Annotated in this window: 92 protein-coding genes, 2 tRNA genes and 1 pseudogene (1 of these 95 only partly in view); 23 read left to right on the top strand and 72 right to left on the bottom strand. The window is 64.1% G+C overall.

Translation table 11 applies throughout. The features are described 5' to 3' along the window. A pseudogene (gene glyA / locus G4Z14_RS13200) lies at window positions 1-191 on the top strand (serine hydroxymethyltransferase); the annotation flags it as partial. 538 nt (window positions 192-729) lie between these two features. Here glyA and G4Z14_RS13195 read toward each other — a convergent pair. From G4Z14_RS13195 to G4Z14_RS13175, 5 genes are all read right to left on the bottom strand, one after another. After that, window positions 730-806: transfer RNA gene (locus tag G4Z14_RS13195), tRNA-Arg, on the bottom strand. A gap of 87 nt (window positions 807-893) precedes the next feature. After that, window positions 894-1,388 (bottom strand): DUF4405 domain-containing protein, encoded by a 495-nt coding sequence (locus G4Z14_RS13190; RefSeq protein ID WP_164626468.1) that lies wholly within the window; start codon window positions 1,386-1,388, stop codon window positions 894-896. A 71-nt stretch (window positions 1,389-1,459) separates the two neighbouring features. Continuing rightward, window positions 1,460-2,794, bottom strand: coding sequence for a sensor histidine kinase (locus G4Z14_RS13185; RefSeq protein WP_227751733.1), 1,335 nt, complete (start codon window positions 2,792-2,794; stop codon window positions 1,460-1,462). 114 nt (window positions 2,795-2,908) lie between these two features. Then, complete coding sequence (locus tag G4Z14_RS13180) at window positions 2,909-4,327, bottom strand: dihydrolipoyl dehydrogenase family protein (RefSeq protein WP_164626464.1); 1,419 nt, start codon at window positions 4,325-4,327, stop codon at window positions 2,909-2,911. Next, window positions 4,324-5,058, bottom strand: a complete 735-nt coding sequence (locus G4Z14_RS13175; protein WP_164626462.1) for a TVP38/TMEM64 family protein — start codon at window positions 5,056-5,058, stop codon at window positions 4,324-4,326. Before G4Z14_RS13175 ends, G4Z14_RS13180 begins: the two co-directional genes overlap by 4 nt. A 254-nt stretch (window positions 5,059-5,312) precedes the next feature. Between G4Z14_RS13175 and rpmH the strand changes: the two genes are divergently transcribed. The 8 genes from rpmH (at window position 5,313) to yihA (ending at window position 12,142) form a co-directional block, all read left to right on the top strand. Continuing rightward, window positions 5,313-5,447, top strand: a complete 135-nt coding sequence (rpmH, locus tag G4Z14_RS13170; protein ID WP_100195973.1) for a 50S ribosomal protein L34 — start codon at window positions 5,313-5,315, stop codon at window positions 5,445-5,447. Between the two features lie 38 nt (window positions 5,448-5,485). After that, complete coding sequence (gene rnpA, locus G4Z14_RS13165; protein ID WP_164626459.1) at window positions 5,486-5,893, top strand: ribonuclease P protein component; 408 nt, start codon at window positions 5,486-5,488, stop codon at window positions 5,891-5,893. Next, on the top strand, window positions 5,890-6,138 hold the full coding sequence (yidD, locus tag G4Z14_RS13160; protein WP_164626458.1) for a membrane protein insertion efficiency factor YidD: 249 nt from the start codon (window positions 5,890-5,892) through the stop codon (window positions 6,136-6,138). The genes rnpA and yidD overlap by 4 nt, the downstream gene beginning before the upstream one ends. 161 nt (window positions 6,139-6,299) lie before the next feature. Continuing rightward, window positions 6,300-7,175: a tRNA 2-thiocytidine(32) synthetase TtcA gene (gene ttcA / locus G4Z14_RS13155; RefSeq protein ID WP_164626455.1), complete on the top strand. Its 876-nt coding sequence runs from the start codon at window positions 6,300-6,302 to the stop codon at window positions 7,173-7,175. A 75-nt stretch (window positions 7,176-7,250) separates the two neighbouring features. Beyond that, window positions 7,251-8,789: a putative bifunctional diguanylate cyclase/phosphodiesterase gene (locus G4Z14_RS13150; RefSeq protein WP_227751720.1), complete on the top strand. Its 1,539-nt coding sequence runs from the start codon at window positions 7,251-7,253 to the stop codon at window positions 8,787-8,789. Between the two features lie 136 nt (window positions 8,790-8,925). Next, entirely contained in the window at window positions 8,926-10,749 is a 1,824-nt protein-coding gene (gene yidC, locus G4Z14_RS13145) for a membrane protein insertase YidC (protein ID WP_164626495.1), read from the top strand. Then, window positions 10,746-11,492 (top strand): MOSC domain-containing protein, encoded by a 747-nt coding sequence (locus G4Z14_RS13140; protein WP_164626451.1) that lies wholly within the window; start codon window positions 10,746-10,748, stop codon window positions 11,490-11,492. The genes yidC and G4Z14_RS13140 overlap by 4 nt, the downstream gene beginning before the upstream one ends. Further along, a complete protein-coding gene (gene yihA / locus G4Z14_RS13135) occupies window positions 11,489-12,142 on the top strand; it encodes a ribosome biogenesis GTP-binding protein YihA/YsxC (RefSeq protein ID WP_164626449.1) in 654 nt (217 codons plus the stop codon). The genes G4Z14_RS13140 and yihA overlap by 4 nt, the downstream gene beginning before the upstream one ends. Window positions 12,143-12,148: 6 nt before the next feature. Here yihA and G4Z14_RS13130 read toward each other — a convergent pair whose 3' ends face one another. From G4Z14_RS13130 to argB, 4 genes are read right to left on the bottom strand one after another with little or no spacing between them, the layout of a single operon-like run. Further along, entirely contained in the window at window positions 12,149-12,652 is a 504-nt protein-coding gene (locus tag G4Z14_RS13130) for a SixA phosphatase family protein (protein ID WP_164626447.1), read from the bottom strand. Next, window positions 12,649-13,332: a 4Fe-4S dicluster domain-containing protein gene (locus tag G4Z14_RS13125; protein ID WP_227751719.1), complete on the bottom strand. Its 684-nt coding sequence runs from the start codon at window positions 13,330-13,332 to the stop codon at window positions 12,649-12,651. The genes G4Z14_RS13130 and G4Z14_RS13125 overlap by 4 nt, the downstream gene beginning before the upstream one ends. Beyond that, window positions 13,272-14,063 carry a sterol desaturase family protein gene (locus G4Z14_RS13120; RefSeq protein WP_164626444.1) on the bottom strand — a complete coding sequence of 264 codons (792 nt, stop codon included), beginning with the start codon at window positions 14,061-14,063 and terminating at the stop codon, window positions 13,272-13,274. Before G4Z14_RS13120 ends, G4Z14_RS13125 begins: the two co-directional genes overlap by 61 nt. Before the next feature lie 49 nt (window positions 14,064-14,112). Further along, entirely contained in the window at window positions 14,113-15,012 is a 900-nt protein-coding gene (argB, locus tag G4Z14_RS13115) for an acetylglutamate kinase (protein WP_164626442.1), read from the bottom strand. A gap of 107 nt (window positions 15,013-15,119) precedes the next feature. On the opposite strand from argB, the gene G4Z14_RS13110 reads away from it, so the two are divergent. Continuing rightward, window positions 15,120-15,851, top strand: coding sequence for an SDR family NAD(P)-dependent oxidoreductase (locus G4Z14_RS13110; protein ID WP_164626441.1), 732 nt, complete (start codon window positions 15,120-15,122; stop codon window positions 15,849-15,851). A 19-nt stretch (window positions 15,852-15,870) separates the two neighbouring features. Here the strand turns inward: G4Z14_RS13110 and G4Z14_RS13105 are convergent, their stop codons facing one another. The 19 genes from G4Z14_RS13105 to G4Z14_RS13015 all read right to left on the bottom strand — a co-directional run bounded on the left by G4Z14_RS13105 (window position 15,871) and on the right by G4Z14_RS13015 (window position 32,294). Continuing rightward, window positions 15,871-16,641, bottom strand: a complete 771-nt coding sequence (locus G4Z14_RS13105) for an amino acid ABC transporter ATP-binding protein (RefSeq protein ID WP_164626439.1) — start codon at window positions 16,639-16,641, stop codon at window positions 15,871-15,873. Between the two features lie 11 nt (window positions 16,642-16,652). Continuing rightward, entirely contained in the window at window positions 16,653-18,095 is a 1,443-nt protein-coding gene (locus G4Z14_RS13100) for an amino acid ABC transporter permease (RefSeq protein ID WP_164626437.1), read from the bottom strand. Between the two features lies 1 nt (window position 18,096). Next, window positions 18,097-19,371: an amino acid ABC transporter permease gene (locus G4Z14_RS13095; protein ID WP_164626435.1), complete on the bottom strand. Its 1,275-nt coding sequence runs from the start codon at window positions 19,369-19,371 to the stop codon at window positions 18,097-18,099. 131 nt (window positions 19,372-19,502) lie between these two features. After that, entirely contained in the window at window positions 19,503-20,519 is a 1,017-nt protein-coding gene (locus G4Z14_RS13090; protein ID WP_164626433.1) for an amino acid ABC transporter substrate-binding protein, read from the bottom strand. A gap of 233 nt (window positions 20,520-20,752) precedes the next feature. Then, complete coding sequence (locus G4Z14_RS13085; RefSeq protein ID WP_164626431.1) at window positions 20,753-21,460, bottom strand: ATP12 family chaperone protein; 708 nt, start codon at window positions 21,458-21,460, stop codon at window positions 20,753-20,755. Next, complete coding sequence (locus tag G4Z14_RS13080) at window positions 21,457-22,503, bottom strand: RluA family pseudouridine synthase (RefSeq protein ID WP_164626429.1); 1,047 nt, start codon at window positions 22,501-22,503, stop codon at window positions 21,457-21,459. Before G4Z14_RS13080 ends, G4Z14_RS13085 begins: the two co-directional genes overlap by 4 nt. Then, the gene (locus G4Z14_RS13075; protein ID WP_164626427.1) at window positions 22,500-22,853 is read right to left on the bottom strand and encodes a fluoride efflux transporter FluC; all 354 of its coding nucleotides are present in this window, start codon (window positions 22,851-22,853) and stop codon (window positions 22,500-22,502) included. Before G4Z14_RS13075 ends, G4Z14_RS13080 begins: the two co-directional genes overlap by 4 nt. Before the next feature lie 163 nt (window positions 22,854-23,016). After that, window positions 23,017-24,327: a replication-associated recombination protein A gene (locus G4Z14_RS13070; protein ID WP_164626425.1), complete on the bottom strand. Its 1,311-nt coding sequence runs from the start codon at window positions 24,325-24,327 to the stop codon at window positions 23,017-23,019. Between the two features lie 45 nt (window positions 24,328-24,372). Further along, window positions 24,373-24,963, bottom strand: coding sequence for an acyl-homoserine-lactone synthase (locus G4Z14_RS13065; RefSeq protein ID WP_164626423.1), 591 nt, complete (start codon window positions 24,961-24,963; stop codon window positions 24,373-24,375). Window positions 24,964-25,014: 51 nt separating this feature from the next. Then, entirely contained in the window at window positions 25,015-25,626 is a 612-nt protein-coding gene (locus tag G4Z14_RS13060; RefSeq protein ID WP_164626420.1) for an autoinducer binding domain-containing protein, read from the bottom strand. A 297-nt stretch (window positions 25,627-25,923) separates the two neighbouring features. Continuing rightward, window positions 25,924-26,343 (bottom strand): 50S ribosomal protein L17, encoded by a 420-nt coding sequence (gene rplQ, locus G4Z14_RS13055; protein WP_164626419.1) that lies wholly within the window; start codon window positions 26,341-26,343, stop codon window positions 25,924-25,926. A gap of 149 nt (window positions 26,344-26,492) precedes the next feature. Next, complete coding sequence (locus tag G4Z14_RS13050) at window positions 26,493-27,509, bottom strand: DNA-directed RNA polymerase subunit alpha (protein ID WP_164626417.1); 1,017 nt, start codon at window positions 27,507-27,509, stop codon at window positions 26,493-26,495. 117 nt (window positions 27,510-27,626) lie between these two features. Next, window positions 27,627-28,022 carry a 30S ribosomal protein S11 gene (gene rpsK / locus G4Z14_RS13045; protein ID WP_164626415.1) on the bottom strand — a complete coding sequence of 132 codons (396 nt, stop codon included), beginning with the start codon at window positions 28,020-28,022 and terminating at the stop codon, window positions 27,627-27,629. Between the two features lie 13 nt (window positions 28,023-28,035). Next, complete coding sequence (gene rpsM, locus G4Z14_RS13040; protein ID WP_164626413.1) at window positions 28,036-28,404, bottom strand: 30S ribosomal protein S13; 369 nt, start codon at window positions 28,402-28,404, stop codon at window positions 28,036-28,038. A gap of 180 nt (window positions 28,405-28,584) precedes the next feature. Next, window positions 28,585-29,169, bottom strand: coding sequence for an adenylate kinase (locus G4Z14_RS13035; RefSeq protein WP_164626411.1), 585 nt, complete (start codon window positions 29,167-29,169; stop codon window positions 28,585-28,587). Window positions 29,170-29,179: 10 nt separating this feature from the next. Further along, entirely contained in the window at window positions 29,180-30,535 is a 1,356-nt protein-coding gene (gene secY, locus G4Z14_RS13030) for a preprotein translocase subunit SecY (RefSeq protein ID WP_164626409.1), read from the bottom strand. A 103-nt stretch (window positions 30,536-30,638) separates the two neighbouring features. Continuing rightward, on the bottom strand, window positions 30,639-31,106 hold the full coding sequence (rplO, locus tag G4Z14_RS13025) for a 50S ribosomal protein L15 (protein WP_164626407.1): 468 nt from the start codon (window positions 31,104-31,106) through the stop codon (window positions 30,639-30,641). Between the two features lie 283 nt (window positions 31,107-31,389). Then, entirely contained in the window at window positions 31,390-31,779 is a 390-nt protein-coding gene (locus G4Z14_RS13020) for an ectoine synthase (RefSeq protein WP_164626405.1), read from the bottom strand. 74 nt (window positions 31,780-31,853) lie between these two features. Next, window positions 31,854-32,294 (bottom strand): GFA family protein, encoded by a 441-nt coding sequence (locus G4Z14_RS13015; RefSeq protein WP_164626403.1) that lies wholly within the window; start codon window positions 32,292-32,294, stop codon window positions 31,854-31,856. Window positions 32,295-32,474: 180 nt separating this feature from the next. Here G4Z14_RS13015 and G4Z14_RS13010 point away from each other — a divergent pair, with 180 nt between their 5' ends. Further along, the gene (locus G4Z14_RS13010; protein WP_164626401.1) at window positions 32,475-32,936 is read left to right on the top strand and encodes an MAPEG family protein; all 462 of its coding nucleotides are present in this window, start codon (window positions 32,475-32,477) and stop codon (window positions 32,934-32,936) included. Window positions 32,937-33,003: 67 nt separating this feature from the next. Here the strand turns inward: G4Z14_RS13010 and rpmD are convergent, their stop codons facing one another. The 38 genes from rpmD to G4Z14_RS12820 form a co-directional block, all read right to left on the bottom strand. Beyond that, window positions 33,004-33,198, bottom strand: coding sequence for a 50S ribosomal protein L30 (rpmD, locus tag G4Z14_RS13005; protein WP_164626399.1), 195 nt, complete (start codon window positions 33,196-33,198; stop codon window positions 33,004-33,006). A gap of 2 nt (window positions 33,199-33,200) precedes the next feature. Beyond that, entirely contained in the window at window positions 33,201-33,788 is a 588-nt protein-coding gene (gene rpsE / locus G4Z14_RS13000) for a 30S ribosomal protein S5 (protein ID WP_164626397.1), read from the bottom strand. Window positions 33,789-33,799: 11 nt separating this feature from the next. Continuing rightward, complete coding sequence (rplR, locus tag G4Z14_RS12995) at window positions 33,800-34,159, bottom strand: 50S ribosomal protein L18 (protein ID WP_164626395.1); 360 nt, start codon at window positions 34,157-34,159, stop codon at window positions 33,800-33,802. 11 nt (window positions 34,160-34,170) lie between these two features. Beyond that, window positions 34,171-34,704, bottom strand: a complete 534-nt coding sequence (gene rplF / locus G4Z14_RS12990) for a 50S ribosomal protein L6 (protein ID WP_164626393.1) — start codon at window positions 34,702-34,704, stop codon at window positions 34,171-34,173. A 10-nt stretch (window positions 34,705-34,714) separates the two neighbouring features. Beyond that, complete coding sequence (rpsH, locus tag G4Z14_RS12985; RefSeq protein WP_227751718.1) at window positions 34,715-35,113, bottom strand: 30S ribosomal protein S8; 399 nt, start codon at window positions 35,111-35,113, stop codon at window positions 34,715-34,717. A gap of 12 nt (window positions 35,114-35,125) precedes the next feature. Then, the gene (gene rpsN, locus G4Z14_RS12980) at window positions 35,126-35,431 is read right to left on the bottom strand and encodes a 30S ribosomal protein S14 (protein WP_164626391.1); all 306 of its coding nucleotides are present in this window, start codon (window positions 35,429-35,431) and stop codon (window positions 35,126-35,128) included. Window positions 35,432-35,449: 18 nt separating this feature from the next. After that, window positions 35,450-36,010, bottom strand: a complete 561-nt coding sequence (gene rplE, locus G4Z14_RS12975; protein ID WP_164626390.1) for a 50S ribosomal protein L5 — start codon at window positions 36,008-36,010, stop codon at window positions 35,450-35,452. Then, on the bottom strand, window positions 36,010-36,315 hold the full coding sequence (gene rplX, locus G4Z14_RS12970) for a 50S ribosomal protein L24 (RefSeq protein ID WP_164626387.1): 306 nt from the start codon (window positions 36,313-36,315) through the stop codon (window positions 36,010-36,012). Before rplX ends, rplE begins: the two co-directional genes overlap by 1 nt. Next, window positions 36,315-36,683 carry a 50S ribosomal protein L14 gene (rplN, locus tag G4Z14_RS12965; protein WP_091302592.1) on the bottom strand — a complete coding sequence of 123 codons (369 nt, stop codon included), beginning with the start codon at window positions 36,681-36,683 and terminating at the stop codon, window positions 36,315-36,317. The genes rplX and rplN overlap by 1 nt, the downstream gene beginning before the upstream one ends. Before the next feature lie 78 nt (window positions 36,684-36,761). Continuing rightward, window positions 36,762-36,995, bottom strand: coding sequence for a 30S ribosomal protein S17 (gene rpsQ, locus G4Z14_RS12960; RefSeq protein ID WP_137110191.1), 234 nt, complete (start codon window positions 36,993-36,995; stop codon window positions 36,762-36,764). A gap of 11 nt (window positions 36,996-37,006) precedes the next feature. After that, window positions 37,007-37,207, bottom strand: coding sequence for a 50S ribosomal protein L29 (gene rpmC, locus G4Z14_RS12955; RefSeq protein WP_164626386.1), 201 nt, complete (start codon window positions 37,205-37,207; stop codon window positions 37,007-37,009). Between the two features lie 525 nt (window positions 37,208-37,732). Continuing rightward, window positions 37,733-37,966, bottom strand: a complete 234-nt coding sequence (gene brnA, locus G4Z14_RS12950; RefSeq protein WP_164626384.1) for a type II toxin-antitoxin system BrnA family antitoxin — start codon at window positions 37,964-37,966, stop codon at window positions 37,733-37,735. Further along, window positions 37,953-38,216 carry a BrnT family toxin gene (locus G4Z14_RS12945; protein ID WP_164626383.1) on the bottom strand — a complete coding sequence of 88 codons (264 nt, stop codon included), beginning with the start codon at window positions 38,214-38,216 and terminating at the stop codon, window positions 37,953-37,955. Before G4Z14_RS12945 ends, brnA begins: the two co-directional genes overlap by 14 nt. A gap of 36 nt (window positions 38,217-38,252) precedes the next feature. Beyond that, window positions 38,253-38,876, bottom strand: coding sequence for a TIGR02466 family protein (locus G4Z14_RS12940; protein WP_164626381.1), 624 nt, complete (start codon window positions 38,874-38,876; stop codon window positions 38,253-38,255). A gap of 246 nt (window positions 38,877-39,122) precedes the next feature. Next, window positions 39,123-39,536: a 50S ribosomal protein L16 gene (gene rplP / locus G4Z14_RS12935; protein WP_164626379.1), complete on the bottom strand. Its 414-nt coding sequence runs from the start codon at window positions 39,534-39,536 to the stop codon at window positions 39,123-39,125. 12 nt (window positions 39,537-39,548) lie between these two features. Continuing rightward, a complete protein-coding gene (gene rpsC / locus G4Z14_RS12930; protein WP_164626377.1) occupies window positions 39,549-40,265 on the bottom strand; it encodes a 30S ribosomal protein S3 in 717 nt (238 codons plus the stop codon). Then, window positions 40,265-40,645, bottom strand: coding sequence for a 50S ribosomal protein L22 (gene rplV / locus G4Z14_RS12925; RefSeq protein WP_164626375.1), 381 nt, complete (start codon window positions 40,643-40,645; stop codon window positions 40,265-40,267). The genes rpsC and rplV overlap by 1 nt, the downstream gene beginning before the upstream one ends. A 3-nt stretch (window positions 40,646-40,648) precedes the next feature. Further along, on the bottom strand, window positions 40,649-40,927 hold the full coding sequence (rpsS, locus tag G4Z14_RS12920; RefSeq protein ID WP_164626373.1) for a 30S ribosomal protein S19: 279 nt from the start codon (window positions 40,925-40,927) through the stop codon (window positions 40,649-40,651). 3 nt (window positions 40,928-40,930) lie between these two features. After that, window positions 40,931-41,770 (bottom strand): 50S ribosomal protein L2, encoded by an 840-nt coding sequence (rplB, locus tag G4Z14_RS12915; RefSeq protein ID WP_164626371.1) that lies wholly within the window; start codon window positions 41,768-41,770, stop codon window positions 40,931-40,933. A 144-nt stretch (window positions 41,771-41,914) separates the two neighbouring features. Continuing rightward, a complete protein-coding gene (locus G4Z14_RS12910) occupies window positions 41,915-42,211 on the bottom strand; it encodes a 50S ribosomal protein L23 (protein WP_164626369.1) in 297 nt (98 codons plus the stop codon). Further along, complete coding sequence (gene rplD / locus G4Z14_RS12905) at window positions 42,208-42,828, bottom strand: 50S ribosomal protein L4 (protein ID WP_164626368.1); 621 nt, start codon at window positions 42,826-42,828, stop codon at window positions 42,208-42,210. The genes G4Z14_RS12910 and rplD overlap by 4 nt, the downstream gene beginning before the upstream one ends. Beyond that, the gene (rplC, locus tag G4Z14_RS12900) at window positions 42,825-43,532 is read right to left on the bottom strand and encodes a 50S ribosomal protein L3 (protein ID WP_164626366.1); all 708 of its coding nucleotides are present in this window, start codon (window positions 43,530-43,532) and stop codon (window positions 42,825-42,827) included. The genes rplD and rplC overlap by 4 nt, the downstream gene beginning before the upstream one ends. Before the next feature lie 13 nt (window positions 43,533-43,545). Then, window positions 43,546-43,854: a 30S ribosomal protein S10 gene (gene rpsJ, locus G4Z14_RS12895; protein ID WP_164626364.1), complete on the bottom strand. Its 309-nt coding sequence runs from the start codon at window positions 43,852-43,854 to the stop codon at window positions 43,546-43,548. 300 nt (window positions 43,855-44,154) lie between these two features. Further along, on the bottom strand, window positions 44,155-45,330 hold the full coding sequence (gene tuf, locus G4Z14_RS12890) for an elongation factor Tu (protein WP_164626333.1): 1,176 nt from the start codon (window positions 45,328-45,330) through the stop codon (window positions 44,155-44,157). 87 nt (window positions 45,331-45,417) lie between these two features. Next, window positions 45,418-47,544: an elongation factor G gene (fusA, locus tag G4Z14_RS12885; RefSeq protein WP_164626360.1), complete on the bottom strand. Its 2,127-nt coding sequence runs from the start codon at window positions 47,542-47,544 to the stop codon at window positions 45,418-45,420. Window positions 47,545-47,556: 12 nt separating this feature from the next. Beyond that, complete coding sequence (gene rpsG, locus G4Z14_RS12880) at window positions 47,557-48,027, bottom strand: 30S ribosomal protein S7 (protein ID WP_164626358.1); 471 nt, start codon at window positions 48,025-48,027, stop codon at window positions 47,557-47,559. A gap of 11 nt (window positions 48,028-48,038) precedes the next feature. Next, complete coding sequence (rpsL, locus tag G4Z14_RS12875; protein WP_164626356.1) at window positions 48,039-48,410, bottom strand: 30S ribosomal protein S12; 372 nt, start codon at window positions 48,408-48,410, stop codon at window positions 48,039-48,041. Window positions 48,411-48,679: 269 nt separating this feature from the next. After that, a complete protein-coding gene (locus G4Z14_RS12870; RefSeq protein WP_164626354.1) occupies window positions 48,680-49,606 on the bottom strand; it encodes a DMT family transporter in 927 nt (308 codons plus the stop codon). Between the two features lie 117 nt (window positions 49,607-49,723). After that, window positions 49,724-53,965 (bottom strand): DNA-directed RNA polymerase subunit beta', encoded by a 4,242-nt coding sequence (gene rpoC / locus G4Z14_RS12865; protein ID WP_164626351.1) that lies wholly within the window; start codon window positions 53,963-53,965, stop codon window positions 49,724-49,726. A gap of 111 nt (window positions 53,966-54,076) precedes the next feature. Then, window positions 54,077-58,210, bottom strand: coding sequence for a DNA-directed RNA polymerase subunit beta (rpoB, locus tag G4Z14_RS12860; RefSeq protein WP_164626349.1), 4,134 nt, complete (start codon window positions 58,208-58,210; stop codon window positions 54,077-54,079). Window positions 58,211-58,451: 241 nt separating this feature from the next. Then, a complete protein-coding gene (rplL, locus tag G4Z14_RS12855; protein WP_164626347.1) occupies window positions 58,452-58,826 on the bottom strand; it encodes a 50S ribosomal protein L7/L12 in 375 nt (124 codons plus the stop codon). 63 nt (window positions 58,827-58,889) lie between these two features. Then, window positions 58,890-59,405, bottom strand: a complete 516-nt coding sequence (gene rplJ, locus G4Z14_RS12850; RefSeq protein WP_164626489.1) for a 50S ribosomal protein L10 — start codon at window positions 59,403-59,405, stop codon at window positions 58,890-58,892. A 279-nt stretch (window positions 59,406-59,684) separates the two neighbouring features. Further along, the gene (locus G4Z14_RS12845; protein ID WP_164626345.1) at window positions 59,685-60,422 is read right to left on the bottom strand and encodes a hypothetical protein; all 738 of its coding nucleotides are present in this window, start codon (window positions 60,420-60,422) and stop codon (window positions 59,685-59,687) included. A 120-nt stretch (window positions 60,423-60,542) separates the two neighbouring features. Further along, window positions 60,543-61,238 (bottom strand): 50S ribosomal protein L1, encoded by a 696-nt coding sequence (gene rplA, locus G4Z14_RS12840; RefSeq protein WP_164626343.1) that lies wholly within the window; start codon window positions 61,236-61,238, stop codon window positions 60,543-60,545. A 5-nt stretch (window positions 61,239-61,243) separates the two neighbouring features. Continuing rightward, the gene (rplK, locus tag G4Z14_RS12835) at window positions 61,244-61,696 is read right to left on the bottom strand and encodes a 50S ribosomal protein L11 (RefSeq protein WP_164626341.1); all 453 of its coding nucleotides are present in this window, start codon (window positions 61,694-61,696) and stop codon (window positions 61,244-61,246) included. 93 nt (window positions 61,697-61,789) lie between these two features. Continuing rightward, complete coding sequence (gene nusG, locus G4Z14_RS12830) at window positions 61,790-62,323, bottom strand: transcription termination/antitermination protein NusG (RefSeq protein ID WP_164626339.1); 534 nt, start codon at window positions 62,321-62,323, stop codon at window positions 61,790-61,792. 189 nt (window positions 62,324-62,512) lie between these two features. Next, entirely contained in the window at window positions 62,513-62,710 is a 198-nt protein-coding gene (gene secE, locus G4Z14_RS12825) for a preprotein translocase subunit SecE (RefSeq protein ID WP_164626337.1), read from the bottom strand. Between the two features lie 110 nt (window positions 62,711-62,820). Further along, window positions 62,821-62,896, bottom strand: a tRNA-Trp gene (locus G4Z14_RS12820). A gap of 114 nt (window positions 62,897-63,010) precedes the next feature. Between G4Z14_RS12820 and G4Z14_RS12815 the strand changes: the two genes are divergently transcribed. Continuing rightward, window positions 63,011-63,631: a YdeI/OmpD-associated family protein gene (locus G4Z14_RS12815; RefSeq protein ID WP_164626335.1), complete on the top strand. Its 621-nt coding sequence runs from the start codon at window positions 63,011-63,013 to the stop codon at window positions 63,629-63,631. A 176-nt stretch (window positions 63,632-63,807) separates the two neighbouring features. Here G4Z14_RS12815 and tuf (G4Z14_RS12810) read toward each other — a convergent pair whose 3' ends face one another. Beyond that, window positions 63,808-64,983 carry an elongation factor Tu gene (gene tuf / locus G4Z14_RS12810; RefSeq protein WP_164626333.1) on the bottom strand — a complete coding sequence of 392 codons (1,176 nt, stop codon included), beginning with the start codon at window positions 64,981-64,983 and terminating at the stop codon, window positions 63,808-63,810. A 129-nt stretch (window positions 64,984-65,112) separates the two neighbouring features. Beyond that, the gene (locus G4Z14_RS12805; RefSeq protein WP_227751716.1) at window positions 65,113-65,733 is read right to left on the bottom strand and encodes a hypothetical protein; all 621 of its coding nucleotides are present in this window, start codon (window positions 65,731-65,733) and stop codon (window positions 65,113-65,115) included. Between the two features lie 126 nt (window positions 65,734-65,859). On the opposite strand from G4Z14_RS12805, the gene G4Z14_RS12800 reads away from it, so the two are divergent. Both G4Z14_RS12800 and G4Z14_RS12795 read left to right on the top strand, forming a co-directional pair. Beyond that, complete coding sequence (locus G4Z14_RS12800; RefSeq protein WP_227751715.1) at window positions 65,860-66,357, top strand: RidA family protein; 498 nt, start codon at window positions 65,860-65,862, stop codon at window positions 66,355-66,357. Further along, complete coding sequence (locus G4Z14_RS12795; protein ID WP_321573047.1) at window positions 66,354-67,316, top strand: magnesium transporter CorA family protein; 963 nt, start codon at window positions 66,354-66,356, stop codon at window positions 67,314-67,316. Before G4Z14_RS12800 ends, G4Z14_RS12795 begins: the two co-directional genes overlap by 4 nt. A gap of 11 nt (window positions 67,317-67,327) precedes the next feature. Here G4Z14_RS12795 and G4Z14_RS12790 read toward each other — a convergent pair whose 3' ends face one another. Beyond that, window positions 67,328-67,978, bottom strand: coding sequence for a GntR family transcriptional regulator (locus G4Z14_RS12790; protein WP_164626331.1), 651 nt, complete (start codon window positions 67,976-67,978; stop codon window positions 67,328-67,330). Between the two features lie 301 nt (window positions 67,979-68,279). On the opposite strand from G4Z14_RS12790, the gene G4Z14_RS12785 reads away from it, so the two are divergent. From G4Z14_RS12785 to G4Z14_RS12745, 9 genes are all read left to right on the top strand, one after another. Beyond that, window positions 68,280-71,465: an Ig-like domain-containing protein gene (locus G4Z14_RS12785; RefSeq protein WP_164626330.1), complete on the top strand. Its 3,186-nt coding sequence runs from the start codon at window positions 68,280-68,282 to the stop codon at window positions 71,463-71,465. Window positions 71,466-71,486: 21 nt separating this feature from the next. Continuing rightward, window positions 71,487-72,812 (top strand): TolC family protein, encoded by a 1,326-nt coding sequence (locus tag G4Z14_RS12780; RefSeq protein WP_164626328.1) that lies wholly within the window; start codon window positions 71,487-71,489, stop codon window positions 72,810-72,812. Beyond that, entirely contained in the window at window positions 72,809-75,025 is a 2,217-nt protein-coding gene (locus tag G4Z14_RS12775; RefSeq protein WP_164626326.1) for an ATP-binding cassette domain-containing protein, read from the top strand. Before G4Z14_RS12780 ends, G4Z14_RS12775 begins: the two co-directional genes overlap by 4 nt. Further along, complete coding sequence (locus G4Z14_RS12770; protein ID WP_164626324.1) at window positions 75,022-76,203, top strand: HlyD family efflux transporter periplasmic adaptor subunit; 1,182 nt, start codon at window positions 75,022-75,024, stop codon at window positions 76,201-76,203. Before G4Z14_RS12775 ends, G4Z14_RS12770 begins: the two co-directional genes overlap by 4 nt. 134 nt (window positions 76,204-76,337) lie before the next feature. Continuing rightward, complete coding sequence (locus G4Z14_RS12765) at window positions 76,338-77,177, top strand: flagellar motor protein MotB (RefSeq protein ID WP_164626322.1); 840 nt, start codon at window positions 76,338-76,340, stop codon at window positions 77,175-77,177. A 92-nt stretch (window positions 77,178-77,269) separates the two neighbouring features. Next, the gene (locus G4Z14_RS12760) at window positions 77,270-78,574 is read left to right on the top strand and encodes a flagellar hook protein FlgE (protein ID WP_164626320.1); all 1,305 of its coding nucleotides are present in this window, start codon (window positions 77,270-77,272) and stop codon (window positions 78,572-78,574) included. A 6-nt stretch (window positions 78,575-78,580) separates the two neighbouring features. Next, window positions 78,581-80,038 (top strand): flagellar hook-associated protein FlgK, encoded by a 1,458-nt coding sequence (flgK, locus tag G4Z14_RS12755; protein WP_164626319.1) that lies wholly within the window; start codon window positions 78,581-78,583, stop codon window positions 80,036-80,038. 3 nt (window positions 80,039-80,041) lie between these two features. Continuing rightward, window positions 80,042-81,049: a flagellin gene (locus G4Z14_RS12750; protein ID WP_164626317.1), complete on the top strand. Its 1,008-nt coding sequence runs from the start codon at window positions 80,042-80,044 to the stop codon at window positions 81,047-81,049. Beyond that, complete coding sequence (locus G4Z14_RS12745) at window positions 81,049-82,146, top strand: flagellar basal body P-ring protein FlgI (protein ID WP_227751714.1); 1,098 nt, start codon at window positions 81,049-81,051, stop codon at window positions 82,144-82,146. Before G4Z14_RS12750 ends, G4Z14_RS12745 begins: the two co-directional genes overlap by 1 nt. A gap of 192 nt (window positions 82,147-82,338) precedes the next feature. Here G4Z14_RS12745 and fliP read toward each other — a convergent pair whose 3' ends face one another. The 3 genes in view from fliP to G4Z14_RS12730 are tightly spaced (at most 1 nt apart) and all read right to left on the bottom strand, a layout consistent with a single transcriptional unit that may run on beyond the window. Then, on the bottom strand, window positions 82,339-83,064 hold the full coding sequence (fliP, locus tag G4Z14_RS12740; protein ID WP_321573046.1) for a flagellar type III secretion system pore protein FliP: 726 nt from the start codon (window positions 83,062-83,064) through the stop codon (window positions 82,339-82,341). After that, window positions 83,061-83,333 (bottom strand): FliM/FliN family flagellar motor switch protein, encoded by a 273-nt coding sequence (locus G4Z14_RS12735; RefSeq protein ID WP_164626313.1) that lies wholly within the window; start codon window positions 83,331-83,333, stop codon window positions 83,061-83,063. The genes fliP and G4Z14_RS12735 overlap by 4 nt, the downstream gene beginning before the upstream one ends. Before the next feature lies 1 nt (window position 83,334). Then, window positions 83,335-83,416: the final stretch of a FliH/SctL family protein gene (locus G4Z14_RS12730; RefSeq protein WP_164626311.1), read on the bottom strand. 506 nt of this gene lie beyond the right edge of the window; 82 of the gene's 588 nt are visible here — the last part of the coding sequence; the start codon falls outside the window, past its right edge; the stop codon is at window positions 83,335-83,337.

Below are 83,416 nucleotides of genomic sequence, written 5' to 3'. Positions count from 1 at the left end.
GCCTCGGCACTCCGGCCGGCACGACGCGCGGCTTCGGCGAGGCCGAGTTCCGCCAGATCGCCGACTGGATCGTTGAAGTGGTCGACGGGCTGGCCCAGCATGGCGAAGACGGCAACGCCGCCGTCGAAGCCGCCGTCCGGACCAAGGTCGAGGCACTCTGCCAGAAGTTCCCGATCTACCCGACGCTCTAAGGCAAACCACAGGAAGAAAAGGCCCCGGAAAGTCCGGGGCCTTTTTGCTTCGCGGGCTGGCGGGGTCAGGTCACGGGCGGAACCAGCGCCCGCGCGGCATGCCGTGACCGACTACAGGGGGGGCGCGGCGCGGAAGCGGGGGGCCTCGGATGATGTCTTTGCCGCTTTCCCTTGCCCGGTTGAAACTGACAGGGCAGCCAAGCTGCTGAAATTCGCGCCCTGCCCCGCCGCCGGGCAGGCCTTTCCAGCGGAATACAAGTGCGGCAAGCCCAAGCCGGGCCGGTGAGGCGTGGCCATGCGTGCAAGGCCTGCTGCGCCCGGAGGAGATGGGCGCCCCCTGCCCCGGACCAGCGCGGTCGAAGGGTACACATTGGCCTTTGCCAGCCGAATCCCTGGAGGCGTATCTCGCGAAGACATCAGAAATGTCCAAGACCGCACTTCCTGGCCTGGAGAACAGCCCGGCAACCGCTTTTTGCAAGCCAGCAAGGACCGCACGCGGGGCGGCGTCACGAAAACGCAGGAATAACAATGGGGTGAGTGGCGGACCCGGAGCGATTCGAACGCCCGACCCTCAGATTCGTAGTCTGATGCTCTATCCAGCTGAGCTACGGGTCCGTCTTGGGGCAGCGTTTAGCCGTGGCTGCGGGGCATTGCAAGGGCAATTCGGCATCGGAATTTCAATTCCCGGTGCCGGCCTGCCGATTACTCGGTCATGGGTTCGGCATAGACCGTGGCCAGCAGGCCGACCGCAGCCTCGGGGTTGTCGCCGGCGAGGTCGGTCAGGCTCTGGTCTGCCGTCACGCCGGGATGAGCGGCGGCAAGGGCGGCCAGAAGGCTGGCCTCCTCCTTGCCCGCCAGCATCGCCAGCGTGGAAATCGGCGCCGTGGTGAGCGAGCCGAGGATCTGCCGCACCGGGACCGACCCAGCACCGCCGACCGGCATCAGAAGCGAGGCGACCAGAACGAGCGCGCCCGTTCCCATGATCACCATGGCGGCGGGGCGTTTGAAATAGGTCGTGAAGGGCCGTCGGTTCAGCCAGAGATGGGCCGCGACGCCCGCGACCAGAACCCAGCCGAGCCATTCGTGGGCGACCTTGCTCAGGCCGGTCTCAAGGTGAAAGAACATCAGGATCCCGGTGACCGAGATCAGAAGAAAGGACCCCACCGTCAAGGGGGTGGCCCAACTGCGCAATGCCATTTGAAACTCCGGACGTCTTGATCTTCGCGTCAGGGGTGAAACGCGGTGCAAGGCCGGTTCCGTCGCGGAAATCATGCGGCAACAGAGGATTTCGGCAGGTGGATCAGGAATTCCGTCCCCTCGGCATCCGAGCGCGCAAGGTCCAGTCGCCCGCCATGGCCGCGCACCAGTTCGGCGGCGATGGCTAGACCCAGGCCGATGCCGCCCTTGCGCGCGCCGCCCTGAAAGGCCTCGAACAGGTGCTCGCGCGCCTTTTCCGGCAGGCCGGGGCCGGTGTCGCCCACCCGGATGCGCCATTCGTCGGCGGTTTGCGACGCGGAGATTTCGATGGTGCCACCCGCCCCGGAAGATTCGATCGCCTGCCGCGCATTGCGCACAAGGTTCGACAGCACACGGTAAAGCTGTTCGGGGTCGGCAAGGATCCGGAAGTCGTCAGCGACCTCGATCAGGCAGGCGACATCGCCGTCTTCGGCCAGCCCTTCGGCCTCGGCCACATCCGACACCAGCGCGACAAGGTCAACCGGGCGGATCACCGGGGCCGCTTCTTCCGCCTTGCCGAACTTCAGCGTTGATTCGCAAAGTGCCACCGCCCGGCTGATGGAGCCGACCAGTTTCGGTGCCGAGCGGGCCACCATCGGATCGGCGCTGCCCTCCAGCCGGTCGGCGAAAAGCTGGGCCGAGGTCAGGATGTTGCGCAGGTCGTGGCTGATCTTGGCCACCGCCCCGCCCAGCTGCGCCAGCCTTTCCTTCTGCTTCAGGCTGCCCGTGAGCTGGCGCTGCATCGCCTGCATCGCCTCTTCCGCCTCGCGCAGCTCTTCCACCTGCGCCATGGGGGCGATCACCCGGCGGGCATCCTCGGGCGCCTCGGCATAGGCGGCCATGTGCTGCGCCACCCGGCGGATCGGCAGCACGATCAGGCGCTGCACCGCAAGAAACAGCAGGAAGGCGGTGACGACCGAGATCAGGGCCGACAGCAGCAGGATGCGCAGGCCGTAATCCAGCATCGCATCGCGCATCGGTGCGGAATCCATGGTGATTTCAATGAGCAGCCCCGCTTCCTGCACCGGGTTGCCGATGACGCGGATGATGTCGTCGGAGGGATCCACCAGACAGATCAGCGCGTCACGGATCAGCTCCCAGGGGCCGGCATCGCGCAGGTCATAGGTCGCGGTCACGGGCGCCGGAAGCTCGGACGACAACACCAGTTGCCGCACCTCGTCGCGGCGCAGAACCACGTTGTAGACCTCGGCATTGGCCAGAAGCTCGGCCTCCAGCTCCGGGGTTACCATGTCGCTGGCAGCAAGCTGGGCCAGCGAGGCGATCTGCGCCTTTTCCAGCCGCAGCGCCATGAAATCCACCCGGAACCGCGCAATCGAGGGCACGAAGATCAGGACCTCGGCCAGCATGACGAAGGCCACGGTCAAGATCAGGAACCGCCCCGAGAGGGTGTTCAGGAACCTGCCCCGCCTGCCTGTCAAAACCGGCTCCATTGCTTGCGCACAAATGTCCTTGGGCGGCGTTCAGGGCACCAGTCGCTGCACCAGCCGCACAACCCGCTTCACCGCAGGATTATCAAAGAGTTTTGCCGAGAAATAGGCCCCTGCCGCACGCTTGGCGGTTTCCCCCAAAGTCGGATAGGGCAGGATCAGCCCCGCCACCGTGCCGATGCGGATCCGCGCCGCGATGGCCAGCGCCCAGAGGCCGATCAGCTCGCCCGCCTGCGGCCCGGCGATGCTGGCACCGACCGGGCGGCCCCTGACGACCATGACCTTGACCAACCCTTCGGCCTTCAACTCTGCCCGCGCCCGGTCATTGCCGGCAAACCCGGTGCGCAGGACGTGCAGCCGGTCGCCGAATGCCGCGCGCGCCTCGGTTTCAGTCAGGCCGACCTGCGCCAGTTCCGGTTCGGTATAGGTCACCCACGGCACCCGGGGTGCGGACTTGGCGGGCAGGCCCAGCAAGACCTGCCGGATCACCACGCCGGCATGCGCCGCTGCGGCATGGGTGAACTGCGGCCCGCCTGCGGCGTCCCCGATGGCATAGACCCGGCGATTCGACACCGACCGAAGCGTCGCCCCCACCGTCACCCCCTTGTCCGTGCAGGCCACCCCGCCGGCCGCAAGGTCGAGCCGCTCGAGCGCCGGGATGCGTCCGGCGGCGACCAGCAGGTGCGACCCGGTCAGCACCGCACCATCTGCCAGCACCGCCTCTACGCCCTCGGGGATCACCCGCAACCGCACCACGTCCTGTCCTTCGCGAATGTCCACCCCTTCCCCGCGCAGCGCCTCCAGCACCACTGCGGCGCAGTCGGGGTCATCGCGGCCCAACGCCCTGGCCGCCTCGATCACCGTGACCCGGCTGCCCAGCCGCCGGTATGCCTGCGCCAGTTCCATGCCGGCGGGGCCGCCGCCAAGGATCAAGAGATGCACGGGCCTGTCGCGCAGGCCGAAGATCGTCTCGTTGGTCAGATAGGGCACGGCAGCAAGACCCGGAACCGGCGGCAGGGCCGCGTGCGAGCCGGTGGCGATGACGAAGCGGCGGGCCCGGATGGTCTGGCCGCCTACCTCGAGCTCACGCGGCGAGATGAACCGCGCCCAGTCGCGCAGCACGGTAACGCCAAGCGCCTCGAACCGCCCCTGGCTGTCATGGGGCGCAATGCCGGAAATCACCCGCCCGAGGTGATCCTTGACCGCCGCGAAGTCGATTTCCGGCTGAACCGGGGTGATGCCGAAAGGCCCGGCCTGCCGCATCGCCTCGGCCGCCTTGCCCGCCGCGAGAAGCGCCTTCGACGGCACGCAGCCCGTATTCAGGCAATCGCCCCCCATCTCGGCACCCTCGACCAGCACGACCGAAGCCCCCATCTGCACCGCACCTGCCGCCAGCGACAACCCGGCCGCGCCCGCGCCGATGATGCACAGATCGGGTTTCAAAAGGCTCATCTCCCGCCTCCCCGGCGCTGCCAGAGCTTGATGACCATGGGCAGCGCCGCCAAGGCGGCCAGCCCCAGCAGCGGGCCAAGGACAGGGGCGGTGAAGATGACCCCCAGATCAGGGCTTTCGCCGCGGGCAAAGACCTCGCCCAGTCCCGCGCCGATCGAGGTGAAGACCAGCCCGCCCGGAATGATCCCCAAGGCGGTTGTGGCAAGGAATGGCCAGAGCCGGATGCCCGCAAAGGCGGGAATGAGGTTGGCCAGAAAGAACGGCACCACCGGCACCAGCCGCATCAACAGCAGCACCGACCACTGATTGCCGCGCAAGCTCGCCTGCAGCCGGGCGGCGGCGCCGCCGCGCGCCGCGATGCGGGCGGCGACATCCGCGCCAATCCCGGCGCGGGCAGCCAGAAATACCAGAACCGCGCCGATGGTGGCCGCCGTGACATTGTAGAGCGTGCCGGGAAACATGCCGAACAGGAACCCACCGGTCAGCGTGGCAATCGTCGCCCCCGGCACCGAGACCGCGACGATGACCGCATAGGCCGCAATGAAGCCGAAACTCGCCCAGAGATAATGCCCGTCGCGCCAGACGATCAGCGCCTCGCGGTGCCGGGCCAGGGCTTCAAAGGTCAGAAGATCGCGGAAGGCAATGCCCCCCAGCAGTCCGGCGGCGAGAATCACCGCGAAGGGCAGGTGGCGCAGCCGGCTGCGGCCAGGGCTGGGGATCTGGGTGTTCATGCCTTGACCATGGTCCGAAACTGCCCCTGCACGCCATAGGCTTCACGCGCGATTGATGCCTTGCAGGCCATCATGGGCCTTCCGCACGGTTTTCTTGCCATTTCGCCCTGGCCTCTGGACGGTCGGGCGGAAAATGTTGCAGAAATCGCGCGGAACCTGCGTTGACAGGCCTCGCCCGCCTGCGTAAAGACCGGGCTTCAAGTTACCGCCCTCGAATCTTGCTGGTTCGGGCACCCGTCTTATGGAGAGCCGCGATGAAGCGCACTTACCAACCGTCGAACCTGGTCCGCAAGCGCCGCCACGGTTTCCGCGCCCGCATGGCCACCAAAGGCGGCCGTCTGGTGCTGGCCGCCCGCCGCGCCAAGGGCCGTCACAAGCTGTCGGCTTGATCCCTGCGGCCTTTCGGGGCCACGCCATGGATAAAGACATGACACCGCCGGAGACGCAGGGCCAGGGCAGCAATGCCGCGACGCCCGGGGCCTCTCCGGCGGTTTCGCTTTGCGTGTCGACGTTGCAGCACCGGCCCGACTTCCTGCGCGCGGCCTCGGCGCTGCGGCAGGGCACCGGCGGGTTTCTCCTGCAGGCCCGTGATCGCCGCGATGACAGCCCCGCCACCCGTGTCGGCTTCACCGCCTCGAAGAAGATCGGCAATGCCGTCGCCCGCAACCGCGCCAAGCGCCGCCTGCGCGAAATCGCCCGCGCGGTGCTGCCCGGAATGGCGCGGCCCGGCTGGGACTATGTTCTGGTCGCCAAGCCGGGCGTGACCACGATCCGCGACTTCGCCCTCCTGCTCGCCGACCTGCAAGGCGCGCTGGCCCGCATCCACAAGCCATGACCCCGCTGGCGCATATCGCCGCCCTGCCGGTGCGCGCCTACCGTCTCTTGCTCAGCCCCTGGGTCGGCCATGGCTGCCGCTTCCAGCCCACCTGCTCGGCCTATGCGCTGGAAGCGCTGGAGCGCCACGGCGGGCTGAAGGGCAGCTGTCTTGCCGCGCACCGGATCTGCCGCTGCCACCCCTGGGGCGGCCACGGCTATGACCCGGTCCCCGGCGCCGATCCCGAGTTCGACAAGGCCCGCTGACGCGCCCGTCCTTTCATACTGGCCCAAATATCCCCCGCGGAGCGTCCGACATCGGCCGGGGGAGCCTCCGGCGGGGATATTTTCACCAGTATGAAAGGGCTTTCCCGCGCCGGCGGATTCTGCGAAGGGAAACGGCAGACGAGGGTATCGGCTGGGGCATCATGCTGGACGACGAGCTATCCGACGACATCCACCCGCTGTTTCACGGCGCACCGAAGTCGACCGAGTTTCGCAAGCTGCGCAAGCGGCTGGTGCAGAACGTACGCGAGGCGATCGAGACTTATGGCATGATCCAGCCGGGCGCACGCTGGCTGGTCTGCCTGTCGGGCGGCAAGGACAGCTATACGCTGCTGGCCGTGCTGACCGAATTGAAATGGCGCGGGCTTTTGCCGGTCGATCTCCTGGCCTGCAACCTTGATCAGGGTCAGCCGGGCTTTCCGGCGACCGTGTTGCCGGACTTCCTGTCGCGCATGGGCGTGCCGCATCGGATCGAGTATCAGGACACCTATTCCGTCGTGACGTCGAAAATCGCGCCGGGCGGGACGATGTGCAGCCTCTGCTCGCGGCTGCGGCGCGGCAACCTGTACCGCATTGCCCGTGAGGAGGGGTGTTCGGCGGTGGTGCTGGGCCACCATCGCGACGACATTCTGGAAACCTTCTTCATGAACCTCTTTCACGGCGGGCGGCTGGCTACAATGCCGCCCAAGCTGGTGAACGAGGAGGGCGACCTGTTCGTCTACCGCCCGCTGGCCTTCGTGCCCGAGGCGGATTGCAGTCGGTTCGCCCGCGCCATGAACTACCCGATCATTCCCTGCGATCTGTGTGGCAGCCAGGAAGGCCTGCAGCGTGCGCAGGTGAAGAAGCTGCTCGATGACTGGGAGACCCGCAGTCCCGGTCGCCGTCAGGTGATGTTCCGCGCCTTGATGAATGTGCGCCCCTCGCATCTTGCCGATCCGGGGATTTTCGATTTCGCCGGGCTGCTGCGCCAAACCGGAACATTTGGCGAAAATCCTCCGCAACTTCGGGATGCGGATTAAGAAAACGGTCAGCCTGTTTGCCTAGCCTTTCCGGGCCGGACGCTGCCATCCGGTGCCAAGCCGGAGATGCCGTTCATGCCGCTGACCAACCGCCTTGCCCGCCCCACCCGCGCCCTTCACGCCGGGATGCGGCGGCCCGAGATGATCCTGTTCCTGCCCGCCATCACGCTTGCAGCCTTCTGGTTCGGTGGGGAACGGGTGTTGGTCATGGTGGCGCTGGGGGCGCCGCTGCTGTTTGCCCTGGCCGGCGCCTTCCAGCCGGTCGATCCGCCGCAGGCGCTGCCCGATTCGCTGGGCGGGCTGGGGCTGCGGGCGCAGGTGGTGACCGTGCTGGACGAAATCCTGGCGGAGGGGCCGATCTCCGGCAAGACAACAGCCTGTCTGGTGCTGCAGTTCGACGACATGGATCAGATTCTGGATCACCACGGTCGCACCGCCCAGACCGAGGTCCTGACCCGCAGCGCCGAGCGGATCTGTGCCGCGTTGCGCAGCGGCGACATGGTGGCCCGGCTTGAAGGCGGCGGCTTTGCCATCGCGCTTGCCCCGGTGCGCCGGCTGGATCTGGAAAGCGTGGTGCAGCTTGCCGCACGGCTGCAGGCGGCGATCAACGTGCCGATTTCGTTGAACGCCCAGCGCCTTTATGTCTCGGCCTCGGTCGGCTTCTGCCTTGGCCAGCGCGCGCCGGAACCGCGTGGCAAGGCGCTGCTTGACGCCGCCCAGATCGCCGCCGACGAGGCGGCCCGCCATGGCCCCGGCGCCATTCGCGCCTATGCGCCCGACATGGCACGCCATCGGGCCGACCGCGAGGCGCTGCGCGAAGAGCTGGAGGCGGCGCTGGACGAAGGCCATATCCGGGCGCATTTCCAGCCGCAGATTTCGACCGACACCGGCGCCATCACCGGGCTCGAGGCTTTGGCGCGCTGGTATCACCCTGAACGCGGCCTGATTCCCCCCGGAGAATTCCTGCCCATGATCGAGGATGCCGGGCTTTGCGAACGTCTGGGCGAGGTGATGCTGTTCAATGCGCTGACCGCCCTCTCCCGCTGGGACAAGGCCGGGCTTGGCGTGCCCATGGTGGCCGTGAACTTCTCGGCGGCCGAATTGCGCAACCCCAAGCTGGCAGAAAAGCTGAAATGGGAGCTGGACCGCTTCGGGCTCGCCCCGGCGCGGCTCTGTGTGGAAATTCTGGAACATGTGGTGGCGGATGCCGACAATGATGTGATCGTGTCGAACATCGCGGCCCTGTCGCGCCTGGGCTGCGGCATTGACCTGGACGATTTCGGCACCGGCCATGCCTCGATCACCTCGATCCGCCGCTTTGCCGTGCGCCGGATCAAGATCGACCGCAGCTTTGTGACCAAGGTCGACGAAGACCGCGAGCAGCAGCAGATGGTGGCGGCGATCCTGTCCATGGCTGAGCGGCTGGGGCTGGCCTCGCTTGCCGAAGGGGTCGAGACGCCCGGTGAACATGCCATGCTGTCGCAACTGGGCTGCGGCGATGTGCAGGGCTTCGGCATTGCCCGGCCCATGCCGGTCGATGAAACGATGGATTGGATCGAACGTCACCGTGCCCGGCCCTCTGCCGCACCCCGCATCGGGCATCGGGCGCGCTGACCGCCCGGCGTGGGCACGGCCGGAAAGCTTGCCAAACTCGCGCTTTCCTGGTGTGGAAACCGGGAAAGCGCTTGACCTTTTGCCGCCTCTGGCGTTGAACCAGCCGGACCTTTGGACAGGAATGGTGGTGGTCCTGATGGACGATCAGAACAAGAATCTCATCCTCGCAACCGCGCTCAGCTTTCTGGTGATCCTCGCCTGGTTCGTCGGCGGCCCGATGCTGTTCCCGCAGTGGTTCCCCGAGGAGCCCGCAGCCGAACAGACTGCCACGCCGGAAACGGCGGCTCCGGCAACCACCGCAGAAGCGCCGGCCGATGCCACCGCCACTGCCGCGGCGGCACAGCCTGCGCCCGAGGCACCGCGCCTGACCATCGACACGCCAAAACTTTCGGGCTCGTTGTCGCTGACCGGCGGACGCATCGACGATCTGTCGCTGAAAACCTACCGCGAGACGAAGGATCCCGGTTCCGCCGAAGTGCGGCTCCTGTCGCCGGTGGGCAAGGACCACCCCTATTACGCCGTCTTTGGCTGGCTGGCGGGCAACGGGCTTGATCCCGCCGATGTGCCCGATGCCAAGACCCAATGGTCCGTGACCGCCGGAACCGTGCTTGCCTCCGGCCAGCCCGTCACGCTGCAATGGCAGAACACCAAGGGCCTGACCTTCACCCGCACGCTGGCGGTGGACGAGGATTTCATGTTCACCGTCACCGACAAGGTGGAGAACAAGGGCACCGCCGAGGCCCGCCTTGCACCGTATGGCATCGTGGCCCGCCACGGCCTGCCCAAGTTGCAAGGGACCTATGTCGTGCATGAAGGCCTGATCCGCCGCACGGATGGCACCTTTGGCGAGGTGAAATATTCCAAGTTTGCCGATTTCGATCTGGCCGAAGGCGAAACCCTGCCCGCCGAAAAAGTCGACGCCACCACCGATGGCTGGATCGGCTTCTCCGACCATTACTGGATGACCACGCTGGTCCCCGAACAGGGCAAGCCGTGGAAGTCGGTGGCCCGCTATGTGCCGCAGAACGACATCTATCAGGCCGAGGTGCATCACGACGTCATGGCCGTCGCGCCGGGTGCCAGCGCCGAGGTGACGACGCAGCTTTATGCCGGCGCCAAGGAATGGGACACCATCCGCGCCTATCAGAATGAGGCAGGCATCGCCGGGTTCATCGACTCGATCGACTGGGGCTGGTTCTACTTCTTCACCAAGCCGATCTTCTGGCTCTTGCACCAGCTGCACGGCCTGATCGGCAACATGGGTCTTGCGATCATGGCGCTGACCCTCGTGCTGAAGGTGCTGGTCCTGCCGCTGGCCTACAAGTCCTACGTCTCCATGGCGCGGATGAAGGAACTGCAGCCCGAGATGGAGGCCTTGAAAGAGCGCGCGGGCGAGGACAAGCAGAAGCTGCAGAAAGAAATGATGCAGCTTTACAAGGACAAGAAGGTCAACCCCGCCGCGGGCTGCCTGCCGATCCTGATCCAGATCCCGATCTTCTACGCGCTGTTCAAGGTGATCTCGAACACGCTGGAACTGCGCCATGCCGCCTTCTTCGGGTGGCTGGATGACCTTTCCGGGCCGGACAGCTCGTCCTTGTACAACATTTTCGGCCTGATGCCCTGGGACGCGCCTGCCGCGGGCACGTTGACCCACATGATCTTCATCGGCATCGTGCCGATCATCCTTGGCATCACCATGTGGCTGCAGCAAAAGCTGAACCCGGCCCCCGCCGATCCGGTGCAGCAGCAGATCTTTGCCTGGATGCCCTGGGTCTTCATGTTCATGATGTCGACCTTTGCCTCGGGTCTCATCATCTACTGGATCACGAACAATACCATCACCTTCGTCCAGCAGTATCTGATCATGGCCAGCCACGGCCATCGGCCCGACATCTTCGGCAACATCAAGGCCAGCGTGAAAAAGCCGGTTGTGGTTGCCGACAAGAGCCGCAAGAAATGACGGGACGGCTGGCGCAGATCTGCCGGCACCCGATCAAGGGACACGGACGCGAAACCCTCGCGTCCGTTCGTCTTTTGGCGGGCGCCTGCCTGCCATGGGACCGGCACTGGGCCGTCGCGCATGAGGCGGCCCGGCTGGAGCCCGGCTGGAACCCTTGCGTGAATTTCGCGCGCGGGGCGAAGGCACCGGAGCTGATGGCGATCACCAGCACGCTGGATGAGGTGACCGCCAGCGTAACCCTGCACCACCCGGAGCGGGGCGACATCACCTTCTGCCCGGATGAGCCCGCCGATCTGCCACGCTTCCTCGACTGGGTGCGCCCGCTCAACCCGGCGAACCGCGCCCAGCCCGTTGCCATCGTCAGCGCCGGGCGCGGCATGACCGACAGCGAGTTTCCCTCGGTGTCGATCCTGTCCACGAGTTCGCTTGCCGATCTGTCGCGGCGGATGGGCCAGGACCTGTCGCCGCACCGATTCCGTGGCAACCTCTGGCTGGATGGCGCGGCCCCCTGGGCCGAATTCGGCTGGATCGGTCGTCACATCCGCATCGGTGACGCCGTCCTGCGCATCGACGAACGCATCACCCGGTGCAATGCAACCAAGGTGAACCCCGAAACCGGCCACCCCGATGCCGACACGCTTTCCGCCCTTGAAACTGCCTTCGGCCACCAGGATTTCGGCGTTTACGCGACCGTGATCGAAGGCGGCCCCATTGCAGCGGGCGATGACTGGAGCCTGACATGAGCCAGCTGCAATTCACCATCGCCGAAGAGCCGGACTTTGAGCCCCGCGAAAAGGGCCGCCTGCTGTTTGCCGGCCCGGTGGAGTTCGTCAAGGGCGTGGTCGCCATGTCCGGCCTGCCGCCGGCGGATCGGCTGGAGGTCTGCTTTGCCGGCCGCTCCAATGTCGGGAAATCCAGCCTTATCAACGCGCTGACCGGTCGCAAGACGCTGGCGCGCGCGTCCAACACGCCGGGGCGGACGCAGGAGATCAACTATTTTGCCCTAGGCGAGGAGCGTTTTCTCGTCGACCTGCCCGGCTATGGCTATGCCGAGGCGCCGGTGGCCGTGGTGGCCAAATGGCAGGCGCTTTTGAAGCAATACCTCGCCGGACGGCAGACCCTGCGGCGGGCTTTCGTGCTGATTGACGCCCGCCACGGGGTGAAGGCGGTGGATGAAGAGATCCTGACCCTGCTCGACCGCTCTGCCGTGACCTTTCAGGCCGTGCTGACCAAGGTTGACAAGATAAACAAGACCGAGCGCGCCGCCGTGATCGAGCAGGTCAAGGGCGCCCTTGGCAAGCACCCGGCGGCCTACCCCGAGATTGTCGTGACCAGTTCGGAAAAGGGCGAAGGGATTGAAACCCTGCGCGCCATCATCGCGACGATGGAGTGACGGGTCCTAGGCCGCGATCTCGCGCGGGACGATGAAATCCGCCGTCACGCCCTGACCAAAGCCCACCTCGGCCCAAGCCCTGGCCGCGAAATCGACGACCAGCGTCGCGCCGGTCGGGTATTTGCGGAACTCCGGGCTGATCGGGGTTTTCGACACCAACCGATGGGCAAATTCGGCTATGCCGGGGTTGTGGCCGATCATCATCACCGTGTCGGCGGTGGCGTGGCGCAGAACCGCCAGCATCACATCCGGCCCCGCATGGTACAGCGCGGGCTTCAGGTCCAGCACCGGGGCGCCGGGCAGCGCGGGCGCCATGCCCGAAAATGTGGCCCGGGTGCGCACGGCATCCGAACACAGAACCTCGTCCGGGACATAGCCGCGCGAGGCGAGCCATTGGCCAAGGTCCGCCGCCGCCGCCTTGCCGCGTTCGTTCAGCGGGCGGTCATGGTCGCTCATCAGCGGGTCGTCCCAGCTGGATTTTGCGTGTCGCGTCAGGATCAGGCGCTTCATTTGTGGAATTGTCCCATGTGATAGGCCGACTGTTCCGGCATCCTTGCATAAGCTTGGCTGACCGGGCAAGCGCGGCGCACAAGGCAACCCGATTTCATGCAGTCCCGATCGCCCGCCGACAGCCAGGCATGACAGGCGGGCACGTCATAGCCCGCCTCTCCCAAGGCGCCCGCCGGACAGGCGGTGAGACAGGGCTTGGCGCAGCTGTCACAGGGCCTGATGGCCGGCGGCGGCAGGGCCAGCACGTCCTTGATCGCCAGCGCGCCACGAAAGCTGACCATCAGCCCTTGGGTCGCCTGCACCAGCAGCCGCACCGGGCTGTCCCAGACCCGGCCGGTGCGCAGCGCCCACTGATAGAACGGGTGGTAAGGCGGCCCCCCAAAGGGAAACAGCGCCTTGGCCCCAATATCGCAGGCAACCCGGCCGATCACGCGGCGTGACCAGCGGTCGATCGGGTCCGGCGTGCCGTCCCATTCCGGTTGCGAAGTCACATGCGGCCAGAACCCCGGCTCCTTCGGTCCGATCAGCAGCAGCGTCCGCGTGCCGGGGGGCAAGGCACTTTCCCCCGTCGCATGAAACCCGCCAAGGATTTCAAGCTGATGCGCCGCCAGCCTTTCGACTATTTCCGAAAGGGCAGCATCAGCGTCCAGCCCAGCCGCGAGGGTTTGTCGTCCTGCCATTCCAGCCCCAGCACCATCTTGTCATGCCCTGCCTCCGGCATAGGCCGATAGGTCCGGAATATCCTGTCCCAGACCGACAGCGCAAAGCCATAATTGCTGTCATGTTCGTGCCGGTGGACCGAGTGATGCACCCGGTGCATGTCGGGTGTCACCAGCACCAGCCGCACCAGCCGGTCCAGCCACAAGGGCAGCCGCAGGTTGGAATGGCTGAACATCGCGGTGGCGTTCAGGATCACCTCGAACAACACGACCGCCACGGCCTGCGGACCAAGCAGGTAAACCAGCCCGATCTTCAGCAGCATCGACGCGAGAATCTCCACCGGATGAAAGCGCAGCGCCGTGGTCACGTCAAAGTCGCGGTCGGCATGGTGGACCCGATGAAACCGCCAGAACAGCGGCACCTTGTGGGTGACAAGGTGCTGCACCCAGATCGCGAGATCCAAGAGCAGGATCGACAGCAGGATTTCCAGCCAGAGCGGCCAGTCAGCCAGGTTGAACAGGCCCCAGCCCATGCGCCAGGCGTCAATCGCCGCGCCGACCGCCAGAAACGGCAGCGCCAGCGCCAGCGCGCGCAGCGCGAGGGTGTCCAGCACCACGATTGCCAGATTGGTGACCCAGCGCCGGCCGCGCGGCTGGCTGCGGCTGCGACGCGGGGCCAGCGTCTCCAGCGCCGCGAGCAGAGCGAAAAGCCCCAGAAACACGGAAAGCCGCAGGATCAGTTCGTATTGCATCGCCCCTCACATTCCACTTCCTGAACGTAAGGGGCGGCGAAGTAAAAAGCTAGCGCTTCACATGCGGCTTGATCCGCGGCTCGGTCGAGCGGATCTGGCTGCCGGCGCCATGGTCGGTGAACAGCTCCAAGAGGCAGGCATTCGGCACCTTGCCATCCAGAATGGTCACGGCGCGGGTGCCTTTCTCCAGCGCCATCAGCGCGGTTTCGGTCTTGGGGATCATCCCGCCAGAAATCACGCCGTCGGCGGTCATCTGGCGGATTTCCTCGGGCGTGATCTGGGTCATCACCTGACCCGAGGCGTCCTTCACCCCCGGCACGTCGGTCAAGAGCAGCAGACGGTCAGCCTGCAGGGCCCCGGCAATGGCCCCTGCGGCGGTGTCGCCGTTGACGTTGAAGGTCTCGTTGTCGGCCATGCCGGTGCCGACCGGCGCGATGACCGGAATGATGCCGGCCTTGTAAAGATCGCGCAGCACCTGCACGTTCATCTCGATCGGCTTGCCGACATAGCCGAGTTCCGGATCGTCCGCCTCGCAGACCATCAGATCGTCATCCTTGCCGGAAATGCCCACGGCGCGGCCGCCCGCGTCCATGATCGCCTGCACGATGCGCTTGTTCACCAGACCCGACAGGATCATCTCCACCACCTGCACGGTGGCCTTGTCGGTCACCCGCTTGCCGCGCACGAACTCCGACTTGATGCCAAGCTTGTTCAGCATGTCGTTGATCATCGGCCCGCCGCCATGCACCACGACCGGGTTCACCCCGACCTGCCGCATCAGCACGATGTCGCGGGCGAATTCGGCCATAGCGGCATCGTCGCCCATGGCGTTGCCACCGAACTTCACCACCACCACGGACCCTTCGAAGCGCTGGAGATAGGGCAGCGCCTCGGACAGCATCTTGGCGGTGGCCTTGGCGTTTTCGACGGTCAGGGTTTGCTTTTGCATGGACGGCCTCCGGCTGTTTTCCGCCCCTTAAGGCTTTTGCGAGCCTCTGCCAAGCACTGCTTGCACCCCGCGCGGATTGGCCTAAGTTGCCCGGCAGAGGTGATGCCATGACCGACCAGAAAACCCTGCTTTTGACCGGTGCCTCGCGCGGGATCGGCCACGCGACCGTCAAGCGGTTCGAGCGAGAAGGCTGGCGGGTGCTGACCTGCTCGCGCCAGCCCTTCGATCCGCGCTGCCCCTGGCCAAACGGCGAGGCCAGCCATATCCAGATTGATCTCGCCAGCCCCGACAAGACCATCGCGGCGCTGGAGGTCATCAAGGAAAAGCTGGGCGGCAAGTTGCACGCGCTGGTGAACAACGCCGGCATCAGCCCGAAGGGGCCGGGCGGCAGCCGGCTGAACTCGCTGGAGACCGACCTGCGGACCTGGGGGCAGGTGTTCCATGTCAACTTCTTCGCCTCGATCGTGCTGGCGCGCGGGCTGAAAGACGAGTTGTCGGCGGCCAAGGGCTCGGTCGTCAATGTCACCTCGATTGCCGGCAGCCGGGTGCATCCCTTCGCCGGTGCGGCCTATTCCACCTCCAAGGCGGCGCTGGCGGCGTTGACGCGGGAAATGGCCCATGATTTCGGGCCTTTGGGCGTGCGGGTGAACGCGATTGCGCCGGGCGAGATCGAAACGGCGATTCTGTCGCCGGGTACCGACAAGATCGTGGAAAAGCTGCCGATGCAGCGCCTTGGCCAGCCGTCGGAAGTGGCGGATGTGATCTGGTTCCTCTGTTCGGACCAGTCGAGCTACATATCCGGGGCCGAGATCGAGGTGAACGGCGCGCAGCACGTCTGAGGGCCGCGTGCCGCCCTGGTCAGTGCCCGAGGATCTGGCTGAGAAACAGCTTGGTCCGGTCGGACTGCGGGTTCGAGAAGAACTCCTTCGGGGCGTTCTGTTCGACGATCTGGCCCTGATCCATGAACACCACCCGATTGGCCACCGCCTGCGCAAAGCCCATCTCGTGGGTGACGCAAAGCATGGTCATGCCCTCTTCGGCCAGCTGGATCATGGTGTCCAGCACTTCCTTGATCATCTCGGGGTCCAGCGCCGAGGTCGGCTCGTCAAACAGCATGATGCGCGGCTTCATGCACAAGCTGCGCGCGATGGCGACGCGCTGCTGCTGACCGCCCGACAGCTGACCGGGGTATTTATGGGCCTGCTCGGGAATCTTGACCTTGTGCAGATAGTGCATCGCGGTTTCTTCCGCCTCCTTGCGGGGCGTCTTGCGGACCCAGATCGGCGCCAGCGTGCAGTTTTCCAGAATGGTCAGATGCGGAAACAGGTTGAAATGCTGGAACACCATGCCGACCTCGGAGCGCACCTTGTCGATGTTCTTCAGGTCATTGGTCAGCTCGGTTCCGTCCACCACGATCCGGCCCGACTGATGTTCCTCCAGCCGGTTGATGCAGCGGATCAGCGTCGACTTGCCCGAACCCGAGGGGCCGCAAATCACGATCCGCTCGCCGCGATGCACAGTCATGTTGATGTCGCGCAGAACGTGGAACTGGCCGTACCATTTGTTCATGCTGGAGATCTGGATGGCGACCTCGTCCGAGACCTGCATCTTTTTCGTTGCTTCAGCCATGTTCGGGCTCCTTAACGGTGGTCGGTCTTGAGCTTCCGCTCCAGATACATCGAGTATCTGGACATGCCGAAGCAGACGGCAAAGAAGATCGCGCCGACGAAGATGTAGGGCTCCCAGTAGATGCCCTTCCATGCGACGTCGGCACGGACGATGGTGGTGACGCCTTTCAACGGGTCCATGAGGCCGACGAAGGCAACAAGGGTGGTGTCCTTGAAAAGCCCGATGAAGGACGAGACGATGCCCGGGATCGAGACTTTCAGCGCCTGCGGCATGATGATGAGCCGCTGCGCCTGCCAGTAATCCAGCCCCAGAGCGTCGGCGGCTTCATACTGGCCCTTCGGCAGCGCAGCCAGACCGCCGCGGATCACCTCGGCCAGATAGGCGGCCGAAAAGAAGGTCACCAGAATGATGACACGCAGGATCAGGTCGAAGTTCGACTGCGGCGGCAGGAAATAGCCCAGGAGCAGCGTGGCGACGAACAGGACCGTGATCAGCGGCACGCCGCGCACGAATTCGATGAAGCCGACGCAGAGCGTCTTGATGAGCATCATGTCCGACCGCCGGCCCAGCGCCAAGAGGATGCCGATGGGCAGCGAGGCGCCGATGGCCGTGACCCCGATCACGAAGGCCAGAAGGAAACCGCCGAACTGGTCGGAATTCACGGCCTGAATGCCCAGCGGAATGGCGCCGTGCAGCGCGGTGGTGACGCTGGTCTGCACCATCAGCCACCAGACCGCCGCCGCGACCACACCTGCACCCGTGGCGACGACGACACCAAGGAAGGATTTGGTCAGCGAATAGACCAGCGCCAGAATGCCAAACCCCGCAGCGACGCCGATCGGCCCCCAGACCGACCCGCCCCACAAGAGCGCAAAGGCCAGAAGCGGGAAGGCCAGGGTAAGCCAGACCAGCTTTTGCGGCGCATACCAGGCCACGGCAGTCAGCGCGGCAAACAGGCCGGCAAAAAGCACAAGAAGGGCCGCGCCAGGGGCCAGCAGCGCCAATGCGATCAGGGTCAGGACGGAAACCGTGCCGACAAGGATCAGGTTGGCGCGGCGCATGCTGTAATACAGCAGCGGCGCCAGCGACACGAGCAACAGCCCCAGCGCCAGGACCGGACGCCAGTAAAGATCGGCAGGATAGAAGCCGAAAAGGAACTGGTGCCAGCGCTCGCGGATCAGCGCCCAGCAAGCGCCGGTCGCCTCCGGTCCGGCATTGGCCAGAACGATTTCGCGGCACTCCTTGATGTCCTTGGCGTTCCAGACGCCATTCAGGAACCAAGGCAGGGTCGCGGCGACGGCGTAGATCACGAAGGCCAGCCCGGCCAGAGTCAGGACGGTGTTGAGAACCGAAGAGAACAGGTTCTCGCGCATCCACCTGACCAGACCACGCTCGGTCAGCGGCGGGACCTCGGGCGGGAGCATCTGGGTGCGGACGAATGAACTGTCGGACATCTCAGCGCTCCCTCAGCTTCACGGCGTTGTTGTAGGCATTCATGATGGACGAGACGATCAGGCTGATGACCAGATAGATCCCCATCATCAGCACCATGCATTCCATCTCGCGGCCGGTCTGGTTCATGGTGATGCCGCCCAGCGTGCCGCGCAGGTCGAGATAGCCGACCGCGATACCCAGCGAGGTGTTCTTGGTCAGGTTCAGATACTGGCTGATGAGGGGCGGGATGATGACCCGCAGCGCCTGCGGCAGGATCACCAGCTTCATCGCCCGCCCGGGGCGCAGGCCCAGCGCGAAGGCGGCCTCGCTTTGCCCGCGCGAAATGGCCATGATGCCCGCCCGCACGTTTTCGGCGATGAAGGCCCCGGTATAAAGCGACAGCGCCACCAGCAGGGCCGAGAAGGCATGGTTGATCGAAATCCCGCCCTTGAAGTTGAAGCCCTTCAGTTCGGGATACTCCAGATGCAGCCCCATCGCGATCAAGAGTGCGATCGAGGGTCCGAAGAGGATCAGAAGCGACTTCCACCACGTCACCGGGCGCACCCCGGTTTCTTCCTGGACTGCAGTCACGCGGGTCAGGAAGCGGCGGTTCGCCATTACCGACACCACCACCACCGCAAGGAAGGCCAGGAACGACAGGCTGACCGGCACAGTGGCGATTTCCAGCGTCGGCAGGGGACGGCTCAGCACCGGGGCAGGAATGTCGGTGCTGCGGCCGGTTATGGCAATGGCACCGAACAGCATCGAGGCCTTGGGCTCTTCACCCGCCATGATCATCTCGTCCGTCACCTTGAAATCGCGGGGCTGCGGCTGGGTTTCGGTCAGGAACACCGAGGCGACGATGATCCACAACACCACCGGGATATTGCGGAAGACCTCGACATAGACGGTCATGATCCGCGCCACGAGCCAGTTCTTCGACAGGCGCAGGACACCGGCGACCACGCCAATGACGGTGGCCAGCAAACAGCCGATGATCGCGACGACCAGCGTGTTCAGGATGCCGATGACCGTCGCGCGGCCATGGGTGCTGTCGTTGGTATAGGGGATCAGCTGCTGGTCTATGTCATAGCCAGCCCGCTGCCACAGGAAGTTGAAGCTGATGTCCTTGCCCCGCTCGGCCAGGTTCTGGATCGTGTTGTCGGTGATCCAGCCCAGGAACAGCAAAAGCAGGACCAGAACTGCGATCTGGATGGTATAGGATCGGTAGCGTGTATCGTAGATGAGCATCGAGAGCCGAAAGACATCTTTCGGCGCGTCAGTCGCGAGCGTCATGGTATTCCCCCTGTGCCGACCCTGGCCGTCTTGTTCTGCGGCTTTTATGGGCGATGCCCTATGGTCCTGGCGTCACTTGGTCTTGAAGAGAAGGGGCGCACCCCGGTGTCGGGATGCGCCCGGCTGAAAGATCAGCGGAAGGGAGCCGCGTATTGCAGGCCGCCCTGGGTCCACAGCGCGTTCAGGCCGCGGGCCAGACCGATCGGGGTCGAGGTGCCGATGGTGGCTTCGAAGATCTCACCATAGTTGCCGTTGGCAAGGATGGCGTTCTTGAAGGCCGCGTTGTCGAGACCAAGCATCACGCCCATGTCGCCTTCAAGGCCAAGCAGGCGGCGCACTTCCGGGTCGGTCGACGACGCTTCGACTTCGGCCAGATTGGCCTTGGTGATACCCTTTTCCTCGGCGATCAGCAGCGCGTTGTAGGTCCAGCGGACTACGTCGCCCCACTGGTTGTCGCCATGGCGCACGGCCGGCCCGAGCGGCTCTTTCGAGATGATCTCCGGCAGGATGATGTGGTTTTCCGGGTCGGGGAAGGACGAGCGCACGGCAGCAAGGCCCGATGCGTCGGTGGTAAAGGCGTCGCACGAGCCGGCAAGGTAGTTGCGCTGCGCCTCGGAGTCGTCCTGCACCGTCACCGGGGTATAGGTGATGTTGTTGTGCTTGAAGAAGTCGGCAAGGTTCAGTTCGGTGGTGGTACCGGTCTGGATGCAGACGGTGGCGCCATCAAGTTCCTTGGCCGAGGAAACCCCGAGATCCTTCTTCACCATGAAGCCCTGGCCGTCATAGTAGTTGATGACCGGGAAATCGAGCTTGAGGTCGTTATCGCGCGAATAGGTCGCAGTCGAGTTGCGGACCAGCACGTCCACTTCGCCCGAAGCCAGCGCGGTGAAGCGCACTTCGCTCGACAGCGGCACGAACTTGACCTTGGTGGCGTCCCCAAGGACAGCGGCGGCGATAGCCTTGCAGAGCGCGGCATCGAAGCCCTGATATTCGCCATTGGCGTCGGGAGCGGCAAAACCGGTCAGACCGGGGTTGGCCCCGCACAGCAGCTCGCCCCGCGCCTTGACGTCGTCAAGCGTGCCGGCAAAGGCCGCGCCGGCCAGAACGGTGGTGGCGGCGAGGGTGCCGAGGAACATCGTTTTTTTCATTCTTACCTCTTCCTGTGGATCTGCCCGGAAGGGCAGGTTTCATACGCCCCGCTTGGTCACGGGTGCGGATTGATTGGGACGCCATGCGCGCCAGTGTCGTGGATCATCGGTCAGGGGCTTGGCCAAGGTCAAGAAAAACATCCGCTAAACCGGAAACTCCGGTGCTTGGCGGCACATTGCTGATTGTATCGCGCACAATGCCGAAATCCTGCGGCCAGGACCAAGCAAGATTGTTACCCGCACAACTCGTAGAACCGGGCGGCCTCGTGGAATGCCTGCCGGCGCGCGGCCTCCAGCGCTGCGGCTTCCTCATCGACACCCCAGATTTCAGCCTGCCAGTCCTCATCGATTCGGCTGAGGGCGAAGGCCTCGTCCGCCGAAAGCCGCCCGCGCGTGACGGCAAAACCAAGGATCAGCGAGCCGGAAATTGCGACGAGATCGTGGAAGGCGGCCAGCCGGAACCGCCCAAGGGCGGCGGTCAGCGCGTGCAGCCGCGCGAGGCTGCCGGACGGCTGGTCAATGTGGATCACGCCCGCGGTGGCGACCAGTGCTGCGCCAAGTTCGGCGGCCGACCAGTCAAGCAGCGGATCCCAGGCTGCGGCCTGCCGGGCCACCAGCGCGTCCGGCCCGGTCGCGCGATAGCACAAGAGGTCGCTCGCGCCATAGGCGGCGATCAGGTCGACCACCTCGTCAAACTGCACCGACAGCTTGTCGATGGCCGAATTGGCGGCGCGGGTAACAGGCATTGTCTCGGGTTTGATGACGCCTTGCTGCGCGTCCCATTCCGCGGCCGCAGCTTGCGCCATCGCAAGGCTTGGCACCACGAAGGCGGCCTTGGCCGGGGTCTTCACTGCCCGCCCGTCCAGCCGCACGGTGAAACCGCCGTCGCAGGGCTCAGGCGTGGCGGCTTTCCAGAACCGCTTCGCCGTCCAGCCGCTCATCTGCGGGCCTCGAACGGGTCGGCGGGGATATCGGTGTCCTTCCAGTCCAGGAGCTTCCATGTCTTGGCCATGTGGTCGGGCAAGGGCGCGGTAAAGGTCATGACTTCCTTGGTGATCGGGTGCTGGATCGTCAGCGAGCGGGCGTGCAGGTGCAGCTTGCGGCTGATCTCGCCCCCCAGACCCGCCCCCCAGCCATCGCCCATGTTCTCGGTCGACGATCCACCATACTTGCCGTCGCCAATGATCGGATGCCCCAGCTCGGCCAGATGGGCGCGCAGTTGGTGGGTGCGCCCGGTGATCGGCTCCAGCGCCATCCACGACAGCCGGGTGCCAAGGAACCAGAGCGTGAAGAAATCGGTATGCGCGCGCTTGGCCTCGGGGTAATCGGCCATCTTGGCGGGATGGACGCATTGCATCTTCTCGCCCTCGCCGCCCCGGCCATGACCGGGAGCCTTCATCAGGCCATATTTGATGCTGCCCTGACGCGGGTTCGGTACGCCCGCGACCAGCGCCCAGTAGATCTTGCGGGTGTGATGGTTGCGCAGCGCTTCGGACAAGGCCCGCGCCACCCGGTCGGTGCGGGCCAGCATCAGGACACCCGAAGTATCCTTGTCGAGCCGATGCACCAGCTTGGGCCGCTCCTTGTAGCCGAATTTCAAGGCCTCGGTCAGGCCGTCGACGTGACGGTCCCCCTGCCCCGAGCCACCCTGCGACGGCAGGCCGGCGGGCTTGTTCAGGATGATGATATGCTCATCCTTCCACAGCACTGCGTTCTGGATCATCTTCGTGTCGGCGGCGCTGATGCGCCCCTCGACGGGGCGGCTGGGGGCCTCGGCCTCGGGCAGGGGCGGCACGCGGATGACCATGCCGGGCGCGACCCGGTCTGACGCCTTGGCCCGCGCGCTGTCGATGCGGATCTGCCCGGTGCGGCACATCTTCTCGACATGACCCTGCGAGATCTGCGGAAAGCGCCGCTTGAACCATTTGTCGAGCCGCTGCTCGCCCTCATCAGCCGAGACGGTCAGAAGTTTCACGGCGCTCATGCCAGCGCTCCTTTGGCAAGGGCCGCGCCAAGGGCGACGGCGACAAGGGAAAGGCCGACCGAAGCGGCGACATACAGCGCCGCCTGCCCGGTCTGCCCGGATTGCCAGAGCTTCAAGGCGTCCAGCGAAAAGGCGGAAAAGGTGGTGAAGCCACCGAGGACGCCCGTCATCAACAGCGGCGACAGATGCGCCCGGCTGGTCAGGGTGATGAACAACACCCCCATGACAAAGCTGCCCGCCACATTGACAGCCGCCACCGCCCAGGGCGCGCCAAAGGCGGCCACGGCCAGATAGCGCAGGACCGAGCCGACGGCCCCGCCGAGTGCAACTTGGAAAAGCGTCCAGAACATGGGGTTTCCTTGGGCGCGGGCGCGTCATTTGTCAACCGCCGCTCATCGTATCGCTTCGCTCGCCCTTCGCCTTCCTCTTGGCCGAAATACTCCCGCCGCAGGCTCTTGCCGCCGATGCCGGGCGCTCTGCGGGGAGTATTTCGGCCAAGAGTAAGGGCCGGGCTCATTCCTCGCGTCGGGCGCGCAGCCTGGTGAAATAGTCGATGCGCTTTTTCAGCTCGCGCTCGAACCCACGTTCGGGCGGGGCGTAGAACACTGGGCGTTTCATGCCTTCGGGGAAGTAGTTCTGGCCGGAAAAGCCGTCCTCGGCGTCGTGGTCATAGGCGTAGCCCGTGCCATAGCCGATCTCCTTCATCAGCCGGGTCGGGGCGTTCAGGATATGGCGGGGCGGCATCAGGCTCCCGGTGTCGCGCGCCGCGGCGCGGGCGGCCTTGTAGGCGGTATAGACGCCATTGGATTTCGGGGCGAGCGCGAGATAGACCACGGCATTGGCCAGCGCGAGTTCGCCTTCGGGGCTGCCAAGCCGTTCGTAGGTTTGCCAGCTGTCGATGCAGACCGCCTGCGCCTGCGGATCGGCAAGGCCGATGTCCTCGACCGCCATGCGGGTCAGGCGACGGGCGAGGAAGCGCGGATCCTCGCCGCCCTCCAGCATCCTTGCATACCAGTACAGGGCTGCATCCGGGTCAGAGCCGCGCACCGATTTGTGCAGGGCGCTGATGAGATTGTAATGCTCTTCGCCCGACTTGTCGTATTTGGCGGCGCGGCGCATCAGGCGGCGAGCAAGCTCGTCGCGGTTCAGCGTGCGGTCGGTCTTCCAGGCCGCAACCTGCTCGATCAGGTTCAGGCAGGCGCGACCGTCGCCATCGGCCATCTCGATCAGCGCCTCGCGCGCCTCGCCGGTCAGGGGCAGCGCGCGGCCAAGTTCCTTTTCGGCGCGCTGGGTCAGGCGTTCCAGATCGGCCGGCGACAGCCGTTCCAGCACGATCACCTGCGCGCGGCTGAGAAGGGCTGCGTTCAGTTCAAAAGACGGGTTTTCGGTGGTGGCACCCACCAAGAGGATCGTGCCGTCCTCCATATGCGGCAGGAAGCCATCCTGCTGCGCCTTGTTGAAGCGGTGGATCTCGTCGACGAACAGCAGCGTCCCCTGCCCGTTCGCGCGCCGGATCCTGGCCGTCTCGAACACCTTGCGCAGGTCGGGCACCCCGGTGAAGATCGCCGAGATCTGCACGAAGCTCAGATCGGTTTCCGCCGCCAAAAGCCGCGCGATCGTGGTCTTGCCCACCCCCGGCGGTCCCCAGAGGACAAGCGACGACAGCGAGCCCGCCGCCAGCATCGCGCCCAACGGCCCATCCGGGCCAAGCACTTGGCCCTGACCGATCACCTCGGACAGGTTGCGCGGCCGCAGGCGGTCGGCAAGGGGACGTGGCGCGCCGGGGGCAGGTTGGGCAGCAGCGGTATCGAAAAGATCAGCCATGCTGCCCAGACTACGCCCGGACGCGATGCGGGGAAAGACCTGCCGTCAATGGACGGTCAGGCTGAAGTCCATCATCACCACCTGGTTGTCGATGCCGTCGATCTCCATCACCGGCCCCATCGCCTTCATCTTGACACCGACGCGATCGGCCCAGCGCGGCCATGTCGCGGCCAGAAGCGTCAGGCAATGGCTGGCCCCCAGCCCGCGCACGGTTTCGCCAAGCTGGGCGATCAGCTGGGCATGCACCCGGCGGCGGATAGCGGCGGGCACGTCATGGCTGACGAAAAGCCGCGAGCTTTCCCAGATATGGGGGGCCACCGGCGCTTCATCGTAAAGCAGGGTCGAGGGAATGGTGTCGAGCAGCCCGCGCTGCGCGTCCCGGATCATGTAGCTGTAAATGCCGCAGCCAGTGGTGGTCGGCGTCAGGCGATTGCCCGCCAGCACCCTGCCCTCGACATCATGGACGACCACCCAGCGGCTGGCCGGGGTGTCATACTGGTCATACTCCATGCCCATCGCTTCGGGCAGGTTCCACTTGTTATGAACGATGAACAATTCGCGCCGTGCGCGCAACATGTTCGCAAACAACTCGCCATGGTTGTGCAAGTTGGCAAAAGAAAGCGTAGTGGTCAGCATGGCAGCTCCTTCAGGTTGGATGGCAGTCGAACCTTGCAGGAGGGGTCTTGATTACATCAGGCGATAATCCTTTGCCCGCTGGATTGCCTCGGCTGTCGTCCGGGCCATGAGCCGTATTCGCGCCGAGGTGATCCTCGCCTTGAGCGCGCTTTCGGAAATGCCCAGCTTGGCTGCAGCCGCCGCGATCCGGTCCCCCCCGGCAATGCACTTGAGCGCCTCGATCTGGGCCTTGGTCAGCTCTTCGGGCGGTTCGGTCGCGTCATGCAGCCGCTGCACGATGGCAGCAACGGCGGCGATTTCGGCATCCGAGAACTCGCGGTCGGATCGGGCGAAAGATGCAATGGTGCGCGACTTGATCGGGCCACAGGCAACGGTGGCGCCATAGGTCAAGCCATAAGCTGCGGCCTTCTTGAAAAGGCCAAAGGGATCGGGAAGCGACGGGTCGCTCCACCGGATCGTGCCGGTGGTCGAAAACCCCCAGGCGACCATGGGATCCCGCAAGACATAGCCGTTCTCGGTATAGTGATCGAGCCAGGCCTGATCGTAGGCCTGAAACATGAACAGCGGTGCAGTAAAGCGGATGTGCAAACCGATCGAGTACCCCGCAGGCGCCAAAAGCGACAGCTGGTGAAGTTCAACATCCATACCAAGTTTTACTGACATGTCTTTTTCGCTAGGTGGCGATTCTTCTCCTGACTGTAGAATGCCACCGGCAGTTGCACCAGAACTGAATCGAATTTTACCTCAATTACCGCCCACAAGACATTGGGCTGCCTGAAAAAAGCCGTATTCGCATGCTGGCGGCCATTGCGACCGGTACGCGGGGGCTTCCGTTAACCATGATTCCGGGCAGCCCGGCGGACCGGCCGCAGAATCAGGCCGCGCCGGCAAGACGCGGTTCAGGCAAAAGAAAAAGGCCCGCGAAACGCGGGCCTTTGGACTTGCGGCTGACTGGATGTCTCAGTCTTCGACAGCTTCGTCGGCGGCGGTGCGGGCGTGGTCGGCAGCACCCTTGGCCGAGGGATCGCGGTCAACGAATTCGATGATCGCCATCGGAGCCATGTCGCCATAGCGGAATCCGGCCTTCAGGATGCGGACATAACCGCCCTGACGGTCCTTGTAGCGGGCAGCCAGCACGTCGAACAGACGGTCGACATGCATGTCCTGCTTCAGCTGGGCGGCGGCCTGACGGCGGGCATGCAGGTCGCCACGCTTGGCCAGCGTGATCAGCTTTTCAACGATCGGACGCAGTTCCTTGGCTTTCGGAAGCGTGGTCTTGATCTGTTCGTGTTCGATGAGCGAACCGGCCATGTTGGCGAACAGCGCCTTGCGGTGTTCGTGGGTACGGTTCAGACGGCGGTAGCCGCGAGCGTGACGCATGGTAGTCTCCTAAGCGTTTTACTTTGTGTTGCCGGATTGCGTTGATCTGGCGTCGTTGGGGCGGGATTGCCCTTATTTTCCCCGCCTGAGCGGGCATTTGCGGCCCCCCTCCCCCTCCGTGGGGAGGGGATGGGGGTGGGGGTTACCCCTTAGAACTGGTCTTCGAAGCGCTTGGCCAGGTCTTCGATGTTTTCCGGCGGCCAGTCCTCGACTTCCATGCCCAGATGCAGGCCCATGCCCGACAGCACTTCCTTGATCTCGTTCAAGGACTTGCGGCCGAAGTTCGGAGTGCGCAGCATCTCGGCTTCGGTCTTCTGGATCAGATCGCCGATATAGACGATGTTGTCGTTCTTCAGGCAGTTCGCCGAACGGACCGACAGCTCCAGCTCGTCGACCTTCTTCAGCAGGAGCGGGTTGAATTCCAGACCCGCATCCACTTCGCCGGCCTTCGACGATTCCGGCTCGTCGAAGTTGACGAAGATCGCCAGCTGGTCCTGCAGGATGCGCGCGGCATAGGCCACGGCGTCATCGGGGGTCAGCGAGCCGTCGGTTTCGATCTTCATGGTCAGCTTGTCATAGTCCAGCACCTGGCCCTCGCGGGTCGGCTGCACTTCGTAGGACACTTTCTTGACCGGCGAATAGATCGCGTCGATCGGAATGAGGCCGATCGGGGCATCTTCCGGGCGGTTCTTGTCGGCCGAGACATAGCCCTTGCCGGTGTTGACCGTCAGCTCCATGTAGACATCGGCGCCATCGTCGAGGTGGCAGATCACATGGTCCTTGTTCAGCACTTCGATGCCGTTGGTTTCCGAGATGTCGCCAGCGGTGACGACGCCTGGGCCTTTGGCCGAGATCGACAGGCGCTTCGGCCCCTCGACGTCCATCTTCAGGCGCACGCCTTTCAGGTTCAGCACGATGTCGGTGACGTCTTCGCGCACGCCCGCCACCGAGGAGAACTCGTGCAGGACGTTGTCGATCTGGACGCTGGTGATCGCGGCGCCCTGCAGCGACGACAGCAGCACGCGGCGCAGCGCGTTGCCCAGCGTCAGACCAAAGCCGCGTTCCAGCGGTTCGGCGATGACGGTGGCGACACGTTGTGCATCAGCCCCGGCCTTGACGACCAGTTGCAGCGGCTTGATGAGTTCCTGCCAATTCTTGTGGATCATGCTTTCGCCTCCATTCTTGTCACCTGCCCATGTCCCTAAGCCAGGTGACGCCCGAGGATCTGGAATCACGCAATCGGGCCGCGCGAAACCGCACGGCCCGATTGCAATAGAAATGCCTTAGACGCGGCGGCGCTTCGGCGGGCGGCAGCCGTTGTGCGCGAGCGGCGTCACGTCGCGGATCGACGTGATGTTGAAGCCCACGGCAGCCAGCGCGCGCAGAGCCGATTCACGGCCCGAACCGGGGCCCTGAACTTCGACTTCCAGCGTCTTGACGCCATGTTCCTGCGCCTTGCGGCCCGCATCTTCGGCGGCCATCTGCGCGGCGTAGGGGGTCGACTTGCGCGAGCCCTTGAAGCCCATGGTGCCCGAGGACGACCACGAAATGGCGTTGCCCTGAACGTCGGAGATCAGGATCTTGGTGTTGTTGAACGACGAGTTCACATGAGCAACGCCAGCGGCGATGTTCTTGCGCTCTTTTTTCTTCGTGCGGGTCGATTTGGTATCGCGTGCCATGATGCCCTACCCCTTATTTCTTCTTGCCAGCGATGGCTTTGGCCGGGCCCTTGCGGGTGCGGGCATTGGTGTGGGTGCGCTGGCCGCGGACCGGCAGGCCCTTGCGGTGACGCAGGCCGCGGTAGCAGCCGAGGTCCATCAGACGCTTGATGTTCATCGACACTTCGCGGCGCAGGTCGCCCTCGACGGTGAAGTTGGCGTCGATGTATTCGCGGATCGCCAGCACTTCGGCGTCGGTCAACTGATTGACACGGCGAGCGGCGTCGATTTTGAGCGCGGTGCAGATGGTTTCGGCGTTATGCGCGCCGATGCCTGCGATATACTGCAGGGAGATGATCACCCGTTTTTGAGTCGGGATGTTGACGCCAGCAATACGAGCCAAGGCGTTTGTCCTTTCGTTGCGGTTCCGTCGTGCCAGAACCTTTTTTCACAACTGCCAGAGGCGGCGCCTCTGACGCGATCTTCCCAATTGCAGGGAAACCCGAACCACAGGCGATTCCATGGCGGGACGCCGTGCTTTAGGGGCTTTCCCCCCGCCCGTCAAGCGGGCCGGGGCGGAATCTCAGGCTTTGTCAAGAACTTTCGCAACGGCGGCCGCTACAGCGTCCATTTCCGCCATCCCGTCCAGCTGCCGCAGGCTTTTCTTTGCCCAGTAATAGCCGATCAGGGGCGCGGTGTTCTTGTAGTACTCGCGCAGCCGCACCTCGAACACTTCGGGCGTGTCGTCCTTGCGCACGGCCTGCCCCTTGGCGCGGGCCTCGTCGGCGCGCTTGACGATCCGGCCCACCAGCGCCGCATCGTCCACCACCAGCTCGATCACCGCATCCAGTGCCAGACCCTTGCGCGCCAGCAGCTCGGCCAGCGCATCGGCCTGCTTCAGGGTGCGGGGGAAGCCGTCGAAGATGAAGCCGCCGGGCGCGCCCTTGGCGAGCTTTTCCTCGATCAGGCCGATGACGATCTCATCCGTCACCAGCCCGCCACGCTCCATCACCTCGGCGACCTTGCGGCCCATTTCGCTGCCCGAGGACTTGGCCTCGCGCAGCATGTCGCCGGTTGACAGCTGCACCATGCCGCGGCCCGCGACCAGCTTTTCGGCCTGAGTGCCTTTGCCAGCCCCGGGGGGGCCGAGAAGGATGATGTTGGCCATGTGCCCGCCCTCAGCGCCGCGCCGGTGCCTTCGGAGCGCGCTTCTTGCCCCGCAGGTTCGACTTTTCGATCAGGCCTTCGTACTGGTGGGCCAGAAGATGCGACTGGATCTGGTTGATGGTGTCCATCGTCACGGAAACCACGATCAGAACCGAGGTGCCGCCGAAATAGAACGGAATGGCAAACTGGCTGCGCAGCACTTCGGGCAGCAGGCAGACGGCGGCGAGATAGGCCGCGCCCAGAACCAGAACGCGGTTCACCACATATTCCAGATATTCTTCGGTCTTCTTGCCAGGCCGAATGCCGGGGATGAAGCCGTTCTGGTTCTGCAGGTTCTGCGCCACGTCATCGACCTTGAAGGCGACGTTGTGGGTGTAGAAATAGGCGAAGAACACGATCATGCCGACGAAGAACAGCAGATAGAGCGGCTGACCGGGGCCGAAATAGGCGAGGATGGTCGACATGATCGGCCCGGTCTGCGCGCCCGAGAAGGTCGAGATCGTGATCGGCAGCAGAAGCAGCGACGAGGCGAAGATCGCCGGAATGACGCCCGCGGGGTTGACCTTGATCGGCAGGTGCGAAGAGCCACCGTCGTAGATCTTCATCCCGACCTGGCGACGGGGGTACTGGATCGAGATCTTGCGCAGCGCGCGCTCCATGAACACCACGGCGGCGATGACGACCACCACCATGATGAGAACGCCGATGATGACCGGAGTCGAAATGACGCCGGCGCGGCCCTGGCTGAAGAATTGCGCCAGCGCGGCCGGAATTTCCGCCACGATGCCGACGAAGATGATGAGCGAAATGCCGTTGCCGATGCCGCGCGCGGTGATCTGCTCGCCCAGCCACATCAGGAACATGGTGCCGCCGACCAGCGTGATGACGCAGGAGGCCACGAAGAACGCGCCCGGCGTATGGGCAAGCCCACCCGCCTGAATTGACATGGCGATGCCGTAGCCCTGAAACAACGCCAGCGCGACGGTCGCATAGCGCGTCCACTGGTTCATCTTCTTGCGGCCCTGCTCACCTTCCTTCTTCATCTGCTCCAGCGCCGGGATCATCGAGGCCAGAAGCTGGATGATGATCGAGGCCGAGATATAGGGCATGATGCCAAGGGCGAAGATGCCCATGCGGCTGATCGCGCCGCCGGTGAACATGTTCAGAATGCCGCCGAGACCAGCCCCTGCCGAAGACATGAAGTCGCGCAGCGCCTGACCATCAATGCCCGGAACCGGAATATAGGTGCCAAGGCGGTAGACAATCAGAAGGCCGACAGTGAAGAAGATGCGCTGGCGCAGGTCCGTCGCCTTGCCGAGCGCCCCCCACGACAGATTGGCCGCCATTTGCTCTGCAGCAGATGCCATGTTTGGTCTCTCTCATGACTGCGCCGCCGAACCGTTCTCCGGTCGGCGGCGCGGGAAAACTTGCCTTGGTGATGTAAGCGGTCTTTTCGCCGCTCACAACCTTTTATTCAGCGGCAGCAGCCACAGTCAGCGAACCACCGGCGGCCTTGACGGCCTCGATCGCGGCAGCCGAAGCGCCCGTGACGACCAGCTTGACGGCCGACTTGATCTCGCCCTTGTTCAGAACGCGGATGCCGTCGTGCTTCGACTTGGTCAGGCCAGCGGCGACCAGCACGTCTTCGGTGATTTCGGCCTTGGCGTCGAGCTTGCCCAGACCGATGAATTTCTCGATCAGGCCCAGGTTGATGACGGCGAATTGCTTGGCGTTCGGCTTGTTGAAGCCGCGCTTCGGCAGGCGACGGTAGAGCGGCATCTGGCCGCCTTCGTAGCCACCCAGCGCCACGCCCGAACGCGAGGACTGACCCTTGATCCCGCGGCCGGCGGTCTTGCCCTTGCCCGAGCCGGGACCACGCGCCACGCGCTTTTTCTTGCGGGCCGCGCCTTCGTTGTCAGAAAGTTCATGCAGTTTCATGTCGCAATCTCCTTGGCCGGAACGTCCCGACCTGCGACGGATGGGGACAACACGGCATTTCTTGTTGATTCTCGCAGCCCGGATGGCCACCGGGGGCGTATAGAGGGCCGGGGGGCATCAATCAAGCCCCCGTGGGATGCGCGGGGGGTGTCGGGGAATTCCGGCGGGCTGAGGCCCGCCCTGCGCGGGGCCTGGCAACCCGGCAAGCGCCGGGGAACGGCCCGAAGGATCGTGACCTTCCTTCCTGTAGGGCGGGGCAGAACCCCGCCTGACGGGAACCGCGTTACGCTCCTCCCGGTGCCGGATAGCTTCCAGAAGCGTCGTGTCTTTCCTGCCCCGTCAGGGCCGGCGTGAACACGCAGATGATCCGCAGGTCGGTCGCAGCGCGCAGCAGATGCGCCTCGTGGTGGTCGAGCACATAGACCGTGCCGGGACCGAGCGGCCAAGTCTGGCCGGTGGCCACATTCACCACTTCGCCCTTCCCCTCGATGACATAGTTGGTCTCGACGTGGTTCCTGTATTCCAGACGCTGCTCGGTCCCGGCCTTGCAGATCGTGTCATGCAGCGAATAGCCAAGGCCATCGGCGGCCAGAAGAATGCGGCGGCTTTCGAAGGCCTCACCCTTCACATGGGCGGCTGTGCCAAGGACAGAGGCGAGGGTGCGGACGATCATGGCAGGTCCTGTCGCTGCGGCAAAGACCGCCGGGTACGCCCCGGCGGTCTGGTCAACCCGGCATCAGGCGCGCCTCACGCCCCCTTGGGCCAGACAAAGCTCGGCTGCAGCCCGCCGTAGACCGGACGGCCGTCGGTGGGCGAGGGATAGCCCTTGGTCTCATCCCAGAACGCATGATAGCTCGCCTTCGGGAAGGCGGCGTCGTCATAGCCCATGATGTTCGGCACCGCGACGCGGATGCGCTTCTGCTTGTCGTCCAGCATCAGTGCCGCCCCGCAATCGGCGCAGACGCAGATTTCCAGCGGGCCATTCGGGTTGTCCTTGTTGAAGGGCACCCGATTGATCTTTTCGGGGTGGTCGACGTTCAGATCCCCATAGTTGAAGAACGCGACATGCGTGGTGTGCTGGCCCGTCACCGACTTGCAGACGTTGCAGTGGCATTCGTGGTTGTCGATCGGCTCGGCATTGCTGGTCACATGCACATGGGCGCAGCCGCCCGCGTATTTCGCTGCCATGGTATCCTCCCATTGATCTCTGCCCCATCGCGCTGGCGATGAGTCGCGGCCGAGCCTAACACCCTTGCGCCCGGCATGGGAAAAATCCTTTCCCGTCGCGCAAGATTTGATCGGAGGCTTTTCCGTTGACAGCCGGCGCCGCGCCACCGGATGCTGCCCCCACCCCGAGCGGAGGCGCAGATGGGCGAATTTCATGTCGGAAACCCGGTATTCGTCACCTACCTGATCGCGGCAGCCCTGATGGTCTTCAAGCTGATGGGTCAGGGCTGGATGACGGTCTACCGGATGATGCGGGCCAAGGCCGGCTATGCCAGCCCCGAGGATCTGCGCCCCGGCCCTCTCAACCGCGCGCCCGCGCCGGCGCAGCTTGAGCTGAACGATTATGTCGACCGCTCGCGCCGGATGCATCGCAACGATCTGGAGAACATCCCCGGGTTCTGGGTGGCGGGGCTGTTGTTCGTCGCGGTCGCGCCGCCGCTCTGGCTCGCCCAAGGGATGCTGTTCGGCTTTGTCGCGGCGCGGGTGGCACATGCGCTGGCCTATGCCATGGCGCTGTCGCATGAGGTGCGGGCGACGTTCTACACCATCGGCTCGCTGATCGTGGCGGGCATGGCGCTTTACGCGCTGGTGGCAGTGCTGTGAAACGAAAACGCCCCGGGGTTTCCCCCGGGGCGCTTTCCGCAGGGTGGGTCATTGACCCACCGAACTCTTATCCACGTTCTTCGATGATCTGAACGAGGTGGCTGATCTTGTTCACCATGCCGCGCACCGAAGGGGTATCCTCCAGCTCACGGGTGCGGTTCATCTTGTTCAGGCCAAGACCCTTGAGGGTCGCGGTCTGCACGGCCGGACGGCGGGCGGCCGAGGCCACCTGCTTGACGACGATGGTTTTCTTCGCGGTCATGTTCAGGCCTCCACGGTTTCAGCGGCGGGCTTGTTCAGGATCTCGGCCACCTTCTTGTTGCGGCGGGCCGCAACCTGACGGGGCGAGGTCTCGGCTTTCAGACCGTCGATGGTGGCGCGGATCATGTTGTAGGGGTTCTGCGAGCCGATCGACTTCGCAACAACGTCCTGCAGACCCAGCATTTCGAAGACGGCGCGCATCGGGCCGCCGGCGATGATGCCGGTACCGGCCACAGCCGAGCGCATCACGACTTTACCGGCGCCATGACGGCCTTCCATGTCGTGGTGCAGGGTGCGGGCGTCCTTCAAGGGCACGCGGATCATCTGGCGCTTGGCCTGTTCCGTTGCCTTGCGGATCGCTTCCGGCACTTCCTTGGCCTTGCCCTTGCCGAAGCCGACGCGACCTTTCTGGTCGCCGACAACGACGAGTGCCGCAAAGCCAAAGCGCTTGCCGCCCTTCACGGTTTTCGACACGCGGTTGATCGCGACCAGACGGTCGGCGAACTCGGGCGCAGCTTCTTCACGGCTCTCGCGACGGTCATCACCACGGCGCTGGCCACGGTCTTCCCGACGGTTTTCACGTTCTGCCATTTTTCAACTCCTCAGAACTTCAGGCCGCCTTCACGGGCAGCATCGGCCAAAGCCTTGATCTTGCCGTGAAAGAGGAAACCGCCGCGGTCGAAGTAGCATGCTTCGACGCCGGCCTTCTTGGCGCGCTCGGCGATGGTGGAACCCACCTTCGCAGCCGCTTCCAGATTGTTCTTGCCGACAAAGCCCAGATCCTTTTCGAGGGTCGAGGCCGCGGCAACGGTGACGCCCTTCACATCGTCGATCAGCTGGACGCTGATGTTCTTCGACGAGCGGTGAACGGACAGGCGGAGACGGCCATTGGCCATCGCCTTGATTTTGTTCCGGACGCGCAGGCGGCGCTTGAGGAACAGCTCTCTCTTGGTGTTCGCCATTTTCCCGGTCCTTACTTCTTCTTGCCTTCCTTGCGGAACACGAACTCACCCTTGTAGCGGATGCCCTTGCCCTTGTAGGGCTCGGGCTTGCGCCATTCGCGGATGTTCGCAGCGACTTGGCCAACCTGCTGTTGGTCAATGCCTTCCACAACGATTTCGGTCTGCTTCGGAGACGTCACGGTGATGCCGGCGGGAACCTCGAAGTTCACTTCGTGGCTGTAGCCCAGCGACAGTTTCAGGACATTGCCAGCCATCGCAGCGCGATAACCCACACCCTGAATTTCCATTTCCTTCTTGAAGCCGGTGCTGACGCCGATGACCAGATTTTCGATCATCGAACGCGACATGCCCCACTGTTGACGGGCGATCTTCGAGGTGCCGCGCGGCGTCACCTTGATCGCGTCGTTTTCCAGGGTCAGCGTCACGTTGTCGCCAGCGGTGAAGCTGCGGGTGCCCTTGGGGCCTTTGACTTCGACGGTCTGGCCGGAGATCGTGGCCGAGACGCCTTTGACAAGGGCGACGGGTTTCTTGCCGATACGAGACATGGAACCCTCCTTAGAACACGGTGCAAAGCACTTCGCCGCCAACATTGGCCGCCCGTGCATTCGCATCCGACATGACGCCTTTCGGCGTGGAGACGATGGAAATACCCAGGCCGTTGCGGACCGAGGGAATATCCTTGACGCCCATGTACACCCGGCGGCCCGGCTTCGACACGCGCTTGACTTCGCGGATCACCGGGGTGCCTTCGTAGTACTTGAGGCTGATTTCAAACTCGCCCTGGCCATTGGCCGTGGCCTTCTTTTCATAGCCGCGGATGTAGCCTTCCGACAGCAGCACGTCCAGAACACGGGCGCGCAGGGTCGAAGCGGGGGTCATCACAGTGGACTTGCCGCGCATCTGGCTGTTGCGGATACGGGTCAGCATATCGCCGAGCGGATCGTTCATCGACATTGTGCGACCTCCTTACCAGCTGGATTTGACCATGCCGGGGATCTGACCGAACGAGGCCAGTTCGCGCAGCATGATGCGGCTGAGTTTGAGCTTGCGATAGAACGCATGCGGACGGCCCGTCAGCTGGCAGCGGTTGTGCACGCGCGTTGCCGACGAGTTGCGGGGCATCTGGGCCAGCTTGAGGGTCGCCTTGAAACGCTCCTCGACCGGCTTCGACTGGTCGTTGATCACCGCTTTCAGCGCGGCGCGCTTGGAAGCATGCTGCTTCACAAGAGCGGCCCGCTTCACTTCGCGGTTCACCATGGATTTCTTTGCCATTGTATCGGTTCCTCGCGCTTACGACGTGAAGGGCATGTTGAATTGCTTCAACAGCGCCTTGGCTTCCGCGTCGGTTTTCGCGGTGGTGCAGATGATGATGTCCATGCCGAGGATCTCGTCGACCTTGTCGAAGTTGATCTCCGGGAACACGATTTGCTCTTTCAGGCCCATGGCATAGTTGCCGCGGCCGTCGAAGGAGGTGCCTTTCACGCCGCGGAAGTCGCGGACGCGGGGAAGGGCAACCGTGATCAGGCGGTCAAGGAATTCATACATCCGGTCGCCGCGCAGCGTGACCTTGCAGCCCAGCGGCATCTTCTCACGCACACGGAAGCCTGCGATCGAGTTTTTCGCATGGGTGATGACAGCCTTCTGGCCTGCAATCGCCGTGAGTTCCTCAGCGGCGGTCTTGACCTTCTTCGTGTCCTTCACGGCTTCGCCGACGCCCATGTTCAGGACGATCTTGTCCAGACGCGGGATCTGCATGTCGTTCTTGTAGCCGAATTCGGCCTTCAGCGCGGCGCGGATGCGCGACTGGTAGTCGGCCTTGGCGCGCGGGGTGTATTTGGCTTGGTCCAGCATCAGATGGCCTCCCCGGTGGTCTTGGCGAAACGCACCTTCTTGCCGTCTTCCATGCGGAAGCCGACGCGGGTGGCCTTGCCGTTCTTGTCCATCAGCGCCAGGTTCGACAGGTCGATCGGCATGGCTTTCGCCAGACGGCCACCCTGCGAGGCTTGGGACTGCTTGGTGTGACGGATCGCGACGCTCACGCCCTCGACCACGGCCTTGTTGGCGGACGGCGAAACCGAGGAGATTTCCCCCTGCTTGCCCTTGTCCTTGCCGGTGAGCACGACGACCTTGTCGCCCTTACGGAGTTTCGCAGCCATTACAGCACCTCCGGCGCAAGCGAGATGATCTTCATGAAGTTCTTGGCACGCAGCTCGCGCACGACCGGCCCGAAGATACGGGTGCCGACCGGTTCGCCCTGGTTGTTCAGGATGACGGCGGCGTTGCGGTCAAAGCGGATGGTGGTGCCGTCTTCACGGCGGACTTCCTTGGCGGTGCGAACGACCACGGCCTTGCGGACGTCGCCTTTCTTCACGCGGCCCTTCGGAATGGCTTCCTTCACCGAAACAACGATGATGTCACCGACCGAAGCATAACGGCGGTGCGAACCGCCCAGAACCTTGATGCACTGCACCCGGCGTGCGCCGGAGTTGTCAGCTACATCCAGATTCGTTTGCATCTGGATCATTTGGTTTCTCCCGACCTTTGGGGACCGTTAGCCTGGCCCCAGGGTTTCGATTAGCGGAAGACAACCGTCGCTTCGGCCTCAGGCCTCGACGACGACTGTCCAACGTTTGGTTTTCGAAATCGGCGCGCACTCTTCAATGCGAACGGTGTCACCGACCTTGAACTTGTTCTCCGCATCGTGAGCGCGATATTTCTTCGACTTACGAACGGTCTTTTGCAGCAGCGGGTGCTTGAAGCGGCGCTCGACGAGAACGGTGATGGTCTGTTCGTTCTTGTCCGAGGTGACAACACCTTGCAGGATACGTTTCGGCATTGGCTTTCCCCTTACTTCGCGGCTTCAGCAGCTTTTTGGACGAGCACGGTCTTGATGCGGGCGACGTCACGACGGACAGCGCGCATGCGGGCGGTGTTTTCCAGCTGGTTGGTGGCGGCCTGGAAGCGCAGGTTGAAGGCTTCCTTCTTCAGCGCCACGAGGTTCTCGCGCAGCGCTTCGGGGGTTTTCCCGTGCAGTTCTTTGGCGTTCATGCGCCTCTTCCTTTTCTCAATCACCAGAAGGCCCCGTCACGGGTAACCTTGGGTCCGGTGGATCAATGACAAACCAACGATTCGCGGTCACCCGGAATCGTGGATAGCGCCGTATAGGGGGGAGGGGGTGGGATGGCAAGGGGGAAGTGACTGGATGTTTCACTCAGGCGCGGGTTATGCAACGATGGCAAGATACGGCACCTGCCCGACCCGAGAAGAAGTGCCTCGTCGTGAAGAAACCGATACCCATTTCCAAGCACCGGCTTCGCAGCATTGACGAAGAGCGTTTGATAGAACGGCCTTTATTGGTCCGCCCGCGCGTCATACATCTCTCGTGGCGCAGCAGAACCGGCAGGCTCGTGCGGTTGGCCATCTTGGCGGCGTTCGCCGCGCTCCTTATACTGGCGGCCTATCTGATCCTGATGCCCATCAGCGGCTAGCTCGTAAGTCGCGCAATCATTGCGCCCCCATATTTCAAGCTCAGTTGTACTTGAAGCTCGTCGAGACCAAGCCCGTCGTCGCGCCTTACCGCAACCGCTCTGCAATCCACATCTTCACCAGCGATTGCCGCGTCACGCCCAGATGCCGCGCCTCACGGTCCAGCCCTTCGACGACCCAAGCCGGGAAATCCACGTTCACCCGGCGCAGCTCCTCGTTCGGGCGGCGGGCCTTGGACCAGTCGACATAAGCGCTGATGTCTTCGCCGTTGTCGAACATTTCGTCCAACTGTTCGGCTGTAATGGTTTCACGCGCCTTCATAAAATATCACCTCCGTTTTCCGAGCCCGCCTGACCGAAATGATCCGCACCGCTTCCCCGCGACGGGTGCAAACCGCCGACCAGTGCTTGCCCTCGATCCGACCGATCAGCAGAAAGCGTGGCTCTCCCTCTGATACGATCGGGGCAACTACCAGCCCGCCATCCAGCCACAGCGCCTGCGCTTCGACAAAGTCGATGCCGTGCTTTTCTTTGTTGCTGGCACTCTTCGCCGGGTCAAACTCAAACTCCATGGGGCAATGTAGTATAGAATCTATACTTTTTCAATGTCACGCCCAGTTATAGTTGAAACTCACCGAAATCCGCTCTTCTTCGCTCATGTTCATCGGCACCTCATGCCGCAGCCAGCTTTCCCACAGCAGCATCTCGCCGACCTCGGGCTTCACATAGACAAAGGGCTGCAGCTCCTGCGCGGCGTCCTTGCGGCGAAGCGGCGACATCATCATCATCGCCAGCCGCGGGTCTTCCAGCTTCAGCGCGCTGGTCCCTTCCGGCATCTGCACATAGGTCGTGCCCGAGATCACCGAATGGGGGTGGATGTGGCTGGAATGGGTGCCGCCTTCGGGCAGGATGTTGATCCAGAAGGCGTTGCATTTCAGCTTCTTGCCTTGCAGGTCGAAGCCCAGCTCGTCGCAGAAGGCCGCAACATGTTTGTCCAGCGCCTTCTCCAGATCGGCAAAGATCGGCGCGCGCCAGGGCAGGTCGTCGAGCGAGGCATAGGAGGTATAGCCCGGATAGCCCTCGCGTTCGCACCATTCCTGGCCGGCCTCGTCATCCTCGGCGATAGCGATGCAGGTGTCGCGCAGTTCCTCGTAGTTCACCTTCTTCTTGGCCAGGTCATTCAGCTTGGCGCGATAAAGGCGGGTGACGAACAGGTTCGTGGTGGTGGACATGCGGGGCTCCTGCAAGGATCGTTTGGCTTCGTCCTTCCACAAGGCGGGGCATGGCGCAAGATGGCAAAGCGCGCAAGCCTGGCGCCTCCCCTCCCCCTCCGTGGGGAGGGGCTGGGGGTGGGGGCGGACGGCAAAGCAAAAGGCCCCGCCGTTGCCGGGGGGCCTTTCGTAACTTGAACCGGGTGACGGCCCGCGAACTTCGGTGAAATTCGCTACACCGCACCGGTTTTGCCCGAGGGCAAAACCTTACCAGTCTTCCTTGGCCACGATGCGGGTGGTGACCGGCAGTTTCATCGCGCCCAGACGCAGGGCCTCACGCGCGATGGTTTCGGCAACGCCGTCCACTTCGAACATGACGCGGCCCGGCTTCACCTTGCAGACCCAACGGTCGGTCGAACCCTTGCCCTTACCCATACGAACTTCGATGGGCTTGGCCGAGACCGGCAGATCCGGGAACACGCGGATCCAGACCCGGCCCTGACGCTTCATGTGGCGGGTGATCGCGCGGCGGGCCGCTTCGATCTGACGGGCCGACACACGCTCCGGCTCGGTCGCCTTCAGGGCGAAGGAGCCGAAGTTCAGGAGGAAACCGCCCTTGGCTTCGCCATGGATCCGGCCCTTGAAGGCCTTGCGGAATTTTGTACGCTTCGGTTGCAGCATAACTTTACCTCCTTACGCGCGTTCGCGGTCGCGGCGCGGGCCACGCGGAGCGGGGCCATCGGCAGCTTCGGCGAGGCGACGGTCATGGGCCTGCGGATCGTGCTCAAGGATTTCGCCTTTGAAGATCCAGACCTTCACGCCGATGATGCCATAGGGCGTCATGGCTTCGGACAGCGCATAGTCGATGTCGGCGCGCAGGGTGTGCAGCGGCACACGGCCTTCGCGATACCACTCGGTGCGGGCGATTTCCGCGCCGCCAAGACGGCCCGAAACGTTCACCCGGATACCCAGGGCGCCCATGCGCATGGCGTTCTGCACGCCACGCTTCATGGCGCGACGGAAGGACACGCGACGCTCCATCTGCTGGGCGATCGACTCGGCGACGAGTTGGGCGTCCAGTTCCGGCTTGCGCACTTCGACGATGTTCAGGTGCAGTTCCGACTTGGTGAACACGGCGAGCTTCTTGCGAAGCGTCTCGATGTCCGCGCCTTTCTTGCCGATGATGACGCCCGGACGCGCGGTGTGAATGGTCACACGGCACTTCTTGTGCGGACGTTCGATGATGACGCGCGAGACGCCAGCAGCCTTGCACTCTTCATGCACGAAGTCGCGCATCTTGAGGTCTTCCAGCAGCAGGTTGCCATAGTCCTTCGACTCGGCGAACCAACGGCTGTCCCAGGTGCGGTTGACCTGGAGGCGCATCCCGATGGGGTTAACCTTCTGACCCATTATGCAGACTCCCCGACTTGACGCACCTTGATGGTGATCTCGCTGAACGGTTTCATGATCTTGCCGAAACGGCCACGCGCACGCGGGCGACCGCGCTTCATGACCAGGTTCTTGCCGACCCAGGCTTCGGCGACGACAAGGCTGTCAACGTCGAGATTGTGGTTGTTTTCCGCATTGGCAATGGCCGACTGCAGGCACTTCTTCACGTCACCGGCGATGCGGCGCTTGGAGAAGGTCAGATCGGCAAGCGCCTTTTCCACCTTCTTGCCGCGGATCAGACCGGCGACAAGGTTCAGTTTCTGCGGCGAGGTGCGAAGCATGCGGGCAATAGCCTGCGCTTCGTTGTCCGCCACGCGGCGCGGATTCTTTTCCTGACCCATGGCTTACTTCCTCTTGGCTTTTTTGTCGGCGGCGTGACCGTAGTAGGTCCGCGTCGGCGAATATTCACCGAACTTCTGGCCGATCATTTCTTCGGTCACCGCAACCGGGACATGCTTTTTGCCGTTGTAGACGGCGAAAGTCAGGCCAACGAACTGCGGCAGGATGGTGGAACGGCGCGACCAGATCTTGATCACTTCGTTCTTGCCCGAAGCTTTCGCGGTCTCTGCCTTTTTCAAGACATAGCCGTCGACGAACGGGCCTTTCCAGATGGAACGTGCCATGGATTAGCGCCCTTTCTTCTTGGCGTGACGCGAGCGGACGATCAGCGAATCCGACGCCTTCGGCTTGCGGGTCTTGTTGCCCTTGGTGCCCTTGCCCCACGGGGTAACCGGGTGACGGCCGCCCGAGGTCCGGCCTTCACCACCACCGTGCGGGTGGTCGATCGGGTTCATGGCAACACCGCGAACCGTCGGGCGAACGCCAAGGTGACGCATCCGGCCGGCTTTACCGAAGTTCTGGTTCGAGTTGTCGGGGTTCGACACGGCGCCGATGGTGGCCATGCATTCCTGACGGACCATGCGCAGCTCGCCCGAGGACAGGCGGATCTGGGCGTAGGAGCCGTCACGACCAACGAACTGGGCATAGGTGCCGGCCGCACGGGCCAACTGGCCGCCCTTGCCGGGCTTCAGCTCGACGTTGTGCACGATGGCACCGATCGGCATGCCCGAGAAAGGCATGGCGTTGCCCGGCTTCACGTCGACCTTGGCGCCAGCGATCACGCTGTCACCCACGGCCAGACGCTGGGGGGCAAGGATATAGGCAAGCTCGCCGTCCGTGTAACGGACGAGGGCGATGAAGGCGGTGCGGTTGGGATCGTATTCGATCCGCTCGACCACAGCGGCCATGTCGAACTTGCGGCGTTTGAAATCCACAATGCGGTACAGACGCTTTGCGCCGCCGCCCTTGTGCCACATCGTGACGCGCCCGGTGTTGTTACGGCCACCCGTCTTGGTCAAGCCTTCAGTGAGGGCTTTGACCGGACGGCCTTTGAACAGCTCCGAACGGTCGATCAGAACCAGCCCACGCTGGCCTGGCGTCGTCGGTTTATACGACTTGAGTGCCATGTTCTCTGTCTTCCGTCAGCTATCGGGCCTTGCGACCCGGGTTAAGGGCCCCGAAGGTCCCCGGTTCAGACAGGGCTTCCCCTGCCGATTCGAAAAAATTCCACGGCCCCGGAAATCCGGGGCCGCGAGATTCGCTGCCAACTATCAGAGGCCGGTGGAAACGTCGATGGTGTTTCCAGCTTCCAGCATGACATAGGCCTTTTTCTTGTCGCTGCGCTCGCCGGCGCGGCCACGGAACTTCTTGGCCTTGCCTTTGGCGACCACGGTGTTCACGGCCTTCACCTTCACACCAAAGACAGCCTCGACGGCTTCCTTGATCTGCGGTTTGGTCGCGTCCATGGCGACCTGGAACACAACCGCACCAGCCTCGGAGGCCATGGTGGCCTTTTCGGTGATGATCGGCTTCTTGATCAGGTCGTAATGTTCGGGTTTCGCGCTCATTTCAGACGAGCCTCCAGAGCTTCGATACCTGCCTTGGTGATCACCAGAGTGTCACGCTTCAGGATATCATAGACGTTGGCGCCGATGGTCGGCAGGACGTCCACGCCATCGAGGTTGCGGGCAGCCAGCGCGAAATTCGCGTCAACGGCCGCACCGTCGATGATGAGGGCGCGCTTCCAGCCCAGTTCCTTGGCCATCTTGGCAAGGTTGGCGGTCTTGGCATCGGCCATGGTGGCCGCATCCAAAATCACCAGCTCACCGGCTTTCGCCTTGGCCGACAGCGCATGGCGCAGGCCAAGCGCGCGGAACTTCTTCGGCAGGTCATGGGCGTGCGACCGCGGGGTCGGGCCCTTGTAGACGCCGCCGTGACGGAAGATCGGGGCCTTCTTGGAACCGTGGCGAGCGCCGCCGGTGCCTTTCTGGCGATAGATCTTCTTGGTCGAGTAGGACACTTCCGACTTGCCCAGCGTCGAGTGGGTGCCAGCCTGGGCACGCGCCCGCTGCCAGCGCACCACGCGGTGCAGGATGTCGGCGCGCGGCTCAAGGCCGAACAGCGCTTCGTCCAGATCGATGGAACCGGCCTTGCCGCCGTCCAGCTTGATCACATCAAGTTTCATGCTTCACCCCCTTCAGCGGCGGCAGGTGCAGCCGAACGAATCCCGGCAGGCAGCGGAATACCAGCCGGAGCGGCTTTCTTCACGGCGTCCTTGACGGTGACCCAGCCACCCTTCGACCCGGGGACAGCGCCCTTGATCATCAGAAGGCCACGCTCCGCATCGGTGCGGACGACTTGCAGGTTCTGGGTGGTGGTGCGAACGGCACCAAGATGGCCAGCCATCTTCTTGCCCTTGAACACCTTGCCCGGATCCTGGCACTGGCCGGTCGACCCGTGCGAACGGTGCGAGACCGACACACCGTGCGAGGCGCGCAGACCACCGAAGTTGTGACGCTTCATCGCACCGGCAAAGCCCTTACCGATCGAGGTGCCGGCGATGTCGACGAACTGACCCGCGAGGTAGTGGTCGGCGGTGATTTCCGCGCCCACGTCGATCAGGTTGTCAGCCGACACGCGGAATTCCGCGATCTTGCGCTTCGGAGCCACGTTCGCCTTGGCGAAGTGGCCACGCTGCGCGGCCGTGGTGTTCTTGGCCTTGGCAGAGCCCGCGCCAAGCTGAACGGCGGTGTAGCCGTCCTTGTCAGCGGTGCGCTGCGCCACGACCTGAAGATTGTCGAGTTGCAGAACGGTCACCGGCACCTGAGTGCCGTTTTCCAGAAACAGCCGGGTCATGCCCAGCTTCTTTGCGATAACGCCAGAGCGCATGTTCCTGCCCCCCTTACACTTTGATCTCGACGTCCACGCCAGCGGCGAGGTCGAGCTTCATCAGCGCGTCCACGGTCTGGGGGGTCGGATCAACGATATCGAGCAGGCGCTTGTGCGTGCGGATCTCCCACTGGTCGCGCGACTTCTTGTCGATGTGCGGACCACGGAGAACCGTGAATTTCTCGATCTTGTTCGGCAGCGGGATCGGGCCACGAACGGTGGCACCGGTGCGCTTGGCGGTCGACACGATTTCCTGGGTGCTGGCGTCCAGCACGCGGTAATCGAAGGCCTTGAGCCGAATGCGGATGGTTTGACCTTGCATCAGTTCTTCCTTCCGAACGTAGACGGGGCGGAATGCCCGGCCCATAGGTTCGCTTTGTGAATAGTCGAAAGCGCGATTCTCCATGCGGAGCCGCGCCGGGCGTCTCTATAGCGCGCGACCCGGTTCGGCAAGGAGATTCGCAGGGCTGGCGCAGATTATTGCGGAGCCTTGGAAACAAGGCTTTTGCGCTGCCCTTCCGAATGGAAAAGGGCCGCCCTTCGGCGGCCCCTTCCCCATCAACCGGAGGGTTGATTATTCGACGATCTTCGACCCGCCTTCAGCTGGCGCGTCTCGGGATCATCATTCGATGATCTTCGACACGACGCCTGCGCCGACGGTGCGGCCGCCTTCGCGGATGGCGAAGCGCAGCTTCTCTTCCATCGCGATCGGGGCGATCAGGGTCACGTTGAACTTCAGGTTGTCGCCCGGCATCACCATCTCGGTGCCGGCCGGCAGCTCGACCGTGCCGGTCACGTCCGTGGTGCGGAAGTAGAACTGCGGGCGGTAGTTCGCGAAGAACGGCGTGTGACGGCCGCCTTCTTCCTTGGTCAGGATATAGGCCTCGGCTTCGAACTTGGTGTGCGGGTTGACCGACTTCGGCTTGCACAGCACCTGGCCGCGCTCGACGCCTTCACGGTCGATGCCGCGCAACAGCACGCCGACGTTGTCGCCAGCCTCGCCGCGGTCCAGGAGCTTGCGGAACATCTCGACGCCGGTGCAGACCGACTTCTTGGTCTCGCGGATGCCGACGATCTCGACTTCGTCGCCGACGTTGATCACGCCACGCTCCACCCGGCCGGTCACAACCGTGCCGCGGCCCGAGATCGAGAACACGTCTTCGATCGGCATCAGGAAGGGCTGATCCACGGCGCGCGCCGGGGTCGGGATGTATTCGTCAACCGCCTTCATCAGCGCGCGGATCGAGTTCTCGCCGATCTCCGGACGCTCGCCGATCATCGCCTGGTGGGCCGAGCCCTTGATGATCGGAATGTCGTCGCCGGGGTATTCGTAGGACGACAGCAGCTCGCGCAGTTCCATCTCGACAAGCTCGATCAGCTCCTCGTCATCAACAAGGTCGACCTTGTTCATGTAGACGACCATGTAGGGGATACCCACCTGGCGGCCGAGCAGGATGTGCTCGCGGGTCTGCGGCATCGGGCCGTCCGAGGCGGCGCACACTAGGATCGCGCCGTCCATCTGCGCCGCACCGGTGATCATGTTCTTCACATAGTCGGCGTGGCCGGGGCAGTCGACGTGCGCATAGTGACGCGCTTCGGTCTCGTACTCGACGTGGGCGGTCGAGATCGTGATCCCGCGAGCCCGCTCTTCCGGCGCACCGTCAATCTGGTCATAGGCGCGGAATTCACCAAAATACTTGGTGATCGCAGCCGTCAGAGTGGTCTTGCCGTGGTCAACGTGGCCGATCGTGCCAATGTTCACGTGCGGCTTGTTGCGTTCAAACTTTGCCTTTGCCATTTGGCAAACTCCTTATCTGGTTGGATGCGGTGGGGTAAAACCCCACCCTACGGGGATGGTAGGGCGGGGTTCACCCCGCCACACCGGTTAGGCGTATTTCTTCTGGATCTCTTGGCTGATGTTCTCAGGCACGGCGTCGTAGTGGTCGAACTCCATCGAGAACACAGCGCGGCCCGAGGTCATCGAACGCAGCTGGTTGATGTAGCCGAACATGTTCGCGAGCGGAACCATCGCCGCGATGACGTTGGCGTTGCCGCGGCTGTCCTGGCCGGTCACCATGCCCCGACGCGAGGTCAGGTCGCCGATGACGCCGCCGGTGTATTCTTCCGGGGTGACGACTTCGACTTTCATGATCGGTTCCAGCAGCTTCGCGCCGGCTTTCTTCAGACCGTCGCGCATGGCGGCGCGCGAGGCGATTTCGAAAGCCAGAACCGAGGAGTCAACGTCGTGGAACGCGCCGTCGATCAGCGCGACCTTGAAGTCGATCACCGGGAAGCCTGCCAGAGGCCCGGAGTCCATGACGGACTTGATGCCTTTTTCGACGCCGGGGATGTATTCCTTCGGCACCGCACCGCCCACGATCTTCGATTCGAACGAATAGCCTTCGCCCGGTTCGGTCGGCGAGATGACCAGCTTGACGCGCGCGAACTGGCCGGTGCCACCGGTCTGTTTCTTGTGCGTGTAGTCGATCTCGTGCTCGCGCGAGATGGTCTCGCGGTAAGCCACCTGCGGCGCACCGATGTTCGCCTCGACCTTGAACTCGCGACGCATGCGGTCGACGAGGATGTCGAGGTGAAGTTCGCCCATGCCCTTCATGATGGTCTGGCCGCTTTCGAGGTCAGTTTCCACGCGGAAGGACGGGTCTTCGGCAGCCAGACGGGCCAAAGCGATGCCCATCTTTTCCTGGTCGGCCTTGGTCTTCGGTTCCACGGCGATCTCGATAACCGGGACCGGGAAGGTCATGGTTTCCAGAACAACGGGGGCGGCCGGGTCGCACAGGGTGTCGCCGGTGGTGGTCTCTTTCAGACCGCCAAGCGCGATGATGTCGCCGGCAAAGGCTTCGGTGATTTCCTCACGCTCGATGGCGTGCATCATCATCATGCGGCCAACGCGCTCGCGGCGCTCTTTGGTCGCGTTCATCATCGCATCGCCCTTCGCGAGCTTGCCCGAATAGATCCGGGTAAAGGTCAGCGAGCCGACGAAGGGGTCGTTCATGATCTTGAACGCCAGCGCCGAGAAGGGCTGGGCGTCATCGGCCGAACGGGCAATGTTGCGGGTTTCCGACTCGTCGCCCGGCGCAAAGCCCATGTAGGGCGGCACGTCGAGAGGCGAGGGCAGATAGTCGATCACTGCGTTCAGAAGCGGCTGCACGCCCTTGTTCTTGAAGGCCGAACCGGCCATCACCGGGATGAAGTCGATCGCCAGCGTGCCCTTGCGGATCAGCGCGCGCAGCGTGTCGGCATCCGGCTCGTTGCCTTCCAGATAGGCTTCCATCGCGGCATCGTCCTGACCGACTGCCGTTTCCAGCAGGTTCAGGCGCCACTCGTCGGCGGAATCCTTCAGTTCGGCGCGGATCGGCTGGCGAACCCAGGAGGCCCCCAGGTCTTCGCCCTGATAGACCCACTCTTCCATGGTGACGAGGTCGATGATGCCTTCCAGCTTGTCTTCCGCGCCGATCGGCAGAGCAACCGGCATGGCGTTGGCGCCGGTGCGGTCCTTGATCATCTTGACGCAGTTGAAGAAGTCGGCGCCGGTCTTGTCCATCTTGTTGACGAACACGATGCGCGGAACCTTGTAGCGGTCAGCCTGACGCCACACGGTTTCGGTCTGCGGCTCCACCCCGGCGTTGCCGTCGAGAAGCACAACAGCACCGTCCAGAACGGCCAGCGAACGCTCGACTTCGATGGTGAAGTCGACGTGGCCGGGGGTGTCGATGATGTTGAAGCGGTACTTGGAGGCCTTGTCACCAACCCCGGTCGAGGGGTCGATCTGGCGGTTCCAGAAGGTGGTCGTGGCAGCCGAAGTGATGGTGATGCCGCGCTCCTGTTCCTGCTCCATCCAGTCCATCGTCGCGGCGCCGTCATGGACTTCGCCGATCTTGTGGGACTTGCCGGTGTAGTAGAGGATGCGTTCCGAAGTCGTGGTCTTGCCCGCGTCGATGTGGGCAATGATCCCGAAGTTGCGGTAGCGCTCAAGCGGATAATCGCGTGCCATGATGGCGCTCCCTTACCAGCGGTAGTGGCTGAACGCTTTGTTCGCGTCGGCCATCTTGTGGGTGTCTTCCCGCTTTTTCACGGCGGTGCCACGGTTGTTCACGGCATCCGACAGTTCGGCGGCCAGACGCTCTTCCATGGTGTTTTCGTTGCGCTTGCGGGCGGCGGTGATCAGCCAGCGGATCGCAAGGGCTTCGCGGCGCTCGGTGCGGACTTCGACCGGAACCTGGTAGGTGGCACCACCGACGCGGCGCGAACGCACTTCGACGGAGGGTTTCACGTTGTTCAGGGCTTCGTGGAAGCATTCGACCGGCTCGCGCTTCAGCTTGGACTGAACGCGCTCAAGGGCGCCATAAACGATCGATTCCGCGACGGATTTCTTTCCGTCCAGCATCAGGTTGTTCATGAACTTGGTCAGAACCTTGTCGCCATATTTGGCGTCGGGCAGGATTTCGCGCTTTTCGGCGGCGTGACGACGGGACATCTCTTATCTCCTCACTTCGGACGCTTGGCGCCGTACTTCGAACGACGCTGACGACGGTCTTTCACGCCCTGGGTATCCAGAACGCCGCGGAGGATGTGGTAACGCACACCGGGAAGGTCTTTCACACGGCCGCCACGGATCAGGACAACCGAGTGCTCTTGCAGGTTGTGCTTTTCGCCGGGGATGTAGGAAATGACCTCGAAGCCGTTGGTCAGGCGAACCTTCGCAACCTTCCGCATAGCGGAGTTCGGCTTTTTCGGGGTGGTGGTGTAGACGCGGGTGCAAACCCCACGCTTCTGCGGGCAGGATTCCAGGTGCTGCGACTTGGACTTCCGCACCAGGGCTTCCCGGGGCTTCCGGATAAGCTGTTGGATCGTCGGCATCAAACTTCCTCGTGTTGCCACGCCGGTTCTTCCGGGCGGGGCGGTGTCAATACTCGCCCCGGGTCCGGGGCGCTGCTTCTCGACGGGTGATTTGCGCCTATCGCAAAACACCGAAACCCGCATGTTCTCCCACGACGGGAGAGATGCGGAGAATTTCAGAGGATCGGGGCTTGCGCCCGGATCATGGCCACATCAAGCAATCAGAACCCACCCGCCCGAGAATCCGGGCAGGGGGGTTGCGCGGCTGATACGCAGAGTCGACCGGGATGTCAACTGTCGGCGCGGGCCCGGGCGGCGGCTGCGCGGCGCAGCGCGCGTTCGCGCAAAAGGGTATAGATGCCCGAGGCCACGACCAGGCCGGCCCCCACCAGCGTCCAGCCATCGGGGAGATCACCGAAGGCCACGAAACCCAGCCCGATCGCCCAGAGCAGCGAGGTATAACGGAACGGCGCCACCACGCCGATATCGCCCGAGCGCATCGCTGTGACCGCGCAAAGATAGCCGACGATCAGAAAGGCGCCGGCGGCCACAACGCGGGCCAGCTGGCTTGCCGTCAGGCTTTGCCAGCCTGTCATGCCGTCAAAGAGCGCGACGCCCTGCAGCATGGAAAACCCGAGCCCCATCGCGGCCACCACGACCGCCGCGCCAAGCGCCACCACGATCGACGGCACATGCGACCCCAGCCGGCGCACCGACAGATCCCGCACCACAACCGCCAGAACCGAGGCCACCCCCATCAGCGACCAGATGTCGAAGGCCGCCGTTCCGGGGCGGATGATGATCATCACCCCGACAAAGCCGGCCAGAATCGCCGACATCCGCCGCCAGCCGATCCGGTCGCCAAACACCACCGCGGCGGCAAGCGTCACGGCAAGCGGCAGGGCCTGCATGATGGCCGAGAGGTTGGCGAGTTCCATGTGGAGAAGCGCAATCAGAAAGGTCAGCGTGGCAAAGATCTCGGCCACCGAGCGCAGGCCGATCAGGCCCCAGTCGCCCGCCGCCAGCCTTTGCCGAAAGGCGCCGGTCACTGCGCCCATTACCAAAAGGCCGGCAATCGCGATCAGCCCGCGCAGGAAGATCACCTGAAACAGCGGCACTTCGGCCGTGACCGATTTCATGAAGGTGTCATTCACCGTGAAGGCCAGCATCGACAGGCACATATAGGCCACGCCGCGCAGATTGTCCGAGATTGCCATGACGGCTCCTGTTCGTCGCGCCTTTGCTAACAGGCGGGGCGCGGCGGGACCAGAGGGGACAAAGGCAAAAGGCCCCCCGGTTTCCCGAGGGGCCTTTCCGTGTGCAGGCTTCCGATCTTACAGATCGCGGCTTTCGATGGTGTCGACCAGACCCGAGTCGACCTCGGTGTCCATGACGTCCATCGGCGCCACCAGCGCCGCAGCGGTTTCCGCCTCGGAACGCCGCGCCTCGACGACCAGATGGTCGCGGTCGGCGGCGATCTTCTTGACACGGCTCGTCGCACCGCCGGTGCCCGCCGGGATCAGGCGACCAACGATGACGTTCTCTTTCAGGCCGACCAGCTTGTCGCGCTTGCCCTGAACCGAAGCCTCGGTAAGAACCCGCGTGGTTTCCTGGAACGAGGCCGCCGAGATGAACGACCGGGTCTGCAAGCTCGCCTTGGTGATCCCCAAGAGGATCGGCTCGGCCACCGCCTCGCGCATGCCATGGGCATGGGCCTTGGCGTTCGCCTCGTCCAGTTCGAACTTGTCGACGTTTTCGCCCTTCAGCAGCGTCGTCTCGCCCGAGTCCAGAATTTCATATTTCTGGAGCATCTGACGCACGATCACTTCGATGTGCTTGTCGTTGATCTTCACGCCTTGCAGTCGGTAAACGTCCTGCACTTCGTCGATCATGTAGTTGGCCAAGGCTTCGACGCCCAGGATCCGCAGGATGTCATGCGGGGCCGGGTTGCCGTCCATGATGTAGTCGCCCTTCTGGACGAAGTCACCTTCCTGAACCGGAATGTGCTTGCCCTTGGGGATCATGTATTCCTGCGGCTGCAAGGTCTCGTCGACAGGCTCCACGGTGATGCGGCGCTTGTTCTTGTAGTCCTTGCCGAAGCGGACATAGCCGTCAGCTTCCGCGATGATCGCGTGATCCTTCGGACGACGGGCCTCGAACAGTTCGGCCACGCGGGGAAGACCCCCGGTGATGTCCTTGGTCTTGGCACCTTCGCGCGGAATACGGGCCACGACGTCGCCCGGCTTCAGCTCCTGGCCGTCCTCGATCGACAGAATGGCGTCCACCGACATCGGATAGGTGATCGGGTTGCCATTGTCGCCTCGCACCGGTTCGCCCGTTGCCGGGTCCATCACGATGACTTCCGGCTTCAGATCGCCGCCCTTCGGCGCCGAGCGCCAGTCGGAGACGATCTTCTGCGTCATGCCGGTGGCTTCGTCGGTGTCGTCGCGCACCGAAATGCCCGAGATCAGGTCCTTGAACCGCGCCACACCGGCCTTTTCGGCGATGATCGGCAGGGTGTAGGGGTCCCATTCGAACAGTTTGGTGCCGCGCTTCACCGAAGCGCCGTCCTTGACATGCAGCTTCGAGCCATAGGTCAGCTTGTGAACCGCGCGCTCCTGCCCCGCCTCGTCGATGATCGCCATCGACATGTTGCGGCCGATCACGATCTGCTCGCCATGCTCGTTGGCCAGAAGGTTGGCGTTGCGGAACTCGATCTTGCCTTCCTGGCTGGCTTCCAGGAACGACTGCTGGCCACCCTGGGCCACGCCGCCGATGTGGAAGGTCCGCATGGTCAGCTGCGTGCCGGGTTCGCCGATCGACTGGGCAGCGATGATGCCCACCGCTTCACCCTGGTTGACCAGCGTGCCGCGTGCGAGGTCGCGACCATAGCACATGGCGCAGACGCCCTCGTCGGCCTCGCAGGTCAGCGGGCTGCGGATGCGGGTCGAGGCGACATTGGCCTGCGCGATCAGGTCGGCACGGCGTTCGTCGATGATCTCGCCGCGCTGCACGATCACCTCGCCGGTGCCGGGCACCATGATGTCATCGGCAGCCACCCGGCCCAGCACACGCTCGGCCAGCGACAGCACGACTTCACCATCGTTGACCGCGGCTTCGGCGGTGATCGCCCGCTCGGTGCCGCAATCGTGCATGCGCACGATGCAGTCCTGCGCCACGTCCACCAGACGACGGGTCAGATAGCCCGAGTTCGCCGTCTTGAGCGCGGTATCGGCCAGACCCTTGCGGGCGCCGTGGGTCGAGTTGAAGTATTCAAGAACGGTCAGACCTTCCTTGAAGTTCGAGATGATCGGCGTTTCGATGATCTCGCCCGAGGGCTTGGCCATCAGGCCGCGCATCCCGCCAAGCTGCTTCATCTGCGTCACCGAACCCCGGGCGCCGGAGTGGGCCATCATGTAGACCGAGTTCGGTTCCTTCTGCGCGCCGTTGTCGTCATAGCGCTCAGCCGAAATCGTGGCCATCATGGCCTCGGTCACCTTGTCGTTGCACTTCGACCAGGCGTCCACGACCTTGTTGTACTTTTCGCCCTGAGTAATCAGACCGTCCATGTATTGCTGTTCAAAGCCAGCAACCTGGTCCTTCACCTCATTGACGATTTCCCATTTGGTGTCGGGGATCAGCATGTCGTCCTTGCCGAACGAAATGCCCGCCTTGAAGGCCTCGCGGAAGCCCAGACCCATGATCTGATCGCAGAAGATGACCGACTCTTTCTGGCCGCAATAGCGGTAGACGGTGTCGATGACGGTCTGCACGTCCTTCTTCCGCAGAAGGCGGTTCACCAGTTCGAAGGGCGCCTTGGCGTTCAGGGGCAGCAGCGTGCCCAGACGCAGACGGCCGGGGGTCGTCTCATAGCGCTTCCAGACGATATTGCCTTCGTCGTCGACCTGCTTGAGGCGGGCCTTGATCTTGGCATGCGGATGCACCTCGCCGGCCGCCAGGGCGTGCTCGACCTCGTCGAGGTCAGCGAAAGCCATGCCTTCGCCCTTCATGCCCTTGCGCTCCATGGTGGTGTAGTAAAGGCCCAGCACCATGTCCTGCGACGGAACGATGATCGGCGCGCCGTTGGCGGGCGACAGCACGTTGTTCGTCGACATCATCAAGACGCGCGCTTCAAGCTGGGCTTCCAGCGAAAGCGGAACGTGAACGGCCATCTGGTCGCCGTCGAAGTCGGCGTTGAAGGCCGAGCAGACCAGCGGGTGCAACTGGATCGCCTTGCCTTCGATCAGGATCGGCTCGAACGCCTGGATGCCCAGACGGTGCAGCGTCGGCGCGCGGTTCAAGAGAACCGGATGCTCGCGGATCACTTCATCCAGGATATCCCAGACCTCGGGACGTTCCTTTTCCACCAGCTTCTTGGCCTGCTTGACGGTCGAAGACAGACCCTTGGCTTCCAGACGCGAGTAGATGAAGGGCTTGAACAGCTCCAGCGCCATCTTCTTCGGCAGGCCGCATTGGTGCAGCTTCAGTTCCGGGCCGGTCACGATGACCGAACGACCCGAGAAGTCGACGCGCTTGCCCAAAAGGTTCTGACGGAACCGGCCCTGCTTGCCTTTCAGCATGTCGCTGAGCGATTTCAGCGGGCGCTTGTTGGTGCCGGTGATGACGCGGCCACGACGGCCGTTGTCAAAGAGGGCGTCCACAGCTTCCTGCAACATGCGCTTTTCGTTGCGCACGATGATATCGGGCGCACGCAGTTCGATCAGGCGCTTCAGGCGGTTGTTGCGGTTGATGACCCGGCGATAAAGATCGTTCAGGTCGGAGGTGGCGAACCGGCCGCCGTCCAGCGGGACCAGCGGGCGCAATTCCGGCGGGATCACCGGCAGAACGGTCAGCACCATCCATTCCGGGCGGTTGCCGGATTCCAGGAAGCTTTCGACGATCTTCAGACGCTTGATGATCTTCTTCGGCTTCAGCTCGCCGGTGGCTTCTTTCAGGTCGGCGCGCAGCTGTTCGGCGGTCGCATCCAGATCGATTGCCGCCAGCATTTCGCGGATCGCCTCGGCGCCGATATTGGCGGTGAAGGCGTCAGCACCATACTGGTCTTGCGCGTCGAGGTATTCTTCTTCGGTCATCAGCTGACCATAGGTCAGATCAGTCAGACCGGGTTCGATCACCACATAGTTTTCGAAATAGAGAATGCGTTCCAGATCGCGCAGCGTCATGTCCAGCATCAGGCCAATGCGCGAGGGCAGCGATTTCAGGAACCAGATGTGGGCAACGGGCGAGGCCAGTTCGATATGGCCCATCCGCTCACGGCGGACCTTTTGCAGCGTGACTTCAACGCCGCATTTTTCGCAGACAACGCCGCGATATTTCATGCGCTTGTATTTGCCGCAGAGGCATTCGTAATCCTTGATCGGGCCAAAGATACGGGCGCAGAACAGGCCGTCACGCTCGGGCTTGAACGTACGGTAGTTGATGGTTTCCGGTTTTTTGATCTCGCCGTAGGACCACGACAGGATGCGCTCGGGCGATGCCAAGCTGATCTTGATCTCGTCAAAGGTCTTGACGGGGGCCACCGGGTTGAACGGGTTGGTCGAGAGTTCCTGGTTCATTTCCAAATCCTAAGAATGGGAGGGCGCGGGGAAGGGGCGGTGCGTGAGATCACGCACCCTACGGATTCGCGGTAGGGTGCGTGCTGGCACGCACCTTTCCGGGGAGATCCGTCACTCCTCCTCCGCATCCAGGAGTTCCATGTTGAGGCCGAGGCCGCGCACTTCCTTGACAAGGACGTTGAACGATTCCGGCACGCCGGCCTCGAAGTTGTCCTCGCCCTTGACGATGCTTTCGTAGACCTTGGTCCGGCCGGCCACGTCGTCCGACTTCACGGTCAGCATTTCCTGCAGGGTATAGGCGGCGCCGTAGGCTTCCAGAGCCCAGACCTCCATTTCCCCCAGACGCTGACCACCGAACTGCGCCTTACCACCCAGCGGCTGCTGGGTAACAAGCGAGTACGGGCCGGTCGAACGGGCGTGCAGCTTGTCGTCGACAAGGTGGTGCAGCTTGAGCATGTATTTCACGCCCACCGTGACCTTGCGCGCGAACTTCTCGCCGGTGCGGCCGTCGAACACTTCGGACTGACCCGAGGTGTCAAAGCCCGCGCGGCGCAGCGCGTCGTTCACGTCCTGCTCTTTCGCACCGTCGAAAACCGGGGTCGCGATCGGAACGCCACGGGTGACGTTGCCGGCCAGCTCCAGGAACTCGGCCTCGTCGCGGTCCGACAGGGCCTCGTCATAGGTCTCGTCACCGTAAGCCAGACGCATCGCCTCGCGCACCGGGGTCAGGTCGCCCGACCGGCGATACTCTTTCAAGGCATCGTCGATCTTCAGGCCCAGACCGCGTGCGGCCCAGCCCATGTGGGTTTCCAGAATCTGCCCGACGTTCATCCGCGACGGCACGCCGAGCGGGTTCAGCACCAGGTCAACCGGAGTGCCATCGGCCAGGAAGGGCATGTCTTCGGCCGGAACGACCTTGGAGATGACACCCTTGTTGCCGTGACGGCCGGCCATCTTGTCGCCCGGCTGCAGCTTGCGCTTCACCGCGACGAAAACCTTGACCATCTTCATCACGCCCGGAGGCAGATCGTCGCCGCGGCGCACTTTTTCCACCTTGTCGTCAAAGCGGTGGTCAAGGGCGCGCTTCTGCGCTTCGAACTGGTCGTGCAGCGCCTCGACATCCTTGGCCTCGGCTTCTTCGCCAAGGGCGAGCTGCCACCACTGGCCACGCGACAGCGTGCCCAGCAGGTCGTCGTCAATGGTCGAGCCGGCCTTGATGCCTTTCGGGCCCTTGACCGCAGTCTTGCCTAGGATCAGCGATTTCAGGCGCGCATAGATGTTGCGCTCAAGGATCGCCAATTCGTCGTCGCGGTCGCGCGCCAGACGTTCGACTTCCTCGCGCTCGATCTGCAGCGCGCGTTCGTCCTTGTCCACACCATGACGGTTGAACACCCGCACTTCGACGATGGTGCCATAGGCCCCCGGCGGCAGGCGCAGCGAGGTATCGCGGACGTCAGACGCCTTTTCACCAAAGATGGCGCGGAGGAGTTTTTCTTCCGGCGTCATCGGGCTTTCACCCTTGGGGGTGATCTTGCCGACCAGAATGTCGCCCGGCTGCACTTCGGCACCGATGTAGACGATGCCGGCCTCGTCGAGGTTGCGCAGCGCCTCTTCACCGACGTTCGGAATGTCGCGGGTGATTTCTTCCGGCCCCAGCTTCGTGTCGCGCGCCGCGACTTCGTATTCCTCGATGTGGATCGAGGTGAACACGTCGTCTTTCAGGATGCGTTCCGAAATCAGGATCGAGTCTTCGTAGTTGTAGCCGTTCCACGGCATGAAGGCCACGATGACGTTCCGGCCAAGAGCCAGTTCGCCCATGTCGGTGCAGGGACCGTCGGCCACCACTTCGCCGCGCAGAACCGTGTCCCCCACCTTCACCAGCGGGCGCTGGTTGATGCAGGACGACTGGTTCGAGCGCTTGAACTTGCGCAGACGGTAGATGTCGACGCCCGGTTCGCCCGGCTCCAGCATCTCGGTTGCGCGGATAACGATACGCTGCGCGTCAACCTGGTCGATCACGCCGGCACGCCGCGCCATGATGGCCGCGCCGGAATCGCGCGCCACCACGGCTTCGATGCCGGTGCCGACGAAGGGGGCATCGGCCTGCAGCAGCGGAACCGCCTGACGCTGCATGTTCGACCCCATGAGGGCCCGGTTGGCGTCGTCATTTTCCAGGAACGGGATCAGCGAGGCCGCAACCGACACCAGCTGTTTCGGCGACACGTCGATCAGGTCGATGGCATCCGGCGGGTTCAGCATGAATTCCCCGGCCTTGCGGCTGGAGATCAGGTCATCCTGGAACTTGCCTTCGGCGTCCTGGGCGGCGTTGGCCTGCGCGACCGTGTGGCGCATTTCCTCGGTCGCCGACATGTAGACGACGTCATCCGTCACCTTGCCGTCGATGACCTTGCGATACGGGGTCTCGATGAAGCCGTACTTGTTCACGCGGGCAAAGGTGGCCAGCGAGTTGATCAGACCGATGTTCTGACCTTCGGGCGTTTCGATCGGGCACATCCGGCCATAGTGGGTCGGGTGAACGTCGCGAACCTCAAAGCCCGCGCGTTCCCGGGTCAGACCGCCCGGCCCGAGGGCCGACAGGCGGCGCTTGTGGGTGACTTCCGACAGCGGGTTGGTCTGGTCCATGAATTGCGACAGCTGCGAAGAGCCGAAGAATTCGCGCACCGCAGCCGCGGCCGGTTTGGCGTTGATCAGGTCTTGCGGCATGATCGTGTCGATTTCCACCGACGACATGCGCTCCTTGATCGCGCGCTCCATGCGCAGCAGGCCGACGCGATACTGGTTTTCCATCAGCTCGCCCACCGAGCGCACCCGGCGGTTGCCGAGGTGGTCGATGTCGTCGATCTCTCCCTTGCCGTCGCGCAGTTCGGTCAGCGCCTTGATGCAGGCCACGATATCGGCGCGGTCCAGCGTGCGCTGGGTGTCCGGGCGACCGAGATCAAGGCGCATGTTCATCTTCACGCGGCCGACAGCCGAGAGGTCATAGCGCTCGGAATCGAAGAACAACGTGTCAAACAGCTGCGAGGCCGCTTCCACGGTCGGCGGTTCGCCCGGGCGCATGACGCGGTAGATATCCATGAGCGCGGTGTCGCGGCCCATGTTCTTGTCGGCGGCCATGGTGTTGCGGATGTAGGGACCGACGTTGATATTGTCGATGTCGAGAACCGGGATCTCGGTGATGCCCTGATCCAGAAGGAGCTTGACCGACCCGCCCTTCGGCTCGCCGTCGCGGTCGTAGTCCATCGTCAGCTCGTCGCCGGCTTCGGCCCAGATCTCGCCGGTTTCCTCGTTGATGATGTCCTTGGCGACATAGCGGCCAAGGATGTGGTCGAACGGCACCAGAAGCTCGGTGATTGCGCCGTCGTCCTTCCACTTCTTGACCATGCGCGGCGTGGCCTTTTCGCCCGCCTTCAGGATGACCTCGCCGGTCGCCGCATCCACCAGATCATAGGACGGACGGGTGCCCTGCACGCGGTTCGGGAAGAACTTGGTGACCCAACCCTTGTTCTTCACATGGCGGAAGCTGATGGTTTCGTAATAGGCATCCATGATGCCTTCCTGATCCATGCCGAGGGCATAGAGCAGCGTCGTGACCGGCAGCTTGCGGCGGCGGTCGATACGGGCGAACACGATGTCCTTGGCGTCAAACTCGAAGTCCAGCCACGAGCCGCGATACGGGATGATGCGGCAGGCGAACAAGAGTTTGCCCGAGGAATGGGTCTTGCCCTTGTCATGGTCGAAGAACACACCCGGCGAACGGTGCATCTGGCTGACGACCACCCGTTCGGTGCCGTTCACGATGAACGTGCCGTTCGACGTCATCAAGGGCATGTCGCCCATGTAGACGTCCTGTTCCTTGATGTCCTTCACCGAACGCGCGCCAGTCGATTCATCGACATCGAACACGATCAGACGCAGGGTGACTTTCAGCGGCGCGGCATAGGTCATGTCGCGCTGCTGGCACTCGTCCACGTCGTATTTCGGCTTTTCCAGCTCGTATTTGACGAATTCCAGAACGGCGGTCTCGTTGAAATCCTTGATCGGGAACACCGACTGGAACGTGCCCTGGATCCCTTCGCCTTCGGCGGGCTTCAGGCCATCGCCCGAGCGCAGGAACAGGTCGTAGGAGGATTTCTGAACCTCGATCAGGTTCGGCATGTCCAGAACTTCGCGGATCTTGCCGAAATAGCGGCGGATACGCTTCTGGCCAACGTAAGCTTGAGCCATGCTCGTCGTTACCTTTCATCTTTTCCCCGGAGCGGTCCTGTCGGGCCACAGGAGCGCGCCGTTTGGGCAGAGAGGGGGAAGGTTCCATTCATGCCAGCCGTCCCGTCGGCTGACTCCCGAACCTTGCCGCGCCTTGGAAGGGGTTTTGCGCGAAAGCCCCTTCCAAGACGCGAGAAACTGGAGGCAGATTTCTCTGCCCCCAGCCCGAAAATCCTTGCCGGGGATTGCTCCCCGGACGGGATTACTTGAGTTCGACCTTGGCGCCAGCGGCTTCCAGGGCTTTCTTGAAGCCTTCAGCGTCAGCTTTCGAGACGCCTTCTTTGACCTTGCCGCCAGCTTCGACCAGGTCCTTGGCTTCTTTCAGGCCCAGACCGGTGATGGTGCGAACTTCTTTGATCACGTTGATCTTGTTGGCACCGGCGTCGGTCAGAACGACGTCGAATTCGGTCTTTTCTTCTTCGGCAGCAGCCGGAGCAGCAGCCGGGCCAGCCATCATGACGGCGCCACCGGCGGCCGGCTCGATGCCGTAGGTGTCTTTCAGGATGGTCTTCAGTTCCTGCGCCTGCAGCAGGGTCAGACCAACGATCTCTTCGGCGAGTTTGTTCAGATCAGCCATTTTCATATTCCGTAAGTTTGAGAGGGTTCCAACGAAGTGGGGTCAACCCACGCGAGGCAAGGATCAGGCGGCTGCCTTTTCCTCGATGGTCTTGAGGATGCCTGCGATGTTCGAAGCAGGCGCGCCAATGGCCCCGGCGATGTTCGACGCGGGCGCACCAATGCACGACACGATCTGAGCGATAAGCTCTTCGCGCGACGGCATGGAGGCCACGGCTTTGACACCGGCCTGGTCCAGAACCTCACCGCCCATTGCCCCGCCAATGATGACGAACTTGTCGTTCGTCTTGGCATAGGCCTCGGCGACCTTGGCCGCAGCCACGGGGTCTTCCGAGTAGGACAGCATGGTCATGCCCGTCAGCAGGCCGGCCATCTTGGCGCCGGGCTTGCCTTCAAGGGCGATCTTGGCGAGCGTGTTCTTGGCAACGCGGACGGACCCGCCAACTTCGCGCATCTTTGCGCGCAGGTCCTGCATCTGTGCAACCGTCATACCTGCGTAGTGTGCAACCACAACAACGCCAGAGCTTGCGAAGATTTGGCCGAGTTCTTCGACCAATTGCTCTTTTTGGGCTCTATCCACAGTTTCACTCCAAGTGTGGGGGTTTCCCCCCGGCTCATGTTTGTGACGCGCCTGAAGGCCCGCCACGTTCGGGTCCACGATAAAGTCCCGAGCCTTGATCACCCGAGGAAACCCCGGAATAATGCGTCTCGAACCCCATCTCAGGAGGGAAATTAAGGCGTTTGCGCGCCACCCACCGTCTCGGACAAAGCATGCGTTACCCCCGCGACGAATCACGGAAGGCTGGCATGAGGCGCTGCATAGCCCCTGGGACGGGAATTTCCAAGCCCTTAAGGAAAATCACGCAGCGTTTTGGGCGGCCCGGAACCGCTCACGGACCTTGGGACTGTAGATCGGCCAGTCGGCCCAGCTTTTCACCTTGGCCGACAGCACCCGATGCGGGCATTGCCGGCTGGCCAGAAGCCAGGGCAACATCACCTGGTCGCGGCGGGTCTCGGTTGTCAGGCTGGCATACCAGGCCTCGTTCAGCGCATCGGTCGCCGCGTCGCCCATGCGCTGGATCAGGCAGGTGTTGACGAAAAGCCCGGCGTGGCGCGGGAAGTCCGCCTGCCGGAAGACGTTCGTCACCTGCGCGTGCTGCCCAGCCGTCATGTAGCCCAGCCGCAGACATTCATCCGCCTCGTCCCAGGCACAGTCTCGGCGGCGGTGGCGAAAGAGATAGCGCCCGGCGGGCCGGTCCGGATGCTCCTTGACCACCCGCTTCACGATCCGGGCCGGATCCAGCACGAAGCGGGCGTTGTTGTCGAGATAGATCACCCAGTCGTAGCCTTGAAAGAACAGATGCGGACAAAGCTTCGGACGCCGCGACAGGATCGCGGGGCCCTCGCCCTGATCGCGCAATTGCACCAAGGCTGCAGAGGTCGGCAGGCTGTCGTGATCGGTAAAGACAAAGCGGTCATAGCCCTGCCCGTCCGCGCCCGCCGCTTCGGGGTTGAAGGGCTCATGCGCGCCGAAATAGCAAGAGTAGACCGCGAGTTTCGCCCCGGCTTCGGGCCGCAATGTCACCTCTGCCTGCATCTGGCCGCCCGCCCCTTTTGCCGCGGGCAAAGGCTAGCCCAGCGACCGCCGCAATGCAAACGGCCGCCCCGAAGGACGGCCGCTGCAAATTCGCAGGGTGGGGTTTACCCCATCTTTCGCTCAGGCCGTGGCCGAAGCGATATCCAGCGACACGCCCGGACCCATGGTCGACGAGAGCGAAACCTTCTTCACATAGGTGCCCTTGGCGCCAGCCGGCTTGGCCTTGGCGACGGCATCCACGAAAGCGCGGACGTTTTCGGCGAGCTTCGCCTCATCGAACGACACCTTGCCGATCCCGGCATGGATGACACCGGCCTTCTCGACCTTGAACTGGACTTCGCCGCCCTTGGCCGCCTCGACCGCAGTCTTGACGTCCATGGTCACGGTGCCGACCTTGGGGTTCGGCATCAGGTTGCGCGGGCCGAGGATCTTGCCGAGACGACCGACCAGCGGCATCAGGTCCGGGGTCGCGATGCAGCGGTCGAACTCGATCTTGCCCTGCTGGATGGTTTCCATCAGGTCTTCGGCGCCAACGATGTCAGCACCGGCAGCCTTGGCTTCATCAGCCTTGGCGCCACGGGCGAACACCGCCACGCGCACGGTCTTGCCCGTGCCGTTCGGCAGCTGCACCACGCCGCGGACCATCTGGTCGGCGTGACGCGGGTCGACGCCCAGGTTCATCGCGATTTCCAGCGTCTCGTCGAACTTGGCCGAAGCCGCGCCCTTGATCAGCTTGACGGCGTCTTCCACCGAGATCAGCGACTTGCCGACGAATGCTTCGTTGGCCTTGGCCGAACGCTTACCAATCTTTGCCATGGTGCTCAGCCTTTCACTTCGATGCCGCAGGATTTGGCCGAGCCAAGGATGATGTTCATCGCCGCTTCGACCGAATTGGCGTTGAGGTCCTTCATCTTGGTTTCCGCGATCTTGCGCAGCGCGGCGGTGGTGATCGTGCCAGCCACTTCGCGGCCCGGCTTCATCGAACCCTTGGCGCGCGAGCGCTTGCCGACCGGCGGCAGACCGGCGGCCTGCTTGATCAGGAACGAGGCTGGAGCAGTCTTCAGCTCAAGGCTGAACGACTTGTCGGCATAGTAGGTGATGATGACCGGGGTCGGGGTGCCCGGCGGAATTTCGGCGGTCTTCGCGTTGAATTCCTTCACGAAGGCCATGATGTTCAGACCGCGCTGACCCAGAGCCGGGCCGACCGGCGGCGACGGGTTGGCCTGCTGGGCCTTCACTTGCAGCTTCAGGCTGCCGATAATCTTCTTGGCCATCTGGCCTCTCCTTTTTCACTGCACCGCCCGGGATTGGGCGCGCGGTTTAGTGGTCCGGCCCTCCCCTTGGGGACGGCCTCCCACGCGATACACTCAGAGGTTTTTCGACACCTGAGTGAATTCCAGTTCCACAGGCGTCGCGCGCCCGAAGATCGAGACCGAGACTTTCAGGCGGCTGTGCGCCTCGTCCACATCCTCGACCATGCCGTCAAAGCCCTCGAACGGGCCGTCAGTGACCTTGACCTTCTCGCCCACGTCGAAGCGGATCAGGTTGCGCGGGGCTTCCTGGCCTTCCTCGACCCGGTTCAGGATCTGGTTCACCTCGGCGTCGCGCATCGGCATCGGCTTGCCCTGCGGACCAAGAAAGCCGGTGACGCGGTTGATCGACGAGATCAGGTGATAGCCGCGGTTGGTCATTTCCATGCGCACCAGCACATAGCCGGGCATGAAGCGCCGCTCGGACGTCACCTTCTTGCCGCGCCGCACCTCGATCACTTCTTCGGTCGGCACCAGCACTTCGTCAATTTCGTCGCCCAGATTGGCATCTGCGACAGCCGTGCGGATCTGCTCTGCGACCTTCTTCTCGAAGTTCGACAGCACGCTCACCGAATACCAACGCTTGGCCATGGCCGCTCCACTTTGTCTGTCCAGATGCCGAACCACCTGAATTTCCTGCATTTCCGGGTTTCCCCCGGCCCTTTCGGGAACAAAAAACAGCGCGCAACACGAATCGCTGCGCGCCGGGTTCCCTTTGGTTGAGCGCGGGATACAAGCCATGCGCCCGGATTTCAAGGGAATTCCTTGGAGGCTTGCGCCTCAGAGCCCGCCGATGATCAGCTTCAGGCCAAAGCGGATCGCCATGTCGACAAGGCTGAAGAAGGTCGCGGTCAGCGCCGCCATGATGAAGACCATGATCGTGGTCAGCATCACCTCGCGGCGCGACGGCCAGACCACCTTGGCGATCTCGGCGCGGGCCTGGGCGATGAACTGGGTGGGCGTGGTCTTGGTGGCCATGGTCGGGTCCGATCCTTCTTGTCGTCTGCGCAGATACGCGGGCCGGGCTGAAAATTCAAGGCCGATCCTCCCGGGCGGAGGTGCAGGATCACACTGTCTGGAAATCGGCTTGGCAGGGGCAGCAGGGTTCGAACCCGCGACCTACGGTTTTGGAGACCGTCGCTCTACCAGCTGAGCTATACCCCTAAGCCTGCCGGCGAGTTACGGCAGGCGCGCGGGGAAATCAAGGGGCGCGCGGCGGAATCTTGGCTTGGCGGAAAAGATTCCGGGGCATAGGTTTGGCCCATGGCCCCCCGCGAGATGATAACGACCCCTGAGGACTTCTTCCGCGACGGTTGCGGGCGCTGCGACCGCTTTGGAACCGCGGACTGTTCGGCGCGGATCTGGGCGGCGGGTCTGGCCGCGCTGCGGGACATCTGCACGGGCGCCGGGCTGCAAGAGGTCGCGAAATGGGGCCACCCCTGTTACATGCATGCCGGGCGCAACATTGCGATTCTGGGCGCCTTTCGCGGCGATTTCCGCCTGACCTTCTTCAACGCCAGCCTCTTGCAGGACCCCACCGGCCTTTTGAGCCGGCAGGGCGAAAACACAAGCCATCCCGATTGCGCCCGCTTTACCGATGCCGCGCAGGTGGCGCCGATGGCCCCGGCCCTGCACGGTCTTCTCGCCCAAGCCATGGCCCTTGCCGAGGCGGGCACCAAACCCGCCAAAGTCACAACCGCGCTTGAACTGCCAACCGAGCTTCAGGACGCCCTTGACGCCGATCCCGCTCTGGCCGAGGCGTTCCACGCCCTGACACCCGGCCGCCGGAAAAGCCATGCGCTGGCGGTGGGGTCTGCCAGGACTGCGGCGACAAGACTGGCCCGCATCGCCAAACTTGCCCCGCTGATCCTTGCGGGAAAGGGCGCGCTCGACCGCTGACCCTCCTCGGGCGCTTCGCGGCCTCGTCGGGGGTGACGAGGAGTGCATGAAATGCTCGACGAGTTGGGTCGGCGGGGAAAGAAAAAGGCCGCCCGAGGGCAGCCTTTTCCACAGTTCGGTTGCCCGAATTATTCGATGATCTTCGACCCGCCTTCAGCTGGCGCGTCTCGGGATCATCATTCGATGATCTTCGACACGACGCCTGCACCGACGGTGCGGCCGCCTTCGCGGATGGCGAAGCGCAGCTTCTCTTCCATCGCGATCGGGGCGATCAGCGTGACGTTGAACTTCAGGTTGTCGCCCGGCATCACCATCTCGGTGCCGGCCGGCAGTTCAACGGTCCCGGTCACGTCCGTGGTGCGGAAGTAGAACTGCGGGCGGTAGTTCGCGAAGAACGGCGTGTGACGGCCGCCTTCTTCCTTGGTCAGGATATAGGCCTCGGCTTCGAACTTGGTGTGCGGGTTGACCGACTTCGGCTTGCACAGCACCTGGCCGCGCTCGACGCCTTCACGGTCGATGCCGCGCAACAGCACGCCGACGTTGTCGCCAGCCTCGCCGCGGTCCAGGAGCTTGCGGAACATCTCGACGCCGGTGCAGACCGACTTCTTGGTCTCGCGGATGCCGACGATCTCGACTTCGTCGCCGACGTTGATCACGCCACGCTCCACCCGGCCGGTCACAACCGTGCCGCGGCCCGAGATCGAGAACACGTCTTCGATCGGCATCAGGAAGGGCTGATCCACGGCGCGCGCCGGGGTCGGGATGTATTCGTCAACCGCCTTCATCAGCGCGCGGATCGAGTTCTCGCCGATTTCCGGACGCTCGCCGATCATCGCCTGGTGGGCCGAGCCCTTGATGATCGGAATGTCGTCGCCGGGGTATTCGTAGGACGACAGCAGCTCGCGCAGTTCCATTTCCACGAGTTCGATCAGTTCCTCGTCATCAACAAGGTCGACCTTGTTCATGTAGACGACCATGTAGGGGATACCCACCTGGCGGCCCAAGAGGATGTGCTCGCGGGTCTGCGGCATCGGGCCGTCCGAGGCGGCGCACACGAGGATCGCGCCGTCCATCTGCGCCGCGCCGGTGATCATGTTCTTCACATAGTCGGCGTGGCCGGGGCAGTCGACGTGCGCATAGTGACGCGCTTCGGTCTCATACTCGACGTGGGCGGTCGAGATCGTGATCCCGCGAGCCCGCTCTTCCGGCGCACCGTCAATCTGGTCATAGGCGCGGAATTCACCAAAATACTTGGTGATCGCCGCCGTCAGAGTGGTCTTGCCGTGGTCAACGTGGCCGATCGTGCCAATGTTCACGTGCGGCTTGTTGCGTTCAAACTTTGCCTTTGCCATGTCGGGCGCCCTTGATTTTCGGGGGCCCGGAAAGGGCCCTGTGTTCCACGGGCGGGCAATTATCTGCCCGGACCGGAAAAATCAAGAGCCGCCGGGCGTTCTGGCGCAGCTTTCAGGCCGCGGCGAGGCTCACTCGGTGACAGCCGGAACCGGCACGGCGGCAGGCGCCGGGGGCTTGGCAAAGGAGGTGGGCGCAGGCGCCCCGACAACCGCCTTGGGCGGCAGGCCGAACCACTCCGGGTTTTCCACAAGCCAGCCCTCGACCGCCTTGGCGGCGTTGTAGGACAGCGTCTCCATCTGCTCTGCCGCCGATTTGGTCAGGCCGGAGCCGACGACGGTTTCCCCCGACATCTTCTCCATCACGATGATCTGTTTGCCCTCGACGTTCAGCTTCTTCTGCGCCGCATCGTCCCAGACCGTGACGGTGATCCCCAGCGCCGATTTCGGGCTGAGAACCAGCGGCACGCCGGGAGGGGCCAGCGCAAAGGCATCGATCGAAATGCCGATATTGTAGAGCTTCTCGCCGTCATAGCGGCCAAAACGGTCGTCGATCGCCTTTTCCAGCGATTTTTCCCAATCCTCGGGCGTGGCATCGCGCGAGATGGCGACCTTCTGCATGTTCGTCGTCACCACGATATTATGGCCCAGCGCGAAATCGCCCAAAGGAACCGGAGGCTCGGCAAGGTCATTGGTCTGGCACCCGGCGAGGGCAAGGCCGAAGAGAAGGACAGCGGGGCGCAGGAATCGCATCGGGAACTCCGGAAAAGGGCAGCATCCGGGCAAGGAAATACAGGGGCGGCCCCGCAGGCGCAATGCACTCCCTTGCGAGGCGGCTGCGGACTGCTAGGCTGATGACTCCATGAAAGGTGCCGCGCCATGACCGACAGCCCCGAGAAAGCCGCCCTGATGATGGGTCTCGACATCCCCGACTTCAACCGCATCGGCTATTACGGCGCCGATTATGGCACGATGAAACCTTATCATCGCATCGGGAGCCTTTTGTTCCTGTCGGGCCATGTCGCCCAGATCGGCACGCAGATCACCCAAAGGGGGCGGCTCGGGCAGGACCTGACGACGGATGAGGGCTACGCCGCCGCGCGCCAGACCGGGCTCAATGTGCTGGGCGGCATCCGGCAGGCGGTGGGCAGTCTCGACCATGTGAAATCCATCGTGCGGACGCTGAATTTCGTGGTCTGCACGCCGGATTACGAGGAAGTCCACAAGGTTTCCTCCGGCCTGTCCGACCTGCTGGTCGAAACCTTCGGGCGCGAGCGCGGCCTTGGCGGGCGGGCCACAATCGGCGTCATGGCGCTGGCGGGCGGGGTCTGTTTTGAAACCTGGGCCACGGTCGAGCTGATGGACGGCTGCCCGTGATCCGCGCCTATCATGCCGAGGGCGGGCGGCTGGCCGCGACCGGCACGCCGGACCGCGAAGGCCTGACCTCGGCGGTCTGGATCGACCTGTTCCAGCCCGACATGGCCATCGCCATCACCCTCGCGGGCCTCGGGCTGGATATCCCGAGCCTTGAGGACATGGAGGAGATCGAACTGTCGAACCGGCTTTACCACGACAACGGCACGGATTACCTGACCGTCATGGTGCCGGGACAGAATGCGGCCGATGAACAGGTTTCCGCGCCAGTCACCTTCATCCTCGAGCCTGAAAGGCTGGTGACGGTGCGCCATCACACCCCGCGCCCCTTCGACACCTTTCCCGCCCGCGCCGACAAGAGCGGGCTTGGCGTCGCCACCCCTGACCATGTGTTCACGGGGCTGGTGCAGGAGATCATCGGCCGGCTTGCCGACCACCTCGAAGGCGTGGGCCGGGCGCTCGACGACGTGGCGCGGCTGATCTATCAGCCACGGAACCAGACCCAGACCTCGCTGCAGTTGGCTCTGGTCCAGATCGGACAGCAGGGCGAGCGGCTGGGCCGGGTCCGGCTGGCGCTTCTGACGCTTGGCCGGGCGCTGAACCACATCGAGCCGGTGATCGCCCGGCGTCCCGGGTCCAAGGATCTGGTCAAGGCGCTGAAGACCGAACTGCGCGACATCGACGCCCTTGACCAGCACGCGAACTTTCTCGACAGCCGGCTGGCGCTGACCTCGGACGCCACGCTGGGGACGATCGACCTGTCGCAGAACTCGACGGTCAAGATCGTGTCGCTGGTCTCGGTGCTGTTCCTGCCGCCGACGCTGATCGCCAGCATCTACGGCATGAATTTCGCCGTCATGCCCGAACTGGCGCAACCCTGGGGCTATGGCGCGGCACTCGTGCTGATGGTGGCATCGGCCGCCGTCACCTGGGCGGTGTTCCGATGGAAGGGCTGGCTCTGACCGCCGCGCGGTCAGGACAGCGCCGCCAGCAGATCCATCGCGGTAATCTGGTCGAATTGCACATGGCGCTGCATCAGCGCCTCAGCCCCGGTCGCGTCGCGGGCGACGATGGAGCGCGCGATCTCGCGGTGTTCGCGGGCCGACTGGGCAATCGCGCCGGCATAGTGGTAACGCGCGCGATAATAAGCCAGCAGCTTGCGGGCATTGGTCTTGATCATCTCGGTCAGGAACGGATTGCCCGCCGCCAGCGCCACGGTTTCGTGGAAGCGCAGGTTCAACTGGTAATAGCCATCGGGATCCCCGTCGCCCTTTGTCGCGGCATGGGCTTCGCAGGCGACCACCACCGCCTCCAGCCGCTCGGCCCAGCCGACCGACAGCCGCCGCGCGGCCAGACCTGCAGCCTGACCTTCCAGCTTGGCATGCACCTCCAGAATGGCGAGGAACTCCTCCAGCGTCGGGCGAAACAGCGTTGCCCCCTTGCGTGGATGGCGTCGGATCAGCCCGACCGCCTCGAGCTGCAACAAAGCTTCGCGGACCGGCGTACGGGACACCCCGAATTCGGCCACCAGCGCCGCCTCGTCAATCGGGTCCCCCGGCCGAAGCCGCCCGAGGTCGATCCAGCCCATGATCGTTTCGATGAGAGTTTCCGTCTGCCCGGCCATGATCGGAGAAAGCGCGAAATTGCCCGGCCAGTAAAGCGCAAAATCAGGCTCGCGCCACCCGCGCGCAAGACCCGAAGCCAGACCTCGCCCTTTGGTAGAATGCCCCCGCCGGCCCTGTAGCGCAAAAACCGCAATTAAGGCTGGAATTGGGGGGAATTGTGACGAACCGTCGGCATTTCGGATGAAACGCTGGAAATCGCGTTTGATCCCGCGTATGCCAGAGGGCAATCGGCCCTACAAAAGATGGGGTCTATAACAATGTTCCGGGCGTAGTGATCCGGGTTTGAGGCGGAGTAGTAACATGGTAGCGGCGATTCAATTCGCCGTCCGCGATGTCGCGGGCGGTTCCCAGCGTGGCAGTGTGGCCGGCGAAGGGCAAAGCAATTTCATTCAGGTTGGTTCAGGTGACAGCGTATCGCTCAATCTGTCGCGCGCCTCGATTGTCGGATATGAACAACAGGGCGGCGATCTGATCATTTCGCTTGCCGATGGACGCAAGATCGTCCTCTCGGGCTATTTCAACGAAGCTCCCGGCGATGTGAACCACCTTTACCTGTCCGATAACGGCACGATCACCGAGGTGATCGTTTCGGAAACCGGCGATGGCCTGCTTTTTGCCGATTACGGCCCGATGCAGGGCTGGGAAAAGTGGAGCCCGCTTGACGACCTGCGCTTTGCCGAGGCCGACGGGGTCGCGGGCGGGGTTGTCGCCTCGGATGAGCCGGCGGGCATGGCAGCCCTGATCCCCGGCCTTCTGGGCGGCGCGGGCAGTCTGGGCACGGCGGCCGCAGTCGTCGGCGGGGCGGCTGTCATCGGCGGCGGCGGTGGTGGCGGGAGCGGGGACGACGGCCGCGCACCGCCCGCGGTCGACGCGCAGGACGCCGATCCGCTAACCATGAACACCGATGCCCCTTCGATCACCGTCACCGGCACGGGCGAGCCCGGCGATACCGTCGAGGTGACCATCGGCGGCGTGACCGAGACCACCACCATCGCAGAGGATGGCACCTGGACCGTCACCTATCCCGAAGACGGCCTGCCCGGCGACGGTGCGCATACCACCCATGTCGTCGTGACTGAACCTGACGGCACCGAACACGAATTGACCGGCCCGGATTTCATCATCGACATGACGCCGCCCGAGGTGGAGACCACCTTCGGCACCACCGCCCAAGGTGACGTCGAGAACCTTGCCGAATATGCCGACGGCGTCGGCCTTGGCGGCACGGGCGAGCCGGGTGCGTCGATCTCGGTCGTCATCAACGGCCATACCCAGACCACCACGGTCGGCACCGACGGACTGTGGTCTGTCACCTTCCCGCAAGCCCAGATTTCCGGCGGTGACTATCATGAACTTGCCGCCACCATCACGGCGACCGACGCCTTGGGCAATCAGACCGTGCTGACCCAGTCGATCGCCATCGACACCCTGCCGCACCCGATCAGCGTTACCTCGGTCGGCGGCGACAATCTGGTGAACCTGTCCGAAAAGAGCGGCGGCTTCGAAGTCAACGGCACCTCCACGCCCGGCGCGACTCTGACTGTGGCCATCGGCGAGGTGTCGCGGACTGTAACGGTCGGCGCCAATGGCCAGTGGGCCGCCGCGTTCGGGGCCAGCAGCGTTCCGGCGGACGGCATGGCGCAGGTCACGGTGTCAACGGTTGATGCGGCGGGCAATGCCTCGTCCAGCTCTTTCCCCTTCAGGATCGACAGTACGGCGACGCTCTCGGTGAACGCCGTTGCGGGCAATGACGTGCTGAACGCGTTGGAAAACGGCAGCCCGATCCCCGTGACCGGACAGGCCGAACCCGGTTCGAGCAATGTCATGGTGTCGTGGAACGGGCACACGCTGCCGGCCAGCGTGAATCCGGCGACTGGCAGCTGGTCGGTGGATTTCCCGGCCCATCTCTTTGGCGCCATCCAGTCCACCCAGAGCCAGATCACCGTGACCGCGCAGGACAGCGCCGGCAACAGCGCATCGGCCAGCCGCGAGGTCCGCGTCGATACGATTGCCGAGGTGGAGGTGAACCCTGGCCAGGTCGGCGGCGACGACCGCATGACCATGGCGGAGACCGCAGGCTTTACCCTGACCGGCACCGCCGATCCGCAGGCAACCGTGGCCGTCACCTTCGAAGGCCGGACCGTCACTGTCGCGGCCGATGCCAATGGCAACTGGAGCGCCCCCTTCGGCTTTGGCGCCTTTGGCCGCATGACCCGCGACGGGCTGGTGCAGGTCACGGCCACAGATGCGGCGGGCAACAGCGCCACCACCAGCCACACCATTCGCATTGACACCGAAGTCCAGAACTTCCGGCTGACGGCGGTGGACGACCTGTCAAGCCTTGCCCCCCGCGCCGATGCCGTCAACGCGGCGGAAGCGGCGAATGGCGTCACCCTTTCGGGCACGGTGGAGCCCTATTCCACAGTAACCCTGTCCTGGGGCAACACGACGCTTGCCCCGATCTCGGTGGGCGCGAACCGGCTGTGGACAGCACAGGTGCCGGCCTCGGCCATTCCGGCGGGGCAGACCTCGGTGATGGTCACGGCAACGGCGCGCGACCAGTATGGCAACGCCTCGGGCACGCTGACCCAAGAGGTCGCAATTGACCGCGTCGTCACGCCGCTGACCCGTTCGGGCGGGGCGATTGCCGGCGACGGCCTGATCAACGCCGAAGAAGCGGCGGCCGGCGTCGCGCTGACCGGCACGGTTGAAGCGAACGCGACGGTCTGGGTCAGGATCAACGGCGGCGCCGCGATCCAGACCACGGCCACGGCGGACGGCACCTGGACGATCACGGTTCCCAAGACCAGCCTGCCCGCGGGCGACGATCAGGCGATGACGGTGCAGGTTTCAGCCCGGGACTGGGTGGGCAACACCCGCGATCTGGGCACCGAAACGGTACGCCTCGACACTCTCGCGCCGACGGCGGCCAACGTCACCAAGGACACCAGCGAAGGCAACGTCATGTCGGCAGTCTGGACCGCCGGCCACAACAATGACTACGACTACTTCGCGGTTGCCGCGACCGGGCCGGCGGTGGAGCAATCGGCCTTTGTCGGCAACATCACCAAGAACGGCATCGCCCATACCCAGGCCGTCTTTGACACCGACATTCCCGATGGCAGCTATCTGGTGGTGCGGGCCGAGGATGCGGCGGGCAACGAGGCCTCGACACTGTTCCTGCGCAACTCGACCGGGCCGGTGACGGTGGATCTGGGCCGCGACGGGCTGGAGGGCTTTGACTTCGGCACGATCAACCTGACCGGCGCCGATGCGACCCTGACCATCACCGCCGAACAGGTTCGGGCGCTGACCGGGGCCGACCGGCAGCTAACCGTGGTGGGCGGCGCGGATGACGTGGTGAACATGGCGGGGGCGACCGAGGTGGTCTCGGGCGCTCCGGCGGGCTTCAGGCTCTACAATCTGGGCAGCGGGGCGACGGTGCTGGTCGAGGACGATCTCGTCGTCAATACCACCGGCGTCTGAGAGCGGGGCAAAGAGAGGCGCATGGCACAGGGCCGCAACACCGGGTCCAGCACAGGGGCAAAGCCCCCGGCCCGGCCATGGGCCGGACTTGTTGCCATGGCGCTTGTGCTGACGGGCTGTGCGGGCGAGGGCGGCCTTGCCAGCCGGATGAACCTGCGGCCCGCCGATACGGCAACAGTGCCGGCCGAGGGCGGCTCGGCGCTGATTTCCGGCTTGCAGGCGCGACGGTCGGTGCTGCCCCCGGGCGGCTCTTACGCCAGAGTGGCCGATGCGGTGCTGGAAGCCGACGCGGGCGCGGCAGCGGCGGAACTGCGCATCGCCCGGCTGCGGTCCGAGGCGCGGGCGAAGAATTGGCTGCCGAACCTCGGGCCGGCGGTGACGCTGACTTCTCTGAACGGGTTGGCGGCGGGCCTGCTTCTGGAACAGGCGCTGTTCGACCACGGCAAGCGCAAGGCCGAACGGGCCTATGCCGCCGCCGACGTCGAGGTGGCTGCCGTCACGCTGTCGAGCGACATCAACCAGCGGGTCTTTGACGGGCTGACGCATTACGTCAACGCCGAGCGCGCCCGCGCGCAGGGGGCCGTTTCGGCACGCGCCACCGGGCGGCTGGCGGATTTTGCCGACGTCATGCGCCAGCGTGTCGAGGGCGGGTTGTCGGACCGTTCCGAAATGCAGGTCATTGCCCAGAAGCTTGTCGAAATGCAGGCGACGCAGGCCGCCGACCGCGAGGCGGAAATCTCGGCCACGGCGGAACTGGCGGCCATGGCAGCGATGCCTGTCGACGGGGTGCGTGGCATCGACCGCCTTTCGGTGGTCGGCAACACGATGACCCCGCTGTCGCTGGTCAAGGCGCAAGGCGAAGGCGCCCGCGCGATTGCCGAAAGCCGGATCGCCCGCGCCGGGCTGATGCCCGGCCTGACCGCCAATGCCGACCTCACGTCGGACGGCATCGAGCCCGGCTTGCGTCTGGGCGGCGCGGGGCTGCTGGGATGGGGCAGCAAAGAGGAAAAGGCGGCGCTGGATGCGACCGGGGACGTCGTCGCCCGCCGGATCGCCGAAGCTGGCGAGACCGCCGAGCGCCGCATCGTCGCCCTGGAACGCCAGATCGCCCAACTGCAAGGCCAGCAGGCCGAGGGTGCAGCCGTGCTTGCGCAAACCGAAGGCAATCTGGACTTGTTCACCGAGCAATACAAACTTGGCCGCCGCACCCTGCTGGAACTGGTCGGCCAGTATGATAGCTTCGCAAGACTGGAGCGCGATCAGGTCTCGTTGTCCTACAGCATCGCGCTTCTGGAACTGGAAATCGCGCGCGACCGCGGGGTTCTGGTGGATGGGGCGCGGATGTGACGGAAAAGGTCATCTCCTTCGACCTCAACGCCACCAGCCGGGCGGTGCCGGGACAGCCCCCGCTGCGCCCCGCCGCCGACCTTCCCGCAAAACCCCGTCACGCCAGCCGCGCCCTGGCCCGCGCCCAGCTGGCCTCGGTCTTTGCGGGCGTCACCGGGCAGGACATCGCGGTGGCCGACATCCTGGAAACCCTGCAGACGGCCGCGACCCCGGACCGGCCCGGGCTGACAGAGCTGTCCGCCGCGCTGCGGTCCTGCGGGTTGACGACCAGCGTCGAGACCGCCCCGCGCCTGACTGCGAAACACCTGCCCGCACTGGCCGAGATGACCTCGGGTCAGATCGTGCTGGTGCTGTCCGAAGGCGACACGGGCCTGCAGATCTATGACACCACCTGCCCCGACATGCGGGCCGATGTGTCGACCCGTGACTTTGCCCAAGTCTATGCCGGCCGCCTCCTGCGCGCCAAGACCACCATGGCCGACCTTGAAAAGCGCCATGCCATCGGCCCGGACAAGGGGCACTGGTTCTGGTCGGAGTTGCGGAACTACCGCCGTCAGATGCTTGAAGTTGCCGCCGGCAGCCTTGTGGCGAACTTGCTTGCGGTTTCGGTCTCGCTTTTCTCGATGCAGGTCTATGACCGCGTCATCCCCTATCAGTCCGAGCCGACGCTCTGGGTGCTGGCCTTGGGTGCGCTCTTGGCCATCGCACTGGAAGCGGCGCTGAAACTTGCCCGCTCGGGCCTGATGGATGTCACCGGCAAGCGCATCGAACTGACCGTGCAGGCGCGGCTGATGGACAGGCTTCTGGGCATGAAGACCGGCCCCGGCCAGAAATCTCCGAGCCAGATCTTTGCCGCCATGCGCGAGTTTTCCTCGGTGCGCGAATTCTTCACCGCCTCCACCATCGGCACAGTGGCCGACCTGCCCTTCCTTCTGATCTTCCTTGCGCTGGTCGCCTCGATCGGCGGCAATCTGGTCTGGGTGCTGGTCATCGGCGGGGCGCTGATGCTGCTGCCGGGATTTCTCTTGCAAAAGAGGTTGGTCGCCCTGACCGCCGCCACCCAGGGCGCCAGCCAGAAATCCGCCCGCCTGCTCTACGAGGCGGTGTTCGAGGCCGAAACCGTCACCACCCAGCGCGGCGAGGACCGGGTCAAGCGGATCTGGTCCGAGCTTTCCGCGCTGTCCGCCGCCCGCTCCGCCGATCAGCGCCATCTGACGGCGTTGCTGGGCTACTGGGCCGCCGCCGTGCAGCAGGCGACCTATGTCGTCGCGGTGATCGTCGGGGCCTATCTGGTCTTTGCCGGAGATTTCACCGTCGGCACCATCATCGCCATCGGCATCCTGACGGGGCGCACGCTTGGCCCCCTGGCCGCCCTGTCGGCAACCCTTGCCAAATGGACCAATGTCAAGGCCGCGCTGGACGGGCTGGAGGCCATCGCCAATTCCCGCCAGCACGAGGAAGAGGGCCGCCACTACCTGCGCCGCAGCCGCATTCTCGGCGCCTACGAGTTGCGGAACCTGGAATTCCGCTATGACGAAACCTCTGCCCCCATTCTCGACATTCAGGGGCTTGCCATCCCGCAAGGCCAGCACGTTGCCGTTCTGGGGGCGAACGGCTCGGGTAAGTCGACGCTTCTGCGCGTGCTGGCCGGGCTTTACGAACCGACCAGGGGTCGCATCCTCCTGGACGGCGTCGACATTGACCAGTTGCACCCGCGCGATCTGCGGCGGGGGGTGGGCTATCTCGGGCAGGACGTGCGGCTGTTCGCCGGAACGCTGCGCGACAACCTCAATCTGACGCAGCTGGAACGCGACGACGACCGGCTGTTCTCGGCGCTGGATTTCGCGGGCCTTGGCCCCTTCGTGCGCCACCACCCGCGCGGACTTGATCTGGAGATCAAGGAGATGGGTGAAGGCCTGTCGGTAGGCCAGCGCCAGTCGATCGGCTGGGCACGAATCTGGCTGCAGGATCCTGCCGTGGCGCTTCTGGATGAACCGACCTCGGCGTTGGATCAGACCTTGGAAAACACCCTCGTTTCCCGCCTTGGCACATGGTTGCAGGGCCGCACCGCCATCATCGCCACCCATCGCGTGCCGATCCTGCAGCTGACTGGCCGGACGCTGATCCTGCAAAGCGGCAAGCTTGCCGTGGACGGGCCGCGCGATCAGGTGCTGGCCCATCTGGCAAAGGCACAGGCGGGGACAAAGCAATGAGCGCGCTGGATTATGAAGACGACCTCATCGGTCGCGGTCGCGGCCCCAGCCTTGTGATCTGGGGCATCGTGCTGAGCGCCGTGCTGTTCCTCCTCTGGGCCTCGCTCGCCTGGGTCGACGAAATCGTCCGCGCCACAGGCGAGGTGGTGTCCTCGTCCCGCCCGCAGATCATCCAGAATCTCGAAGGCGGCATTCTGGCCGAGTTGAACGTCGCCGAAGGCGATGTGGTCGAGGAAGGTCAGGTGCTCGCCCGGCTTCACGGCACCCAGTTTCAGGCCACCGTCGATGAGCTTGCCGACGAGATCGCCGCACTGGAAATTCGCCGCCTGCGGCTTGAGGCCGAGATGCAGGGCGCGGCCGAGTTCGCGATACCCGCCAGCATCGAAGAGCGCGTGCCGGCGATTGCCACGTCGGAACGCACCCTTCTGGCCGCGCGTCTGGGTGAATACCGCGCCCGCGTCGCCGGCGCCGAGGCCGTGGCCGAACAGACCGCCAAGGAGCTAGACCTTGTGCAGAAGATGTATGACCGCGAAATCGCCCCCCTGATCGAGTTGACCCGGGCGAAAAAGGCCCATTCGGACGCGCAGAACAAATTGACCGAGGCGGTGACGACCACCGAAAAGGAACGCGCGACCGACTATTCCAAGACGCAAGGAGAGCTGGCCAGCCTGCGGCAAAAGCGCAAGCTGTCCGAGGACCAGCTGTCCCGCACCACGCTTCTGGCGCCGATGCGCGGTGTGGTGAACAAGCTGTCCGTGACCACCATCGGCGGGGTGGTCCGTCCCGGCGAGGAAATCCTGCAGATCATCCCGCTGGACAAAGAGGTCTTCGTCGAGGCCAAGGTCAAGCCGCGCGACATTGCCGCGGTGCGGATGGGGCAAGAGGCGACGATCAAGCTTTCCGCCTATGACTACACGATCTTCGGCAGCCTGCATGGCAAGGTGACGTTTGTTTCCGCCGACACCTTCAAGGACGAACAGGCCCGCAACCCGGATGCCGAGGCGCATTACAAGGTGACGCTGGCGGTGGACCGCACGCGGTTTGATGCGCGCCAGCAAGCGTTGGAGATCCGTCCGGGCATGCAGGCCACGGTGGAACTGGAGACCGGCGGCAAGACCATCCTGACCTATCTGACGAAGCCGCTCTACAAGGCCGGCGAGGCCTTGCGCGAAAGGTAGGCCTGCGCTCTCACCGGCGCTTGCGGCGTGACCGGACCTTTGCCCCGCCATTTCTCTAAAATGCCACCCCTTAACCGCGCTTCAACCCTGATCCGCTACAGCTGATCCCGGGTGTGAAAGACATGGGTGTGTGAATGGCCGGGCAAGGGAATGCCGCGCCAGTCATCATCAAGCGGAAGAAGGTCGTGCAGGGCGGCGGGCATCATGGCGGTGCCTGGAAAGTCGCCTATGCCGATTTCGTGACGGCCATGATGGCCTTCTTCATGCTGATGTGGCTGCTGAACGCGACGACGGAAAAGCAACGAAAGGGCATCGCGGATTACTTCAATCCGACGATTCCGGTAAACCGTGTTTCCGGCGGCGGCGATGGCGCCTTCGGCGGGGACAGCACGTTTACCGAAAGCACGCTGGCCCAGAACGGCACTGGCGCCACTGCGGAAAACCCCACCGAATCCGACAAGGCCCGCGGCGAGGCCGCATCGGATGGCGAGGCCTCAGCCGACGAGAAAAAGGAGCTTGCCGCGATTGAGCAGGCCCTTACCGCCAAGGGCGGCGAAAGCATGACGATGGAGCGCCTGTTGCGCCACGTCGTGACCCGCGTCACCGACGAAGGGCTGGTGATCGAGCTTTTCGACCTTGACGGCGCACCGCTTTTCCGGCCCGAAACCGCCGAGCCTGCGGCCCAGACCGCCGAAATTGCGGCGCTTCTGGCCGAGGTTCTTGGCCTTTCCAGCAACGATATCGCGGTGAACGGGCATGTTCGAAGCTACCCGATCACCCTGCGCGAAGATCCGACCTGGGATCTCTCGACCGAACGCGCGCAGGTCCTGCGCCAGCTGCTGGAGAAACACAAGCTGCCCGGCGCGCGCATCGCCCGCGTCACCGGTCATGCCGACCGCAAGCCCGCCACCGCCGATCCGACCGCGCTGCGCAACAACCGCATAGAGATCGTGCTTTTGCGCAGGAATCGGTAAAATCCATCAAATCTTAGCTGTTATGGGAGAATTAACGCGACTGGATGCAGGCTGGCCTCACACGAAGTCGAAGCTGCAGAAAGGCGCCATCGATGACGATTTCCTCCTCGCTGAATGCGGGGGTGGCCGGGCTGAACGCCAATGCGAACCGGCTTGCCACCATCTCGGACAATATCGCCAACTCGGCGACCTATGGCTACAAGCGGGCGCAGACCGATTTCCATTCGGTTGTGACCCATGGCAACGCCAACACCAGCTATTCGGCGGGCGGGGTGCGAACCACCAATTTCCGCCTGATCGATGATCGCGGCCCGCTGATCGCCACCACGAACTCGACCGATCTCGCCATCGACGGGCGCGGGTTTCTGGCCGTCACCGACGCCAGCGCGCTGACCGCAAATGCTGGCAGCTATCCGATTTCGCTGGTCACGACCGGCTCTTTCCGCGCAGATTCCGAAGGGGTGCTGCGCACCGCCACCGGCCAGGTGCTGATGGGCTGGCCGGCCAATTCCGACGGCAGCCTGAACACCTTCCCGCGCGACACCATGGCCGCGCTGGAACCGGTGCGCATCAACGCCAACCAATATGTCGGCAATCCGACCACGCAGATGCGGCTGGGGGTCAACCTGCCGGCCTCGGAAAGCGTGGCCGGCTCGGCGGGGGCCTCGCATGACCTGACGGTCGAATATTTCGGCAACCTCGGCACGTCCGAGGCGCTGGAGTTCACCTTCACCCCGACCGTGCCGGCAACCGGCACCTCGAACATCTGGACGATGGAGGTGCGCGACAGCGCCTCGGGCGGGGCGCTGGTTGGCGAATACGAACTGACCTTCAACGACACGCAGATCGGCGGCGGCACGCTGGCGACGGTCACGGCCACCTCGGGCGGCGCCTACAACCCGACCACGGGCGAGATTGAACTGACCGTCGGGGGGGGCACCATCGCGCTCGACATCGGCGAGATCGGCGAGGCCAACGGCATGACACAGCTTGCCAGCACCTTCTCGCCGGTTGCGATTTCCAAGAACGGCACCACGGTGGCCACGCTTTCCTCGGTCGAGGTGGATGAAAAGGGCTTTCTCCATGCCGTCTACGATCAGGGTTTCACCCGCCGCATCTATCAGCTTCCGGTGGTCGATGTGCCCAACCCCAACGGCCTGATCGCGCTGAACAACCAGAGCTATCAGATTTCGCCCGCCTCCGGCCCCTTCTACCTGTGGGACGCGGGCGACGGGCCGACGGGCTCAACGGTGGGCTATTCGCGCGAGGAATCGGCGACCGACGTGGCGGCAGAACTGACGCAGCTGATCCAGACCCAGCGCGCCTATTCCTCGAATGCCAAGGTGATCCAGACTGTCGACGAAATGCTGCAGGAAACCACCAATATCAAACGGTAACGCGCGATGAGCATCTCGGGCAGCCTTTCCAGCGCGCTTTCCGGCCTCACGGCCGCCGCCAAGGCTGCCGAGGTGGTGTCCTCGAACATCGCCAATGCCACGACGGCGGGCTATAGCCGCCGCGAGGTCATCACCACCGCGCGCGCGGTGGGCCAGACTGGCCAGGGCGTCAGTATCGTCGGGGTCCGGCGCCATGTCGACCCGGTCTTGCTGGCCGATCGGCGCCGGGCCGAGGCGACCGAGGCCGAGCGTGTTGCCCGGTCATCGTTTTTCCAGCGCCTTGAAGCGGCCATCGGCACCGCCGACAGCGCGGTTTCCCTTGGCGGCCGGATCGCCGAATTTGACACCGCCTTGCTGGAGGCCGCCTCGCTGCCCGATTCCGAGGCCCGCCTTGCCCGCGTCATCGACACGGCCCGCAATCTGGCAAGCCAGATCGGCGGCGCCGCCGAGGCGGTGCAGACCGCGCGGGCCGAGGCGGATGACCGGATCGAGGCAGATGTCGATCTTTTGAACCGGACGCTGGCGCAGATCTCTGAACTGAACGGCAACATCCGCGCCACTTATGCCGGCGCCCGCGACCCTTCGGCCCTGATCGACCAGCGCCAGCAACTGATCGACAGCATCGCCTCGGTGGTGCCCCTGCGCGAAATCGCCCGGGACGATGGGCAGATCGCACTCTACACCACCGGCGGCGCGATGCTGGTCGATGGTCAGGCCGCCGTGTTCGGCTTTGATCCGGCCGGCCTCGTCACCGCCGAGATGTCGATCGGCGCGGGCAGCCTTTCGGGCCTGACGCTGAACGGCCGCCCGGTGGCGACTTCGGGCAGCGACAGCCCGATCAGCGGCGGCTCTCTCGCCGCCCATTTCGAAGTCCGCGACCAGCTTGCTCCCGAGGCGCAGCGCGAGCTCGATGCCCTTGCCCGGGATTTGTTGGAACGGTTTGCCGATCCGGCCGTCGATGCCACGCTTGCGCCGGGGCAGGCCGGGCTTTTCACCGACGACGGCGGAAATTTCCTGCCCGCCGACGAGGCGGGGCTGGCTCAGCGCCTGGCGCTGAATGCCGTGGTCGACCCGCGGCAGGGCGGTGGCCTGTGGCATCTGCGGGACGGGATCGGTGCAACCACGCCGGGGCTTGCTGGCAATGCGGCAGGCCTTGTCGCCCTGCATGCCGCGCTGACATCGGCCAGAACCCCGGCCTCTGGCCCCTTCATGGCGGGCGCCCGCAGCTTTGCCGCCTTGCAGGGGGATCTGCTTTCGGGCTGCGTCTCCGACCGGCTGACGGCAGAAACCGAGGCGGGCTATGCTGCCGCCCGCGCCGAGGCCCTCACGCAGCTCGAACTGGCCGCCGGGGTCGACACCGATCAGGAAATGCAATCGCTGCTTCTGGTCGAACAGGCCTATACCGCCAACGCCAAGGTCATCCAGACCATCGGCGCCATGATCGACACCCTTCTGGGACTGTAACACATGACCACCCTCGGCTTTGGAGATCTGGCGCAGTCGAACATCATGCGCCGCCACACGATGCAGGCAAAGGCCGACCTTGCCCGCCTGTCACAGGAGCTGACCCTGGGGCGGGCCGCCGATACGCCGCGCCATCTTTCGGGGGACATGGGGCCACTTCTGGCCATCGACACCAGCCTTGCCCGGCTGGAGGGATATGGCGCGGTGACGCGGGAACTCGCGCTGTTCGCCGAGGCCTTGCAGACCGGACTGGCCACGATTTCCGACATGGCGCTCACGGCGTCGAACAGCCTGATCGCCGCCTCGGGCACCGCCGCGGCAACCCATGTGGGCACCGCCGCCTCGGCTGCGCATGCGGCGCTGCTTTCGACGCTTTCCACGCTGAACACCCGTTTCGGGGACCGCACCCTGTTTGCCGGCATGGACACCAACGGGCAGGCCATGGCCTCGGCCGACACGCTGCTGACTGCGCTGGAATCCGCGATTGGCGCAGCCGGGGCAACCGACGTTGCCTCGGTCGAGGCGGCGCTGGACGCCTGGTTCGCCGCACCCGGAGGCTATCAGGGCACGGCCTATCTCGGCAGCGCACCGCTGGCAGAAGTTCCGGTTGCCCCGGGGGAGGCCCTGGCTCTGGACATCACCGCCGATGACCCGGCGCTGCGCAAGACACTGAAAGGTCTTGCCATGGCGGCACTGGTCGACCGTGGCATCTTCCCCGGCCAATACGAGCTGCAAAAAGGCCTGGCCCAGCGCGCCGGCGAGGTGCTGCTTGCCGGGGAAACCGATCGCGCCCAGCTTGCGGCGCGGCTTGGGGGGCTGCAGGCCCGCCTCGATCAGGCGCAGACCCGCAATGAAAGCGAAGCTGCCGCGCTGGGCATGGCGCGGACCGCCATGGTCGAGATCGACCCCTATGAAACGGCGACCCGGCTACAGGATGCCGAAACGCAGCTTGAGCTGATCTACACCCTCACCGCGCGCATCTCGCGCCTCAGCCTCGCGGATTACCTGTGATGTTCAAAGCGCTTCTTGTCGCCCTTTGCCTCGTGCCGTCGCTGGCCGTGGCGGGACCGGTCCGGATCAAGGATCTTGTCGAATTCGACGGGGTGCGCGGCAACGATCTGGTCGGCTACGGTCTGGTCGTCGGGCTGAACGGGACCGGCGACGGCATTCGCAATGCGCCGTTCACCGAAGAAATCATGTCGAACCTGCTGGAGCGGCTTGGGGTCAATGTTGCAGGCGAGGAATACCGGCCGAAGAACGTGGCGGCGGTGTTCGTCACGGCCAACCTGCCCCCCTTCGCCCGCGCCGGCGGGCGGATCGACGTCACGGTCTCGGCGATCGGCGATGCGAAAAGCCTGCTTGGCGGGACGCTGGTGATGACGCCGCTGAACGGGGCGGACGGGCAGATCTATGCCGTGGCGCAGGGAACGATCATCACCGGCGGGATCTCGGCCGAGGGCGCGGCGGCGCGCGTGGTGCAGGGCGTGCCGACGGCGGGGACGATTCCCTCCGGCGCCTATGTCGAGCGCGAGATCGACTTTGATTTCACCGCGCTGAACCAGCTGCGGCTTGCCTTGCGGGCGCCGGATTTCACCACGGCCGCCCGGATCGAGACCGCCATCAACGGCGATCTTGGCAGCGGGGCCGCGCGGATGCTGGATGCGGGCACCGTCATGCTGAACATCGCCGAAATCGGCAACGGCTCGCCCGCCCATGTGCTGAGCCGGGTCGAGAATCTTGCGGTCGAACCCGAAACGCGGGCCCGTGTCGTGGTTGACCAGCGCTCGGGCACGATCGTGATGGGGCAGGAGGTGCGGATCAGCCGCGTCGCCGTTGCCCAGGGCAACCTGACCCTGCGGGTCGAGGAAACCCTGACTGTGGCCCAACCCAACCCTTTTGCCGAAGGCGAGACGATCGTCGTTCCCAGCACCGCCGCCAGCATCGAAACCGCCCCCGGCACCGGGCTTGCCGAGATCACCGGAGGCACCAGCCTGTCCGAAGTTGTGGCCGGGCTGAACGCACTGGGCGTCGCCCCGCATGACATGATCGACATCCTGAAAAGCATCAATGCGGCAGGGGCCTTGCATGCCGAATTCGTCGTGAACTGACGCGGGCGGCAGGATTGCCTGGGCCGCTTTCGCCAGCGGGACCGACCGACCGCGGTGGCAAGCCGGCACCTGGCGCGGACCCGGTCGAAGATCGCCGCGGGGGTTCGGTAGCGCGGAGCTTTGGCACGGTTTGCTCGGGCAGGGTGTCGCTCAGGGATGTGCGGGGCGGTCAACCGGGACAGGTCGGCCCAGTCAGAAGTAGCTTCGCACCAAGGCGCTGGAAATCAGCGTCCAGCCATCGGCCACCACAAAGAAAGCCAGCTTGAACGGCAACGCAACCACCGCGGGGGGGACCATCATCATCCCCATGGACATCAGGACAGACGCCACCACCAGATCAATGATCAGGAAGGGCAGAAACACCAGAAAGCCGATCTCGAAGGCGCGCTGGATTTCCGAGAGGATGAAGGACGGCACCAGCACCGAAAGGGGTGCATCGGCCAGGGCCGTGGCCGCCTCGGGGCGCAAGGCCTGCAGGGCCGCAAACGTGTCGGGGTCAAGCCGGTTCGTCATGAACGCGCGGAACGGCGCAAGGACCAGCGGGATGGCGGTCTGTACGTCGATCAGCCCGTTCGAAAGCGGCTCAAGCCCCTTCACCCAGGCCTCGGTCAGGACCGGGTCCATCACGAACCAGGTCAGGAACAGCGCCAGGCTGATGATCAGCATGTTGGGCGGTGACTGCTGCAAACCGATGGCCTGCCGCAGGATTGACAGGACGGTGACGATGAAGGGAAAGCAGGTGAGCATCACCGCAAGCCCCGGAACGATCGACAGCACGGTCACGAGCAGCAGCAGCTGCACCGATCGCGTCGCCAGGGACGCTCCGTCGCCAAAGTCGATCGAGATGTCCTGCGCCAGCGCCGGACTGGCCAGAACCGCCAGGAACAGCGCCACGCACAGGATCGGGGTGCACGTCACAGCCCGCCCCGAAGGTTGGCCACCTCGGTCAGCCTGACGGCGAGTTGCCCCGCACCTTCGCCTTCCACTTCCTGCAAGACACCGCGGGCGATAAGACGATCCCCGACATAAAGCTCCACCGGGTCATCCACGCGCCGGTCCAGGGGCAGGATTGCATCCCGCCCCAACCGCAGCAGGTCACGCACCAGCGGCCGGGCCTTGCCGACCGAGATCGTCACCTCGATCGGAACCTGCGCAAACGGATTGGTGTCGGGGGTGGTGTCGTCCATCTCAGCCCTCCTTGCGGGACAAGTCGAAGAAGCCGCGGGTGGCGGCAAGGATTTCCGAGGTCGCCCGGTCAAGATCGACCAGG

Source organism: Tabrizicola oligotrophica (genome assembly GCF_011008935.1).
GTDB lineage: Bacteria > Pseudomonadota > Alphaproteobacteria > Rhodobacterales > Rhodobacteraceae > Tabrizicola_A > Tabrizicola_A oligotrophica.
The sequence above is the reverse complement of the archived record's forward strand: the minus strand, read 5'-3'. Positions and strand labels throughout refer to the sequence as shown.

Excerpts from the sequence above, each read along its gene's own strand:
- rpsL (WP_164626356.1), bottom strand. The coding sequence starts at position 48,410 with ATGCCGACGATCCAACAGCTTATCCGGAAGCCCCGGGAAGCCCTGGTG.
- G4Z14_RS13140 (WP_164626451.1), top strand. The coding sequence starts at position 10,746 with ATGACGGGACGGCTGGCGCAGATCTGCCGGCACCCGATCAAGGGACAC.
- rplE (WP_164626390.1), bottom strand. The coding sequence starts at position 36,010 with ATGCTGGACCAAGCCAAATACACCCCGCGCGCCAAGGCCGACTACCAG.
- rpsH (WP_227751718.1), bottom strand. The coding sequence starts at position 35,113 with ATGTCGATGAACGATCCGCTCGGCGATATGCTGACCCGTATCCGCAAC.
- G4Z14_RS13185 (WP_227751733.1), bottom strand. The coding sequence starts at position 2,794 with ATGCTGGCCGAGGTCCTGATCTTCGTGCCCTCGATTGCGCGGTTCCGG.
- rpsE (WP_164626397.1), bottom strand. The coding sequence starts at position 33,788 with ATGGCAGAACGTGAAAACCGTCGGGAAGACCGTGGCCAGCGCCGTGGT.
- argB (WP_164626442.1), bottom strand. The coding sequence starts at position 15,012 with ATGCAAAAGCAAACCCTGACCGTCGAAAACGCCAAGGCCACCGCCAAG.
- rplN (WP_091302592.1), bottom strand. The coding sequence starts at position 36,683 with ATGATCCAGATGCAAACGAATCTGGATGTAGCTGACAACTCCGGCGCA.
- rplC (WP_164626366.1), bottom strand. The coding sequence starts at position 43,532 with ATGCGCTCTGGCGTTATCGCAAAGAAGCTGGGCATGACCCGGCTGTTT.
- G4Z14_RS13130 (WP_164626447.1), bottom strand. The coding sequence starts at position 12,652 with ATGAAGCGCCTGATCCTGACGCGACACGCAAAATCCAGCTGGGACGAC.
- G4Z14_RS13050 (WP_164626417.1), bottom strand. The coding sequence starts at position 27,509 with ATGATCCACAAGAATTGGCAGGAACTCATCAAGCCGCTGCAACTGGTC.
- G4Z14_RS12870 (WP_164626354.1), bottom strand. The coding sequence starts at position 49,606 with ATGGCAATCTCGGACAATCTGCGCGGCGTGGCCTATATGTGCCTGTCG.
- rplF (WP_164626393.1), bottom strand. The coding sequence starts at position 34,704 with ATGTCTCGTATCGGCAAGAAACCCGTCGCCCTTGTCAAAGGCGTCTCG.
- rplV (WP_164626375.1), bottom strand. The coding sequence starts at position 40,645 with ATGGGTCAGGAAAAGAATCCGCGCCGCGTGGCGGACAACGAAGCGCAG.
- G4Z14_RS13020 (WP_164626405.1), bottom strand. The coding sequence starts at position 31,779 with ATGATCGTCCGCACCCTCGCCTCTGTCCTTGGCACAGCCGCCCATGTG.
- rplA (WP_164626343.1), bottom strand. The coding sequence starts at position 61,238 with ATGGCAAAGATTGGTAAGCGTTCGGCCAAGGCCAACGAAGCATTCGTC.
- rpsC (WP_164626377.1), bottom strand. The coding sequence starts at position 40,265 with ATGGGTCAGAAGGTTAACCCCATCGGGATGCGCCTCCAGGTCAACCGC.
- rplQ (WP_164626419.1), bottom strand. The coding sequence starts at position 26,343 with ATGCGTCACGCTCGCGGCTACCGCCGTCTGAACCGTACCCACGAACAC.
- G4Z14_RS12790 (WP_164626331.1), bottom strand. The coding sequence starts at position 67,978 with ATGGCCGGGCAGACGGAAACTCTCATCGAAACGATCATGGGCTGGATC.
- G4Z14_RS13035 (WP_164626411.1), bottom strand. The coding sequence starts at position 29,169 with ATGGCCAACATCATCCTTCTCGGCCCCCCCGGGGCTGGCAAAGGCACT.
- G4Z14_RS13190 (WP_164626468.1), bottom strand. The coding sequence starts at position 1,388 with ATGGCATTGCGCAGTTGGGCCACCCCCTTGACGGTGGGGTCCTTTCTT.
- G4Z14_RS13120 (WP_164626444.1), bottom strand. The coding sequence starts at position 14,063 with ATGCAATACGAACTGATCCTGCGGCTTTCCGTGTTTCTGGGGCTTTTC.
- G4Z14_RS13070 (WP_164626425.1), bottom strand. The coding sequence starts at position 24,327 with ATGGCTGATCTTTTCGATACCGCTGCTGCCCAACCTGCCCCCGGCGCG.
- yihA (WP_164626449.1), top strand. The coding sequence starts at position 11,489 with ATGAGCCAGCTGCAATTCACCATCGCCGAAGAGCCGGACTTTGAGCCC.
- G4Z14_RS12760 (WP_164626320.1), top strand. The coding sequence starts at position 77,270 with ATGACGATTTCCTCCTCGCTGAATGCGGGGGTGGCCGGGCTGAACGCC.
- rpmD (WP_164626399.1), bottom strand. The coding sequence starts at position 33,198 with ATGACCGCGAAGAAAACCATCGTCGTCAAGCAGGTGGCCTCGGCCGCC.
- fusA (WP_164626360.1), bottom strand. The coding sequence starts at position 47,544 with ATGGCACGCGATTATCCGCTTGAGCGCTACCGCAACTTCGGGATCATT.
- G4Z14_RS13090 (WP_164626433.1), bottom strand. The coding sequence starts at position 20,519 with ATGAAAAAAACGATGTTCCTCGGCACCCTCGCCGCCACCACCGTTCTG.
- rpsK (WP_164626415.1), bottom strand. The coding sequence starts at position 28,022 with ATGGCACGCGATACCAAATCGACCCGCACGAAGAAAAAAGAGCGCAAG.
- G4Z14_RS12815 (WP_164626335.1), top strand. The coding sequence starts at position 63,011 with ATGATAACGACCCCTGAGGACTTCTTCCGCGACGGTTGCGGGCGCTGC.
- rplL (WP_164626347.1), bottom strand. The coding sequence starts at position 58,826 with ATGGCTGATCTGAACAAACTCGCCGAAGAGATCGTTGGTCTGACCCTG.
- rplK (WP_164626341.1), bottom strand. The coding sequence starts at position 61,696 with ATGGCCAAGAAGATTATCGGCAGCCTGAAGCTGCAAGTGAAGGCCCAG.
- G4Z14_RS12940 (WP_164626381.1), bottom strand. The coding sequence starts at position 38,876 with ATGTCCACCACCACGAACCTGTTCGTCACCCGCCTTTATCGCGCCAAG.
- G4Z14_RS12735 (WP_164626313.1), bottom strand. The coding sequence starts at position 83,333 with ATGGACGACACCACCCCCGACACCAATCCGTTTGCGCAGGTTCCGATC.
- G4Z14_RS13105 (WP_164626439.1), bottom strand. The coding sequence starts at position 16,641 with ATGGCTGAAGCAACGAAAAAGATGCAGGTCTCGGACGAGGTCGCCATC.
- rplO (WP_164626407.1), bottom strand. The coding sequence starts at position 31,106 with ATGAAACTGCATGAACTTTCTGACAACGAAGGCGCGGCCCGCAAGAAA.
- rplR (WP_164626395.1), bottom strand. The coding sequence starts at position 34,159 with ATGGCGAACACCAAGAGAGAGCTGTTCCTCAAGCGCCGCCTGCGCGTC.
- G4Z14_RS12945 (WP_164626383.1), bottom strand. The coding sequence starts at position 38,216 with ATGGAGTTTGAGTTTGACCCGGCGAAGAGTGCCAGCAACAAAGAAAAG.
- G4Z14_RS12785 (WP_164626330.1), top strand. The coding sequence starts at position 68,280 with ATGGTAGCGGCGATTCAATTCGCCGTCCGCGATGTCGCGGGCGGTTCC.
- G4Z14_RS13180 (WP_164626464.1), bottom strand. The coding sequence starts at position 4,327 with ATGAGCCTTTTGAAACCCGATCTGTGCATCATCGGCGCGGGCGCGGCC.
- G4Z14_RS12770 (WP_164626324.1), top strand. The coding sequence starts at position 75,022 with ATGAGCGCGCTGGATTATGAAGACGACCTCATCGGTCGCGGTCGCGGC.
- G4Z14_RS13095 (WP_164626435.1), bottom strand. The coding sequence starts at position 19,371 with ATGACGCTCGCGACTGACGCGCCGAAAGATGTCTTTCGGCTCTCGATG.
- G4Z14_RS13080 (WP_164626429.1), bottom strand. The coding sequence starts at position 22,503 with ATGAGCGCCGTGAAACTTCTGACCGTCTCGGCTGATGAGGGCGAGCAG.
- G4Z14_RS12750 (WP_164626317.1), top strand. The coding sequence starts at position 80,042 with ATGACCACCCTCGGCTTTGGAGATCTGGCGCAGTCGAACATCATGCGC.
- rplB (WP_164626371.1), bottom strand. The coding sequence starts at position 41,770 with ATGGCACTCAAGTCGTATAAACCGACGACGCCAGGCCAGCGTGGGCTG.
- G4Z14_RS12780 (WP_164626328.1), top strand. The coding sequence starts at position 71,487 with ATGGCACAGGGCCGCAACACCGGGTCCAGCACAGGGGCAAAGCCCCCG.
- rnpA (WP_164626459.1), top strand. The coding sequence starts at position 5,486 with ATGACACCGCCGGAGACGCAGGGCCAGGGCAGCAATGCCGCGACGCCC.
- secY (WP_164626409.1), bottom strand. The coding sequence starts at position 30,535 with ATGGCATCTGCTGCAGAGCAAATGGCGGCCAATCTGTCGTGGGGGGCG.
- G4Z14_RS13015 (WP_164626403.1), bottom strand. The coding sequence starts at position 32,294 with ATGGCAGCGAAATACGCGGGCGGCTGCGCCCATGTGCATGTGACCAGC.
- tuf (WP_164626333.1), bottom strand. The coding sequence starts at position 64,983 with ATGGCAAAGGCAAAGTTTGAACGCAACAAGCCGCACGTGAACATTGGC.
- G4Z14_RS13100 (WP_164626437.1), bottom strand. The coding sequence starts at position 18,095 with ATGTCCGACAGTTCATTCGTCCGCACCCAGATGCTCCCGCCCGAGGTC.
- rpsG (WP_164626358.1), bottom strand. The coding sequence starts at position 48,027 with ATGTCCCGTCGTCACGCCGCCGAAAAGCGCGAAATCCTGCCCGACGCC.
- rpsN (WP_164626391.1), bottom strand. The coding sequence starts at position 35,431 with ATGGCAAAGAAATCCATGGTGAACCGCGAAGTGAAGCGGGCCGCTCTT.
- G4Z14_RS13060 (WP_164626420.1), bottom strand. The coding sequence starts at position 25,626 with ATGTCAGTAAAACTTGGTATGGATGTTGAACTTCACCAGCTGTCGCTT.
- flgK (WP_164626319.1), top strand. The coding sequence starts at position 78,581 with ATGAGCATCTCGGGCAGCCTTTCCAGCGCGCTTTCCGGCCTCACGGCC.
- rpsJ (WP_164626364.1), bottom strand. The coding sequence starts at position 43,854 with ATGCAAGGTCAAACCATCCGCATTCGGCTCAAGGCCTTCGATTACCGC.
- tuf (WP_164626333.1), bottom strand. The coding sequence starts at position 45,330 with ATGGCAAAGGCAAAGTTTGAACGCAACAAGCCGCACGTGAACATTGGC.
- G4Z14_RS12845 (WP_164626345.1), bottom strand. The coding sequence starts at position 60,422 with ATGCAGGCAGAGGTGACATTGCGGCCCGAAGCCGGGGCGAAACTCGCG.
- yidD (WP_164626458.1), top strand. The coding sequence starts at position 5,890 with ATGACCCCGCTGGCGCATATCGCCGCCCTGCCGGTGCGCGCCTACCGT.
- rpoB (WP_164626349.1), bottom strand. The coding sequence starts at position 58,210 with ATGGCTCAAGCTTACGTTGGCCAGAAGCGTATCCGCCGCTATTTCGGC.
- rpmC (WP_164626386.1), bottom strand. The coding sequence starts at position 37,207 with ATGAACGCCAAAGAACTGCACGGGAAAACCCCCGAAGCGCTGCGCGAG.
- G4Z14_RS12800 (WP_227751715.1), top strand. The coding sequence starts at position 65,860 with ATGACCGACAGCCCCGAGAAAGCCGCCCTGATGATGGGTCTCGACATC.
- yidC (WP_164626495.1), top strand. The coding sequence starts at position 8,926 with ATGGACGATCAGAACAAGAATCTCATCCTCGCAACCGCGCTCAGCTTT.
- G4Z14_RS13065 (WP_164626423.1), bottom strand. The coding sequence starts at position 24,963 with ATGCTGACCACTACGCTTTCTTTTGCCAACTTGCACAACCATGGCGAG.
- G4Z14_RS13075 (WP_164626427.1), bottom strand. The coding sequence starts at position 22,853 with ATGTTCTGGACGCTTTTCCAAGTTGCACTCGGCGGGGCCGTCGGCTCG.
- G4Z14_RS12805 (WP_227751716.1), bottom strand. The coding sequence starts at position 65,733 with ATGCGATTCCTGCGCCCCGCTGTCCTTCTCTTCGGCCTTGCCCTCGCC.
- nusG (WP_164626339.1), bottom strand. The coding sequence starts at position 62,323 with ATGGCCAAGCGTTGGTATTCGGTGAGCGTGCTGTCGAACTTCGAGAAG.
- secE (WP_164626337.1), bottom strand. The coding sequence starts at position 62,710 with ATGGCCACCAAGACCACGCCCACCCAGTTCATCGCCCAGGCCCGCGCC.
- G4Z14_RS12910 (WP_164626369.1), bottom strand. The coding sequence starts at position 42,211 with ATGAGCGCGAAACCCGAACATTACGACCTGATCAAGAAGCCGATCATC.
- brnA (WP_164626384.1), bottom strand. The coding sequence starts at position 37,966 with ATGAAGGCGCGTGAAACCATTACAGCCGAACAGTTGGACGAAATGTTC.
- rplP (WP_164626379.1), bottom strand. The coding sequence starts at position 39,536 with ATGCTGCAACCGAAGCGTACAAAATTCCGCAAGGCCTTCAAGGGCCGG.
- G4Z14_RS12765 (WP_164626322.1), top strand. The coding sequence starts at position 76,338 with ATGGCCGGGCAAGGGAATGCCGCGCCAGTCATCATCAAGCGGAAGAAG.
- rpsQ (WP_137110191.1), bottom strand. The coding sequence starts at position 36,995 with ATGCCGAAACGTATCCTGCAAGGTGTTGTCACCTCGGACAAGAACGAA.
- G4Z14_RS13175 (WP_164626462.1), bottom strand. The coding sequence starts at position 5,058 with ATGAACACCCAGATCCCCAGCCCTGGCCGCAGCCGGCTGCGCCACCTG.
- G4Z14_RS13010 (WP_164626401.1), top strand. The coding sequence starts at position 32,475 with ATGGGCGAATTTCATGTCGGAAACCCGGTATTCGTCACCTACCTGATC.
- rpsS (WP_164626373.1), bottom strand. The coding sequence starts at position 40,927 with ATGGCACGTTCCATCTGGAAAGGCCCGTTCGTCGACGGCTATGTCTTG.
- G4Z14_RS13125 (WP_227751719.1), bottom strand. The coding sequence starts at position 13,332 with ATGGCAGGACGACAAACCCTCGCGGCTGGGCTGGACGCTGATGCTGCC.
- rplD (WP_164626368.1), bottom strand. The coding sequence starts at position 42,828 with ATGAAACTTGATGTGATCAAGCTGGACGGCGGCAAGGCCGGTTCCATC.
- G4Z14_RS13150 (WP_227751720.1), top strand. The coding sequence starts at position 7,251 with ATGCCGCTGACCAACCGCCTTGCCCGCCCCACCCGCGCCCTTCACGCC.
- ttcA (WP_164626455.1), top strand. The coding sequence starts at position 6,300 with ATGCTGGACGACGAGCTATCCGACGACATCCACCCGCTGTTTCACGGC.
- rpoC (WP_164626351.1), bottom strand. The coding sequence starts at position 53,965 with ATGAACCAGGAACTCTCGACCAACCCGTTCAACCCGGTGGCCCCCGTC.
- rplX (WP_164626387.1), bottom strand. The coding sequence starts at position 36,315 with ATGGCTGCGAAACTCCGTAAGGGCGACAAGGTCGTCGTGCTCACCGGC.
- rpmH (WP_100195973.1), top strand. The coding sequence starts at position 5,313 with ATGAAGCGCACTTACCAACCGTCGAACCTGGTCCGCAAGCGCCGCCAC.
- G4Z14_RS13085 (WP_164626431.1), bottom strand. The coding sequence starts at position 21,460 with ATGAGCGGCTGGACGGCGAAGCGGTTCTGGAAAGCCGCCACGCCTGAG.
- G4Z14_RS13110 (WP_164626441.1), top strand. The coding sequence starts at position 15,120 with ATGACCGACCAGAAAACCCTGCTTTTGACCGGTGCCTCGCGCGGGATC.
- G4Z14_RS12745 (WP_227751714.1), top strand. The coding sequence starts at position 81,049 with ATGTTCAAAGCGCTTCTTGTCGCCCTTTGCCTCGTGCCGTCGCTGGCC.